General features: G+C 70.6%; 96 protein-coding genes, 2 tRNA genes, 3 rRNA genes and 2 other RNA genes (2 of these 103 running past the window's edge). 36 read left to right on the forward strand and 67 right to left on the reverse strand.

All coding sequences use genetic code 11. The features are described from left to right. On the reverse strand, nucleotides 1-823 hold the 5' portion of the coding sequence (hutH, locus tag BLW76_RS02310) for a histidine ammonia-lyase (protein WP_091304201.1). 704 nt of this gene lie to the left of the window's left edge; 823 of the gene's 1527 nt are visible here — the first part of the coding sequence; it begins with the start codon at nucleotides 821-823; the stop codon falls past the left edge of the window. A gap of 185 nt (nucleotides 824-1008) precedes the next feature. On the opposite strand from hutH, the gene BLW76_RS02315 reads away from it, so the two are divergent. The 3 genes from BLW76_RS02315 (at nucleotide 1009) to BLW76_RS02325 (ending at nucleotide 4481) form a co-directional block, all read left to right on the forward strand. Beyond that, entirely contained in the window at nucleotides 1009-1791 is a 783-nt protein-coding gene (locus BLW76_RS02315; protein ID WP_091304202.1) for an IclR family transcriptional regulator, read from the forward strand. A gap of 94 nt (nucleotides 1792-1885) precedes the next feature. Next, the gene (locus BLW76_RS02320) at nucleotides 1886-3103 is read left to right on the forward strand and encodes an MFS transporter (protein WP_208613190.1); all 1218 of its coding nucleotides are present in this window, start codon (nucleotides 1886-1888) and stop codon (nucleotides 3101-3103) included. A 139-nt stretch (nucleotides 3104-3242) separates the two neighbouring features. Further along, entirely contained in the window at nucleotides 3243-4481 is a 1239-nt protein-coding gene (locus BLW76_RS02325) for a GGDEF domain-containing protein (RefSeq protein WP_091304723.1), read from the forward strand. 5 nt (nucleotides 4482-4486) lie between these two features. On the opposite strand, the gene BLW76_RS47560 is transcribed toward BLW76_RS02325, so the two are convergent. Continuing rightward, the gene (locus BLW76_RS47560; protein ID WP_143060531.1) at nucleotides 4487-4699 is read right to left on the reverse strand and encodes a hypothetical protein; all 213 of its coding nucleotides are present in this window, start codon (nucleotides 4697-4699) and stop codon (nucleotides 4487-4489) included. Nucleotides 4700-4961: 262 nt separating this feature from the next. After that, nucleotides 4962-5329, reverse strand: a transfer-messenger RNA (tmRNA) gene (gene ssrA / locus BLW76_RS02330). A 146-nt stretch (nucleotides 5330-5475) separates the two neighbouring features. Between ssrA and BLW76_RS02335 the strand changes: the two genes are divergently transcribed. The 5 genes from BLW76_RS02335 to BLW76_RS02355 all read left to right on the forward strand — a co-directional run bounded on the left by BLW76_RS02335 (nucleotide 5476) and on the right by BLW76_RS02355 (nucleotide 9706). After that, on the forward strand, nucleotides 5476-6150 hold the full coding sequence (locus tag BLW76_RS02335) for a sensor domain-containing protein (RefSeq protein ID WP_091304204.1): 675 nt from the start codon (nucleotides 5476-5478) through the stop codon (nucleotides 6148-6150). Next, a complete protein-coding gene (locus tag BLW76_RS02340; protein WP_091304205.1) occupies nucleotides 6147-7280 on the forward strand; it encodes a sensor histidine kinase in 1134 nt (377 codons plus the stop codon). The genes BLW76_RS02335 and BLW76_RS02340 overlap by 4 nt, the downstream gene beginning before the upstream one ends. Before the next feature lie 39 nt (nucleotides 7281-7319). Then, complete coding sequence (locus BLW76_RS02345) at nucleotides 7320-7961, forward strand: response regulator transcription factor (RefSeq protein ID WP_086849331.1); 642 nt, start codon at nucleotides 7320-7322, stop codon at nucleotides 7959-7961. Between the two features lie 115 nt (nucleotides 7962-8076). After that, nucleotides 8077-8307, forward strand: coding sequence for a hypothetical protein (locus tag BLW76_RS02350; protein WP_091304206.1), 231 nt, complete (start codon nucleotides 8077-8079; stop codon nucleotides 8305-8307). Nucleotides 8308-8404: 97 nt separating this feature from the next. Continuing rightward, nucleotides 8405-9706, forward strand: a complete 1302-nt coding sequence (locus tag BLW76_RS02355) for an acyltransferase family protein (protein WP_091304207.1) — start codon at nucleotides 8405-8407, stop codon at nucleotides 9704-9706. Here the strand turns inward: BLW76_RS02355 and BLW76_RS02360 are convergent. The 8 genes from BLW76_RS02360 to BLW76_RS02395 all read right to left on the reverse strand — a co-directional run bounded on the left by BLW76_RS02360 (nucleotide 9696) and on the right by BLW76_RS02395 (nucleotide 15687). Then, the gene (locus tag BLW76_RS02360) at nucleotides 9696-10595 is read right to left on the reverse strand and encodes an amidohydrolase family protein (RefSeq protein ID WP_091304208.1); all 900 of its coding nucleotides are present in this window, start codon (nucleotides 10593-10595) and stop codon (nucleotides 9696-9698) included. The genes BLW76_RS02355 and BLW76_RS02360 overlap by 11 nt on opposite strands. Further along, nucleotides 10592-11074, reverse strand: coding sequence for an SsrA-binding protein SmpB (gene smpB / locus BLW76_RS02365; RefSeq protein ID WP_043776590.1), 483 nt, complete (start codon nucleotides 11072-11074; stop codon nucleotides 10592-10594). Before smpB ends, BLW76_RS02360 begins: the two co-directional genes overlap by 4 nt. A gap of 46 nt (nucleotides 11075-11120) precedes the next feature. Next, the gene (gene ftsX / locus BLW76_RS02370) at nucleotides 11121-12014 is read right to left on the reverse strand and encodes a permease-like cell division protein FtsX (RefSeq protein ID WP_091304209.1); all 894 of its coding nucleotides are present in this window, start codon (nucleotides 12012-12014) and stop codon (nucleotides 11121-11123) included. Between the two features lie 49 nt (nucleotides 12015-12063). After that, nucleotides 12064-12753, reverse strand: coding sequence for a cell division ATP-binding protein FtsE (gene ftsE, locus BLW76_RS02375; RefSeq protein WP_003082104.1), 690 nt, complete (start codon nucleotides 12751-12753; stop codon nucleotides 12064-12066). A 112-nt stretch (nucleotides 12754-12865) separates the two neighbouring features. After that, nucleotides 12866-13969 carry a peptide chain release factor 2 gene (gene prfB / locus BLW76_RS02380; protein WP_143060532.1) on the reverse strand — a complete coding sequence of 368 codons (1104 nt, stop codon included), beginning with the start codon at nucleotides 13967-13969 and terminating at the stop codon, nucleotides 12866-12868. Between the two features lie 63 nt (nucleotides 13970-14032). Continuing rightward, nucleotides 14033-14533, reverse strand: a complete 501-nt coding sequence (locus BLW76_RS02385) for a PadR family transcriptional regulator (protein WP_091304211.1) — start codon at nucleotides 14531-14533, stop codon at nucleotides 14033-14035. 417 nt (nucleotides 14534-14950) lie between these two features. Beyond that, nucleotides 14951-15024: transfer RNA gene (locus tag BLW76_RS02390), tRNA-Met, on the reverse strand. 78 nt (nucleotides 15025-15102) lie between these two features. Then, nucleotides 15103-15687: a TetR/AcrR family transcriptional regulator C-terminal domain-containing protein gene (locus tag BLW76_RS02395; protein ID WP_091304212.1), complete on the reverse strand. Its 585-nt coding sequence runs from the start codon at nucleotides 15685-15687 to the stop codon at nucleotides 15103-15105. A 94-nt stretch (nucleotides 15688-15781) separates the two neighbouring features. On the opposite strand from BLW76_RS02395, the gene BLW76_RS02400 reads away from it, so the two are divergent. After that, entirely contained in the window at nucleotides 15782-17203 is a 1422-nt protein-coding gene (locus BLW76_RS02400) for an FAD-dependent monooxygenase (protein WP_091304213.1), read from the forward strand. A 132-nt stretch (nucleotides 17204-17335) separates the two neighbouring features. On the opposite strand, the gene BLW76_RS02405 is transcribed toward BLW76_RS02400, so the two are convergent. Then, nucleotides 17336-17409: transfer RNA gene (locus BLW76_RS02405), tRNA-Met, on the reverse strand. Nucleotides 17410-17476: 67 nt separating this feature from the next. Then, nucleotides 17477-20482 (reverse strand): UPF0182 family protein, encoded by a 3006-nt coding sequence (locus tag BLW76_RS02410; RefSeq protein ID WP_091304214.1) that lies wholly within the window; start codon nucleotides 20480-20482, stop codon nucleotides 17477-17479. 149 nt (nucleotides 20483-20631) lie between these two features. Between BLW76_RS02410 and BLW76_RS02415 the strand changes: the two genes are divergently transcribed. Continuing rightward, complete coding sequence (locus BLW76_RS02415) at nucleotides 20632-21171, forward strand: PPA1309 family protein (RefSeq protein ID WP_091304215.1); 540 nt, start codon at nucleotides 20632-20634, stop codon at nucleotides 21169-21171. Here the strand turns inward: BLW76_RS02415 and BLW76_RS02420 are convergent. Then, nucleotides 21168-22172 (reverse strand): YlbL family protein, encoded by a 1005-nt coding sequence (locus BLW76_RS02420; protein ID WP_208613210.1) that lies wholly within the window; start codon nucleotides 22170-22172, stop codon nucleotides 21168-21170. The two genes, BLW76_RS02415 and BLW76_RS02420, sit on opposite strands and share 4 nt — an antisense overlap. A gap of 191 nt (nucleotides 22173-22363) precedes the next feature. On the opposite strand from BLW76_RS02420, the gene BLW76_RS02425 reads away from it, so the two are divergent. Continuing rightward, nucleotides 22364-23722 (forward strand): zinc-dependent metalloprotease, encoded by a 1359-nt coding sequence (locus BLW76_RS02425; protein WP_167384434.1) that lies wholly within the window; start codon nucleotides 22364-22366, stop codon nucleotides 23720-23722. Nucleotides 23723-23951: 229 nt separating this feature from the next. Here BLW76_RS02425 and BLW76_RS02430 read toward each other — a convergent pair whose 3' ends face one another. After that, nucleotides 23952-24461 (reverse strand): M48 metallopeptidase family protein, encoded by a 510-nt coding sequence (locus tag BLW76_RS02430; protein ID WP_013223146.1) that lies wholly within the window; start codon nucleotides 24459-24461, stop codon nucleotides 23952-23954. Nucleotides 24462-24691: 230 nt separating this feature from the next. Here BLW76_RS02430 and BLW76_RS02435 point away from each other — a divergent pair, with 230 nt between their 5' ends. The 3 genes from BLW76_RS02435 to BLW76_RS02445 all read left to right on the forward strand — a co-directional run bounded on the left by BLW76_RS02435 (nucleotide 24692) and on the right by BLW76_RS02445 (nucleotide 28190). Beyond that, nucleotides 24692-25738, forward strand: coding sequence for a ThiF family adenylyltransferase (locus tag BLW76_RS02435; protein WP_091304218.1), 1047 nt, complete (start codon nucleotides 24692-24694; stop codon nucleotides 25736-25738). 60 nt (nucleotides 25739-25798) lie between these two features. Beyond that, complete coding sequence (locus BLW76_RS02440; protein ID WP_091304219.1) at nucleotides 25799-27139, forward strand: ABC1 kinase family protein; 1341 nt, start codon at nucleotides 25799-25801, stop codon at nucleotides 27137-27139. 163 nt (nucleotides 27140-27302) lie between these two features. Beyond that, on the forward strand, nucleotides 27303-28190 hold the full coding sequence (locus tag BLW76_RS02445) for a hypothetical protein (RefSeq protein WP_091304220.1): 888 nt from the start codon (nucleotides 27303-27305) through the stop codon (nucleotides 28188-28190). Nucleotides 28191-28315: 125 nt separating this feature from the next. Here BLW76_RS02445 and BLW76_RS02450 read toward each other — a convergent pair whose 3' ends face one another. The 6 genes from BLW76_RS02450 to BLW76_RS02475 form a co-directional block, all read right to left on the reverse strand. Continuing rightward, on the reverse strand, nucleotides 28316-28501 hold the full coding sequence (locus BLW76_RS02450; protein ID WP_091304221.1) for a hypothetical protein: 186 nt from the start codon (nucleotides 28499-28501) through the stop codon (nucleotides 28316-28318). After that, a complete protein-coding gene (locus BLW76_RS02455) occupies nucleotides 28498-29364 on the reverse strand; it encodes a class I SAM-dependent methyltransferase (RefSeq protein ID WP_167384435.1) in 867 nt (288 codons plus the stop codon). The genes BLW76_RS02450 and BLW76_RS02455 overlap by 4 nt, the downstream gene beginning before the upstream one ends. Nucleotides 29365-29690: 326 nt before the next feature. After that, complete coding sequence (locus BLW76_RS02460) at nucleotides 29691-29945, reverse strand: hypothetical protein (RefSeq protein WP_091304223.1); 255 nt, start codon at nucleotides 29943-29945, stop codon at nucleotides 29691-29693. Continuing rightward, entirely contained in the window at nucleotides 29942-30298 is a 357-nt protein-coding gene (locus BLW76_RS02465; RefSeq protein WP_091304224.1) for a WhiB family transcriptional regulator, read from the reverse strand. The genes BLW76_RS02460 and BLW76_RS02465 overlap by 4 nt, the downstream gene beginning before the upstream one ends. A gap of 151 nt (nucleotides 30299-30449) precedes the next feature. Then, a complete protein-coding gene (locus tag BLW76_RS02470) occupies nucleotides 30450-30707 on the reverse strand; it encodes a hypothetical protein (protein ID WP_091304225.1) in 258 nt (85 codons plus the stop codon). 205 nt (nucleotides 30708-30912) lie between these two features. Further along, nucleotides 30913-33000, reverse strand: a complete 2088-nt coding sequence (locus tag BLW76_RS02475) for an ATP-dependent DNA helicase UvrD2 (protein ID WP_091304226.1) — start codon at nucleotides 32998-33000, stop codon at nucleotides 30913-30915. A 65-nt stretch (nucleotides 33001-33065) separates the two neighbouring features. On the opposite strand from BLW76_RS02475, the gene BLW76_RS02480 reads away from it, so the two are divergent. Then, nucleotides 33066-33794, forward strand: a complete 729-nt coding sequence (locus BLW76_RS02480) for a DUF4191 domain-containing protein (RefSeq protein WP_091304227.1) — start codon at nucleotides 33066-33068, stop codon at nucleotides 33792-33794. A gap of 56 nt (nucleotides 33795-33850) precedes the next feature. Here BLW76_RS02480 and BLW76_RS02485 read toward each other — a convergent pair whose 3' ends face one another. Further along, nucleotides 33851-34240, reverse strand: a complete 390-nt coding sequence (locus tag BLW76_RS02485) for an RDD family protein (protein WP_091304724.1) — start codon at nucleotides 34238-34240, stop codon at nucleotides 33851-33853. A 269-nt stretch (nucleotides 34241-34509) separates the two neighbouring features. Here BLW76_RS02485 and glnA (BLW76_RS02490) point away from each other — a divergent pair, with 269 nt between their 5' ends. After that, a complete protein-coding gene (glnA, locus tag BLW76_RS02490) occupies nucleotides 34510-35934 on the forward strand; it encodes a type I glutamate--ammonia ligase (protein ID WP_091304228.1) in 1425 nt (474 codons plus the stop codon). Nucleotides 35935-36000: 66 nt separating this feature from the next. Here the strand turns inward: glnA (BLW76_RS02490) and BLW76_RS02495 are convergent, their stop codons facing one another. The 5 genes from BLW76_RS02495 to BLW76_RS02515 form a co-directional block, all read right to left on the reverse strand. Next, the gene (locus tag BLW76_RS02495) at nucleotides 36001-36426 is read right to left on the reverse strand and encodes an acyl-CoA thioesterase (RefSeq protein WP_091304229.1); all 426 of its coding nucleotides are present in this window, start codon (nucleotides 36424-36426) and stop codon (nucleotides 36001-36003) included. 14 nt (nucleotides 36427-36440) lie between these two features. After that, nucleotides 36441-39416, reverse strand: coding sequence for a bifunctional [glutamine synthetase] adenylyltransferase/[glutamine synthetase]-adenylyl-L-tyrosine phosphorylase (locus BLW76_RS02500; protein ID WP_167384436.1), 2976 nt, complete (start codon nucleotides 39414-39416; stop codon nucleotides 36441-36443). A gap of 29 nt (nucleotides 39417-39445) precedes the next feature. Then, a complete protein-coding gene (locus BLW76_RS02505; protein ID WP_167384437.1) occupies nucleotides 39446-40579 on the reverse strand; it encodes an inorganic phosphate transporter in 1134 nt (377 codons plus the stop codon). Nucleotides 40580-40673: 94 nt separating this feature from the next. Then, nucleotides 40674-41420 (reverse strand): type 1 glutamine amidotransferase, encoded by a 747-nt coding sequence (locus BLW76_RS02510; RefSeq protein WP_091304232.1) that lies wholly within the window; start codon nucleotides 41418-41420, stop codon nucleotides 40674-40676. 15 nt (nucleotides 41421-41435) lie between these two features. Beyond that, nucleotides 41436-41858: a rhodanese-like domain-containing protein gene (locus BLW76_RS02515; protein ID WP_091304233.1), complete on the reverse strand. Its 423-nt coding sequence runs from the start codon at nucleotides 41856-41858 to the stop codon at nucleotides 41436-41438. A 111-nt stretch (nucleotides 41859-41969) separates the two neighbouring features. Between BLW76_RS02515 and BLW76_RS02520 the strand changes: the two genes are divergently transcribed. Next, nucleotides 41970-42422 (forward strand): Lrp/AsnC family transcriptional regulator, encoded by a 453-nt coding sequence (locus BLW76_RS02520; RefSeq protein ID WP_091304234.1) that lies wholly within the window; start codon nucleotides 41970-41972, stop codon nucleotides 42420-42422. Between the two features lie 346 nt (nucleotides 42423-42768). Here BLW76_RS02520 and rrf read toward each other — a convergent pair. The 6 genes from rrf to BLW76_RS02550 all read right to left on the reverse strand — a co-directional run bounded on the left by rrf (nucleotide 42769) and on the right by BLW76_RS02550 (nucleotide 52781). Beyond that, nucleotides 42769-42885, reverse strand: a 5S ribosomal RNA gene (gene rrf, locus BLW76_RS02525). A gap of 56 nt (nucleotides 42886-42941) precedes the next feature. After that, nucleotides 42942-46056 (reverse strand): 23S ribosomal RNA (locus tag BLW76_RS02530). Nucleotides 46057-46382: 326 nt separating this feature from the next. Next, nucleotides 46383-47903: ribosomal RNA gene (locus BLW76_RS02535) — 16S ribosomal RNA — on the reverse strand. The 16S, 23S and 5S rRNA genes sit together here, the layout of an rRNA operon. 633 nt (nucleotides 47904-48536) lie before the next feature. Continuing rightward, the gene (locus tag BLW76_RS02540; RefSeq protein WP_091304235.1) at nucleotides 48537-50096 is read right to left on the reverse strand and encodes an amidase; all 1560 of its coding nucleotides are present in this window, start codon (nucleotides 50094-50096) and stop codon (nucleotides 48537-48539) included. Next, nucleotides 50096-51439 (reverse strand): type I glutamate--ammonia ligase, encoded by a 1344-nt coding sequence (gene glnA, locus BLW76_RS02545; RefSeq protein WP_091304236.1) that lies wholly within the window; start codon nucleotides 51437-51439, stop codon nucleotides 50096-50098. Before glnA (BLW76_RS02545) ends, BLW76_RS02540 begins: the two co-directional genes overlap by 1 nt. Before the next feature lie 61 nt (nucleotides 51440-51500). Next, nucleotides 51501-52781 carry an MFS transporter gene (locus BLW76_RS02550; RefSeq protein ID WP_091304237.1) on the reverse strand — a complete coding sequence of 427 codons (1281 nt, stop codon included), beginning with the start codon at nucleotides 52779-52781 and terminating at the stop codon, nucleotides 51501-51503. Nucleotides 52782-52868: 87 nt separating this feature from the next. Between BLW76_RS02550 and BLW76_RS02555 the strand changes: the two genes are divergently transcribed. Then, the gene (locus tag BLW76_RS02555; RefSeq protein ID WP_091304238.1) at nucleotides 52869-53483 is read left to right on the forward strand and encodes an LppX_LprAFG lipoprotein; all 615 of its coding nucleotides are present in this window, start codon (nucleotides 52869-52871) and stop codon (nucleotides 53481-53483) included. On the opposite strand, the gene BLW76_RS02560 is transcribed toward BLW76_RS02555, so the two are convergent. Beyond that, entirely contained in the window at nucleotides 53484-55046 is a 1563-nt protein-coding gene (locus tag BLW76_RS02560; protein WP_091304239.1) for an alpha/beta hydrolase, read from the reverse strand. It abuts the gene before it with no gap. 155 nt (nucleotides 55047-55201) lie between these two features. Between BLW76_RS02560 and secA2 the strand changes: the two genes are divergently transcribed. Next, nucleotides 55202-57541: an accessory Sec system translocase SecA2 gene (gene secA2, locus BLW76_RS02565; protein ID WP_091304240.1), complete on the forward strand. Its 2340-nt coding sequence runs from the start codon at nucleotides 55202-55204 to the stop codon at nucleotides 57539-57541. Between the two features lie 158 nt (nucleotides 57542-57699). After that, nucleotides 57700-58851, forward strand: coding sequence for an IS481 family transposase (locus BLW76_RS02570; protein WP_091304241.1), 1152 nt, complete (start codon nucleotides 57700-57702; stop codon nucleotides 58849-58851). A gap of 70 nt (nucleotides 58852-58921) precedes the next feature. Here the strand turns inward: BLW76_RS02570 and BLW76_RS02575 are convergent, their stop codons facing one another. Beyond that, nucleotides 58922-59467, reverse strand: a complete 546-nt coding sequence (locus BLW76_RS02575) for a hypothetical protein (protein WP_091304242.1) — start codon at nucleotides 59465-59467, stop codon at nucleotides 58922-58924. Between the two features lie 111 nt (nucleotides 59468-59578). Between BLW76_RS02575 and BLW76_RS02580 the strand changes: the two genes are divergently transcribed. From BLW76_RS02580 to BLW76_RS02590, 3 genes are all read left to right on the forward strand, one after another. Then, a complete protein-coding gene (locus BLW76_RS02580; RefSeq protein ID WP_091304243.1) occupies nucleotides 59579-61300 on the forward strand; it encodes an NAD+ synthase in 1722 nt (573 codons plus the stop codon). Nucleotides 61301-61424: 124 nt separating this feature from the next. Continuing rightward, the gene (locus BLW76_RS02585) at nucleotides 61425-62558 is read left to right on the forward strand and encodes an IS701 family transposase (protein ID WP_081655979.1); all 1134 of its coding nucleotides are present in this window, start codon (nucleotides 61425-61427) and stop codon (nucleotides 62556-62558) included. Nucleotides 62559-62884: 326 nt separating this feature from the next. Beyond that, nucleotides 62885-64018, forward strand: coding sequence for an IS701 family transposase (locus tag BLW76_RS02590; protein WP_081655979.1), 1134 nt, complete (start codon nucleotides 62885-62887; stop codon nucleotides 64016-64018). Between the two features lie 198 nt (nucleotides 64019-64216). Here BLW76_RS02590 and BLW76_RS02595 read toward each other — a convergent pair whose 3' ends face one another. Beyond that, on the reverse strand, nucleotides 64217-64831 hold the full coding sequence (locus tag BLW76_RS02595) for a VOC family protein (RefSeq protein WP_091304244.1): 615 nt from the start codon (nucleotides 64829-64831) through the stop codon (nucleotides 64217-64219). A gap of 7 nt (nucleotides 64832-64838) precedes the next feature. Next, entirely contained in the window at nucleotides 64839-66176 is a 1338-nt protein-coding gene (locus BLW76_RS02600) for a S8 family peptidase (RefSeq protein ID WP_244170023.1), read from the reverse strand. Nucleotides 66177-66260: 84 nt separating this feature from the next. On the opposite strand from BLW76_RS02600, the gene BLW76_RS02605 reads away from it, so the two are divergent. Further along, on the forward strand, nucleotides 66261-66794 hold the full coding sequence (locus BLW76_RS02605; protein ID WP_091304245.1) for a methylated-DNA--[protein]-cysteine S-methyltransferase: 534 nt from the start codon (nucleotides 66261-66263) through the stop codon (nucleotides 66792-66794). Between the two features lie 176 nt (nucleotides 66795-66970). On the opposite strand, the gene BLW76_RS02610 is transcribed toward BLW76_RS02605, so the two are convergent. From BLW76_RS02610 to lysX, 3 genes are all read right to left on the reverse strand, one after another. Next, on the reverse strand, nucleotides 66971-67561 hold the full coding sequence (locus tag BLW76_RS02610) for a DinB family protein (protein ID WP_091304246.1): 591 nt from the start codon (nucleotides 67559-67561) through the stop codon (nucleotides 66971-66973). A gap of 71 nt (nucleotides 67562-67632) precedes the next feature. Further along, nucleotides 67633-68199 (reverse strand): hypothetical protein, encoded by a 567-nt coding sequence (locus BLW76_RS02615; RefSeq protein ID WP_244170024.1) that lies wholly within the window; start codon nucleotides 68197-68199, stop codon nucleotides 67633-67635. A 63-nt stretch (nucleotides 68200-68262) separates the two neighbouring features. Next, a complete protein-coding gene (gene lysX, locus BLW76_RS02620) occupies nucleotides 68263-71586 on the reverse strand; it encodes a bifunctional lysylphosphatidylglycerol synthetase/lysine--tRNA ligase LysX (protein ID WP_091304247.1) in 3324 nt (1107 codons plus the stop codon). Nucleotides 71587-71819: 233 nt separating this feature from the next. On the opposite strand from lysX, the gene panB reads away from it, so the two are divergent. Further along, entirely contained in the window at nucleotides 71820-72698 is an 879-nt protein-coding gene (panB, locus tag BLW76_RS02625) for a 3-methyl-2-oxobutanoate hydroxymethyltransferase (RefSeq protein ID WP_091304248.1), read from the forward strand. An 83-nt stretch (nucleotides 72699-72781) separates the two neighbouring features. On the opposite strand, the gene BLW76_RS02630 is transcribed toward panB, so the two are convergent. Both BLW76_RS02630 and BLW76_RS02635 read right to left on the reverse strand, forming a co-directional pair. Beyond that, nucleotides 72782-73630: a cytochrome c oxidase assembly protein gene (locus BLW76_RS02630; RefSeq protein WP_091304249.1), complete on the reverse strand. Its 849-nt coding sequence runs from the start codon at nucleotides 73628-73630 to the stop codon at nucleotides 72782-72784. 1 nt (nucleotide 73631) lies between these two features. Beyond that, nucleotides 73632-74561, reverse strand: coding sequence for an undecaprenyl-diphosphate phosphatase (locus BLW76_RS02635; RefSeq protein WP_091304250.1), 930 nt, complete (start codon nucleotides 74559-74561; stop codon nucleotides 73632-73634). A gap of 416 nt (nucleotides 74562-74977) precedes the next feature. On the opposite strand from BLW76_RS02635, the gene pip reads away from it, so the two are divergent. Then, complete coding sequence (gene pip / locus BLW76_RS02640) at nucleotides 74978-75922, forward strand: prolyl aminopeptidase (RefSeq protein ID WP_091304251.1); 945 nt, start codon at nucleotides 74978-74980, stop codon at nucleotides 75920-75922. Here pip and BLW76_RS02645 read toward each other — a convergent pair. After that, nucleotides 75908-76459, reverse strand: a complete 552-nt coding sequence (locus BLW76_RS02645; protein ID WP_091304252.1) for a TetR/AcrR family transcriptional regulator — start codon at nucleotides 76457-76459, stop codon at nucleotides 75908-75910. The genes pip and BLW76_RS02645 overlap by 15 nt on opposite strands. Nucleotides 76460-76517: 58 nt before the next feature. Between BLW76_RS02645 and BLW76_RS02650 the strand changes: the two genes are divergently transcribed. Continuing rightward, entirely contained in the window at nucleotides 76518-77297 is a 780-nt protein-coding gene (locus BLW76_RS02650; protein WP_091304253.1) for an SDR family NAD(P)-dependent oxidoreductase, read from the forward strand. Here the strand turns inward: BLW76_RS02650 and BLW76_RS02655 are convergent. From BLW76_RS02655 to BLW76_RS02675, 5 genes are read right to left on the reverse strand one after another with little or no spacing between them, the layout of a single operon-like run. After that, nucleotides 77294-78082: an ABC transporter permease gene (locus BLW76_RS02655; RefSeq protein ID WP_091304254.1), complete on the reverse strand. Its 789-nt coding sequence runs from the start codon at nucleotides 78080-78082 to the stop codon at nucleotides 77294-77296. The two genes, BLW76_RS02650 and BLW76_RS02655, sit on opposite strands and share 4 nt — an antisense overlap. Nucleotides 78083-78090: 8 nt before the next feature. After that, entirely contained in the window at nucleotides 78091-78921 is an 831-nt protein-coding gene (locus tag BLW76_RS02660) for an ABC transporter permease (protein ID WP_091304255.1), read from the reverse strand. A 2-nt stretch (nucleotides 78922-78923) separates the two neighbouring features. Further along, complete coding sequence (locus BLW76_RS02665) at nucleotides 78924-80126, reverse strand: ABC transporter substrate-binding protein (protein ID WP_091304256.1); 1203 nt, start codon at nucleotides 80124-80126, stop codon at nucleotides 78924-78926. A 20-nt stretch (nucleotides 80127-80146) separates the two neighbouring features. Further along, the gene (locus tag BLW76_RS02670) at nucleotides 80147-81154 is read right to left on the reverse strand and encodes an ABC transporter ATP-binding protein (protein WP_244170025.1); all 1008 of its coding nucleotides are present in this window, start codon (nucleotides 81152-81154) and stop codon (nucleotides 80147-80149) included. Beyond that, complete coding sequence (locus tag BLW76_RS02675; protein WP_091304258.1) at nucleotides 81151-82572, reverse strand: gamma-aminobutyraldehyde dehydrogenase; 1422 nt, start codon at nucleotides 82570-82572, stop codon at nucleotides 81151-81153. The genes BLW76_RS02670 and BLW76_RS02675 overlap by 4 nt, the downstream gene beginning before the upstream one ends. Before the next feature lie 108 nt (nucleotides 82573-82680). Here BLW76_RS02675 and BLW76_RS02680 point away from each other — a divergent pair, with 108 nt between their 5' ends. Both BLW76_RS02680 and BLW76_RS02685 read left to right on the forward strand, forming a co-directional pair. Further along, entirely contained in the window at nucleotides 82681-83415 is a 735-nt protein-coding gene (locus BLW76_RS02680) for a FadR/GntR family transcriptional regulator (RefSeq protein WP_091304259.1), read from the forward strand. Nucleotides 83416-83448: 33 nt separating this feature from the next. Then, nucleotides 83449-84159: a cache domain-containing protein gene (locus BLW76_RS02685; protein WP_091304727.1), complete on the forward strand. Its 711-nt coding sequence runs from the start codon at nucleotides 83449-83451 to the stop codon at nucleotides 84157-84159. Here BLW76_RS02685 and BLW76_RS02690 read toward each other — a convergent pair. Both BLW76_RS02690 and BLW76_RS02695 read right to left on the reverse strand, forming a co-directional pair. Further along, nucleotides 84156-84497 carry a hypothetical protein gene (locus BLW76_RS02690; protein ID WP_091304260.1) on the reverse strand — a complete coding sequence of 114 codons (342 nt, stop codon included), beginning with the start codon at nucleotides 84495-84497 and terminating at the stop codon, nucleotides 84156-84158. The two genes, BLW76_RS02685 and BLW76_RS02690, sit on opposite strands and share 4 nt — an antisense overlap. Before the next feature lie 25 nt (nucleotides 84498-84522). Next, entirely contained in the window at nucleotides 84523-85968 is a 1446-nt protein-coding gene (locus BLW76_RS02695) for a PucR family transcriptional regulator (protein WP_091304261.1), read from the reverse strand. Nucleotides 85969-86069: 101 nt separating this feature from the next. On the opposite strand from BLW76_RS02695, the gene gabT reads away from it, so the two are divergent. Next, nucleotides 86070-87425 (forward strand): 4-aminobutyrate--2-oxoglutarate transaminase, encoded by a 1356-nt coding sequence (gabT, locus tag BLW76_RS02700; protein WP_091304262.1) that lies wholly within the window; start codon nucleotides 86070-86072, stop codon nucleotides 87423-87425. Then, nucleotides 87422-88849 (forward strand): aldehyde dehydrogenase family protein, encoded by a 1428-nt coding sequence (locus BLW76_RS02705; protein ID WP_091304263.1) that lies wholly within the window; start codon nucleotides 87422-87424, stop codon nucleotides 88847-88849. The genes gabT and BLW76_RS02705 overlap by 4 nt, the downstream gene beginning before the upstream one ends. On the opposite strand, the gene BLW76_RS02710 is transcribed toward BLW76_RS02705, so the two are convergent. The 5 genes from BLW76_RS02710 to BLW76_RS02730 form a co-directional block, all read right to left on the reverse strand. Further along, complete coding sequence (locus tag BLW76_RS02710; protein WP_091304264.1) at nucleotides 88846-89499, reverse strand: response regulator; 654 nt, start codon at nucleotides 89497-89499, stop codon at nucleotides 88846-88848. The two genes, BLW76_RS02705 and BLW76_RS02710, sit on opposite strands and share 4 nt — an antisense overlap. Continuing rightward, nucleotides 89496-90626, reverse strand: a complete 1131-nt coding sequence (locus BLW76_RS02715) for a sensor histidine kinase (protein WP_208613192.1) — start codon at nucleotides 90624-90626, stop codon at nucleotides 89496-89498. The genes BLW76_RS02710 and BLW76_RS02715 overlap by 4 nt, the downstream gene beginning before the upstream one ends. A 44-nt stretch (nucleotides 90627-90670) precedes the next feature. Continuing rightward, nucleotides 90671-91828: a serine hydrolase domain-containing protein gene (locus BLW76_RS02720; protein ID WP_091304266.1), complete on the reverse strand. Its 1158-nt coding sequence runs from the start codon at nucleotides 91826-91828 to the stop codon at nucleotides 90671-90673. A 102-nt stretch (nucleotides 91829-91930) separates the two neighbouring features. Then, nucleotides 91931-92698 carry a helical backbone metal receptor gene (locus tag BLW76_RS02725; RefSeq protein ID WP_091304267.1) on the reverse strand — a complete coding sequence of 256 codons (768 nt, stop codon included), beginning with the start codon at nucleotides 92696-92698 and terminating at the stop codon, nucleotides 91931-91933. Continuing rightward, nucleotides 92695-94101, reverse strand: coding sequence for an RNB domain-containing ribonuclease (locus tag BLW76_RS02730; RefSeq protein WP_091304268.1), 1407 nt, complete (start codon nucleotides 94099-94101; stop codon nucleotides 92695-92697). The genes BLW76_RS02725 and BLW76_RS02730 overlap by 4 nt, the downstream gene beginning before the upstream one ends. 129 nt (nucleotides 94102-94230) lie before the next feature. Between BLW76_RS02730 and BLW76_RS02735 the strand changes: the two genes are divergently transcribed. Further along, nucleotides 94231-95175 carry an ATP-binding protein gene (locus tag BLW76_RS02735; RefSeq protein WP_091304269.1) on the forward strand — a complete coding sequence of 315 codons (945 nt, stop codon included), beginning with the start codon at nucleotides 94231-94233 and terminating at the stop codon, nucleotides 95173-95175. Here BLW76_RS02735 and BLW76_RS02740 read toward each other — a convergent pair. The 12 genes from BLW76_RS02740 to BLW76_RS02800 all read right to left on the reverse strand — a co-directional run bounded on the left by BLW76_RS02740 (nucleotide 95172) and on the right by BLW76_RS02800 (nucleotide 110134). Continuing rightward, on the reverse strand, nucleotides 95172-95357 hold the full coding sequence (locus BLW76_RS02740) for a hypothetical protein (protein ID WP_091304270.1): 186 nt from the start codon (nucleotides 95355-95357) through the stop codon (nucleotides 95172-95174). The genes BLW76_RS02735 and BLW76_RS02740 overlap by 4 nt on opposite strands. A 2828-nt stretch (nucleotides 95358-98185) precedes the next feature. Continuing rightward, nucleotides 98186-99187, reverse strand: coding sequence for a C40 family peptidase (locus BLW76_RS02750; RefSeq protein ID WP_091304271.1), 1002 nt, complete (start codon nucleotides 99185-99187; stop codon nucleotides 98186-98188). Between the two features lie 2 nt (nucleotides 99188-99189). Further along, complete coding sequence (locus BLW76_RS02755; RefSeq protein WP_091304272.1) at nucleotides 99190-99792, reverse strand: hypothetical protein; 603 nt, start codon at nucleotides 99790-99792, stop codon at nucleotides 99190-99192. Between the two features lie 6 nt (nucleotides 99793-99798). Beyond that, nucleotides 99799-101862 carry a hypothetical protein gene (locus tag BLW76_RS02760; protein WP_091304273.1) on the reverse strand — a complete coding sequence of 688 codons (2064 nt, stop codon included), beginning with the start codon at nucleotides 101860-101862 and terminating at the stop codon, nucleotides 99799-99801. Beyond that, the gene (locus BLW76_RS02765) at nucleotides 101859-104810 is read right to left on the reverse strand and encodes an ATP-binding protein (RefSeq protein ID WP_091304274.1); all 2952 of its coding nucleotides are present in this window, start codon (nucleotides 104808-104810) and stop codon (nucleotides 101859-101861) included. The genes BLW76_RS02760 and BLW76_RS02765 overlap by 4 nt, the downstream gene beginning before the upstream one ends. A gap of 3 nt (nucleotides 104811-104813) precedes the next feature. Continuing rightward, a complete protein-coding gene (locus BLW76_RS02770) occupies nucleotides 104814-105296 on the reverse strand; it encodes a hypothetical protein (RefSeq protein ID WP_091304275.1) in 483 nt (160 codons plus the stop codon). Between the two features lie 12 nt (nucleotides 105297-105308). Then, nucleotides 105309-105575 carry a hypothetical protein gene (locus tag BLW76_RS02775; protein ID WP_004562703.1) on the reverse strand — a complete coding sequence of 89 codons (267 nt, stop codon included), beginning with the start codon at nucleotides 105573-105575 and terminating at the stop codon, nucleotides 105309-105311. A 453-nt stretch (nucleotides 105576-106028) separates the two neighbouring features. Next, on the reverse strand, nucleotides 106029-106883 hold the full coding sequence (locus BLW76_RS02780; RefSeq protein WP_091304276.1) for an SCO6745 family protein: 855 nt from the start codon (nucleotides 106881-106883) through the stop codon (nucleotides 106029-106031). A 102-nt stretch (nucleotides 106884-106985) separates the two neighbouring features. Beyond that, nucleotides 106986-107379: RNase P RNA component class A (rnpB, locus tag BLW76_RS02785), an RNA gene on the reverse strand. 30 nt (nucleotides 107380-107409) lie between these two features. Beyond that, nucleotides 107410-108645 carry an NAD(P)/FAD-dependent oxidoreductase gene (locus BLW76_RS02790; RefSeq protein WP_091304277.1) on the reverse strand — a complete coding sequence of 412 codons (1236 nt, stop codon included), beginning with the start codon at nucleotides 108643-108645 and terminating at the stop codon, nucleotides 107410-107412. Next, on the reverse strand, nucleotides 108642-109454 hold the full coding sequence (locus tag BLW76_RS02795) for a ferredoxin (protein WP_091304278.1): 813 nt from the start codon (nucleotides 109452-109454) through the stop codon (nucleotides 108642-108644). Before BLW76_RS02795 ends, BLW76_RS02790 begins: the two co-directional genes overlap by 4 nt. An 8-nt stretch (nucleotides 109455-109462) precedes the next feature. Next, nucleotides 109463-110134 (reverse strand): DUF4142 domain-containing protein, encoded by a 672-nt coding sequence (locus BLW76_RS02800; protein ID WP_091304279.1) that lies wholly within the window; start codon nucleotides 110132-110134, stop codon nucleotides 109463-109465. Between the two features lie 248 nt (nucleotides 110135-110382). Here BLW76_RS02800 and BLW76_RS02805 point away from each other — a divergent pair, with 248 nt between their 5' ends. From BLW76_RS02805 to BLW76_RS02820, 4 genes are all read left to right on the forward strand, one after another. After that, nucleotides 110383-110961 (forward strand): sigma-70 family RNA polymerase sigma factor, encoded by a 579-nt coding sequence (locus BLW76_RS02805; protein WP_091304280.1) that lies wholly within the window; start codon nucleotides 110383-110385, stop codon nucleotides 110959-110961. Further along, a complete protein-coding gene (locus BLW76_RS02810) occupies nucleotides 110958-111365 on the forward strand; it encodes a hypothetical protein (RefSeq protein ID WP_091304281.1) in 408 nt (135 codons plus the stop codon). The genes BLW76_RS02805 and BLW76_RS02810 overlap by 4 nt, the downstream gene beginning before the upstream one ends. A 31-nt stretch (nucleotides 111366-111396) precedes the next feature. Next, the gene (locus BLW76_RS02815) at nucleotides 111397-114189 is read left to right on the forward strand and encodes an AAA family ATPase (protein WP_091304282.1); all 2793 of its coding nucleotides are present in this window, start codon (nucleotides 111397-111399) and stop codon (nucleotides 114187-114189) included. Between the two features lie 331 nt (nucleotides 114190-114520). Beyond that, nucleotides 114521-115343: the 5' portion of an SLC13 family permease gene (locus BLW76_RS02820; RefSeq protein WP_091304283.1), read on the forward strand. 407 nt of this gene lie beyond the right edge of the window; only the first 823 of its 1230 coding nucleotides appear in the window; its start codon is at nucleotides 114521-114523; its stop codon lies off the right edge, out of view.

Genomic DNA, 115343 nt, shown 5'->3' on the forward strand with positions numbered 1-115343 from the left:
CCGGGCCGCGATGGCTCTCGACGATCTTCGAGCCCTGCAGCGCCTGCCACATCCGGGCCGCGGACTTCGCCTGGCCGGGGTGCGGGCGCAGGGCCTGGAGGTCGGCGGCGAACGCGCGGTCGGTGCCGAGGAGGGCTTCGACGCTCATCGCGGCGGTGAGGTCGGCGATGTCGAACAGCCGGTGCAGGTCGGCGGCGGCGAGCAGGAGCATGCCGAGCATGCCGTCGGTGCCGTTGGTGAGCGCGAGGCCCTCCTTCTCGGCGAGGACGACCGGCTCGATCCCGGCCTGCTTCAGCGCTTCTTCCGCTTTCACGACTTCGCCGCGGTACGTCACTTCGCCCTCGCCCATGAGCGCGAGCGCGACGGCCGCCAGGGGCGCGAGGTCGCCGGAGCAGCCGAGCGAGCCGTACTCGTGGACGATCGGGGTGATGTCGGCGTTGAGCAGGGCCGCAAGCGTTTGCGCGGTGCCCGGCCGGACGCCGGTGTAGCCGCTGGCGAGGGTCCGCAGCCGCAGCAGCATCAGCGCGCGGACGACCTCGGGCTCGACGGCGGGCCCGGCGCCGGCGGCGTGCGAGCGGATCAGGCTGCGCTGCAGCGCGGTCCGGCTCTCGACCGGGATGTGACGGGTGGCGAGCGCGCCGAAGCCGGTCGAGACGCCATAGGTCGGCGTGACGGCGTGGGCGAGGTTCTCGATGTGCTGGCGGGTCGCGGCGAGGTTCTTCTCGGCCGCGTCCGTGAGCCCGACGGGCGCGTGGCCACGGACGACGTCGACGACCTGGGCGGCGGTCAGTGGTTCCGGGCCCAGGAGCACTTTTTCCGGCATGGGCTCATTGCACCCCTTCGGAACCGCTGGTGGGATGCCCCACGGAGTGGTTCTGTCTGGTATTCCAGACACCCGGGTACCCTTATGCGCCCCAATGTGGCGTTGGTTGCGTCCAACGCACCCAATGTGGCGTTCGGTGCGTTGGACGCACCGAACGCCACATTGGGGCGCATGAGGAGGTGAGCGTGGGCGAAAGCAGCGAGGTGCCGGCACTGCGCCGCGGCCTGGCGGTGCTGCGCCTGCTGGCGACCCGGCCAGGCCCGGTCACCGCGGCGGCCATCGCCCGGGAGGCGGGCCTCCCCCGCTCGACCACGTACCACCTGCTCAACGAGCTGGAAGCGGCCGGTTTCGTGGTGCACCTGCCCGCGGAACGCCGCTACGGCCTTGGCATCGCGGCGTTCGAGCTGGGCTCGGCCTACCTGCGCCACGACCCCCTGGAGCGCCTGGCCGGGCCGTTGCTGCGCAAGCTCGTCGACCGCGTCGGGCACACCGCCCACCTCGGCGTCCTGCACGGCAACGAGTCCCTGTACTTGATCAAGGAGCGCCCGGCCCGCCCGGAGACGCTGGTGACGGAGGTCGGCGTCCGGCTGCCGGCCCAGCTGACCGCGTCCGGCCGGGCGATCCTGCGGCACCTGCCCGCCCCCCACGTCCGCGCGCTGTTCCCCGCGGCGTCGGCGTTCGTGCTCCGCACCGGCCGCGGCCCGCGCACGCTGGCCGAGCTGCGCCGCACCCTCACCGCGGAACGCCGCCTCGGCTGGTCGGTCGAGGACGGCCACGTCACGGCCGGCTTCGCCTCGGTGGCCTGCCCGGTCTTCGACCACGGCGCCCGCCCGCTGGCCGCGATCAGCGTCACCCTGCGCCACCACTGCACGGCCGAGCCGTGCCTCCAGACGTGGCCGGACCTCGCCGCCGCCGTCGCCGCGACGGCAGCCGAGCTGACCACCCGGATCGGCGGCCACCCGGCCTGACGCGCTGCGGCGAACGGGGCAACTGTCACCGAACGGCTCGATTCCACTCCGGTGGGTGATTACCGTGGTGGGGCTGCGGTTTCGAGGGGCCCCGATGGATGACGCACGCGTGGACAGGGTCGGTTTCGGCGCGGTGCTCGCCGTCGCCGAGTTCCGGGCGATGTGGGGCGCCGAACTGCTGTCCGTGTGTGGTGACCAGCTCGCCCGGGTCGCGCTCGCGGTGCTGGTCTTCCAGCAGACTTCCTCGGCCGCGCTGACCGGCCTGACCTACGCCCTGACGTACGTGCCTTCGCTGCTCGGCGGCATCCTGCTGGCCGGTGCGGGCGACCGGTGGCCGCGCCGGGACGTCATGGTCGCGACCGACCTGGCGCGGGCCGCGCTGGTCGCCGTCATCGCGGTTCCCGGTGTCCCGCTGTGGGTGCTGTGCGTGCTGGTCGCGGTGCTGACGGCGCTCGGCGGGCCGTTCAAGGCGGCGCAGCAGGCGCTGTTGCCGTCGGTTCTCGACGGCGAGCGCTACCTCGTCGGGATGGCCCTGCGGAACGTGACGATCCAGGGCACGCAGCTGGCCGGGTTCGCCGGCGGCGGCGTGCTGATCGCCGCGCTCGCGCCGTCCGCGGCGCTGGCGCTGGACGCGGTGACGTTCCTGCTCTCGGCGGTGTTCCTGGTGACCGGCGTCCGGCGGCGGGCGGCGATCGCGCAGGCGGTCCGGCCCGCCTGGCCGGCCACGACCGGCGCGGGTCTCCGGCTGATCTGGCGCGACCCGGCGCTGCGGACGCTGGTGGCGCTCAACTGGCTGGCCGGGTTCTACGTCGTGCCGGAGGCGCTGGCCGCGCCGTACGCGGCGGGTATCGGCGCGGGCGCGACGCTGGTGGGGCTGCTGATGGCGGCGGATCCGGCGGGCAGCGTGCTCGGCGGCGTCGTGTTCGGCAAGTGGATCCCGGAGCACCGCCAAGTCCGGGTGCTCGGGCTGCTCGGGATCGCGGCGGGCCTGCCGCTCGTGCTGTTCGCCTTCCGGCCGGGCCTGGTCGTGTCGGTGGTGCTGCTGGCGACGTCCGGACTGCTGGCGACCGGCTACAACATCACCGGCACGGTGTCGTTCATGCGGCGGGTGCCGGACGAGCACCGCGCGCAGTGCGCCGGCGTCAACTCGGCGGGCCTGATCACGGTGCAGGGGGTCGGCGCGGCCGCGGCGGGTGCGCTGGCCGACGTGCTGGGCCCGGCGCACACCGTCGCGGCGGCCGGGGCGGCGGGTGCCGCCGTGGCCGTGCCGATCGCGAGGGCGTGGCGCCGGGTCGGGTGGGAGGATCGTTGACCTCAGTTGTCGCGTCCGCACATGGTGCGCCTCCCTTCACCACGCCGAGCCGGACCGGCTCCGTCACCGGCCGGACACCATGAGTATGCGGACCGGGGGCGGGGTCCCGCGTACTGTGCCGCGTTTTCGTGACGTGCTCGTGGCACCGCGGCGCTGGGCACTCTGGCGCCAGGGTCCGCGGGTCATCGTCTACTGCCTGGCGAGCGAAGTGGTGGCGGTGGTGCTGACGCTGCGCCCGTCCCCGATCGCGGTGGACCGCCGGACGCTGGCGATCCTGGCGGTGCTGCTCGTGCTCGGGGTGGCGCAGTCGGAGACGGGCCGGCGGGTGGAACGCATCCGCCGTCGCGTTTCGGGGACACCGCACATCAACATGACGTCGGTGTGGACGTTCGCCGGCGTCCTGCTGCTGCCCCCGGTGCCGCTGGCGGTCCTGGTCGCCGGTTTGTACGCGCACCTGGCGGTCCGCAGCTGGTACCGCCTGCAGCGCGTCCCGGCCTCCCGGACGGTCAGCAACGCGGCGATCATCGTGCTGTCGTGTTACGCGGCCCAGTCGGTCCTGCGGCTTTCGGGCTTCGCCGACGTCCGTGCGGCCATGGCGCACGCCTGGCTCGGCACGCCGGCCATCGCGGCGGCGGGGGTGACGTTCTTCGCGGTGAACGCCCTGCTGGTGCTCCCGGCCCGCCGCGAGGTCGGCCGGACACCGGAGGCGTTGTTCGGCACGTGGTCGGACAACGGTCTCGAGGTGGCGACGCTGTGCCTGGGTGCGCTGAACGCCGTGGCCATGGCGACGTTGCCGGGCCTGGTGGCGCTGGTGTTCCCGCCGTTGCTGCTGTTGCACCGGACGGTGCTGGTGAAGCAGCTGGAAGTGGCGGCCCACCGCGACGAGAAGACGGGGCTGTACAACACGAGCGGCTGGCACGCCCTGGCGGAGCGCACGCTCGCGGCGACCGCCCGCCAGCGCGGCACGTTCGGCCTGCTGATGCTGGACCTGGACCACTTCAAGCAGGTGAACGACACGTACGGTCACCTGGCGGGCGACACTGTCCTGAAGGCGGTGGCCCAGTCGATCATCTCGGCGGTCCGGGGCCGAGGTGACGCCGTGGGCCGCTTCGGCGGCGAGGAGTTCGTGGTGCTGTTGCCGGGGATCACGCAGCCGGACATCGGCGCGGTGGCCGAGCGAATCCGCCGGGCGATCAGCGCCTTGCAGGTGCCGGCGGGCCAGTTGTCGGTCACGGGCCTGTCGGTCTCGATCGGCATAGCCGTCTACCCGACGGCGGGCACGTCATTGCAGCGTCTGCTGGACGCGGCGGATACGGCGCTGTACCACGCGAAGGCGACGGGCCGGAACAAGGTGGTCCACGTGGCGGACCTGGTGTGAGTGCCTCAGGCGGTCTTGTGCCGCCGCCGGCCGGCATCGAGCCCGAGCATGGCGAGCAGTTCGGCACATTCCCGCGAGTCGGAGGAGTGCCCGGCAACGGTCAGCACGGCCCGATCGTTCTGTTCACCAAGCCGAACGGCCTCTTCAGCCCGGATGACACCCATCCGGCTGTCTTCGTCGTTGGCAAGGGAGCTGCCACTGCGTCGGGCCCAGGTCATCTGGCCACCTACTTCCGGCCCCTGCGGAGCCATGGTCGGACCCCCAGCATGACACTAACGAAAATTTCACCCACAAGTGGCCCCCGCCACACCGCCCCGAGCAGGCTGACCCCGAACGGGAGCGCCCCACCCAACGCGACCACACCCGGGGGTCCAGGGGGCGGAGCCCCCTGGCGGGGGTTTGGGGGTCCGACCCCCAAAAGACACGACAGAACGAAGGAAAGGCCCAGCCCCGAAGGGGCGTGGGCCTTTCCGCGAAGTGCCGTGGAGGTGCCGGGAATTGAACCCGGGTCCTCTGGCGTATCAACAGGGCTTCTCCGTGCGCAGTCCGCTACGTCTCTGCTTGGCTCCCTCGGTCACGCGAACAAGCCGAGGTGACGAGCCCAGCCACTGTTTGCTTCACGACTGTTCCCCGTGGCCGGGACAGTCGCTGAGCCTCCTAGCTGATGCCGGTACCCGGGCCGGAGGCGAACCCGGGCCGACAGAGTCGCACTCGCTCAGGCGGCGAGGGCGAACTCGCGCTGACTGGAGTCGGCGCTTATTTGGTTGCGATGACGCTTACGGTGGTCTCTCGCCTGCACCGGCACGCTTCTCCTGAATCAACGTCCAAAGTCGAAACCGTTCACCCCCTTGTTGGGTCGTAGCCATCATAACGCCCGGCGCGACCGCTTTAGTCCCGGAGGGGTGGGGCCTGCCCTACCGCGGGGATGCCCGCTCGCACCATGTCGCCCACCTCGGCCGGCCGCGATGCTGGGAGGCGTCGAAAGGAGTGCGTCATGGTGAGCGAGAGGCGGGATCCGCCGTTCGGTGGTTCGGTGGTGTTCCTGCTGATGAACCTGCCGCTGGGGGTGCTGGCGTTCGGGTTCCTCACGGCCCTGGTCTCGGCGGGGGTGGGGACCGCCGTGGTGTGGGTCGGGGTGGGTTTGCTCGCCGTCGTCGTGCTCGGGGTGCGGGGGGCCGCGCGGCTGGAGCGGGCCCGGGTCTACGCGCTGCTGGACCGCTACATCGACCTCCCCTACCTGCCGCTGCCCGCCGGCAAGCAGTCCGCGCGGTGGAAGGGGCGGCTGAAGGACCCCGCTACCTGGCGGGACTTCGCCTACTTCGCCCTCCTCTTCCCGGTGGGCCTGGTCGAGTTCGTGCTCGTGACGACGTTCTGGTCGACGAGCCTCGCGCTCGTCTTCCTGCCCGTCTACTTCCGGTGGCTGCCGGGCGGCGAGTACCGCTTCCCGGACTGGGAGGTGCCGTGGCTGACCGTGGACTCCACCGTCGAAGCGCTACCGTGGGCGGCGGTGGGGGTGTTGTTCGTCGCGTTGTCGGTGGCGCTGACCAAGGCGCTGGCGGGGACGCACGCCCGGCTGGCGCACGCGCTGCTGGGGCCGACGGTGGGGCAGCGCCGCCGGATGGAGCGCTGGTGGGCCGAGGCGGAAGAGAAGAACCTGGTGGCGGGATGAGCGAGGGGCAACAGCTGGAACACCCGCGGCCGCACCCGGCTCGCACGATCCTCTACATGATCGTCAGCTTCGTCTTCCGGCTCGTGCAGTTCGTGCTGATCGTGGTCGGCATGGCGGTGGGCATCGCGACGGCGGTGATCTGGGTCGGGTTCCCGATCCTGCTGGCGACGACGAGTTTCGTCCGCTGGTCCGGCGACCGTGAACGCGGCTGGGCCGGCCGGTTGCTGAGCGTGCCGCTGCCGCCGGTGCAGCGGCGGCCGTACGCGGAGGGGCAGCCGCTGCTGCGCCGGTGGGTCACCCGGTTGAGCGACCCGACGACGTGGCGTGACCTCGCATACCTGATGGCGGCGTTCCCGCTGGCGTGCGTGGAGCTCGCGATCGCGCTGGCGTCGATCGTGCTGCTGCCGATGGCGATCTGGGTGACGCCGTGGCTGGGCTGGCTGCACGGCGAACTGGCGCTGGCGCTGCTCGGGCCGGATCGCACGAAGCGGCTGGAGCAGAAGGCCGAGCGGCTGCAGGCGTCCCGGGCGCGCGGGGTCGACGCGGCCGAAGCCGAACGCCGCCGCATCGAGCGTGACCTGCACGACGGCGCGCAGCAGCGGCTGGTGGCCGTCGCGATGAGCCTGGGGCGCGCGAAGTCGAAGTTCGACCAGGACCCGCAGGCGGTGCGGGAGCTGATCGACGAGGCGCACATGGACGCGAAGCTGGCCGTGTCGGAGCTGCGTGACCTGGCGCGCGGCATCTACCCGGCCGTCCTCGGCGACCGGGGGCTGGACGCGGCGCTGTCCGCGCAGGCGGCGAAGTCGCCGATCCCGGTCGACGTCTCGGTGGACGTGGACCCGCGCCCGCCGGCCGCGGTGGAGACGACGGCGTACTTCATCGTCGGCGAGACGCTGACGAACATCGCCAAGCACTCCGGGGCGACCGAAGCCGGCGTGAAGGTGTGGCGGACCGACGACCACGTCGTCGTCGAGATCACCGACAACGGCCACGGCGGCGCGGAGGTGCGTCCCGGCGGCGGGCTGGCCGGCCTGGCCGACCGCGCCGCGACGATCGACGGCGTCATCACCGTGGTGAGCCCCGTCGGCGGGCCGACCGTGATCCGGGCTGACCTGCCCTGCCAGTGGTGAATAGGCTGGACCCCGTTCATCCACGAGCTTGGGGGCCGGATGCGGGTAGTCATCGCCGAGGACGCCGTGCTGCTGCGGGCCGGGGTGACCCGCCTGCTCGCCGACGAGGGCATCGAGACGGCAGCGGCCGTCGACAACGGGGACGACCTCCTCGGCGCGATCAAGGAACACCGTCCTGACCTGGCGATCGTCGACGTCCGCATGCCGCCGACGTTCACCGACGAGGGCCTGCGCGCGGCGCTGGCGGCGCGCAAGGAGATCCCGGGCCTGCCGGTGCTGGTGCTGTCGCAGTACGTCGAGGAGTCGTACGCGGTCGAGTTGCTCTCCGGCGGCGCGGGCGGTGTGGGCTACCTGCTGAAGGAGCGCGTGGCGGACGTCGCGGACTTCCTGGACGCGGTCCGCCGCGTGGCGAACGGCGGCACGGCGATCGACCCGGACGTCATCGCCCAGCTGATGGCCCGCGGCCGCCGCAACCCCCTCGACGCGCTGACCGCCCGCGAATCCGAGGTCCTCGGCCTGATGGCGCAGGGCCTGTCCAACACGGCTATCGCGAATTCCCTGGTGGTTTCGCACGGCGCGGTGGAGAAGCACATCGGCAACATCTTCTCGAAGCTCGGGCTCGAAGCCAGCGCGGAGGAACACCGCCGCGTGCGTGCGGTGTTGACGTACCTGGGCCGCTGAGCAACAGCGCGTGACCGGAAGTCCCGTAGGGTGGACGCCGAGTCACCCGTTCCGCGGGCGGCACCGGTGTGAGCGCTCACCTACCATGAGCGGACCCGTCGAGAGGAGCGCGCAGATGTCCGACGAGACCCGCTGCGTCCGTTTCTTCGGCGGCCCGCTCGACGGCCGCGTCCAGGAGCTCGGGGACGCCGAACCGGTGCCCGGCACGGTCATCCGGCACATCCACCTCCACGGCGGCCCGAAGATCGAGACCCGCTACGAGCTCGGCCTCACCGAACACGGCTGGGAGTACCGCCTGGCCGCGACGCAGCACGAGCCCGAACCCGAGCCGGACGGCCTGCGCTAGTAGGGAGAACCCCCGTATCCACCGGGGGTGAACAGGACCCCGAAGACGCCGGTCAGCACCGCTGTTTTCCCCGGTCGAAGCGACCAAGCTGATCAGCATGCACACGAGCCGGGACAGGTTTCTCGACGTCGTCCGGGCGGGGGCCATCCTCGCCGTCATCGCCCAGCACTGGACCATGCCGGTGCTCTCCTACTCCGACGGGCACCTCGCCACCGGCAACGCCCTCGCGACGCCGGGCTGGTGGATCGTCACGTGGCTCAGCCAGGTCATGCCCTTGGTCTTCTTCGCCGGCGGCGCGGCGAACCTGATCTCGTTCCGCCGCGCGGCGTCCACCCGGCTGTGGCTCGCCGGGCGCATCAAGCGCCTGATGGTGCCGGTGCTGCCGCTGCTGGCGGTCTGGCTGGTCGTGCCGGACTTCCTGCGCGGCCTGGGCGTCCCGCCGCAACCGCTGCAGGTCGCCAGTGCGATCGCCGCGCAGCTGCTGTGGTTCCTCGCGGTGTACGTGCTCGTCGTGCTGCTGACACCGCTCATGGTCGCCGCGCACCGGCGCTGGGGCCTGAAAGTGCCGCTCGCCATGGGCGCGGCGGGCATCCTCGTCGACGTCGCCCGCTTCAACGACCTCGGCTACATCGGTTACGCCAACGCGATCTTCGTCTGGGTGGCGGTGCACCAGCTCGGTTTCCACTACGTCGAAGGCCGCCTCGGCTCGCTGACCCGCCGCGGCGCGCTGGCGCTGTCCGCCGCCGGGTTCGGCGTCACCGCGCTGATGGTCGCGTTCGGGCCGTACCCGGCCAGCATGATCGGCATGCCGGGCGCGCCGGTGTCGAACATGAGCCCGCCGACCGTGCTGCTCGCGTTCCTCGCCGTCGGCCAGGTCGGCCTGCTGCTCGCCTTCCGCCCGCAGCTCAACGCGCTCGCCGCCCGTCCCGGCGTCGGCGACGCCCTCGGCTGGCTCGGCGCGCGGTTCATGAGCGTCTACCTCTGGCACATGCCGGCGCTGATTGTCGTGGCGGGCGTGACCGTGTACGGACTGGGTTACCAGACCCCGGCACCGGGCACGGTGTTCTGGCTGGTCATGGCGCCCGGCTGGTTCGCGGCGTGCGGGCTCGTGCTGCTGGGACTGCTGCGGCTGTTCGCCCACTTCGAGGTGCAGCGCGACACCGGCGCACTCACCGTCCGGACGCCGCAGCTGGTCGTGGCCGGGCTCATGGTGTCGGGTGGCCTGCTCGGCCTGGCGGCGCACGGGTTCGCCCCGCTCTCGGACGGCATCGCCCGCGGCCCGGTGCCGTGGGTGCTGCTGGCAACGGCCGGGTTCCTCCTGGCGGGCAAGCAGATCCCGGTGGCCGACCTGCTCGGCCGCGCGGTCGCCGTCAGCGAACGAGCTGTGCTCAAGCGCTGAGCAGGCGTGACGGCGTGTCGTGCAGCACGGCCCGCAGGAACGGCTCGCCCAGGCGATCGTCGGCTGCCGCCCAGCCGGCGATCGCCTGCAGCTGCGTCGCGTACGGGTACGGGATGTTCGGGAAGTCCGTGCCGAGCACGACGCGGTCGGCGTACGCGGCCAGCCGGGCGGTCCAGTCCGGCGGCAGCGGCGCCATCGCCTCGGCGAACGGCACCCCGACCATCGTGGTGTCCAGGTGCACCCGCGGGTACTTCGCCAGCAGGTCGAACGCCGTCCCGAACTCCGGCATCGCCGCGTGCGCGAGCACCGCCGTCAGCTTCGGGTGCCGCGCCAGGACTTCTTCGAAGACCGACAACCCGGTGAAGTCGCCCCGCAACGGACCGTGTCCACAGTGGACGACGACCGGGACGCCGGCGTCGGCCAGCGCGCCCCACACCGGGGTCAGCTGCGCGTCACGCGGGTCGTACGCGCCCACCTGCACGTGCGCCTTGAACACCCGGGCGCCGGCCCGCAGGGCACCGTCCACAGCGGACCCGGCGCCGGGCTCGGGGTAGAACGTGCCGGTCGGCACCGCGGCCGGCACGCGCGAAGCGAATTCGAGCGCCCACTCGGTCAGCCACTGCGCCATCCCCGGCTTGTGCGGGTAGACCAGCGGCGCGAAGCGGGTGACACCGAGCGAACGCAGTGTCGCGAGCCGCTCTTCTTCGGACGTGCGGTAGAACACCGGCCACTCGGTGCCGTAGTGCGCCGAAGCCCGGTCGAAGTACGCCCAGACCTTGTCCAGCACCGGCTTCGGCAGGAAGTGGACGTGCAGGTCGACCAGGCCCGGCAGCCCCAGCGACGCCGTCCAGCCGGCGACGTCGGCATCGGAGGCCGGGCCGGGCGTCACTCCGTGAACCGGCCCTTGAGCGCGCGGCCCATGGCCTTCCTGATGTCGCGCTCCGCGTCGCGCTTGGCGAGCGTCTGCCGCTTGTCGTAGGCCTTCTTGCCCTGGGCCAGCGCGATCTCGACCTTGACCTTGCCGTCCTTGAAGTACATCGACAGCGGCACCAGGGAGAGCCCGCTCTCCTTGGTCTTGCCGATGAGCTTCTCGATCTCGCGCCGGTGCAGCAGCAGCTTCCGGGTGCGCCGCGGCATGTGGTTGGTCCACGTGCCCTGCGTGTACTCCGGGATGTGCACGTTGCGCAGCCACACTTCGCCGTCGTCGACCGTCGCGAACGCGTCCGCCAGCGACGCCTTGCCCTCGCGCAGGCTCTTGACCTCGGTGCCGACGAGCACGAGACCGCACTCGTAGGTGTCGAGGATGGAGTAATCGTGCCGCGCCTTGCGGTTCGACACGATCACCTTCTGGCCACGTTCCTTGGGCATACGACCACTCTACGTGATTCCGACAGTGACAAGCAGCCGGTTAAATCTAGTGCCGGACGTACAGCCGCAGCGTGACGTACCCGGTGATGGCGGAGATCAGCACGGACACCCCGAGCAGGATCGGCGCGACCGGGAACAGCAGCTCCAGCGTGGTGATCTTCGGGAAGACGTCGCCGGTGAACACCGAGTCGAGGAAGCTCACCTTGGTGAGCACCAGCATGACGATCCCGAGGACCGCACCGACCACGCCGGCGACCACCGCCTCCAGGAGGAACGGCAGCTGCGTGTACCACCGCGTCGCGCCCACCAGCCGCATGATGCCGACCTCGGTGCGCCGGGTGAACGCGGACACCTGGATCGTGTTGGCGATGAGCAGCAGCGCGGCGACGGCCATGATGAGCGCGGCGCCGAAGGCCATGTTGCGGACGCCGTTGAAGGCGTTGAAGACGCGGTCGAGGAACTTCTTCTGGTCGTCGACCTTCCGCACGCCCGGCTTGTTCGCGTACTCCTGCACGATCGCGTCGCTGCGGTCCGGGTCCTTCAGCTTCACGTGCAGCGACGCGGGCAGCGACTCGGGGCCGGTGAGCGCGATCAGTTCCGGCTGGCTCTCGAAGATCTTCTTGAACCGGTCGAAGGCCTGGTCGCGGTTCTCGAACACGACCGACTCGACACCGTTGTTGCTCTGCAGCGAAGTCCGCAGCGACTGGCACAGCGCCTGCGTGCAGTTCTTGTCGTTCGCGCTGATGTCGTCGGTGAGGTAGACCGAAACCTCGACGTCGGCGAGGAAGTTGGACTTCATCTTGTCGATGGTGCGCACGGCGAGGAGGCCGCCGCCGAGCATGGCGAGCGACACGGCCGTGGTCAGCATCATCGCGATGGTCATCGTGACGTTCCGGCGCAGGCCGGTGACTACCTCACTGAAGACGAAACTGGCGCGCATGGCGGGTGCAGGTCCTTGGGTTCGGGGGCGGCTGGGCGGAGCGGGGTGGTCAGCGGCCGATGCCGTAGACGCCGCGGGCGTCGTCGCGGATCACCCGGCCGAGCTGCAGCTCGACGACTCGGCGCCGCATGGAGTCCACGATGGAGTGATCGTGGGTGGCCATCAGGACGGTGGTGCCGGTGCGGTTGATCCGCTCCAGCAGCAGCATGATGTCCTGGCTGGTGTCGGGGTCCAGGTTCCCGGTCGGTTCGTCGGCGAGCAGCACCAGCGGGCGGTTCACGAACGCGCGCGCGATCGCGACGCGCTGCTGCTCACCACCGGAGAGCTCGTTGGGGAGCCGGTCCGCCTTGCCGTCGAGGCCGACGAGCTCCAGCACCTCGGGGACGACCTTCTTGATGGTCGGACCGGGCTTGCCGATGACCTCGAGGGCGAACGCCACGTTCTCCGCGACGGTCTTGTTCGCCAGCAGGCGGAAGTCCTGGAAGACGCAGCCGATGGTCTGCCGCAGCCGGGGGACCCGGCGGCGGGCCAGCTTGGCGACGTCGAAGTTGGACACCATCACGCGGCCCTTGCTGGGCGTCTCTTCGCGCAGCAGCAGCCGGAGGAAGGTCGACTTCCCCGATCCCGAGGGACCGATGAGGAAGACGAACTCACCCTTTTCGATGTCGACGGACACCCGCTCGAGCGCGGGCCGCGTCGAGGTCTTGTAGACCTTGGAAACCTCTTCGAGCCGGATCACGATTCGGCATACTACCCACCGGTCTCGTGAAGCCCCGGTTGCCCGGTCCACCCGGGTGGAGCAGCGGGTGTTTGCGTACGGTGAGCGGTCGGGCAAACACCCGCTGCGCCGATCAGACGGTGGCGCTCTGCTTCCGCCAGCGGATACCGGCGTCGAGGAAGCCGTCGATGTCGCCGTCGAGCACCGCGGTCGGGTTGCCGACCTCGAACTCGGTCCGCAGGTCCTTCACCATCTGGTACGGGTGCAGCACGTAGGAGCGCATCTGGTTGCCCCAGCTGGAGCCGCCGTCCTTGAGCGCGTCCATCTCCTTGCGCTCTTCTTCCTTTTTCCGCTGCAGCAGCCGCGCCTGGAGGACCTTCATCGCGGCCGCCTTGTTCTGCAGCTGCGACTTCTCGTTCTGGCAGGAGACGACGATGTTCGTCGGGATGTGCGTGATGCGCACCGCGGAGTCGGTCGTGTTCACGCTCTGCCCACCGGGGCCCGACGAGCGGTAGACGTCGACCCGGATGTCCTTCTCCGGGATGTCGACGTGGTCGACCTCTTCGACCTCGGGCAGCACCTCGACGTGCGCGAACGACGTCTGGCGGCGGCTCTGGTTGTCGAACGGCGAGATCCGGACGAGCCGGTGGGTGCCCTGCTCGACGGAGAGGGTGCCGTAGACGTAGGGGGCGCTGACCTTGAACGTCGCCGACTTGATGCCCGCCTCTTCGGCGTAGGAGATGTCGTAGACGTCGGTCGGGTAGCCGTGGCGCTCGGCCCAGCGCAGGTACATGCGCAGGAGCATCTCGGCGAAGTCGGCCGCGTCGACGCCGCCGGCCTCGGAGCGGATGGTGACGACGGCGTTGCGGTCGTCGTACTCGCCCGAGAGCAGCGTGCGGACCTCGAGGCCGTCGATGGCCTTGCCGAGGTCGGCGAGCTCGGTTTCGGCCTCGCCCATGCTGCCGGAGTCGCCTTCGGCCTCGGCGAGCTCGTACAGCACGCCGAGGTCGTCGAGCCGCTGGCGCAGGTCGGAGACCCGGCGCAGCTCGCCCTGCCGGTGGGACAGCTGGCTGGTGACCTTCTGCGCCGCCTCCGGGTCGTCCCAGAGGGTTGGGCTGGAGGCCTGCTGCTCCAGGTCGGCCACCTGGGCACGCAGCGCATCCAGGTCCATCACCGACTCGATCTGCGTCAGCTTGCCGGTCAGGTCCCTCATTGCCGCGTCGAACTCATCGCTCACGTTTGTCAAGGTTACGGCAAAACCCACGACCGGTTGCGAGGACCGGTCGTGGGCGCGCGAACCTCAGGCCGCGGGGATGGCGTCGAGCAGCTTGAGCGCGGCCTTGGCCTGAGCCTGGGCGAACTCGGCGACGGCCTTCTCGTACGGCCCCTCGGCCGCCTTCGTGGCCGCCTTGGCGTCGTCGAGCTGCTGGCTGTAGCTCGAGCGCGCCGACTCGAGCAGCGTCTGGCGCTGCTTCGCCGTCAGCGAGCCCGCGTGCACGAGCCGCAGGATGAGCGGGCTGCGCAGGTGGTCGGGGCCGGCTTCGGAGGTCAGCCAGGCCTTGAAGGCCTTCTTGCCGGCGGCGGTGATCAGGTACTGCTGGCTGGAGCGCGGGCCCTGCTTGCCGAGCCGGACGAGGCCTTCCTTGGACAGCGCCGGGAGCTCCCGGTACACCTGGCTGCGGGTGACGCTGAAGAAGGCACCGAACCGCTCTCCGGCTCCGGCGACGAGCTGCCCGCCGGTGGCGGGACCGTCGTGGAGCAGACCGAGCAGGGCGGCGGCTGTTGCATTCAATTCGGACACGCCTCCTAGATTCCCACTTATCGGCCGCTGTGTCCACAGTGGTCAGCGGATCTGTCCATTGTGGCTAGTGAGATCCCCTCGTTCGGCCCAATGCGACCAGGTCCACTGTGGACCTGAATACGCTCTGCAACCGCTCCCAGGTTTTTTTGGTCCAACCAGACGCACCCAGGCCGCCCCGGCAACCTCCAGGCAGGTGAGTTCGCCGGCCGGCACTCCCCGGCTTGGCGCACCGCGGACACACACCGCAACCACCCACACCGGACGCCCACATCGCGAGATTCGTAGCGAGAGGCGACCACCACGGGGGATCCAAGGGGGCGGAGCCCCCCTTGGCGGGGGTTTGGGGGTCCGACCCCCAATACAATGCGAAAGAGGCGTGTGCGAACGCTTTCCGTTCGCACACGCCTCTTACCTCTGTAGCGGGGACAGGATTTGAACCTGCGACCTCTGGGTTATGAGCCCAGCGAGCTACCGAGCTGCTCCACCCCGCGCCGTTGTGGTACTTGAATAGATTACATGGGGTCGCCAAGGGCTTTACACCGGGGGTCCAAAAGCACTCTGACCAGCCGTTACGCCGTCTCCAGCCACTGGCGGGCTCCACTGAGGACCATGGCGAGCCCGTCCTCGAACCGCGCGTCGGCGTCGCCCAGCACCGCCTCCCCGGCGGACTCCCGGTACCGCTCGTCGAACTCGCCGGGCATGGGCCGCACGGCCTGCTCCTCGATGACGTACCCGACGACGAAGCAGTAGACGGTGAAGGTGGCCCGGCCGGCCAGCCGTTCGTCGAGCCCGGCCTCGATGCTCCGGCGCAGCGGATGCTCCCCGACGAGACTGGTGTCACCCAGGTACGTACCAGCGAAAACCTTGCCGCCGTCCCGGTAGGCGAGCATCATCCGCCGCAGCGCACGGGCACTGTGGGCCACACCCTCCCACTCCCCCAGCGACGCCGGCGGCCGCCGATCGCCGGCGGAGTCCCGGTACATCTGCGTGGCCATCTCGTCGAGCAACTCCTGCTTGTTCTTCATGTGCCAGTACAGCGCGGGCGCCTTCACGCCGAGGTCGCCGGCGATCAGCCGCAGCGTGAGCCCGTTGAGGCCCACTTCGTTAAGCAACTTGAGCCCGGACCGAGCAATGTTCTCCCTGGTCAGAGCCATCTTTGCGCTACTCCTCACGATCACCGCTTGACAATTTAACGATGTTAAGGCCATCCTCGGGTCAGGTCAATTTAACGTTGTTAAGGAGCTGGGGATGCGGAAGATGACGACCGAGGTGGTGGTGGCCGGCGCGGGCCCGACGGGTCTGATGCTGGCGAACGAGCTGGCACTGGCCGGAGTGGACACCTCGGTGCTCGAGCGGATGCACGAGCGAACGGGCCTGTCGAAGGCTCTGAACCTCCAGCCGCGCACGGCGGAAGTGCTGGATCTGCGGGGTTTGCTGCCGCGCGCGAAGGACCGCTCGTTCGCGACTGTCGCGGACGGACACTTCGCGGTGATCCCGGTGTGCTACGCGGGCTGGGACACCCGCCACCCGTACCAGCTGGGCATCCCGCAGGCGGAGGTGGAGGCGGCGCTGGAGGAGCGCCTGGCGGAGCAGGGCGTGCGGGTGAGGCGAGGCCACGAGCTGACGTCGTTCACGCAGGACGCGGACGGCGTCACGATCACGGCGGGAGAGCTGCAGATCCGAGCGAAGTACCTGGTGGCGTGCGACGGCGGCCGCAGCACGATCCGCAAGGCCCTGAACATGCGCTTCGAGGGCATCGAAGGCCAGGGCCACGGCGTGGCAGCGGACGTCCGGTTCAAGCGAACACCCCCGGGAGTGCCCACGCAGTGGCGTTCGACGACGAACATGGTGACGTCACAGAGCCCGGGCAAGTTCATCGGAGTGATCCCCTTGAACGAGCCGAACCTGTACCGCATCAGCTTCGGAGACCGCCTGAACCGCCCCGAAAACCTCCGAGCAAAGGCGACAGACAACGAAGTCCGCGACGCGGTCACCGAACGCTTCGGCCCCGAAGCGGAGATCGAAGAGATCCGCTGGGCATCCCGCTTCTCCGACGACAGCCGTCTGGCCGAGCACTACCGGGTAGGCCGTATCTTCCTGGCCGGCGACGCGGCCCACACCCACTTCCCGGCAGGAGGCCAGGGCCTGAACCTGGGAATCCAGGACGCAATGAACCTGGGCTGGAAGCTGGCAGCGACGCTCCACAACCACGCAGCCCCGAATCTCCTGGACACCTACGAAGCGGAGCGCCGCCCAGTAGCCCAAAAGGTCCTGGACAACGTAGCGGCCCAGAACGCCCTGATCCCCACAACCCCAAACCAGCGAGCGCTAAGAGCCCTCTTCCGAGACCTGACAGCCCTCCCCGAGGTCCAGCACCACCTGTCCGGAATGATCTCAGGCCTCGCCATCACCTACAAAACAGAGGATCCCCACCCAGCAGCAGGCACCCGCCTCCCGGACCTACTGCTACCCAACGGAGACCACGCAAGCTCCTTGTTCCACAAGGGAAAGTGGGTCCTCCTGACAAAAACCCCAGAAGCCCAACCACACACAGAGGTAGTCGTAGCAGAGCTCCCAGAACTCCCCTGGCCAGAAATCACAAGGGTCTTGATCCGCCCAGACGGCTACGTGGCAAACACAACAGGAGAAACAAAAACCTGGCTGACATGACAACGCAACCAGACACCGGGGGGTCCAGGGGCGGCGAAGCCCCCCTGGCGGGGGTCTGGGGGTTCGACCCCCAGGACAAATGCGAAGGAGGCGTGGTTCGCGCCCTCCGCGAACACACGCCTCCTACCTCTGTAGCGGGGACAGGATTTGAACCTGCGACCTCTGGGTTATGAGCCCAGCGAGCTACCGAGCTGCTCCACCCCGCGTTGTGGCTCCTACCTTACGCCTGCCTTTCGGGCGGGTGCAAAGCAGGTGCCGGTTCGGTAATGGACGTCACCCTCCGGGCTGGGTGCTGGGGGGTGGGGTGCTGGTGCCGGGTGCTGCGGTCTTGGCTGCTTCGTAGGCCTTGGCGGCTGCGTCGAGGGCTGCGAGTGCGGCGCCTTGGTCGGTGAAGTTGCCGGATTGCTGGGCGGCTTTGAGTTTGGCGAGGGCCGATTGGATGTCGGCGACCGCCCGGTCGAGGGCCGCGTTGCCGCCGCCGTTGTTCGGGGGTGGCGTGGTGGTGGGGTTGGTGGAGCTGGCCGGCGGGTTCGTGGTGGGCTGCCCGGCTTGGGGTGGTGTGGTGGTGGCTTCGCCGGTGCCGGGGCCGAAGACCTGGTCGAGGGCTTCCTGGAGGGTGGCGCCGTAGCCGACCTTGGGTCCGTAGGAGACGAGGACGCGGGCCAGCTGCGGGTAGCTGTTCTGGTTGCGCTGCCGGATGTAGACGGGTTCGACGTAGAGGAAGCCGTCGGCGACCGGGAGCGTGATCAGGTTGCCGTAGATGGGGGTGACGTTGGGGTTGTTGAACAGGGTGCGGTCCTGGGCGACGCGGGAGTCGCTCTGGAACCGGTTCTGGACTTGGACCGGGCCGTCGACCTGGGTGGCTCCGGTGGCCGCGCTGGGTAGCTGGAGGACGCGGATCTTGCCGTAGTCGGCGGGGTCGGAGGACACCGACATCCAGGACGCGAGGTATTGGCGTTGGAGGCCGGTCAGGGAGCTGGTCAGCTGGAACGTCGGCTTGGTCTGGCCGGGGGTGTCGGCGAGGACGTAGTAGCCGGGCTGGTTGGCCGCGCCGGCGGCCGCCGGGTTGGAGCCGCCTTCGGCGGTCGGGTCCTGCGGGACGCTCCAGAAGGCCTGCTGCGAGTAGAACTCCTGCGGGTTGCTGACGTGGTAGCGCGACAGCAGTTCACGCTGGATCTTGAAGAGGTCCTCGGGGTAGCGGAAGTGGGCGCGCAGGTCCGGGGAGATCTCGGAGCTGGGCTTCACGAGCCCGGGGAAGACCTTCTCCCAGGCGTCGAGGACCGGTTCCTTGTCGTCGATCGAGTACAGCGTGACTGTGCCGTTGAAGGCGTCGACGGTGGCCTTGACCGAGTTGCGGATGTAGTTGATGGAGCTGTTGGCCTGCCGGGCGACGCCGGTGAGGGAGTCGTTGGTGGCCGCGCCGAGCTGGGTCTGCTGGGCGTACGGGAAGTTGTTGAGCGTGGTGTAGCCGTCGATGATCCACTGGATCTTGCCGTCGACGACCGCCGGGTACGGGTCGCCGTCGAGGGTCAGCCAGGGCGCGACCTTGCTGACGCGGTCGCGCGGGTCGCGGTTGTACATGATCTTGGAGTTGTCGCCGATGGCGTCGGAGAACAGGATGTTGCGTTCGCCGTACTCGGCGGCGAAGGCGAGGCGGTTGAACAGGTTGTCGATGGGGACGCCGCCGGTGCCCTGGTAGGTGTAGCGGTCGGTCGCGGTGTCGTACTCGCCGGGGGCGTTGCCGGAGGTGCCGCCGACGATGGCGTAGTCGGATTCCGCGGCGGACAGCTCGCCGTAGTAGATGCGGGGTTCCTTGACCTGGATGCCTTGCTGGCCGGGCGCGGGCGCGCCGGCGCCTGCCGGGTTCTGCGTGTCGCTGGTCGTGGCGATCGGGTAGCCGCCGTCGGAGTTGGCGTCCTTGACCGCGCGGTCGATCGTGTTGGCCGGCGCGACGACGAAGCCGTTGCCGTGGGTGTAGACGAGGTGCTTGTTGATCCAGCTGGTCTGGTTGCCGGTAAGGCCCTCGGTCTTGATCTCCTTGGCGGCGACGATGTAGTCCTGCGTCACGCCGCCGACGGTGTAGCGGTCGATGTCGAGCTTGGCCGGGAAGCCGTAGAAGTTCTCGCGGCCGACGCGCTGGGTGAAGGTGTCGGAGAGGATGTTCGGGTCGAGCAGCCGGATGTTCGACATCGTCCCGGTGTCGCTCTTGATCTGGTCCGGGGTGGCGTCCGACTTGCCGGTGTAGGGCTGGTACTGGACGTCGGTGAGGCCGTAGGCGCGGCGGGTGGCGTCCATGTTGCGCTGGATGGACGTCGCTTCCTTCTCGTTCGCGTTGGGCTTCACCGAGAACTGGTCGAGGATGGCGGGCCAGGCGACGCCGACGAGGATGCCGGACAGGATCAGCAGCACGAGCGAAATGGCCGGCAGCTGCAGGTTGCGCAGGAAGGCGCCGGCGAAGAACGCGATCGCGCAGATCGTCGAGATGCACAGCAGGATCAGCTTGGCGGGCAGCACCGCGTTGAGGTCGGTGTAGGTGGCGCCGATGAACAGCGGGGCACCGCGGTCGGACAGCAGCAGGTTGTAGCGGTCGAAGAAGTACTCGACGGCCTTCAGCAGCACGAAGAGGCCGACGGTGATGGCGAGCTGCGCGCGGGTCGGGCCGGCGAGCTGGCCGCCCTTGCCGGCCAGCCGGATGCCGCCGAAGACGTAGTGCGAGATCAGCGCGCCGAAGAAGGAGACGACGACGGTGATGAACAGCCAGCCGAGGAGCCAGTTGTAGAACGGCAGGCTGAAGGCGTAGAAGCCGACGTCCTTGCCGAACTCGGGGTCGGTCTGGCCGAACGAGGTGCCGTTGAGGAACAGCTGCACGACCTGCCAGTCGCCCTGGGCGGAGAGGCCGGCGATGAGGCCGGTGAGCACCGGGATGCCGATGCCGAAGAGGCGGATCCGGGCGACGATCGCCGAGCGGTAGCGCGCCAGCGGGTCGTCGGCGCCGGAGATCGGCACGAACACCGGGCGGGTGCGGTAGGCGATCATCAGGCTCACCGCCAGCGCCCCGCCGACGAGCAGGCCGACGGCGAAGAACAGGATGATCCGGGTCACCACCTGCGTGGTGAACACCGACCGTGCGCCGACTTCGCCGAACCACAGCCAGTCGACGTACGTGTCGAGGAGGCGGGCTCCGAGCAACAGCGCCAGCACGATCACCGCGGCGATGATGAGGAGGATCCGGCTTCGCCGGGACAGCTTCGGCAGGCTCACCGGGGGCCGAGTCGCCACGGCACACGCTCCTGTCTTCGTCAATACTCGAGCAGGGGCGCGTGCGCCCCCTGATTCCCTAACTCTACGGATGCCCGGTGAAGTTCCCGGGACCCGCCCAAACCGGACTCGCGGCGGCTCCGCCCCGGCCGACCTGACACGATGTGCGCATGGCAGCGAACGAAGCGCGACAGGCCGGCGTGGCCGCGCTCGCCCGTGAGATCGAGGAGTTCATGGCCGCGGGCGGCTGGGACCAGCCGCCGCAGCTGTTCGCGCTGGTGCCGACGGCGGCGCTGCTGGACGAGCAGCCGGAGCTGGCCGGCCAGCTGGACCGGGCGAACCCGCTGACGCCGGTGGCGCAGGAAGCGCTGCCCGAGGGCGACCTGGCCGAGGCGCTGGGCCGGATCGCCTGGCCCGACCTCGTCATCGGGTGCGCCCTCGCCCAGGAGATCATCGTGCTGCCGCCGGGCTCGGAGTCGGAGCTGCCGGACGTCGCCGAGGCGGACGCCGACAGCCTCCGCCGCGCGGCGGCCGACCACCCGCAGCGCACGGAGGCCCGCCTGGTGGCGGCCGTCCTGCGCGATGGCGAGGGCGCCTGCGTGATGCGGCTGCGCGGAGCGGGCACGGACGAGACGATCGACGAGATCGTGGAAAGCCCCGACCTGGCGCCGAACCTGGTCGAAGCGCTGAAGGCCACGCTGCTGCCCTAGCAGGCGGCCGTCGGGCGTCCCGCCTTCAGGTTGGCCAGCTGGGCGAGCGCGTCGTCCAGTGTGGACACCTTGATGAGGTTGAGCCCGGCGGGTGCGGTGGTCTTGGCCTCGGCGCAGTTGTGCGCGGGCACCAGGAAGTCGGTGGCGCCTGCTTCGCGGGCGCCGACGACCTTGAACGAGATTCCCCCGATCGGGCCGACCTCGCCGGTCTCGGTGATCTCGCCGGTGCCGGCGATGTGCCGCCCGCCCGCGATGTCGTCGCCCTTGAGCCGGTCGATGATGGCGAGGGTGAACATCAGCCCGGCCGACGGGCCGCCGACGTCTTGCAGCGAGATGTTGACGGTGAACGGCACGTCGGCGCGGTCGACAGCGGTGAGGCCGATGAAGCCTTCCTTGCGGTCGGGGCGCGCGGCGAGGGTGAGCGGCACGGTCCGCTCGGGCTGGCCGTCGGACTGGAAGGTGATCTGGACGGTCTGGCCGGGCAGGGTGCCGGCGAGCGCGGCCCGCACGTCGGCGGCCTCGACGATCTTCTTGCCGTTGACGGTGATCAGCTTGTCGCCGGGCGAGAGCACGTGGTCGGCCGGGCTGCCGGAGACGATCTGCTTCGCCACCACCTTGATCGGGTTGCCGAGCTTGCGCAGGGCGGCGACCTGCGCGTTCGTCTGCGAGTCCTGCAGCTGCTGGATGTTCTCCTGCTTGACCTGCTCGTTCGTCTCGCCCGGCTTGAAGTACTCCTCGCGCGGGGCGAGCGCGTAGCGGCCGCTCGCCCAGAAGCCGAGGCCCTGGAAGAGGGTGACGCCGTCGTGCAGGGAGACGGTCGTCATCCGCAGCTCGCCGGTGGTCGGGTGGGTCTCGTGCCCGGTGACCTGGATGACCGGGTTGCCCGCGGCGTCGCGACCGAGCGTGTCGTAGGTCGGGCCGGGGCTGATGGCCACGAACGGCACCGGCACGACCGAGCCGAGCACCACGAAGATCAGGAACAGCGAGCCGCTGACCACCAGTGTCCAGCCACGGCGGGTCATCCGGCGGTCGTCGCCCGCCGGCTCCGGCGCCGGTTCCGGGGCGCGCTTCGCGGGGGCGGTCTCCTCGGAGGACTTGGTCACGACCGACAGCGTACGGTGACCGCGTTCGCTTCCCGGTGAAGGCCACGGTTGACGCGCTCGGCGCGCCCCGACCCGCGTACGGTGGACACATGAGCAAACCCCCGTTCGGCTTCGGGCCTTCCGATCCCGACAAACGAGGTGAGAACGAGCCTCCGGAGCCCTCCGGCGCCGAGGCCTTCAACCAGCTCGGGCAGATGCTGAGCCAGCTGGGCCAGATGCTCAGCCAGGCCGGCAGCTCCAGCGGGCCGGTGAACTACGACCTCGCCAAGCAGATCGCCCTCCAGACGCTGGGCAGTGCCGGCAACACCGGCGAGAGCAAGCTCGGCTTCCGCGGCGGAGACGACGCGAACGCCGCGGTCCGCGACGCGGCCCACCTGGCCGAGCTGTGGCTCGACGCGGCCACGGTGTTCCCGGCCGGCGCGACGTCGACGGTCGCCTGGTCGCCGCGGTCCTGGGTGGAGAAGACGCTGCCGACGTGGCAGCGGCTGTGCGACCCCGTCGCCCAGCAGGTTTCCGGCGCCTGGATGCAGGCCCTGCCGGAGGAGGCGAAGCAGGCCGCGGGCCCGCTGCTCCAGATGATGGGGCAGATGGGCGGGATGGCGTTCGGCTCCCAGCTCGGCAACGCGCTGGCCCAGCTGGCGTCGGAGATGCTGACGTCGACGGAGATCGGCCTGCCGCTGGCCCCGGCCGGCACGTCGGCGCTGCTGCCGGCGAACATCGAGAAGTTCGCCGAGGGCCTCGAGCTGCCGAACAGCGAGATCCTGGTGTTCCTGGCCGCCCGCGAGGCGGCGCACCAGCGCCTGTTCACGCACGTGCCGTGGCTGCGGCAGCGCCTGCTGGCGACGGTCGAGGAGTTCGCCCACGGGATTTCGGTGGACACGTCCGCACTGGAGTCACTGGCGGGCCGCATCGACCCGTCGAACCCGGCGAGCATCGAAGAGGCGATGTCCTCGGGGCTGCTGGAGCCCCAGACGACGGAGGAGCAGAAGGCGGCGCTGCGTCGCCTCGAGACCCTTCTTGCCCTGGTCGAGGGCTGGGTGGACGTCACGGTGGCCGAAGCGGTCGGCGACCGCCTGCCGGGAGCGGACGCGCTGCGCGAGACGCTGCGCCGCCGCCGCGCCACGGGCGGCCCGGCGGAGCAGACGTTCGCGACGCTGGTGGGCCTGGAGCTGCGCCCCCGCCGCATGAGGGACGCATCGAACCTGTGGAAGCTGGTGGGCGACCGCCACGGCCTCGAGAAGCGCGACGGCCTCTGGTCCCACCCGGACCTGATGCCGACGGCGGAGGACCTGGACGAGCCGATCGACTTCGCCGACCGCGTGGGCTCGGCGGGTTCGATCGACGACCTGGACCCGATCGCCGAGCTGGAGCGCACGGAGCAGGCCGAGCGTTCGGAGCGCGAGAAGAAGGACGAACCGCCGTCGGAAGAGGGCGGCAAGCAGTCTTGAGCTGCTGAGTCTCGGAAGGCCGGTGCCCCGCGAGCGCGGAGCACCGGCTTTCTGCAGTTCAGCAGTGTCCCGGCGACGAAGGCCACCTGGCTCGCAGTGCCATGAAAGACCCGTTCACTGCGTCCGACGTCATGAAAGAGTCGTTCATGACATCCGGCGAGGCACTGGCTCCGGAACCAGCCGGGGCAACCCACCCGAGAGCAGGTCACCCCGGCCACCCGTCACCCGCTCAGTCCTCGGTGGAGATCCCCCACCCGGCCGCGGCCGACAACCCCTCCAGGTACCCGATCGCCCGCTCGGTCTTCGGGTACCGCTGCACCAGCGCCCAGAAGGCCGCGTCGTGCCCGGGCTCCCGCAGGTGCGCCAGCTCGTGCACCAGCACGTAGTCCAGCACCCACGGAGGCACCTTCCGCAGCCGTTCGCTGACCCGGATGGTCGCGTCGACCGGCGTGCAGGACGCCCACCGCGTGCGCATCGGCGGCACCCAGCGGACGCTCGCCGGCACCGCGGTGCCGCCCAGGTACTTGCCCGACAGCAGCGCGCAGCGCGCGAGCAGGGCTTCGTCCGACGTCTTCGGGGACGCCGGCCGACGTGGTTCCGAGCGCTGCAGCTTGCGCTCCATCTCGGCGACCCAGTGTTTCTCCTCCGCCCTGGTCATCCGCGCGGGGATGAGCACGACGAGCGTGTCGTCGTTCCAATACGCGGTGACCGTCCGGTGCCGGCGCTGGCTGCGCCGCACTTCGACCTTGTGTCCGGGTGTGTCCGACGGGGGGTTCGTTTCCCCCCGGCCTCTCAGTGAGGGCATCCGTGCTTCGACCACCCGACAACGGTAAGGCCAGGCACCGACAACTCCGAGCGCCTTGAGGTCACAGACCCGAGTTGTCCACAGCCGGTTCCACTTGTGGACAACTCGGCCCTTCCGGCGCCTTCCGCGGCCTTCCCGTCGCCGCCGGGTGCCATCCTGCGGACATGATCCTCGACACCGCGGACATGCCACCGGTCGTGCTGCCGGCCCACCCTGCCCTGCTCCCGGGCCTCACCGTGCTCGAACGCGGCCCGCGCGAGATCCAGATCGGGCTCGACCCGCGCCACGGCGTGATCGTCGAAAACCTCTCCCCGCACCTCACCGCGAAGCTGCGCGCCCTCGACGGCAGCAAGCCCGTCGAACGGCTGTTGCTCGCGGAGAGCGAACACCGCGACCAGTTGCGCACCCTGCTGCGGCAGCTGACCGCGCTCGGCCTGGTCACCGACGCCGGCCGGCCCGACGGCCCGGGCTTCCGCGGCGAGCCGGGCCTCTGGTCGCTGCGGGCCCGCCACCACCAGCCGGCCATGGCGGCGCGGCGGCGCGCCGCCGCGGTTTCCGTGCACGGCGACGGCCGGGTGGCGGTGGCGGCCGCCGTCCTGCTGGCCAACGCCGGCATCGGCCACGTCGAGCTGCAGGTACCCGGCACGGTCACCGAACACGACCTCGGTTCGGGCTGCACCGACGCCGACCTCGGCCGGCCCCGGCGCCAGGCCCTCGCCGACCTGCTCCGCCGGGTCGATCCCGAGGTCCGCGTCACCCGCCTGCACGACCGCCACCCGGACCTGGCCCTGCTCACCGACGCCGTCGTCCCCGCGCCCGAGCTCGTCGCCGAGCTGATGGCGGACGGCGTGCCACACCTGGCGGCACGCATCCGCGACGGCACGGCCATCGTCGGGCCGCTGGTGGTGCCGGGCCGCAGCTCGTGCCTACGCTGCGCCGACCTGCACCGCACGGAGCTCGACCCGTGCTGGCCGCGCGTCGCCGGGCAGCTCGCCGGCCGGCACCAGCGGCCCGACCTCGGCGCGGTCCACTCCTGCGCGTCGCTGGCCGTCGCCCAGGCCATGCGGCTGCTCTCGCCCGGCGCGCCGGCCCCACCGGTGTGGAACGCCACCCTCGAGATCGACGCCTTCGCCGGCCGCATCCGCCACCGCGCCTGGCCGCCGCACCCGAGGTGCGGCTGCGGCGCGCGGGAGGTGATCCAGGCGACGTAGCCCACGAAGACGTCGCTCGCAGGCTGCGCGCCGCCGAGGCCGCAAGGCAGAATCGCCGGTGTGACCGACTTCCGCGACCCAGCCGATCGTGACACCGCGATGCCGCGCAAGGGTGCCGCCCGTACCGCCAAACTCGCCAGTCTCCCGCTCGGCATCGCCGGTCGCGCGGTCGGCGGCTGGGGCAAGCGGCTCGCGGGGCAGAGTGCGGAGCAGGTGAACGCGACGCTGTCGGCGAAGGCCGCGGAGCAGCTGTTCGAGGTGCTCGGCACGCTCAAGGGCGGCGCGATGAAGTTCGGCCAGGCGCTGAGCGTGTTCGAGGCGGCGGTCCCGGACGACATGGCGAAGCCGTACCGCGAAGCGCTGACGAAGCTGCAGGCCGCCGCGCCGCCGATGTCGGTCCGCCAGACCCACCGGGTGCTCGCCGAGCAGCTGGGCCGGACCTGGACCAGCCGGTTCGCGTCGTTCGACGACGAACCGGCGGCGGCCGCGAGCATCGGCCAGGTGCACCGCGCGGTCTGGCACGACGGCCGCACGGTCGCGGTCAAGGTGCAGTACCCGGGCGCCGACGAGGCCCTGCGCAGCGACCTGCGGCAGCTGCAGCGGTTCAGCAGGCTGTTCCAGGCGTTCGTGCCCGGCACCGAGGTCAAGCCGCTGCTGGCCGAGCTCGCCGAGCGGATGAACGAGGAGCTCGACTACCAGGCCGAGGCCCAGCACCAGCGCGCCTTCGCGAAGGCGTTCGACGGCGATCCCGGCATCCTGGTGCCGCGGGTGGTGGCCAGCGCGCCGAAGGTCGTCGTCACGGAGTGGGCGCAAGGCACGCCGCTGTCGAAAGTGATCGCGGACGGCGACCGCGAGACCCGGAACCTGGCGGGCCGGCTGCTGGCGGAGTTCCACTACTCGTCGCCGGAGCGCGTCCACCTGCTGCATTCCGACCCGCACCCGGGCAACTTCATGATCACCGAAGACGACAGGCTGTGCGTCATCGACTTCGGCGGCGTCGCCCGGCTGCCCGAGGGCATCCCGCGGCACCTGGGCGAGATGACGCGGCTGGCTCTCGACGGCGAGTCGGCCGGGCTGATGCGCCTGCTGCGGGAGAACCGGTTCATCCGGCCGGACAGCGACCTGACGGCGGACGAGGTGCTCGCCTACCTGGCGCCGTTCACCGAGCCGCTGGCGGCGCCGACGTTCCACTTCACCCGCCGCTGGATGCAGAAGCAGGCCGGGCGGGTCGGCGACAGCCGCGGCAACGACTTCCGGGTCGGGCGGATGCTGAACCTGCCGCCCGAGTACCTGATGATCCACCGGGTGACGGCGGGGTCGACGGGCATCCTCTGCCAGCTCGACGCGGAGATCCCGGCCCGCGGCATCGTGGAGCGCTGGCAGCCGGGGTTCGCCGGCTGAAGTTGTCCACAGGTGGGGGCGCGAACGGCCGGAAACGGCGGAGTTGTCCACAGCTGGGGCGGACGGGGTTCCACCCGGTTGGCCGAGCCGCCATGCTCGGAGCATGACAGCTACTCAATGCACTGACCCGCTCGCCCTTCGTAATCCCGGTGGGGGCGAGGTGATGACCCTCGAACAGCTACGCCGGGCGGGGGTGTCCAACCGAAGAACCCGGCGGCTCTGCGGTCCCGGTGGGCCGTGGCGCCGCCTGCACCCCGGTGTCGTCCTGCTGCGCAACACGGCCCCGACGCGGCAGCAGCTGCTGCACGCCGCGCTGGTCCGCTACGGGCCGGGGGTGGTGATCACCGGGGCCGACGCCCTGCAGGCCCACGGCGTCAAGTGCCCGGCGCCGGATGACATCCAGCTGCTGGTGCCCGACCACTGCCGGGTGGTGGCGTGCGAAGGGGTCCGCCTGGCGCGAACGGCCCGATTACCGGAGCCGGTGCTGGTCGACGGCCTGCCGTTCGCCCCGCCGGCTCGCGCGACGCTGGACCTGGCCCGGTCCGAACCCGACCCGGCTCGCATCCACCGGCTGCTGACGCTGCCGCTCTACTGGGGCCTGTGCGACCGGCAGGAGCTGCTGACGGAGCTCGAAGAGGGTCCCCAACGCGGCACGGCGACGGTCCGCAAGGTGCTCCGCGAGCTCGACGAGGGCCCGATCCAGGCTCACGGCCTGGCGGCGCGGGTGCTGGACCTGGTCCCGCTCCCCCCGCCGAGCTGGGACCTGACGATCTGCGACCGCCGCGGCCGCCGCCTCGGCGAGGCCGACGCCTGGTGGGACGAGATCGGCCTGGCCTGGCAGTACCGCTGCAGCCCCGGCCACGGCGGCGGCTTCAGCCACCTGGCGCTGGCGGCGACGGGAATCGTCCTGGTCCGCTGCACGGTGCGGCAGCTGCGCCAGGTCCCCGGGCAGGTGGCCCAGGAGCTGGCCAGGGCATTCGGCGACGCCTCCCGCACGCCCCGCCCCAAGGTCAGAGCGGTCCCGCTGACACCAACCGGAGACGCCGCCTGACCCAACCCCGGCCCCACCCGGCGAGTCGACCCCGCAATCACGCGAGATGCGCCTCCAATCACGCGAGATACGGCTCCAATCACGCGAGTGACGCCGTCAATCACACCGAAGCAGGAGAGCGATGATCACCAGTACTCGTCCGGCAGCTTGCCTTCGATGTCGCGCACGTGCTGACGCGCGCACTCCGGGCACAGCCACCGCACCACGCCCCGCTCACGGGTGGAAACCCACGCGAGCGCCGTAGCCGGATCGTCGTCGGCGGAGCGGGTGCGGCCACAGCGTGTGCACGCCACCGGTTCCGGCGCGCTCACCGCGACCGTCCACTGTGGATCACCTTGGCGCCGAGCAGGTAGAGGTCGTCGCGGTGGCCGAGGAAGTCCGGGCTCTGCGGGTCGGTCAGCACGGCCACGGCGGCGCGGTCGTCGGCGTCGAGCCACTCCCCGGCCGAGTCCGCGAACCACCCGACGCGGTGCACCACGTACTCGCGCAGGAGGTCCGAGCCCGGCATCGGGTGGTCGATGAGCGCGCCGAACGACTCGACGTCCTCGAGGCCGGCTTCGCGCAGTGCGCGCGGCCAGCCGTAGGGCATGGCGACGCTGCCCGGGATCCCGGCCCGCATCCGCGCGAACCACGACGCCCGCGCGGCGAGCAGCCGCTGCTCCAGCCCGGGCCTGCCGACGCCGAGCTCCCACGGAAGGCACCGCATCTCGAGCCCGCCCTCGGAGATGGCGAGCACCCCGCCCGGACGCAGCAGCCCGGCGAGCGTGCGCAGCGTGGCCTGCTGGTCACCGACGTGGTGCACCACGCCGGAAGCCCACACGAGATCGGCACCGGGCACGGCCAGCGTCGGATCGGTGAGGTCCCCGAGCAGGCTGACGACCTCGACGGAATCGCCGGCCGCCTCGACGACGGCCCGTTCGGCCTCGGCGAGCAGCTTCGGAGTGGCATCGACGAGCACGACCGTGCCCCCGCCGGCCCGGCCGAGCTCACGCGCGAAAAGCACGCTCATCCCTCCGGCCCCGCACCCGACGTCGACAACGGCCGGCCGGTCGGCGACCGAGCCGAGCAGCCGCCGCGCGACGGGCGCGAGCGCCTCGGCATCGAGGGCGTCGGCCATGCGCAACTGAGCCAGGCGGTCCGCCCAGTCGATGTCATCGTGGCTGTGTCCGGACATCACCCCATTCAACACCGAGAAATCCCGAAGGAGGCCCCGACGATCCGAGCGACACGGGCAGGAACCACACGCACGACGCGCCCGTGCGCGCCCTCGAACGCGCGGTCAACCGCACCGGCGACGCAATCCGACGTGCACGCAGCCGCCGCCGACCCCGGCGGCACGGGTTTCAGCCACCACGCCGGCGGCGCCAGCCCGCGCACACGGCAACCGCCCCGCACACGGCAACCGCCCCGCACACCGAGCCGGCGCGGCCCCACCTGCCGACCCAGGCGGCCAAGCGCAAGGCCCCCACCACCCGGAGAGGGGTGGCAGGGGCCCTGTGCTCAGTTCTGTTCCTGGTACCGCTCCGCCCGGCGGGCAGCCCACCGGGCCACTCGCGTCCAGCGGCGGACCGCACGCGCGCCTCCTCGGGCGCGCTGGGCGCGGACGCCCTCTTCCAGGTCCCGTATTCGGGCCCTCGACAGTTCTTCGTAAAGCAACATCTCGCTGATCTCCTCGATCTCGGTCTTCGTCAGCTGCAGCTGTTCGCTGCGGGGGTGGGCTTCGTAATCCCTCGTGGTGACCGGCTCGACGCTCATGCGGCGGCGCTCCGGTGGTCGCCGCCGGCCTTGGCCGCGGCGGGCTCGACAGCGGCGTTCTTGCGCGGACGGCCACGGGGCCGCTTGCGGGCGATCACCGCGCCGCGCTCGAAGATCTCGCCGCCCCATACGCCCCACGGCTCGCGACGAGCCAGGGCGCCGGCCAGGCAGGCCTCGCGGACCGGGCAGTCCGCGCACTGCGCCTTGGCGCGCTCGAGCTCGGCCGGGGACTCCGCGAACCAGAGGTCCGCGTCGCCCGAACGGCAGGGCAGCGCGACGTCGGGGACGGCGATCGGGTCGAGCAGGTCGGTGAATATTGCCTCACCGGAGGTGTAGGCGATGGCCGAAGACATGGGGGTTCCTCCTTGTGCCGTACGGGTTTTCGGTTGGGTGCTGGAGCTGGGCAACGCTGGTTCCTCTTGGGTTGTGCAGCCAAAAACACGAAGGCCGCGGATCCGGGTTATCCGGTTCCGCGGCCTTCGTGAGCCTTGAGTCCTGACTAGGTCAGGAACTTCGCTCCCGTATCGACAACGGAACACGGAACTGCTTGATGGTCGGCAGATCGGCCTGCGGGTACGCGGCGAGAACGCCCTGCGTCCCGAAGACGACGACACCGGTGGCCCAACGACGCGAGACGCGCCGCGTGCCACGGATCTCGTGAGCGCTCGCGAACACACCGGTGCCCGGGCGCTGAGCAGCCGCAACTTCCGCGGCGCAGGACAGACGGGTGCCCGGGTTCGTGAGCGTCATGTTGATGGTCATTTCACCGGCACCTCCTTCTGTACTCTGCACACGCGGCCGCCGAGCGGCGCTCTCGTAGATCCCCAGTCGAGCCCTTCGGGCTCGGTACTGGCAGGTTATTGCTCCGCACCACACCGAGGCAACTTAATTAACCGGAAAATCCTCGAAGTTACGAAGATCGCCCCTGAGCAGCGGGTTCGCCGCGTCGATCATGGTTCGGACGCGGTCAAGACCCCGTCGAGGCCCGGACGACGCCGAGGATCTCCGCGCCGAAGCGCTCGAGCTTCGTCGCGCCGATGCCGGAGATCGACACCAGTGCCGCCTCGTCGGCCGGGCGCTGCTCGGCGATGGCCGTCAGCGTCGCGTCCGTGAAGACGACGAACGCCGGCACCTTGAGCTCGCGGGCCCGGTCGGCGCGCCACGACTTCAGCCGCTCCAGCAGGTCCTCATCCACTGTGGACGGGCAGCGGCCGCAGCGGCCCAGCTTGACGTCGAGCGTCTCCAGCAGGGGCCCGCCGCACACCCGGCAGCGCGTCTTGACCGGCGTCGACGGCTTCTGCTGCTGGGACCGGGCGACGCGCGCGGCCGGGTGGTCCTCCGGGACCAGGCCGTAGAGGAACCGGCTGCGGCGCCGGTTGCGCCGCGCGCCCGGCGTGCGGGCCAGCGCCCAGGACAGCCACAGGTGCTCGCGGGCCCGGGTGACGCCGACGTAGAACAGCCGCCGTTCCTCCTCGATCGCCGCTTCGTCGTCGCCGGCGTGGAGGATCGGCATCGTGCCCTCGGCGAGGCCGACGAGGAACACCGCGTCCCACTCCAGGCCCTTGGCCGCGTGCAGCGACGCCAGCGTCACGCCCTCGACCGTCGGCGGGTGCTGGGCCGCGGCGCGCTGGTCGAGCTCGGCGCAGAAGCGCGGCAGGTCCGCGTCCGCGACCGTCGCCGCGAGCTCCTCCGCCAGCTCGACGATCGCCAGGAGGGCGTCCCAGCGCTCCTTCGCCGCGCCGCCGGCGGGCGGCGACTCGGTCAGGCCGACCCGCGCGAGCACCGAACGGACCGTCGTGACCAGGTCGGAGCTGCCGTCGCCGCTCGCCGCCCGCAGTGCGGACATGGCCTGCCGGACCTCCGTCCGGTTGAAGAACCGCTCGCCGCCGCGGACCAGGTACGGGATGCCGGCGTCGGCCAGCGCCGACTCGTAGGCCTCGGACTGGGCGTTCACCCGGTAGAGGATCGCGATCTCGCTCGCCGAGACGCCGCCGTCGAGCAGGTCGCGGACCCGGCGGGCGACGGCCTCGGCCTCGACCGCCTCGTCGTCGAACTCGGCGAAGCGCGGCTCCGGCCCCGGCGGCCGCTGGCCGATCAGCTTCAGCCGCGAGCCCGCCGGCCGGCCCCGTGCCGCGCCGATCACCCGGTTGGCCAGCGCGACGACCTCGGGCGTCGACCGGTAGTCCCGCTCGAGGCGGACGACGGTGGCGTCCGGGTAGCGCCGGGTGAACTCGAGCAGCGGCCGCGGCGACGCGCCGCCGAAGGAGTAGATGGTCTGGTTGGCGTCGCCGACGACGGTCAGGTCGTCGCGGCCGCCGAGCCACGCGTCGAGCAGGCGCTGCTGCAGCGGGGTGACGTCCTGGTACTCGTCGACGACGAAGCAGCGGTAGCGGTCCCGGAACTCCTCGGCGACGGCGCCGTGCTCCTCGAGCACCGCGGTCGTGTGCAGCAGGAGGTCGTCGAAGTCGAGCACCTGCGCGGCGTTCTTCAGTTCTTCGTACGTGCGGTAAACCTCGGCGACCTGCGCCGCCGGGGCCGGGATGTCGCGCTGGGCGCGCGCGGTGACGGCCGGGTAGTCGTCCGGGCTGATCAGCGACGCCTTCGCCCACTCGATCTCGCTCGCCAGGTCGCGCAGGACCTCGACCTCGGTGCCGAGCTTGGCCCGGTTCGCGGCCTGGCCGACGTAGCGCAGCTTGTTCTCCAGCAGGTCCCACGGCCGGTCGCCGACCACGCGCGGCCAGAAGTAGCGGAGCTGGCGGCGGGCGGCGGCGTGGAACGTCAGGGCCTGCGCCGCGTCGACGCCGAGGCCGCGCAGCCGGGTCCGCATCTCCCCCGCGGCGCGCGTCGTGAACGTGACGGCGAGGACCTGACCGGCGGAAACGTGCCCGGACCGGACCAAGTGGGCGATCCGGTGGGTGATCGTGCGCGTCTTGCCCGTGCCGGCGCCGGCCAGCACGCAGACCGGCCCCCGCGGGGCACTGGCGGCGGCGCGCTGCTCGGGGTCGAGGCCATCGAGCAGACGGTTCAGGCTCCTGGGTGAAAGTACGCCGGTCACGTCCGGCATCCTCGCAGAGGGGGACGGGGAAACCGGGCAGGGGCACGCGGCCGTATCCTGGTCATATGGCGGGTAAGCAGGACAAGGAAGCGGCCAAGCAGGCCAAGAAGGAGAAGCGCGCGGCGAGCAAGGCGCGCCGTGGCCAGCTCTTCGAGGCCTTCAAGATGCAGCGCAAGGAAGACCCCTGGCTCATCCCGTGGATGGTCGGGGCGATCGTCGTCGTCGCCGGCGTGGCCTTCGGCATCGGGTTCTTCTTCGACGCGCAGTGGGTGCTGCTGCCCTTGGGCCTGATCCTCGGCGGCCTGCTCGCCATGATCATCTTCGGCAGGCGCGTCCAGAAGACCGTCTATTCGAAGGCCGACGGCCAGCCCGGCGCCGCGGCGTGGGCGCTGGAGAACCTGCGCGGCCGCTGGAAGGTGACGCCGACCGTCGCGGCGACGACGCAGCTCGACGCCGTGCACCGCGTTCTCGGCGGCCCGGGTGTCGTGCTGGTCGCCGAAGGCGCGCCGCACCGCGTGAAGACGCTCCTCGCCCAGGAGAAGAAGCGCGTCGCCCGGCTGATCGGCGACACGCCGATCTACGACGTGATCATCGGGCACGAAGAGAAGCAGATCCCGCTGAAGAAGCTCCAGGGCTACCTGATGAAGCTGCCGCGCAACCTCAAGCCGGCCCAGGTCGACGCCCTCGAGGCGAAGCTGGCCGCGCTCGGCAACCGCGGCGCGGCGCTGCCCAAGGGCCCGATGCCCGCCGGCGCGAAGATGCGCAACGTCCAGCGGACGATCCGCCGCCGCTGACCCCGCGTACGAGAAAGGCCCCGTCCAAGCCGGACGGGGCCTTTCTTGTACGCGGTTCAGCGCATCCGGATGACGACGGTGCCGGTCAGCCGGTCGAGCCAGCTGCGGCCGTCGGCGTTGCGGACCGCCGCCGGGATGAGCACGAACGTCAGCGCGGCCCGGACCAGCGCGCGCAGCGGGCCGACCAGCGCGGCGCCGTCGAGCCGCGCGACGCGGACGCCCACCACGGCCATGCCAGGGGTGAAGCCGAAGAAGCCGGCGGAGATCACCGAGATGACCGCCCACACGCCGCCGGACCAGAGGTTGAACTCCTGCATCGCGGCCGGGTCCTGCAGGCTGGGGTGCAGGAAGATCGCCGTGACCAGGGCCGCGACGACCAGGTCGACGATCAGCCCGAGCAGCCGCGCACCCCCGCTCGCCGCCGAGCCGACGCCCGATTCGGGCAAACCGAGCTTCTCGCCCGGCCAGCGCGAGCCGTGCTGATCAGTGCCCTGGCCACCGTCGCCGGTGCCGGGCAGCCATTCACCGGTCCATCTCGCCACCCGTCTAGGGTATGCCGGTGGCGCGGACCACATCCGACCTGGTCGGATACCCGATATCGACCACCCGTTAACACCGGCGAAACATACGGGTGACGGTCGGGCAACACCGCACTTTTAGCGTGAGCCGAAGAGAGCACTGCCGTACGAGCTCGAACGAGAAGGAGTCACCGAGGGTGCCCACTACTCCAGACGACATCCAGCGCCTCATCGCCGATGAGGACGTCGAAGTCATCGACGTCCAGTTCTGCGACCTGCCCGGCGTGATGCAGCACTTCACGGTCCCCGCCAAGGCCTTCACCGAAGACGTCTTCGAAGAGGGTCTCGCGTTCGACGGCTCCTCGGTGCGCGGCTTCCAGTCCATCCACGAGTCCGACATGCTGCTGCTGCCGGACGCGGCGACCGCGCGGATCGACCCGTTCCGCAAGGCGAAGACCCTCGCCCTCAACTTCTTCGTGCACGACCCCTTCACCCGTGAGGCGTACAGCCGCGACCCGCGCAACATCGCGCGCAAGGCCGAGCAGTACATCTCCGAGTACGGCGTCGCCGACAACGTCTACTTCGGCCCCGAAGCCGAGTTCTACATCTTCGACTCGGTCCGCTTCGACTCCGCCGAGCACGCCTCGTTCCACGAGATCGACTCGATCGAGGGCTGGTGGAACACCGGCGCCGACGAGGTGGGCGGCAACCAGGGCTACAAGACGAAGTTCAAGGGCGGCTACTTCCCGGTCCCGCCGGTCGACCACTTCGCCGACCTGCGCGACGACATCGTCCGCAACCTGACGAACACCGGTTTCGAGATCGAGCGCGCGCACCACGAGGTGGGCACCGCCGGCCAGACCGAGATCAACTACAAGTTCAACACGCTGCTGCACGCGGCCGACGACCTGCAGCTGTTCAAGTACATCGTGAAGAACACGGTGTTCGCGGCGGGCAAGACGGCGACGTTCATGCCGAAGCCCCTCGCCGGTGACAACGGCTCGGGCATGCACTGCCACCAGTCGCTGTGGAAGGACGGCCAGCCGCTGTTCCACGACGAGTCGGGCTACGCCGGCCTGTCGGACACCGCGCGCCACTACATCGGCGGCCTGCTCAAGCACGCCCCGAGCCTGCTGGCCTTCACGAACCCGACGGTGAACTCCTACCACCGCCTGGTCCCGGGCTTCGAGGCCCCGGTTTCGCTGGTGTACTCGCAGCGCAACCGTTCGGCTTGTGTCCGTATCCCGATCACGGGCAACAACCCGAAGGCCAAGCGCGCCGAGTTCCGCTGCCCGGACTCCTCGGGCAACCCGTACCTGGCGTTCTCGGCGATGATGATGGCCGGCCTCGACGGCATCAAGAACAAGATCGAGCCGCCGGAGCCGATCGACAAGGACCTCTACGAGCTCCCGCCCGAGGAGGCCAAGGACGTCAAGCTCGTCCCGGGCGACCTGGGCACGGTCCTGGACACGCTCGAGGCGGACCACGACTACCTGCTCGAAGGTGGCGTGTTCACCCCGGACGTGATCGAGACGTGGATCTCGTACAAGCGCGAGAACGAGATCGACCCGCTGCGCCTGCGCCCGCACCCGTACGAGTTCGCCCTGTACTACGACGTGTGATCGGCTAGGACGCCCCCGGACACGCCGGTGGTGAGGTGCGAAGAGCCCTCGCCACCGGCGTTTCTCCTATTCCGAGGTCGACAGCACCTTCAGGTCCGCGCCGGCCGCCTCGAAGGCTGCTCGCGGGTCGGCCACCAGCTTGCGGATCTCCAGGTCCATCAGGCCCAGGGTGCAGGCGATCTCCGCCGCCAGGGTGCCGTCGAGCTTGATGATGTTCGAATCCATCTTGAACGTCTTGCCGCTGCCGAACTTCACGTCGCAGGTCACGTCCACGACGTCGCCCGCGCGCAGTTCTCGGCGGAACACCACGTTCGTCTCCAGCAGCACCGACGCCACCTTGCCCATGCCGTGCAGGGCGCCCGCCGCTTCGAGCAGCTCCAAGCGCGCGACTTCGCCGTACGAGTGGTACACGGCGTGGTTGAGGTGGCCCAGGGTGTCCAGCTCGTAGTGCCGGACCTTGATCCGGGTCCGGAACGGCTCGCGATCGGTCACCAGGCCACTGTAGGTCAGGCCTCGTAGAACAGGTGCTCCACCACCGCGTGCGCCCGGCGGGTGAGGCGGCGGTACGTGTCGAGGAACTCGCCCGGGTCGTCGACCGCCGACTGGCCGAGGACGCGGGCCACCGCCGCCAGGTCGCGGCCCGAGCCCGGGACCTGGTCGACCGCCTTGCCGCGGACCAGCATCCCCGCGTTGCGCACGCGGGTCGCCAGCAGCCACGCCTCCGTCAGCGAGTCCGCTTCCGGCCGCTCGGCCAGGCCCGCCTCCGGGAGCACCGCCAGCGCGTCGAGCGTCGACGTCGTGCGGAGCCCGGGGACCTCGTGCGCGTGCTGGAGCTGCAGCAGCTGCACCGTCCACTCGACGTCGGCGAGGCCGCCGCGGCCGAGCTTCGTGTGCAGCGTCGCGTCGGCGCCGCGGGGCATGCGCTCAGTCTCGACGCGGGCCTTGATGCGGCGAATCTCGCGCGACTTCGTCGCGTCCAGGCCGCCTTCGGGGTAGCGGATCGGATCGATCATCGCGATGAAGCGCTCGCCGAGGTCGTCGTCGCCCGCGACGAACCGGGCCCGCAGCAGCGCCTGCGCCTCCCACACCTCGCCCCACCGCGCATAGTAGGCGCGGTACGACTCCAGCGTCCGGACCAGCGGCCCGCTCCGGCCCTCCGGCCGCAGGTCGGCGTCGACCACCAGCGCGGGATCCGAACTCGGCGCGCCCAGCATCTTCCGGACCGCCTCCGCGACCGACGAAGCGAACTTCACGGCGTCGGCATCCGAAACCCCTTCGGACGGCTCGCACACGAAGAGCACGTCCGCGTCCGAGCCGTAGCCGAGTTCGGCGCCGCCGAGCCTGCCCATCCCGATCACGGCGATGCGCGCCGGCGTGCGGCCGAGCTCGGCCTGCCGCTGGCGGAACGCCGCGGCCAGCGCGCCCTGCAGCACCGCGACCCACACCGAAGACAGCGCTTCGCAGACCTCGCGCACGTCGAGCAACCCGAGCAGGTCCGCGCAGGCGACGCGCAGGAGTTCGTGCCGCCGCAGCGAACGCGCGGCGGCGATGGCGGCGTTCAACCCGGGCTGACGCCGGACGGCGGCCCGCAGCGACGTCGCCACCTCGGCGGGCGTGCGGCCCAGCAGCCGGGCCGGGTCGCCGAGCAGCTGCAGCACCTCCGGCGCGCGGACCAACAGGTCGGGCACCAGCCGTGACGTGCCCAGCAGGAAGGCCAGGTTCTCCACGACCGTGCCCTCGTCGCGCAGCACCCGCAGGTACCACGGCGTTTCCTCGAGTGCCTCGGACACCTTCCGGTACGACAGCAGGCCGCCGTCGGGGTCGGGGGTGTCGGCGAAGAGGTCGAGCAGCACCGGCAGCAGCGCCTGCTGGATCGCCGCGCGCCGCGAGACGCCCGCGGTGAGGGCCTTGATGTGCTGGAGCGCGCCGTCGGGTGCGGTGTAGCCGAGCGCGGCCAGGCGGCTGGCGGCCTGCTTGGTGGTCAGGCGCAGCGCCTCGGCAGGCACGTTCGCGACCGACTGCAGCAGCGGCCGGTAGAAGATCTTCTCGTGCAGCCGCCGGATTCCCTTGCCGTGCCGCCGGAACTCCGCGAGCAGCGCCTCGCCCTGGCTCTTGCCGCCGCTCGCCTTGATCCCGCTGGCCCTGGCGAGGATGCGGAGCTCGTCGGTGTCCGCCGCCGCCGGGAACAGGTGCGTCCGGCGCAGCCGCCGCAGCTGCAGCCGGTGCTCGATCATCCGCAGGAACTCGTACGACGCGCCCAGCTCGGCGGCGTCCTGACGGCCGACGTACCCGCCTTCGCCGAGCGCCGCGAGCGCGTCCATCGTGGACGGTGAGCGCAGGTCCGCGTCGACCCGGCCGTGCACGAGCTGCAGCAGCTGCACGGCGAACTCGACGTCGCGCAGGCCGCCGCGGCCCAGCTTCAACTCGCGTTCGGCGTGCTCGGACGGCACGTGGCCCTCGACCCGGCGGCGCATCTGCTGCACCTCGGCGACGAAGTTGTCGCGGTCGGCCGCCGACCACACCAGCGGCGCCACCATCTCGGCGTACTGGCGGCCGAGGTCGGCGTCGCCCGCCACCGGCCGCGCCTTGAGCAGCGCCTGGAACTCCCAGGTCTTGGCCCACTTCTGGTAGTAGCCGTGGTGGCCGTCGAGGGTCCGGACGAGCGCGCCGGCCTTGCCTTCGGGGCGCAGCGCCGCGTCGACCTCGAAGCACGCCTTGCCGACGACGCGCATCATCGTGCTCGCCAGCCGCGTCGCGAGGCCGAGGTCGCCCTCGCCGACGAAGATGACGTCGACGTCGCTGACGTAGTTGAGCTCCCGGCCGCCGCACTTGCCCATCGCGATGACCGCCAGGGTGCCTTCGGCGGACGCACCGGCTTCGGCCTCGGCGACGACCAGCCCGGCCGCGAGCGTGGCCTCCGCGAGCACGGTCAGCTGCGCCGCGACCTCGGCGTAGCCCGGGTGCTCGAGCCCGGCCTCGACGACGTGCCCGAGATCGGCGGCGGCGATGCCGAGCAGCTGGCTGCGGTAGGCGACCTTCAGCGCCTGCTCGGCCTTGAGCCCGGTGAGCACCGAACCGTCGCCATCGAGCAGCGCCGTGCGCAGCGCTTCGCGGTAGCAGGCGGAGTCGGTGCACTTGTCCCCGGTGAGCGAGTGCCACTGCTCCGGGTGGGCGGCGAGGAAGTCGGCGAGCGCGCTCGACGTCCCGAGCACGCTGAGGAAGCGGCCGCGGAACGTCCGGTGCGTGCGCAGCTGCGCTTCGAGGGCGGCCCACTCGGCGGCGTCGGCCTCGCGGATCCGGTCCAGGCCGCGCAGTGCGAGGTCCGGGTCGGCGGTGCGGGACAACGCCGCGAGCACGTCGGCGGCCGGCTCGACCGGGCCGGCGTCGGCCCACCAGCCGGCCGCGCGCAACTGACCCTCGGCACGGGCATCGGTGAAGCCGTACCTCGCCGCCGAAGCGGTCGTTCGCGCGCGGTCTGCCATCACCGACCACCGTAGCCGGGGAACGCGGCTCAGGCCGCGAGCCGGCCCGGCTCGGTTCCGGCGGGCGTCGGCTCGGGCACCTGGAAGCTGTGCGCGGTGACGGGGTGGCGCCGCGAGAGGAGGTAGATGCCGAGGCCGACGCCGGCCCCGACGACGCCGACGGCGATCGTGCCCGCGTCGCCGAGCGAGGCGATCTTGCCGGAGATCGCGCCGATGATCGCGGCCGCGGGCAGCGTGAACAGCCAGGCGACGACCATCCGGCCCGCCATCCGCCAGCGCACCGGCGCGTCCCGCCGGCCGACGCCGGAGCCGACGATCCCGCCCGAGCAGACGTGCGTCGTCGACAGCGGGAAGCCCAGCCGCGACGAGACCAGGATGACCAGGGCCGAGCTCGTCTGGGCGGCGAAGCCCTGCGGGCCCTCGATGTCCGTCAGGCCCTTGCCGAGGGTGTGGGTGATGCGCCAGCCGCCGAGGTAGGTGCCGAGCGCCAGCGCGCACGCGGCGCTGACGATCACCCAGACGGGCGGCGGCGCGCCGGCCGGAAGGCTGCCGGCGGTGACGAGGGTGAGCGTGATGATGCCCATCGTCTTCTGCGCGTCGTTGGTGCCGTGCGCGAGCGAGACCAGGGAGGCCGAGACGACCTGGCCGACCTTGAACCCGCGCGTGGCCGGGCGGCCGCGCACGAGGAAGCGGTAGACCAGGTAGGTGGCGGTCATCGCGACGAGCCCGGCGATGACCGGGCTGGCCGCGGCCGGGACCAGGACCTTCTCGACGATCTTTCCGAAGTGGACGGAGTCGGCGCCCGCCGAGATCCAGGTGGCGCCGATCAGGCCGCCGAACAAGGCGTGCGACGAGCTCGACGGCAGGCCGACGAACCACGTCACGAGGTTCCAGACGATGGCGCCGATCAGCCCGCCGAAGACGATCGCCGGGCCGATCTTCGTGTCGTCGACGAGGCCGCTGGAGATCGTCTTGGCGACTTCGACCGACAGGAACGCGCCGACCAGGTTCAGGACCGCCGAGATCGCGACGGCCACGCGGGGCTTGAGCGCCCCGGTGGCGATCGATGTGGCCATCGAGTTCGCGGTGTCGTGGAACCCGTTCGTGAAATCGAAAATGAGGGCCGTGACGACGACGACCACGACCAGCAACGAGGGTTGCACCCCGACCTCCGCACCCTTGTGGGGACTCCTCCCGCAAGGTACCTGACGGGTACGCCCGGCGTTAACAGGATGTTGCTGGTTGTGACCTCTGTCGTTAAGCCAGCGGCAAAGTACGTTGACTGGCGACCGCCGCTTCGAGTTCTCCGGCGGCCAGCTTGACGAACCGGTGCGCGAACGGCCGCCAGGTTTCGGCGATGTCGGCGTGCACGGTGACCAGGTTTTCGTGCTCGAGCGAGCCCGGCCGGGCGAATTCGGCTTCTTCGGGGCATTCCGCGGCCCAGCTCTCGACGACGGCCGGCGTCGTCTCGATGTGGAACTGGACACCGTAGACACAACGCCCGAGCCGGTAGGCCTGGTGCGCGTAGCGCGGCGAGGACGCGAGCAGTTCGGCGCCGGGCGGGAGCCGGGTGATGGCGTCGGTGTGGAACTGGAGGACGTCCTGCATCAGCGGCAGGTCGGCGAACAGCGGGTCGGTCCACGCCGCGTCCTTCTTGCTGACGAGGTGCGGACCGACCTCCGGCCCGTCGGGGGCGACCTCGACGCGTCCGCCGGTCGCGACGGCCAGCAGCTGTGAGCCGAGGCAGATGCCCAGGGTGGGCAGGTTCTTCGCCGCGGCCTCGGCCAGCAGGCGCCGGACGCCGGCGAGCCACGGGTGCTTGGCGTCGTCTTCGGCGCCCATGCCGCCGCCGAGGCAGACGACGGCCTGGTAGCCGTCGAGGTCGGGCAGGTCGTGGTCCGGCTGCAGGCGGACGTCGAGTTCGGCGCCGGCCTCGGTCAGCCAGTCGCCGAGGGGGCCCAGCGGGTCCGACGTGTCCGGCTGGATGATCAGGATGCGTGTCACGTGTTCCAGGGTAGGTCAGCAGGCACAGCGAATTGCTCGTTCGGTGGCCCCTTCCACCGGGTAGCCGGCGGCGATCCAGGCGGTGATGCCGCCGGAGAGCCGTTTCACCTTGAAGCCGAGCTCGGCGAGCTTGAGCGCGCCCTTGGTGGCGGCGTTGCAGACGGTGCTTTCGCAGTAGCAGACGTAGACGAGGTCCCGGTCGAGGTCTTTCGTGCTTTCCGGCGTCATGTCCCGGTAGGGCAGGTTGACGGCACCGGGGATGCGAGCGTGGGCGAACGCTTCGGGCGCCCGCGTCTCGACGACGACGTAGCCCTCGGTGCGTCCGGCTTCGAGGTCCTGGACGAGATCGTCGGGATCGACCTCGAACCCGAGCTCGGCCGCGAAGTACCGGGCGGCGGCTTCGGGTGTCGCGGCGGGGAAGGCGAGCGTGCGTGTCATGGGGTAAATCCTGCTGGGGAAGGCGGATCCGGGACAGGGCAGAATCGGGGCGGAAGCCCGGAACGGCCGGGGATTTCCCTGTTCTGGCCCTGCGAACCCGGGAGAGTTGCGGTGGACCACCTCGACGACGTCGACTGGCGCCTGCTGGAGCTCCTGCAGCAGGACGGCCGGCTGAGCTTTTCGGAGCTGGGCCGCCGGATCTCGCTGTCCGGCTCGGCGGTGACGGAGCGGGTCCGCCGGCTCGAGGAGCGCGGAGTGATCACGGGCTACGCGGCGAGCATCGACACGACGAAGCTGGGGTTGCCGATCGAGGCGTTGGTGCGGGCCCGGGTTCGCAGCTTGGACACGCCTCGCTTCCGGACGGCGGTGTTGCCGCTGCCCCAGGTCGTGGCGGCGGATCACGTGACCGGTGAGGAGTGCTGGGTGCTGCGGGTGCTGTGCCGGGACACCGCCGAGCTGGAGGCGCTGCTGGAGACGGTGCAGCGGTACGGGGAGACGAGCACGTCGCTGGTGTTGTCGTCGCCGCTGCGGAGGCGGCCGGTGGGGCGGCCGGGGTCGGGTTGAGGTCTTGGGCGGGAGCGTCACGTGTGGCTGGAGGGGCATCGCGTGTGACTGGGGAGGCATCGCGTGTGTTCTGCGGGGCATCACGGGGGCCGGGCGTGCGTGGCTCGTGTGATCCGGGGCGGATGTCGCGTGATCCGGCGCGGGATTCGCGTGATTGGGGCCGGATCTCGCGTGTTTGGAGGCGGGACTCGCGGACCTGCCGGTCGGCCGGCGTGTCTGGAGGGTCGACACGTGTGATTGCCGGGTCGACACGCGTGATTGGGGGGTCGACACGCGGCCGGGCGGGAAATGGAGGAAGGCCCCGGGAGACGTTTCCGTCTCGACCGGGGCCCTTCCTTCAAGGTAAGTTCGGCGGTGTCCTACTCTCCCACAACCCTTCGGTTGCAGTACCATCGGCGCTGTCAGGCTTAGCTTCCGGGTTCGGAATGGGACCGGGCGTTTCCCTGACGCTATAACCACCGAAACACTACGAAACACGCATGGTGTCTCAGAACCGTAGAGTGGATGCGTAACATCTTCGTAGGCAAGTCCTCGGCCTATTAGTACCAGTCAACTCGACAACACATTACTGTGCTTCCATTTCTGGCCTATCAACCCAATGGTCTGTTGGGGGCCTTAACCCACAAAGGGTGGGATACCTCATCTTGGAACAGGCTTCCCGCTTAGATGCCTTCAGCGGTTATCCCTTCCGAACGTGGCCAACCAGCCATGCCCTTGGCAGAACAACTGGCACACCAGAGGTTCGTCCGTCCCGGTCCTCTCGTACTAGGGACAGCCTTCCTCAAGTATCCTACGCGCGCGGCGGATAGGGACCGAACTGTCTCACGACGTTCTAAACCCAGCTCGCGTGCCGCTTTAATGGGCGAACAGCCCAACCCTTGGGACCTACTCCGGCCCCAGGATGCGACGAGCCGACATCGAGGTGCCAAACCATGCCGTCGATATGGACTCTTGGGCAAGATCAGCCTGTTATCCCCGGGGTACCTTTTATCCGTTGAGCGACACCCCTTCCACCAGGAGGTGCCGGATCACTAGTCCCGACTTTCGTCCCTGCTCGACATGTCTGTCTCACAGTCAAGCTCCCTTGTGCACTTGCACTCAACACCTGATTGCCAACCAGGCTGAGGGAACCTTTGGGCGCCTCCGTTACTCTTTAGGAGGCAACCGCCCCAGTTAAACTACCCATCAGGCACTGTCCCTGAACCAGATCATGGTCCGAGGTTCAGATTCCCAATTCGACCAGAGTGGTATTTCAACAACGACTCCACAACAACTAGCGTTGCCGCTTCACAGTCTCCCACCTATCCTACACAAGCCGAACCGAAAACCAATACCAAACTATAGTAAAGGTCCCGGGGTCTTTCCGTCCTGCCGCGCGTAACGAGCATCTTTACTCGTAGTGCAATTTCGCCGGGCCTGTGGTTGAGACAGCCGGAAAGTCGTTACGCCATTCGTGCAGGTCGGAACTTACCCGACAAGGAATTTCGCTACCTTAGGATGGTTATAGTTACCACCGCCGTTTACTGGCGCTTAAATTCTCAGCTTCGCCCCGAAAGGCTAACCGGTCCTCTTAACGTTCCAGCACCGGGCAGGCGTCAGTCCATATACATCGTCTTGCGACTTCGCATGGACCTGTGTTTTTAGTAAACAGTCGCTTTCCGCTGGTCTCTGCGGCCACCCACCCCTAGCCTGTAAAAAGCTTCAGGATGTTTGGCCCCCCTTCTCCCGAAGTTACGGGGGCATTTTGCCGAGTTCCTTAACCACAGTTCACCCGATCGCCTTGGTATTCTCTACCTGACCACCTGTGTTGGTTTGGGGTACGGGCCGTGCATGCACTCACTAGAGGCTTTTCTCGGCAGCATAGGATCACTCTACTTCGCCTCAAACGGCTACACATCACGTCTCAGCCTCATGGAACACGGATTTGCCTATGTTCCGGCCTACACGCTTATACCAGGACAACCATCGCCTGGCGGAGCTACCTTCCTGCGTCACCCCATCGCTTGACTACTACGAAATCAGGTCCCACGCTCCACACACACCATCCACCCGAAGGCTTCAGATGCGGCTTTGGGTGGTTAGTATCAAACGCCTCGTCATGGGCGCACATGCTCGGGTACGGGAATATCAACCCGTTGTCCATCGACTACGCCTGTCGGCCTCGCCTTAGGTCCCGACTTACCCTGGGCGGATTAGCCTGGCCCAGGAACCCTTGGTCATCCGGCGGCAGAGTTTCTCACTCTGCATTCGCTACTCATGCCTGCATTCTCACTCCCACACCCTCCACGACTGGCTTCCGCCGCCGCTTCCCTGGATGCAGGACGCTCCCCTACCCATCCGTGCCACTAGACAACACCCACAAGGAGTGAAGCCGATGTATTGCACGAATGACACAGCTTCGGCGGTGTGCTTAAGCCCCGCTACATTGTCGGCGCAGGACCACTTGACCAGTGAGCTATTACGCACTCTTTCAAGGGTGGCTGCTTCTAAGCCAACCTCCTGGTTGTCTGGGCAATCCCACATCCTTTCCCACTGAGCACACACTTAGGGGCCTTAGCTGGTGTTCTGGGCTGTTTCCCTCTCGACGACGAAGCTTATCCCCCGCCGTCTCACTGCCACGCTCTCACTAACCGGTATTCGGAGTTTGGTTGATTTCGGTAACCCGGTAAGGCCCCTAGACCATCCAGTAGCTCTACCCCCGGCAAGAAACACGTGACGCTGCACCTAAATGCATTTCGGGGAGAACCAGCTATCACGGAGTTTGATTGGCCTTTCACCCCTACCCACAGCTCATCCCCTCAGTTTTCAACCTAAGTGGGTTCGGGCCTCCACGACGTCTTACCGTCGCTTCACCCTGGCCATGGGTAGATCACTCCGCTTCGGGTCTAGACCACGCGACTCATACGCCCTATTCAGACTCGCTTTCGCTACGGCTACCCCACACGGGTTAACCTCGCCACGCAGCACTAACTCGCAGGCTCATTCTTCAAAAGGCACGCCATCACCCAAAGGCTCTGACGGCTTGTAGGCACACGGTTTCAGGTACTCTTTCACTCCCCTCCCGGGGTACTTTTCATCTTTCCCTCACGGTACTCGTCCGCTATCGGTCTTCAGGAAGTATTTAGGCTTACCGGGTGGTCCCGGCAGATTCACAGCAAATTCCACGAGCTCGCTGCTACTCGGGAACACCAAACAAACAACCAACAATGCGTTTTCGCGTACGGGGCTCTCACCCACTCCGGCCGCCCATCCCAAGGCGTTCCACTAACACACGTGATCATTCCGAGGACTGTCAGATCCTCGACGCTGGGTCCCACAACACCGCCTGCACAACGCCTGACAGCTTGACATACAAACGGTTTAGCCTCTTCCGCTTTCGCTCGCCACTACTCACGGAATCACGGTTGTTTTCTCTTCCTGCGGGTACTGAGATGTTTCACTTCCCCGCGTTCCCTCCACACACCCTATATATTCAGGTGCGGGTAACACCACATCACTGGTGCTGGGTTTCCCCATTCGGAAATCCTCGGATCACAGCTCGGTTGACAGCTCCCCGAGGCATATCGCAGCCTCCCACGTCCTTCATCGGCTCCTGAAGCCAAGACATCCACCATGTGCCCTTAACAACTTGACCACAAAGATGCTCGCATCCACTCTACAGTTCTCAAACACCACACCAGAAACAAACGCGTTCCCAGGGCAGAAGCCCTAAGGCGTGTTGCCTCAGGACCCAACAGTGTGCCAAGTGAACAACCACCCTCCCCGGCGCCGGCCCAACGTTCCACGCGAAGCAAGCTCCGCAGTACTAGTCGAGGCATTGCCGACCAAGAGTGACCATAGCCAGTAGTTCCACAATTCCTTGAGCAAGCCCGGCAACACCACGTGCGGGTGTTAAACCGTGCCCACCCCACCAAGGTTGGTCCGGGAATCCCGGCCTGGTGGATGTGTTGTGCTCCTTAGAAAGGAGGTGATCCAGCCGCACCTTCCGGTACGGCTACCTTGTTACGACTTCGTCCCAATCGCCAGTCCCACCTTCGACCACTCCCTCCCCTTGCGGGGTTGGGCCATGGGCTTCGGGTGTTACCGACTTTCATGACGTGACGGGCGGTGTGTACAAGGCCCGGGAACGTATTCACCGCAGCGTTGCTGATCTGCGATTACTAGCGACTCCGACTTCACGCAGTCGAGTTGCAGACTGCGATCCGAACTGAGACCGGCTTTAAGGGATTCGCTCCACCTCGCGGTATCGCAGCCCTCTGTACCAGCCATTGTAGCATGTGTGAAGCCCTGGACATAAGGGGCATGATGACTTGACGTCATCCCCACCTTCCTCCGAGTTGACCCCGGCAGTCTCCCACGAGTCCCCGCCATAACGCGCTGGCAACGTAGGATAAGGGTTGCGCTCGTTGCGGGACTTAACCCAACATCTCACGACACGAGCTGACGACAGCCATGCACCACCTGTACACCAACCACAAGGGAAGCCCCATCTCTGGGGATGTCTGGCGCATGTCAAGCCCAGGTAAGGTTCTTCGCGTTGCATCGAATTAATCCACATGCTCCGCCGCTTGTGCGGGCCCCCGTCAATTCCTTTGAGTTTTAGCCTTGCGGCCGTACTCCCCAGGCGGGGCGCTTAATGCGTTAGCTACGGCACGGACAACGTGGATGTCGCCCACACCTAGCGCCCAACGTTTACAGCGTGGACTACCAGGGTATCTAATCCTGTTCGCTCCCCACGCTTTCGCTCCTCAGCGTCAGTATCGGCCCAGAGACCCGCCTTCGCCACCGGTGTTCCTCCTGATATCTGCGCATTTCACCGCTACACCAGGAATTCCAGTCTCCCCTACCGAACTCAAGTCTGCCCGTATCGACCGCACGCTCCACGTTAAGCGTGGAGATTTCACGGCCGACGCGACAAACCGCCTACGAGCTCTTTACGCCCAATAAATCCGGACAACGCTCGCACCCTACGTATTACCGCGGCTGCTGGCACGTAGTTAGCCGGTGCTTCTTATCCAGGTACCGTCACTTGCGCTTCGTCCCTGGCGAAAGAGGTTTACAACCCGAAGGCCGTCATCCCTCACGCGGCGTCGCTGCATCAGGCTTGCGCCCATTGTGCAATATTCCCCACTGCTGCCTCCCGTAGGAGTCTGGGCCGTGTCTCAGTCCCAGTGTGGCCGGTCACCCTCTCAGGCCGGCTACCCGTCGTCGCCTTGGTAGGCCACTACCCCACCAACAAGCTGATAGGCCGCGGGTTCATCCTGCACCGCCAGAACTTTCAACCACTTCAGATGCCTGATGTGGTGATATCCGGTATTAGACCTCGTTTCCAAGGCTTATCCCAGAGTGCAGGGCAGATTACCCACGTGTTACTCACCCGTTCGCCACTCATCCCCCACCGAAGTGGGTTCAGCGTTCGACTTGCATGTGTTAAGCACGCCGCCAGCGTTCGTCCTGAGCCAGGATCAAACTCTCCAACAATGTCTTCGAATTCAATCGAGGCAAATGTAATGCTCTCAAAGGAAACCCCGACGAGGGGGTTTCATATAAGCTCTACTGGCTTAGTTCACTAGCACACTGTTGAGTTCTCAAGCAACACACTCCGGACTCACCGCCTTATCAGCGGCTATATCCTCGGCAGTTGTTCCAAGCGATATTCACAAGCTTTTGGTCGAGCACGCCTCAGCCTACGGGTTTAGTCGTAGGGGGTCGGCGGCCGCTCGTGGGCCGACGCTGAACATTACCCGGTCCGATCCGCGGTGTCAACCCGCTCGTCCCGGCCTGGTCTCCGGGGCTTGCGGCCCCGGTGTGACCCGGTGTTCCTGGCGACGAAGAGAAGATTACATGCCCCCGAACCGCCCCAAAACAGGGGGGTCACTTAACGGCATCGCTGCAGGTCAGAGCGCTCACGGAGGGCTACGACGGCGGCCGGCCGGGCCGCGGCTCCGGAAGGGGTGGCCGTGCCGGCGGGTGGTGCGGGCACGAATCGCGGCGGTCGCAGAAGGCTGGACCCCTCGGAGGGGCGGCGACAGGCTGCGGCCGGCGGGAGGTGGAGCCGGCCCACGGATGGTCGCCGACGAAAGGCAGCGGCCGACGGTGGTCGGCCGGCGATCGCTACGACGGCAGCGTCGGCAGGTACCGGGGCGGGACCCGCACCGGAGCCACCCGGGAAAAGTCCGCCGCCAATGCCAGCATCCGGGCGTCGGACCACCTCGCGCCCATGAACGAGATCCCCACCGGGAGCGGTCCGGCGAACCCGGCCGGCACCGTCACGTCCGGGTAGCCCGCCACCGCGGCCGGGGTCGATGACGGGATCACGTCGTTGTCGCCCACCTCGCAGTCCGTCTTCCACGCCGGCGGGTTGGTCGGCGAGGCGATCGCGTCCAGGTGGTGCGCCGCCAAGGTCTCGTCCAATGACCGGCGGGCGAGGTCCGAAAGCTCCGCGCGGCCGGCGAGGTAGCCCGGGTCCGTGGGCGGTGGCGCGGCCAAGGCCTGCTCGAACAGCTCCTGGCCGGCGAAGCACGTCTGTTCCAGCGGGTCCGCACGGTTGTACGCGATCAGCTCGGCCAGGTTCCGGGGGCCGGACGGGCGGGTTGCCAGGTACGCGTCGATGTCGCGGTGGAACTCCGTCAGCAATGCCGGGAACTCCAGCTCAAGCAGGCGCGCCTGGTACGGCGGCGTCACCTCGACGACCGTTGCACCCGCTTTGACCAGGGAGTTTCGGGCCGAAGTCATGATCGTGTCGGTGGCCGGGCCGAGGACCGGGAGCCGCCAGAGGCCGATGCGGGTGCCGCGGAGGGCTCCTGGGCGGAGGTGCTTCGCGTAGTCCGTCGGCTGGGTGCGGGGGTAGGTCAGGGTCGCCGGGTCCGCGGGGTCGCGGGCCTGCAGGACCGACAGCGTCAGGGCCACGTCGACGACGTTGCGGGCGATCGGGCCCGCCGTGTCCTGCTCGGCCGAAATCGGCACCACGCCGGTGCGGCTGACCAGGCCGAGGCTCGGTTTGTGCCCGACCGTCGCCGTCATGCCGGCCGGGCACACGATCGACCCGTCCGTCTCGGAGCCGATCGACACCTGGGCCAGCGACGCCGCCACCGCGGCCGCCGAGCCCGCGGATGACCCGCACGGGTTACGGTCCAACACGTACGGGTTGTTCGTCTGCCCACCCACGCCCGACCAGCCCGACGTCGGCTTCGCGGCGCGGAAGTTCGCCCACTCGGAGAGGTTCGCCTTGCCGAGGATCACCGCTCCCGCGTCACGCAATCGGGTGATCAGCGTGGCGTCCCGGGCCGGGCGGCTCCGCAATGCCCGCGACCCGGCCGTCGTCCACTGGTCGCGGGTGTCGACGTTGTCCTTGACCAGCACCGGGATGCCGTCGAGCGGGCCGCGCAGGCGGTGCGCGCGACGGCGGGCGTCACTGGCCGAAGCCTGCGAGAGCGCGGCCGGGTTGAGGGCCAGGACCGCGTTGACCTTACCGTCGATCCGGTGAATCCGATCGAGGTAAGTGCTGGTCAGCCCCACCGCGGTGAGCCGGCCGGACGCCATCCGCGCCTGCAGTGCCGGGATGTCGGCGGCGTCGAGGTCGAAGCGGGCGCCGGAAGAGGCAACGGCGGGCGCGGCGGGAACGAGCACGAGTGCGGCGGCCAGGATCGCGAGGAACACCGGCCGCCGCCCCATCAGAGCACCGGCAGCAGGGTTCGGAGTTCGTACGGGGTGACCGCGCTGCGGTAGTTGTCCCACTCCACGCGCTTGTTCCGGAGGAAGAAGTCGTACACGTGCTCGCCGAGCGCTTCCGGCAGGAGCTCCGACTTCTCCATCTCGGCCAGCGCCTCCCCCAGGTTCTGCGGCAGCTGCGCGTACCCGGCGGCACGCCGCTCGGCGTCGCTGAGCTGCCAGATGTTGTCCTCGGCGGGTGGCGGCAGCTCGTAGCGCTTTTCGATCCCCTTGAGCCCGGCGGCCAGGATGACCGAGTACGCCAGGTACGGGTTGCACGCCGAGTCCAGCGTACGGATTTCCACCCGGCGGGATGACGCCTTACCGGGTGAATACATCGGGACGCGGACGAGCGCGGAGCGGTTCGCGCGGCCCCACGAAACCGTCGTCGGGGCCTCGCTGCCGCTGATCAGGCGCTTGTAGGAGTTCACCCACTGGTTGGTGACCGCCGAGATCTCCTTCGCGTGGTGGAGCACCCCGGCGACGAAGGCCTTGCCGGTTTCCGACAGCTCGTGCGGGTCCTCGGCGTCGTAGAACGCGTTGCGGTCGCCCTCGAACAGGCTGACGTGCGTGTGCATCCCCGAGCCGGGCTGGTCGGTGAACGGCTTGGGCATGAACGTCGCGCGCACGCCCTGCGTCAGTGCGACCTCCTTGACGACGTAGCGGAACGTCATCACGTTGTCGGCCATGGTCAGCGCGTCGGCGTAGCGGAGGTCGATCTCCTGCTGGCCGGGGGCGCCTTCGTGGTGGCTGAACTCGACCGAGATGCCCATCGCTTCCAGGGTCTCGATGGCGTGCCGGCGGAAGTGCGTCGCCGTGGCGTGGCTGGCCTGGTCGAAGTAGCCGCCGTTGTCCGCGGGCTCCGGCTCGCTGCCGTCGTCGGGCATGTTCGAGAGCAGGAAGAACTCGATCTCCGGGTGGACGTAGCACGTGAAGCCCGCTTCGGCGGCCTTCGACAGCTGGCGGCGCAGCACGTGCCGCGGGTCCGCCCACGACGGCGAGCCGTCGGGCATCGCGATGTCGCAGAACATGCGGGCCGAGTACGGGCCGCCGTCCGGGGTCTCCCAGGGCAGGACCTGGAACGTGGCCGGGTCGGGCTTGGCGACCATGTCCGATTCGTAGACGCGCGCGAAGCCCTCGATGGCCGAGCCGTCGAAGCCGATCCCGTCGTTGAAAGCGCCCTCGAGCTCGGCCGGCGCGACGGCGACGGACTTGAGGAACCCCAGCACATCGGTGAACCAGAGACGAACGAAACGGATGTCGCGCTCCTCGAGCGTGCGGAGCACGAATTCCTGCTGGCGATCCATGGCCGCACCCTAACCACAGCGTGTTAACGGCATGTTTCACGACGCGCCGACGCCGCCGAAGTCACTTCGCGAGTACCGCAACGGGCTGCTTCGCCCGTGTGATGGCCAGCGAGGCGACCGACGCGATCACCGCCAGGACGGCGGCGGAGTACCAGGCCAGGGAGTAGTTCCCGAGCTGGTCGCGGACCAGGCCGGCGGCCGACGCGGCGAACGCGGCCCCGAGCTGGTGGGAGGCGAAGACCCAGCCGAACACGATCGGGCCGGCGTCGCCGAAGGCGCGGATGCAGAGCGCGACCGTCGGCGGGACCGTGGCCACCCAGTCGAGGCCGTAGAACAGGATGAACGCCCACATGCTCGGCTGCACCGAGTCGGTGAACAGCTGCGGGAGCAGCGCCAGCGAGACCCCGCGCAGGGCGTAGTAGACGCCGAGGAGGATCCGCGGGTCGATCCGGTCGGTGAGCCAGCCGGAGAAGATCGTGCCGACGACGTCGAAGACGCCGACCAGGGCCAGCAGGCTCGCCGCGGTCGTCTGCGGCATGCCGTGGTCGTGCGCGGCCGGGACGAAGTGGGTGCCGACCAGGCCGTTCGTCGTCGCGCCGCAGATGGCGAAGCCGACGGCGAGCAGCCAGAACGTCCGGGTGCGGGCGGCCTGGACCAGCACGGAGAGGGCGCGGCGGACCGAGCCCGCGGTCGGCGCCGGACGTGTGACCTCGGTACCGGCCGGCGCGCCGTAGGCCGTGGTGCCGACGTCGGCGGGGTGGTCGCGGATGACCAGCAGGACCACCGGGACGACGGCGAGCGCGGCGATCGCGATCACCAGCGACGCCGTGCGCCAGCCCGAGTCCACGGCCAGGTTCGCGATCAGGGGGAGGAAGATCAGCTGGCCCGTGGCGCCCGCGGCGGTCAGCACGCCGGTGACGACACCCCGGCTGCGCACGAACCACCGCGTCGCGACCATCGCCGCGAAACCCATGGCCATCGAGCCGGTGCCCAGGCCGACCAGCACGCCCCAGCACAGCACGAGCTGCCAGCTCGCGGTCATGAACACCGTGCCGCCCGCACCGAGGGCGATGACGGTCAACGCCGTCGCCGAGACGCGCCGGATGCCGAAGCGCTCCATCAACGCGGCCGCGAAGGGCGCGAAGAGGCCGAAGAGCACAAGGTTGACCGAGACGGCGGAGCTGATGGTGGTCCGGGACCAGCCGAACTCCTGGTGCAGCGGGTCGATCAGGACGCCGGGCGCGGCGCGGAAGCCGGCTGAGGCGAGCAGCGCGACGAAGGCGGCGCCGGCGATCAGCCACGCACGGTGCAGCATCGGGGCGGGACGGGTCTCAACAGTCACTCAGGCAGTCTCACCGCGCGCGCGGTGAGGTGAAAGTGGCCGGAAGGACATCATCCGCAAGGATCAGGCCAACAGTAGGCTTCGGGGATGCGCCGCCTCGCCCTTCTGCTCGTGGTCTTGCTGACGGCCGGCTGCACCGGGTCGCCCGACACGCGCGGGCCGTTCCCAGCGGGCGCCGACCTGGTCCGCGAGGCCGCGACGTCGTTCGCTTCAGTGCGGAGCGTCCACTTCGCGGCGGGCGTCAACGGCGTGCTGCAGGGCTTCCCGCTCCGGCAGATCGAAGGCGACGCGACCCTGGACGACGGCGGCCGCGCGACCGGAACGGCCGACGTCCAGGACGGCGACGGGCACACGAAGTTCCCGTTCGACGTGCACGACGACCCGGACTCGCCGTACCGGGTCGGCGCGTTCCTCGGCCCGCAAGGCGGGCTGAAGCGGCTGCTCGACGGCGTGACCGACGCCAAGACCGAAGGCCGTGAGAACGTCGACGACGCGCCCGCGCTGCGGGTCGGCGGCAAGGTGCCCGCCGCCGTCGCGCACAGCGTGCTCGCGCAGGTCGACGCCGATCTGACCGTCAAGGTCTGGGTCGCCGACGACGGCGGGCCACGGCGCTTCGTGCGCCTGTGGGTGCAGATCCCGCCAGCCGGCGACCACCTCAGCCCGGTGATGATCGAGTTGTCGCTGACCAGGCAGCGGCCGTAGCTACTGCCCCGAGCACCGCTTGCCGTCCGGCGGCACCGTGCCGTCGACCAGGTAGTCCGTGCCCGCCTCGTCCACGCACTTCACGCCCTGCAGGAACACCGTGTGCTGGGTGCCCTCGTACGTGAGCAGAGCGCCCTTCAGGCCCTTCGCGAGGTTGACGCCGGCCTGGTACGGCGTCGCCGGGTCGTTGGTCGTCGAGATGACCAGCGTCTTCGCCAGGCCCTCGACGTTCGGCACGTGCGGCTCGGACGTGTTCGGCACCGGCCAGAACGCGCACGCGTCGCGCGCCGCGGACGCCGGGCGGCCGTCGTCGAGGAACGGCGCCACCTTCACGTACTCCTCCTGCGCCTTGAGGATGACGGCCGGGTCCGTGACGCGCGGGTCGTCGACGCAGCGGATCGCCGTGAAGGCGTCCTGGGTGGTGCCGTACTTGCCGGTGGAGTCGCGCTCGTTGTAGATGTCGGCGAGCTTCTCCAGCGTCGCGCCGCGCTGCTGCTTCAGCTCGTTGAGGCCGGTGTTCAGGGTGTCCCAGAGGCTTTCCTGGTAGAGCGCCTGGATGACGCCGGTGGTGGCGTCCTCGTAGGAGAGCTTGCGGCCGTCGCCGACCGGCACCGGGAAGTCGATCAGCGGCCGGGTGAGGTCCTGGAACGCCTTGACCGCGCCGCCGGCGTCCCCGCCGAGCGCGCAGTCCTGCTGGGCCGTGCACCACTTCGCGAACTGCGTGAACGCCGTCCCGAAACCCTGGCCCTGCGCGACGAGCGACTCGACGGCGTCCTGCTCGGGGTCGACCGCGCCGTCGAGGACCATCGCGCGGACGTTCCGCGGGAACGCTTCGGCGTACGCGGAACCGATCCGGGTGCCGTAGGAGTAGCCCAAATAGGTGAGCTTTTGGTCGCCGAGGACCGAGCGGAGGACGTCCAGGTCCTTCGCGACGTCGCGGGTGCCGACGTTGGCCAGCATCCCGGTGCCGTCCTCGGTGCGCTGGGCGCACTTGGCGGCGAAGTCCTTTTCCTGCGCTTCCTGCTTGAGCACGCCGGCCGGGGAGCCGTCGGTCTCGCTGTCGTCGGCGCGGTCGGCGTCGCGTTCGGCGTCGGTGAGGCAGTGGATGGCGGGCTGGCTGGCGCCGATGCCTCGGGGGTCGAAGCCGACCAGGTCGAAGCGTTTGCCCAGGCCGGTGCTGGTCACCGGCTTGATCAGCCCGGCCGCGGCGACCATGCCGGACGCGCCGGGGCCGCCCGGGTTGACCACGAGCGACCCGATCCGCGAACCGGCGTCCGTCGCCTTGCGGCGGAGCAGGCCGAGGGTGATCGTGTCCCCCGCCGGTTTCGCGTAGTCGAGCGGCACGGTCAGGCGCGCGCACTGGATGTCTTTCGCCTGGAAGGCCGACCGCGCGTCTTCCGACGTCGCGTAAGGTGCGCAATCGGCCCAGCTCAGGCTCTGGCCGTAGAACCGCTCCAGCCCGGCGGGCACCGGCCCGGACGGCGGGTGCGACTCGGTCGTCGGCGCCGGCGGCTCGGTCTTGCCGGTGGACGTGCACGCGGCCAGCGAGGCCGCGAGCAGCACGGACGTCGCGATCGCGGTGATCCGGCGACGATGGGACCTGGCGCTGGGATGAGGGAACACGGTTGGATCGTCCCATCCGGCCGCGGAACTCGAACGCACCACCGTCGCGTTGGGTGGTGGAGGCCGGTCGAGCGAGAGAGAACGGGAGACCAGGGGTGGCAGCACTGATCAGCCGGGTGAGCAAGAAGCTCCGCCGGATCATCCAGCGGCCGGGCAGCGTCGAGCTGACCCGCTACGAAGCACTGCTGCCCGCGGTCGAGAAGCTCGAACCCGAGCTCGAAAAGCTCTCCGACCAGGAGCTGACCGAGCGGGCGGGCAAGCTTCGCGAGACGCTGAAGGACACCGCGTTCGGCGACGACCACCTGATCGAGGTGGGTGCGCTGGGCCGTGAGGCGGCCAAGCGGGCGCTGGGCGAGCGCGCCTTCGACGTCCAGGTGCTGGGCATGATGGGCATCCTGACCAAGCACGTCGTCCAGATGGAGACCGGTGAGGGCAAGACCCTCGCGGGTGCGCTGGCCGCGGCCGGGTACGCCCTGCGCGGAAAGCGCGTTCACGTCGTCACGGTCAACGACTACCTGGCCCGCCGCGACGCCGAGTGGATGGGCCCGGTGTACGCGCTGCTCGGCGTGTCGGTCGGCTGGGTCGAGCCGTCGCACTCGCGCGAAGAGCGTCGCGAGGCGTACGCCAAGGACGTCACGTACGGCGCCGTCGCCGAGATCGGCTTCGACGTGCTGCGGGACCGCTTGGTCACGAAGGTCGACGACCTGGTCCAGCCCGACCCCGAGGTCGCGATCGTCGACGAGGCGGACTCGGTGCTGGTCGACGAGGCCCGCGTCCCGCTGGTGATGGCCGGCTCGATCGACCGCAGCGACGCCGACGAGGAGGTCGCCAAGATCGTCCGGCGGCTGCGGCTCAACCTCCACTACGAGACCGACAGCGAGGGCCGCAACGCCTGGCTGACCGACGCCGGCTCGTCCGTCGTCGCGAAGTCGCTCGGCATCGAGGTCGACGACCTGTTCAACGAGCAGGCGTCGGACAGGCTGGCCGCCGTCAACGTCGCCCTGCACGCCCACGCGCTGCTCACCCGCGACGTCGACTACCTGGTCCGCGACGGCAAGGTGCAGCTCATCAACGCCGCCCGCGGCCGCGTCGCCGAGCTGCAGCGCTGGCCGGACGGCCTCCAGGCCGCCGTCGAGGCGAAGGAGCAGGTCACCGCGACCGACCGCGGCGAGATCCTCGACTCGATCACGGTCCAGGCGCTGCTCGCGCGCTACCCCGAGGTCGCCGGCATGACCGGTACCGCGGTGGCCGTCGCCGAGCAGCTGCGCGAGTTCTACGAGCTCGAGGTCGCGGTCATCCCGCCGAACACCCCGAACATCCGCGAGGACCTCGAGGACCGCGTCTTCGCGTCGCCGTCGCAGAAGCTGCGGGCGATCGAGGAGGAGATCCGCACGGTGCACGAGACCGGGCGGCCGATCCTCGTCGGCACCCAGGACGTCGCCGAGTCCGAAGAGCTGGCCGAGAAGCTGGCGAAGGTCGACCTCGAGTGCGTCGTGCTCAACGCGCGCAACGACGCCGAAGAAGCCGCGATCATCGCCGAAGCGGGCAAGAAGGGCGCGGTCACCGTGTCCACGCAGATGGCGGGCCGCGGTACCGACATCCGGCTGGGCGGCACCGACGGCGCCACCCGCGAAGAGGTCGTCGAGCTGGGCGGGCTGCACGTCATCGGCACCGCGCGGTACCCGTCGAGCCGGCTCGACGGCCAGCTGCGCGGCCGCTCCGGCCGCCAGGGCGACCCGGGCAGCGCGATCTTCTTCGCCAGCCTGAACGACGAGCTCGTGCTGTCGAACGCGCCGGACGTGCCCGAGGGCATCGTCGACGACGAGGAGACCGGCGAGATCAAGGACTCGGCGGCGCTGCGGCAGCTCAACCACGCCCAGCGCGTCGCCGAGGGCGTCGACCTGGAGATCCACCGCAACACCTGGCGCTACACGCGGCTGATCGAGCGGCAGCGGCGTGACCTGCTGGTGCACCGCGACAAGGTGCTTCGCACCGCGTACGCGGCCGAGATGCTCGAGAAGGCGCACCCGGAGAAGTTCGGCGAGCTGAAGGAAAAGCTGGACGATCAGGACAAGCTGGAGCAGATGTGCCGCGAGGTGCTGCTGTTCCACATCGACCAGCTGTGGTCCGACCACCTGGCTTACCTGACCGACGTCCGCGAGAGCATCCACCTGCGCGCGCTGGCCCGGGAGACGCCGCTGGATGAATTCCACCGCGCGGCGATCCCGGAGTTCCACAAGATCATCGGCGAGGCCGACTCACGGGCGGCGAAGACCCTCGAAGAGGCGGAGCTGACCGACGAGGGCATCGACCTCGGCGACGCCGGGGTCCGGCGGGCGAACACGACGTGGACCTACCTGGTGCACGACAACCCGTTCGACTCGGACTTCGAGCAGACCATCAAGAAGGTCCGGAGCATGATCAAGCGCAAGTAGGCGTCGTGAGTGGTAAGACGCGTTCTAACGCGCTGTTGAGTCTCAGGACTTGTCGGACAGTTGATGTCTCAGGACCTCACGGACACTGACCGGCCTGTCGGGGTTGTGATCGGGTGGGTTGTACCGATCATGCGGCGATGGGCAGAGCAGGGTTTGCGATGGATCCTGAGGTCGTCGCCGCGGTCGCTTGGGCCGCGGGCGGGGAGAAGATCAACGTCGCGGTGTTCTGCCGCGAGCACGGCCTGTCCCGGGACACCTTCTACCGGTATGTGACCCGGTTCCGCGCCGAGGGCGCCGACGGGTTCGTCCGCCGCAGCACCGCCCCGCACCATCACCCCACCGCGCTCGCGCTGGAGGTGGTCGAGGCGGTGCTGCGGGCCCGCAAGCAACTGGCCGAGGCAGGCTTGGACAACGGGCCGATCTCGATCCGCTGGCGACTGCAGGACGCCGGGTTCCACCCGCTGCCCTCCCGGGTGTCGATCTACCGGATCCTGCGCGAGCGGGGCCAGATCGTGGCCCAGCCACGCAAACGCCCCAAGACCCGGCGGCGGTTCAGCTACGCCGACCCCAACGGCTGCTGGCAGATCGACGGCATGGAACACCACCTCGCCGACGGCACCACCGTCTGCATCATCCAGATCCTGGACGACCACTCCCGCCTCGACGTCGGCACCTACGCCGCCACCGGTGAAACCACCGCCGGCACCTGGGCCGCCCTGCAACGAGCGTTCGCCGGCTACGGCCTGCCGGTCAGAATCCTCTCCGACAACGGGCTGGCCTTCACCGGCCGCCACCGCGGCTGGATGGTCGAACTGGAACGCCTGCTCGCCGCGCTCGGGGTCACCACCATCGCCGCCACCCCACGTCACCCCCAGACCTGCGGGAAGAACGAACGCGCCCACCAGACCCTGCAGAAATGGCTCGCCGCCCGGCCACCCGCCCACACCCTCACCGAACTGCAGAACCTGCTCGACGAGTACCGGCAGATCTACAACCACCGCCGCCACCAGAGCCTCAACGGCGACACACCCCAGCAGCGCTACGACACCCGCCCGAAAGCCACCCCCAGCACCGGCCCGCACCGGCCCAGCGGCATGACCACCCGACCCGTCTCGGCCACCGGCGTGATCGCGTTCTCCGGCTGCTCCATCGTGCTGGGACGCACCTGGGCCGGACGCACCGCCAGCGTCTACTGGCAAGGCGACCGCGTCACCGTCATGATCGACAACACGGTCACCCGCCAGCTCACCCTCGACAGATCAGTACGCTACCAACGCCTCACCAACCAGAAACTGTCCGACAAGTCCTGAGACACATCTGTCCGTGAGGTCCTGAGACAGCACAGCGGGTTAGAACCCGCCTTACCACTCACGACCGGTTTCAGGCTGATGTGGTGATCTCGGCGATGCAGTAGGTGCCGTTGGCCTCGCGCTGGACGGTCATCGAACCGGTCAGCGTCCGGCCCCGGTTCATCGTGCCGGTCAGCTTCACCATGATCTGGTTGTCCAGGCCCTGCGTCGGCTCGCCCGCGGTGATCTGCGCGTTGGCCGAACCCAGCTTCGTCGCGGCCTGACGGACCTGGCTCTTCGCCGAGGCGCAGGCCGCCTCCTCCGCCTCGTCGGGGTCGTCGCCCATGACGGCGAGGATGAACTTCCCGGCGACGACGCTGCCGGAGTTCAGGTCGAGCGGCGGCCCGCTCGCCACCTTCGGCTTGCTGTCGGAAACCAGGAAGCCCGGCGCGACGAACCCGGTGATCACGAAGACCACCACCAGCAGCAGGGCGCCGCCACCGACTAGCAGGCCGATGAGCAGGCCGTTGCCCTTCTTCGGCGGCTGCGGGTAACCCGGGTACTGCTGCGGCGGGTACTGCCCGTACGGCTGCTGCTGGTGCGGGTAGGGCTGTCCTGGCTGCTGCGGGTAGTTCACTTCGTCCCCCTCGTCCGGTCAGGCGCAACGTACCCGGACAGTGCACGCCGGACGTGGCGTTTCGCCCACATTCGCTCGGCCAGGTGGGTGGCGGTGAGCCAGAATGGCGGCATGCCGCAACTGCGCATCGCGCTCGCCCAGGTCAACCCCACCGTCGGCGACCTCGACGGCAACGCCGAGCTGCACGTCGAGTGGACGCGGCGGGCCGCCGAAGCCGGCGCGCACGTCGTCGTCTTCCCCGAGATGTCCCTGACCGGCTACCCCATCGAGGACCTCTCGCTGCGCAAAACCTTCGCCGCCGCGTCGCGGCAGGGCGTCGAGGCGCTCGCGCGCCGGCTCGACGAGGCCGGCTGCGGCGAGGTGCTCACCTACATCGGCTACCTCGACCTCGACGAGGTCGGCCCGCGCGACGCCGCCGCGGCGCTCTACCGCGGCGAAGTCGTCGCCCGGCAGTTCAAGCACCACCTGCCCAACTACGGCGTCTTCGACGAGCACCGCTGGTACAAGCCGGGCACCACGCTCGACGTCGTCCGGTTCCACGGGCTCGACATCGGCATGGTCATCTGCGAGGACGTCTGGCAGGACGGCGGGCCGATCTCGGCGCTGGGCCGCGCCGGCGTCGACCTCGTCGTGGCGCCGAACGCGTCGCCGTACGAGCGGTCGAAGGACGAGCAGCGGCTGCCGCTGATCGCGCGCCGGGCCGCCGAAGCCGGCGCGCCGCTGGTCTACACCAACCAGGTCGGCGGGCAGGACGACCTCGTCTTTGACGGCGACTCGCTCGTCGTCGGCGCGGACGGCACGCTGCTGGCCCGCGCGCCGCAGTTCGCCGAGAACCTGCTCGTGCTGGACATGGACCTGCCGAAGACCGCGTACGCGGGCGACGGTTCGTACGAGGGCCTGGACGTCCGGCGCCGGGTGATCAGCGAGGAGCCACTGCCGGCGTACGAGCCGACGGCCGAGCCGGTGATCAGCGAGCCGCTGTCGGACGAGGCCGAGGTGTGGCACGCGCTCGTCGTCGGGCTGCGGGACTACGTGCACAAGAACGGGTTCTCGTCGGTGACCTTCGGGTTCTCCGGCGGCATCGACTCGGCGGTCTGCGCGGCACTGGCCGCGGACGCGCTGGGCGGCGACAACGTCTACGGCGTCTCGATGCCGTCGAAGTACTCCTCCGGGCACTCGAAGGACGACGCCGCGGACCTGGCGCGGCGGATCGGCGCGCACTACCGGGTCGAGCCGGTGGAGGACATGGTCCGGGTGTACGTCGACCAGCTCTCCCTGACCGGCCTGGCCGAGGAGAACATCCAGGCGCGGACGCGGGGCATGCTCCTGATGGCACTGTCCAATCTGGACGGTCACCTGGTGCTGGCCACCGGCAACAAGACCGAGCTCGCCGTCGGGTATTCGACGATCTACGGCGACGCGGTCGGTGCGTTCGCCCCGATCAAGGACCTCTTCAAGACGCACGTGTGGCAGCTCGCGCGGTGGCGCAACGCCGAAGCGGTGAAGAACGGCGAGACGCCGCCGATCCCGGAGAACTCGATCACCAAGCCGCCGTCGGCCGAGCTGCGGCCGGGCCAGGTGGACACCGACTCGCTGCCGGACTACGAGCTGCTGGACGACATCCTCGACGACTACGTCGAGGGCGACCGCGGGTACGCCGACCTGGTGTCGGCGGGCTTCGACCCGGAGACCATCGACCGTGTGGTGCGGATGGTCGACAAGGCCGAGTACAAGCGGCGCCAGTACCCGCCGGGCACGAAGATCACGTTCAAGGCGTTCGGCCGCGACCGGCGGCTGCCGATGACCAACCTGTGGCGCGAGGGCAAGGCCTAGTACTACAGGGCTAGATCTTTGCGTGTCGGTTCGTGATATCGACTGCTGATTGTGCGAGTGTTGGCGAGTGAGCACTCCTTCTGTCGGGCGGGCCGACCTCTCGGGCGGTGCGACGCGGGAAGATTTGGCCGTGTGGGATCGGGAGTTTCGGGACGTGTGCGCGCGACTGGACGGGTTGTTCTATCGGACGGATTCGCGTGCGCATGCCCGGCATTATCTGCGCGGCTTGATCGCCCCGCTGGAACGGAAGAACGGCTGGACGATCGCGGAGTATTCCGGAGATCCGGAGCCGAAGGCGCTCCAGCGGTTGCTGAATCTGTCGCCGTGGGATGCCGCCGAGGCGCGAGACCTGGTACGCGACTATGCGATGGAACATTTCGCTGATCCCCGTGGCGTGCTGATCGCGGACCCGACCGGGTTTGCCAAGAAGGGCAACAAGTCGGCCGGTGTTCAACGTCAGTATTCGGGGACCCTGGGGCGGATCGACAACTGTCAGATCGGGGTTTTCCTGGCCTATGCCAACACGGCCGGCGATCGGGTACTCATTGACCGAGAACTGTATCTGCCCGATGCGTCGTGGTGTGCTGATCCCGGGCGTCGGGCCGAGGCGCACGTGCCGGAGAAGGTGACGTTCGCTACCCGCCCGAAGCAGGTGCAGGCCATGATCGCGCGAGCGGTGACGGCCGGGGTGCCGTTCGCGTGGTTCGCCGCGGACGAGGAGTTCGGGCAGAACCCGGGGCTGCGCACGTATCTGGAAGCCGAAGGAATCGCGTATGCGATGGCCGTGCCGAAGAACACCGACATCACAACTGGCGGTATCTCCTCCGCGGCCGGCCTGCCGACACTGGTCAAACATGCCCAATCCCGCCTGACAGGCCACGACTGGTCCCGTCGTGCCTGCGGGATCGGCGCCAAGGGTTTCCGGGTCTACGACTGGGCGATGGTCGATGCCGGTGACGGCCATCAGTACGTGTTCCGCCGAAACATTTCAGACGGCGAACTCGGCTACTTCCACTGCTACAACCCGCGCGGAGAATCACTGACGGAACTTGTCCGTGTCATCGGCGCCCGCTGGCCAATCGAGGAATGTTTCGAAGCAGCCAAGAGCGAAGCAGGACTGGACAACTACCAAGTCCGCCTCTACCACGCCTGGTACCGGCATATCACCCTGTCGATGCTGGCCATGGCATTCCTCGCAGTGATGAGACACCAGGCAAAAAAAGATCAGCGCGACCTGCGGGCAAGCCGCACACCATGACCACCCGGACCCGTCGCCTGATCGCACTCTCCATCGCCGAGATCCGACGCCTGTTCAACCTCATCGGCAAAGACGACCACATCATCGACCACGGTCTTCGTGCGTCCGCCTGGCGCCGCGGACACCAGGCAGACGCACGACGAAGCCACTTCAGGCGACGCCTCCGACTCCAAATGCTAGAGATCTAGCCCTGTAGTACTAGTACTACAGGGCTAGATCTTTGCGTGTCGGTTCGTGATATCGACTGCTGATTGTGCGAGTGTTGGCGAGTGAGCACTCCTTCTGTCGGGCGGGCCGACCTCTCGGGCGGTGCGACGCGGGAAGATTTGGCCGTGTGGGATCGGGAGTTTCGGGACGTGTGCGCGCGACTGGACGGGTTGTTCTATCGGACGGATTCGCGTGCGCATGCCCGGCATTATCTGCGCGGCTTGATCGCCCCGCTGGAACGGAAGAACGGCTGGACGATCGCGGAGTATTCCGGAGATCCGGAGCCGAAGGCGCTCCAGCGGTTGCTGAATCTGTCGCCGTGGGATGCCGCCGAGGCGCGAGACCTGGTACGCGACTATGCGATGGAACATTTCGCTGATCCCCGTGGCGTGCTGATCGCGGACCCGACCGGGTTTGCCAAGAAGGGCAACAAGTCGGCCGGTGTTCAACGTCAGTATTCGGGGACCCTGGGGCGGATCGACAACTGTCAGATCGGGGTTTTCCTGGCCTATGCCAACACGGCCGGCGATCGGGTACTCATTGACCGAGAACTGTATCTGCCCGATGCGTCGTGGTGTGCTGATCCCGGGCGTCGGGCCGAGGCGCACGTGCCGGAGAAGGTGACGTTCGCTACCCGCCCGAAGCAGGTGCAGGCCATGATCGCGCGAGCGGTGACGGCCGGGGTGCCGTTCGCGTGGTTCGCCGCGGACGAGGAGTTCGGGCAGAACCCGGGGCTGCGCACGTATCTGGAAGCCGAAGGAATCGCGTATGCGATGGCCGTGCCGAAGAACACCGACATCACAACTGGCGGTATCTCCTCCGCGGCCGGCCTGCCGACACTGGTCAAACATGCCCAATCCCGCCTGACAGGCCACGACTGGTCCCGTCGTGCCTGCGGGATCGGCGCCAAGGGTTTCCGGGTCTACGACTGGGCGATGGTCGATGCCGGTGACGGCCATCAGTACGTGTTCCGCCGAAACATTTCAGACGGCGAACTCGGCTACTTCCACTGCTACAACCCGCGCGGAGAATCACTGACGGAACTTGTCCGTGTCATCGGCGCCCGCTGGCCAATCGAGGAATGTTTCGAAGCAGCCAAGAGCGAAGCAGGACTGGACAACTACCAAGTCCGCCTCTACCACGCCTGGTACCGGCATATCACCCTGTCGATGCTGGCCATGGCATTCCTCGCAGTGATGAGACACCAGGCAAAAAAAGATCAGCGCGACCTGCGGGCAAGCCGCACACCATGACCACCCGGACCCGTCGCCTGATCGCACTCTCCATCGCCGAGATCCGACGCCTGTTCAACCTCATCGGCAAAGACGACCACATCATCGACCACGGTCTTCGTGCGTCCGCCTGGCGCCGCGGACACCAGGCAGACGCACGACGAAGCCACTTCAGGCGACGCCTCCGACTCCAAATGCTAGAGATCTAGCCCTGTAGTACTAGCCCAAGGCGACCTGGCGGCCTTCCGGAGTGCGGAGGGCCGCCGTCAGGCCGGCTTTCTCCGCGCGGCGGACCAGGAACTCGAGGCCGAGCGCGTCGGTTGCCTTGTGGACGAACGCCGGGTCGGGGTGGGTGCCGGTGACCATCAGCAGCGGCAGCGACGGCAGGCCGCGCGTCGTCGGGTGCGGCGTCGAGCCCCAGTCGATGAGGAACGGGTGCAGGGTGCCCGGGACGCTCGGCGGGGTCAGGCGCCAGCGCAGGGTTTCGCCGTCGGCGGTTTCGCGGGACATCTCGCGCGCGTCGCCCGGGTCGAAGCCGTGGGCGCGGGCTTGCGCGATCGTCGCGTCGATGTCCGTCGTGCGGACCGCCCAGGCGACCAGCGCGGGCTCGGTCAGGTCGTCGATGCCGAACGGCCGGGGCACCTCGGGGTCGGGCTGCTCCGGGTCCGGGCCGATGACTTCCAGGTACATCCCCGCGCCGAGGTCGGCGAGGTGGTTGGCCGTGCCGAGGCCGACGTGGCGGCCGCCGGGCGCGGGCGTCACGCCGGTGAGGGCGGTGACCCGGGCGACGGCGTCGGCGAGGTCCGGGCCGGCGTAGACGAGGTGATCGAGCACGGGCCCATCATCCCGCGCCGACGGCCTTCGCCGCATCGACCACCCCGTGGCCGTAGTAGGTGGTTCCCTGCTGCGTGGGTGCGCAGGTGGTGTCCGGGCAGGGCAGCGGCGTCGCCGTGGCGAAGAGGGCGCGCTTGATCCGCTCGGCGCTCCAGTGCGGGTGCTCGCTCGCGATCAGGGCGGCGACGCCGCTGGCGTGCGGCGCGGCCATCGACGTCCCGTTCGCGGACCGGTATTCGCCGTTCGGCCAGGTCGACCAGATGCGCGCGCCGGGCGCGGCGACGCTGATCCGGGTCGCCGAATAGTTGGAGAAGGTGGCTTTGACGAGCTTTTCGTCGAGCGCGCCGGTGCCGACGACGCCGGGCAGTTCGTGCGGCAGCCGGGTGCAGGTCGGGTCGATCGCGCGTTCCACCGGCGTGCTGTCGGCCGGGCTCTCCTTGTCGACCGAGCGGGTGTCGAGGTTGATCCCGGCGTTGCCGGCGGAGGCGACGACGAGGACGTTCCGGCGTTGCGCGTACGCGACCGCCCGGCCGACGGCGAGCTTCGCCGCGGCCTGGTCCGGCTGGGCGTCGCAGTTGTAGCGCCACGGGATCGAGCGGTAGCTGTTGTTGGTGACGGCGAAGCCGTGCTCGGCGGCCCAGACGAAGCCGCAGACCATGCTCTCCGCCGTCTCCTTGTCGTCGAGTTCGGCGAGCTTGACCGCGGCGATCTTGACGCCCGGGGCAACGCCGACGACGCCGGTTCCGTTGCGGGCCGCGGCGATCGTGCCCGCGACGTGCGTGCCGTGGCCGTCGAGCGTGGGCCGCCAGGCGCCGGGGCCGCGGTCAGGCCAGCCGGACAGGCAGGAGACGGAGTTCTTTTTGTCGAACGCGGCTTTCAGCTCGGGGTGGGTGTCGTCGACGCCGACGTCGAGGACGCCGACGAGGGTCTTCTTGCTGCCGTCGGTGACCTCGTGGGCTTCGGGCAGGTGCAGCGCCGGGACGTCCCAGGCGGTGCCCTCGGGTGGGACCTGGCCGGAGTTGGGCGAGTTCGGCCCGGTGTAGCGGAGGTCCTTGCGGGGCGCGAAGAACTCCTTCGGGATCTTCGCGGTGCGCGTCGCGCCGACGGCGTCGATGCCCGGGGTCTTCCGGAGCTTCGCGGCGAAGTCGTCCTTCTCGGTGTACGCGACCACGACGCCGATCTGGGGGTAGCTCGCGACGACGGTCCCGCCGGCTTTCTTGATGGCGAGTTCGGCCCACCAGGTGTGGTGCGTGACGACGACGTGCGGCATGACCAGCGGGTCGGCGGCCGCCGGTGTCGCGATCAGGCCCAGCATGAGCGCCGTGGCCAGGATGATTCGCCGCACGCGTCCTCCTCGAATTCGCCCAAACCGAACTTAGCGATCATTCGGGGCGGGGCGGTACCCCTCTTCAGTCGTAGGCTGAGCGGCATGACGACGGGGTTCACGGTGTTCGACACGGCGATCGGCGCGTGCGGGCTCGCCTGGCGCGACGACGTCGTGATCGGGACGTCGCTGCCCGAGGGCAGTGCTTCGCGGACGCGGGCCTGGCTGGTGCGGCGGTTCCCGGACGCCGTCGAGGGGCCGCCGCCGGCGCCGGTGCAGGCCGCGGTGGACGGGATCGTGGCGCTGCTGGGCGGTGCGCGTCAGGACTTGGCGTCGGTGGCGCTGGACTTTTCGGGCGTGCCGGCGTTCAACCGGCGCGCGTACGAGGTCGCGCGGACGATCCCGCCGGGCAAGACGCTGACGTACGGCGACATCGCGCACCGGCTCGGGCAGCCGGGGTCGGCGCAGGCCGTCGGGCAGGCGATGGGGCACAACCCGTTCCCGATCATCGTGCCGTGCCACCGGGTGCTGGCGGCCGGCGGCAAGGACGGCGGGTTCTCCGCGCGGGGCGGCGTCGGGACGAAACGCCGGATGCTCGTGATCGAGGGCGCGCTGGCGGACGAGCCGACGTTGTTCTGAGCCGCCGGCGGTGTGCGCGGAGGGGCATCACGCGTGATTGGGGACGTGACTCGCGTGATTGGAGGCGGAACTCGCGTGACTGGAGGCCGATCTCGCGTGCTTGGGGGGTCGACACGCGTGACTGGGGCGGCTCGGGGGGCTGGGGGCGGCTCGCGGGTGGGCGCGAGCCGGGCCCGTCAGGCTGGTTGGGACTCCGGGGTCCAGGGCTTGATGAACGGGAACTCGGGCCAGCCCTCGGCGGCGGCCATCAGGGGCATCGCCGTGGCGCCGTCGACGTGCTCGCGGATGATGTCCGCGTGGCCGGCGTGGCGGGCCGTCTCCTGGATCAGGTGGAGCAGGACCCAGCGGACCGACCAGGCCTCGATGTCCTGGGGGAACCACGGGACGCCCTTCGGGACCGGGACCGGCCGGCCGAGGTCGTCGATGCCGCCGATGACCTCCGCCGTGCGGGCGGCCACCTCGTCGTAGCGGGCCAGGACGCCCGCCAGTGTCTCGTCCGGGCGCAGGCGGTGGGCGTCCTCGTACTCCGCCATCGCCTCGCCGAACGGCTTCTGCGGCACCTGCAGGATCGTGTCCAGCCAGCTGTCCTCGGTGGCCGCGACGTGCTTGATCAGCCCGCCCACCGACAGCGTGCTCTTGGTCGAGGAGAGTCTCGCCTGCTCGTCGGTCAGCCCGTGTGCGGCCAACCTGAGTACGTACCGCTGCTGCTCCAGGAAGCTCAGGAGCCCGTCACGCTCGTCGGCCACCGGGCGCACGTTTCCCGCCATGTCGATCCTTCCGCTCGGAATGTCTTGCGGCGATCGTGCCACCCGGGACCGACAATTTCGGGCGAATCCCGCTATCGGTGCGCGTGCCGCGGTGCCGGCTTGACGAAGGCGTACGTCCCGCCGACGCCGTACAGCACCGCGCGGACCAGGAGCTGGAGGCGCGTGAACACGCCCTCGTAGGCGTCCAGCTGCCGGGCGAGCACGACGGCCAGCCAGGTCGCCAGCACCACGACCAGGCCGGCGACCGCGAGCGCGCGCCACCCCGGCGGCCACCACAGGATCAGGCTGATCACCCCGCCCACCAGCACCACGCTGAGCAGCGACGACAGCAGGTCGCTGCGCTCGGGGTAGGCGGCCTGCAGCAGCACGAGCACGCCGAACGCGCTCACCGAGATCGAGCTGAGCCGCGCCGACCACTGGACCGGCCCGAGCCGGTGCAGCGGGGGTCCGGCGAGCACGAACGCGACCCCGGACACCGCGAGCAGGATGCGGAACACCGGCGGCCCGGTCAGCAGCGCCTCCGCCGGGTCCCGCACCGGCGAGATGCCGGTGGGCAGGAAGAACTCCAGCAGCCAGCCCGAATACGCGAGGACGGCCACCCCCATCAGGAGGGCCGAGGCGATCCGAGCCGTGCGCACGAGGCAGAGCGTAAGCGACGGGCCGCGCCACGGCCCGTCGCCGTGACCAGGTCCACCGATCCGTTATGCCTGCGGTCGGACGAAGGGGAACAGGACCGTCTGGCGGATCGACGCCCCGGTGAGCATCATCAGCAGCCGGTCGACGCCCAGGCCGAGGCCGCCGGTCGGCGGCATGCCGTGCTCCAGTGCGAGCAGGAAGTCCTCGTCCAGTTCCATCGCCTCGACGTCGCCGCTGGCCGCGCGCAGCGACTGCGCTTCGAGCCGCCGGCGCTGCTCGATCGGGTCGGTCAGCTCGGTGTAGGCCGTGCCGACCTCGGAGCCGAACGCGATCAGGTCCCAGCGCTCGGCCAGCCGCGGGTCCACGCGGTGCTCGCGGGTCAGCGGCGAGACGTCGGTCGGGTAGTCGGTGTAGAACGTCGGCAGCACGGTCGCGCCCTCGACGAGGTGCTCGAACGCCTTGAGCACCAGGTCGCCGTGGCTCGGGTCCTCCCCCACCGGCACGCCCGCCGCGACGCACAGGCGGCGCAGGTCGGGCACTGACGTCCCGGAGTCGATCTCCTCGCCGAACACCGCCGAGACGGCTTCGTGCACCGGAACCACCGGCCAGTCGCCGGAGATGTCGTACTCGACGAGCTTCCCGTCGGCGTCGGGCCGTCGCACGATCTGGGCGCCGTACGCGGCTTCGGCCGCGTGCTGGACGAGCTCGCGCGTCAACGTCCGCATCGTGTCGTAGTCCGCGTACGCCTGGTACGCCTCGAGCATCGTGAACTCGGGGTTGTGCGTCGCGTCGACGCCTTCGTTGCGGAAGTTGCGGTTGAGCTCGAAGACGCGCTCGACGCCGGCCACGCACAGCCGCTTCAGGTACAGCTCGGGCGCGATCCGCAGGTACATCCGCATGTCGTAGGCGTTGATGTGGGTGACGAACGGCCGGGCGTTGGCGCCGCCGTGGACCGTCTGCAGCATCGGCGTCTCGACTTCGAGGTAGTCGGCGTGGTGCAGCCGGTCGCGCACCGCGCGGACCACAGTGGACCGCAGCCGCAGCATGGTCGTCGAGTCCGGGTTGACCGCCAGGTCGAGGTAGCGCTGCCGGACCCGGGTCTCCGGGTCGGTCAGGCCCTTCCGTTTGTCGGGCAGCGGGTGCAGGCACTTCGCGGTGACCGTCCACTCGTCGACGAGCACCGAGAGCTCGCCCCGCTTCGACGTGACGACCTGGCCGCTGACGCCGACGTGGTCGCCGAGGTCGACACCGGTCCGCCAGCGGGTGAGGTCGAGCTCGCCGGCCTCCAGCATCAGCTGGATCTCGCCGCTGAAGTCCTTGACGCGGGCGAAGCACAGGCCGCCGAGGATGCGCAGGTTCAGCACCCGCCCGGCGATCCGGACCCGGTGCCCGGTGCTCGTATCGGGCGCCAGGTCGCCGTACTTCGCCACGACGTCGCCGATGTGGTCGTCGCGGCGGAAGCCGACCGGGTACGGGTCGATGCCGGCCTCGCGCAGCTTGGCGAGCTTGGCGATCCGGACGCGGACCTGCTCGGGCCGCCGCACGGTCTTCGGCGCCGGGGTCGCCGCCGACTCCTCGATCTCCTTGACGCGGGCGACGAAGTCTTCGCTGACCGTCTCCAGCCGCAGCGACCGCGCCCGGCCGGTCGGGACGAACCCTTCGAGCGCGCCCGCCACGATCCCGACGCGCGGCAGCCGCCGGGCCGAGGAGTAGCAGAGGAACCGCGGCTCCCAGTCGGGCCCGTACTTGGCGTTGGACCGGTACAGCGACTCCAGCTGGAAGAACCGCGAGAACACGCTCAGGATCCCGCGCCAGGCCCGCAGCACCGGGCCGGCGCCGATCCGCTCGCCCTCGGAGAACACCGCGCGGAACATCGCGAAGTTGAGCGAGATCCGCTGCGCGCCGAGGTGCTGGGCGGCCGCGACGGTCTCGGCGATCATGTACTCGTTGAGGCCGTTTTCGGCGTCGCGGTCGCGGCGCATGAGGTCGAGCGAAAGCCCGCGGCGGCCCCACGGGACGAACGACAGCAGCCCGCGCAGCTCGCCGTGGGCGTCGTAGGCCTCGACCATCACGCTGCGGCCGTCGCTGGGGTCGCCGAGCCTGCCCAGCGCCATCGAGAAGCCGCGTTCGGTCTCGGCGCCGCGCCAGGCCTGCGCCCGCGCGAGCAGCTCGGTCATCTCGGCTTCGGGGATCTCGCCGTGGCGGCGGACGCGCGAGGTGTAGCCGGCGCGCTGGATGCGCTTGACGGCCTGGCGCACCGAGCGCCGTTCCGGCCCGGCCAGGCTGAACTCGCGGACGTCGAGCACGGCTTCGTCGCCGATTTCCAGTGCCCGCAGGCCCGCGTCGGTGTACGTCTTCGCGCCGCGTTCGCTCGCCCCGAGCACGCCCGGGGTCCAGCCGTACGTGCGCGTCTCGTCGAGCCAGGCGCGGACCGCGTCGGGCCAGGCCTCCGGGTCGCCGACCGGGTCGGCGCTGGCGACGCTGGTGCCGCCGAGCACGCGGTAGGTCACCGCCGCGCGGCCGTTCGGGGCGAAGACGACGCTCTTGTCGCGGCGGGTGGCGAAGTAGCCGAGGGAGTCTTCCTCGCCGTGCTCGGCGAGCAGCTGACGCAGGCGGAGCTCGTCTTCGTCGGTCCGCAGCGCCCGGCTGCGCACGCCGCGGAAGAGCAGGTACAGCGCCGCGGTGGCGACCGCGGTCGCGCTGAGGTCGAGGAACACGTCCAGCCACGCGGGACCCTCGCCGACGCCGATCCGGCGCAGCTGCAGGTTCTCGCCGGTGGCGTGGTTGACGACCCAGGCGAAGCGCTCCCACGCGTCGCCGAGGTGGCCGGGGAACGCCTCGGTCAGCCCCCAGCCGACCAGGATGACCAGTGCGAAGCCGCCGAACAGCATGCTCAGGCCGTCGCGCCAGGCGCTCGGCGCGAGCCGGGCCGGGAACGCCGGGCGCAGCGCGAGCAGGAACACGATCAGGGCGATCGAGACGATGTCGGCGACGGTCAGCACCCACAGCTGGGCGGGGATGTGCCGGACCTGCTTCGGGCCGAGCGTCAGCAGTTCGGGTGACCACAGCAGCGTGGCCTGCAGGGCCAGGGTGAGCACCAGCCCGCCGATCTGGAACAGCACCAGCGTGTACAGCGCGGCCTTCTTGCGGCGGCGCAGCGCACTGCCGAGCACCACGAGCAGCAGCACCATGACCAGGCTCTCGCTGGTCGGCACGCTCAGGCCGGAGAAGGCCATGTCGATGCCGTTGAGCAGGCGGCCGTGCGCGCCGCCGGCGAAGAGGAGGATCACCGAGAACACCGCGGCCAGCTGGACCACGGTCGCGACGATGCCGCCCGCCTTCGCCTTCCAGACGGGGAGGCGACGGCGCGGGCTCGCGAGGTTTCCCATGGGTGGTTTCGTCGCCTTTCGCGGCCGGTCGGGGGTCATGTTCTTGACGTAAGTGAACCCGGATTGGTTGTCCCCGGTCATCAACCTGAAGGCTGACGGCCGGTGGTCCTCGAGGGTGTGAAGCTTGTCGCACGTCGCCTGCGCCGGTCCGGGGGCGTGTCACGCTTTGAGACGCCTCTGTTCCACGACCCGGGGACCTCGCCGAGGCCTCGAGGGAAGGACGGTCGACGACGATGTCTGCCAGCGCCGAAGAACCCGCCCCGTACGGCACCGGATCCGCCGCACCCGTGGCTGCCGCGGCCAAGCCCGCGGGCCGGAAGGTCCGCGTCCACCACCTGCGCGAGCTCAAGGAACGCGGCGAACCGTGGCCCATGCTCACCGCGTACGACATGTACACCGCCGCGCTGTTCGACGAGGCGGGGATCCCCGTGCTGCTCGTCGGCGACTCCGCGGCCAACAACGTCTTCGGCTACGACACGACGGTGCCGGTCACGGTCGACGAGCTGCTGCCGCTTGTCCGGTCGGTCACCCGGTCGGTCAAGCGGTCCCTGGTCGTCGCCGACCTGCCGTTCGGCTCCTACCAGCTCTCGCCGCAGCAGGCGCTGGAGACGTCGATCCGGTTCATGAAGGAGGGCCGCGCGCACGCCGTGAAGCTCGAGGGCGGGCAGCGGTTCGCCCCGCACGTCGAGGCGCTGACGGCGGCAGGCGTGCCGGTCATGGGACACATCGGATTCACCCCGCAGAGTGAACACAACCTCGGCGGCTACCGGGTGCAGGGGCGCGGCGAAGCGGCGGACGTGCTGCTCGCCGACGCGCTGGCGCTGCAGGCGGCCGGGGCGTTCGCGGTGGTGATGGAGATGGTGCCCGCCGAGGCCGCCAAGCGCGTCACGGCGGAGCTGAAGATCCCGACGGTCGGCATCGGCGCGGGCCCGGACTGCGACGCGCAGGTGCTCGTCTGGCAGGACATGGCCGGGCTGCGGCGGGGCAAGGCGGCGCGGTTCGTCAAGCGCTACGCCGACGTCGCCACGGTGCTTCAGGACGCGGCCACGGCGTTCGCCGAGGACGTCCGGCGCGGCGAATTCCCCGCACCTGAACACTCGTTCCACGACTAGGCCGGGCACTTTCACGTGAAAGTGCCCGCTCACCCAGGGGGCACTTTCACGTGAAAGTGCGCCCTGGGGGGTCGGCGGCGGGGTCATCGGCGGCCGAACCGTTCGGCCAGGGCCGGGTCGGATTCCCACCACAGGGCGCCGGCCTCGGCGCCTTCTTCGTCCAGCTGGACGTCGATCTGCTTCGCCCGCCGTTCGTCGTCGCGGGCCCACCGCACGAACAACGCGACGACGAACGGCAGGCCGGCGACGTCGCCGCCGATCCACAGCACGCCCGCGCCGATGATCTGGTCGGTGCGCGGGTCCGGGCCCCAGCCCGGGTGCGCGGCCGCGTAGTGGGCCGGGGCGAGCAGCGGGCCGAGCCACAGCACCAGGCCGAGCGCGCCGTCGAAGACGACCTCGGCGAACGCGATCCACACCGACACCAGGTGCGGGTCCTCGCGCGGCGTCGGGTCGAGGCCGAGGCGCGTCCAGAAGTACGTGAAGCCGGCGCCGACGAGCGCCACCCGGACCAGGCCGTCGACGAGCGGCGAGCGCAGCGTGAGGTCGTAGAGCGGCGTCAGGTAGAGCAGCAGCACCGGCGCGATCAGGACGACGGTGACGACCGGCGGGAACGTCAGCGCGCGGGCGAGCGGGCCGCGGCCGTGCCGCCGCAGCCACGGCGCCTCGACGGTGTCCAGGATCAGCCGGACGGGTGAGCCCAGCGCGAGCAGCAGCGGCGTGATCATCAGCAGGGTGACCGTCTGGACCGCGCGGACCCAGAAGAACATCCGGTCGTACACCGCCAGCGGGGAGCACGTGACGACCAGGATCGTCGCGAGCCCGGCGAGGAACGCCGTCGTGCGGCCCGGGGGCCAGCCGCGGCCGCGGGCCGCGCGGACGTAGAGCGTGCCCAGGACGAGCACGCCGAGCACGGCCGGAGCGTCGAACGTCATCTCAGACCGCGAAGAAGATCAGGCTGCCGATTCCGGCGACCACGCAGTAAATGGCGAACGGGGTCAGAGTGCGCGTTTCGAAGTATCCCGTGAGGAATCGGACAGAAATGTACGAAGCGACGCCGGCGATGACGCTGCCGACGAGCGCGGGACCGAGGGAAGCCTGGTTTTCGGGGGCGAACAGCGTGGGCATCTTGAGCACGCCCGCGGCGAGGATCACCGGGGTGGCGAGCAGGAAGGCGAAGCGGGCCGCGTCCTCGTGGCCCAGCCCGCGGCGCAGGCCGGCGACCATCGTGATGCCCGAGCGGCTGATGCCCGGCAGCAGCGCGAGGATCTGCGCGGCGCCGATCAGCACGGCCTCGCCGACGCGCAGCTTCGCCAGCCGGACGTCGGTCGCCTCCTCGACCGAAACCGCCCGCATGACCAGGGTGTCCTCGGTCGAGAAGTCCACAGTGTCCGCTTCGGCTCCGCCGGGTTTGCGCCGCGAGAACTTCTCGGCGGCGTAGAGGACACCGCCGTTGAGCGCGAGGAAGATCGCCGACGGCACCGGCTTGCCGAGGAAGTCGCGCAGCAGGCTCTCCAGGAGCAGGCCGGCCAGCCCGACCGGGATGGTGGCGAGCACCAGCAGCCAGGCGAGCCGCTGGTCGGGGGTGCGGACTTCGCGATGCCGGATCGACGTCCAGAGGCCGCCGATGATCCGCACCCAGTCCTTGCGGAAGAACAGGACCAGCGCGAGCGCGGTGGCGACGTGCATCGCCACCAGCACCGCGAGGTACGGCGAATCCTTCCCGATGCCCAGGTCGCGCTGCCACGAGCCGCCGAGCCACGCGGGCAGCAGGATGGCGTGGCCGAGACTGGACACCGGAAACAATTCCGACACGCCTTGCAGCGCACCGACGACAATCGCCTCGACATAGGTCACCGCGGACATTCCGTACCTCATTTTCGCAGACCCGTCGAAATACCGAGTCCGAAAGTACCGGCCCTTTCGCAAGGCGCGGGCAAGGGGCTCAGCGTCTCCACAGCTGGCGTTCACATCCATGAACATCAGTCATGTTCTTGACTGGTGTTCGACTTGTGGCTTAGCGTTTAGCCCGTCGCCGCCACGACGAACTTCGCACCCTCGACGAGGAGGATCGAAATGCGTGAGCGGACTGCCCGCTGCGGCTGACGCCCTCGGACCGGGGACCCGCTCAGCCCGGCGGCGGGGGCGGGTCCCCACCTTTCTCGGCCGTCGTCCCGGCGCTCGGCGGCGGGGCGTCGGGGCGATGGCCGAGACCCTACGGCCAAGTGTCACCTCCGTGAGGCAGATCATCGTAGGGTCTCCCATACGGCACAGTGACTCTCATGGACGAGCTCTACCCGCCGATCGCCGCCCGCGCCGAAGGGTTCCTGGAAACCGGCGACGGGCACCGGATCCGGTGCCAGGAGGCAGGCAACCCGGCCGGGAAGCCGGTCGTGGTCCTGCACGGCGGCCCGGGCAGCGGGATCGCCCCGATGGCCCGGCGGCACTTCGACCCCGACGCCTACCGGATCGTCCTGTTCGACCAGCGCGGTTCGGGCCGGTCGACGCCGGACGCGGGCGACCTCACCGCGAACACGCTGTGGCACCTGGTCGCCGACATGGAACTGCTGCGCGAACGGCTCGGCATCGACCGCTGGCAGCTCTTCGGCGGCTCGTGGGGCGCGACGCTCGCCCTCGCCTACGCCGAGACGCACCCCGCGCGCGTCAGCGAGATCATCCTGCGGGGCGTGTTCACCGTGCGGCAGAGCGAACTGGACTGGATCTACCGCGGCGGGGCGGCCCACCTGTTCCCGCGCGAGTGGGAGGCCTTCCTCGCGCCGCTGCCGGAGTCACTGCGGGACGACCCGCTCGCCGGGTACGCCGTGCTGCTCGACGACCCGGCGGAGGAGGTCCGCCACCGCGCGGCGGTCGCGTGGAGCACGTGGGAGGGCGCGACGGTTTCGGTGCTGCCGCAGGAGTCGTTCGTCCGCCAGTACGCCGACCCGGCGTTCGCGCTGCCGTTCGCCCGGCTCGCCGTCCACTACTTCCGGCACGGCGCGTGGCTCGACGAGGGCCAGCTGATCCGGGACGCGGCCAAGCTCGCGGGCATCCCGGGCGTGATCGTCCAGGGCCGTTACGACACGGTGTGCCCGCCGGTCACGGCGTACGAGCTGCACCAGGCGTGGCCGGGGTCGGAGCTGAAGCTGATCGAGGGAGCCGGGCACGCGGTGACCGATCCGGGCGTCCTGGCGGCGCTCCGGGCGGCGACGGACTCATTCCGCGAGTAGGACCGCGAACACCCGCTCCAGCTTGCGCCGCACGACGTCTTCGTCCGCGCGGTTCAGCTCCGTGCTCCCGACCAGCGCGCGCATCAGCCAGAAGCCGGCGATCACGGACAACACCAGCGCCGGGCCAGCCTTCTCCCGGTCCGGGAGCAGGTCGGTCAGGTGCTTCTCGACGTGCCGCTCGATGCCCGCGCGCAGGACCTCCGCGGCCCGCGGGTTGGGGGCCGAGCGGAGGACGAGCAGGAACGGGTCGAGCCGCCCGGCGTCCGGGGCGGTCCGGCGCACGAGCGAGGCCGCAAGGTCCGCGGCGAGGGTCGCCGGGTCGTCGGTGAGCACGGTCCGTTCGGCCATCGCCGCCTCGACGACCTCGGCGAAGAGCCCTTCCTTCGAGCCGAAGTAGCGGTTGACGAGCATCGCCGTGACGCCGGCCGACTCGGCGATTTCGCGCACGCCGACACCGTCGTAGCCGGCCCGGGTGAACGCTTCGAGCGCGGACGCCAGGATCGCTTCCCGGGTCGCGGCGGCGTTGCGGGATCTCATGTATACGAGTGTAGACTTGCCCTAAGTCTACAGGTGTATACCTCCTCGGAAGGTGCTCATGGATCTCGCAATCGCAGGTAAACGCGCGCTCGTCACCGGCTCCAGCGCGGGCCTCGGCGAGGCGATCGCGCGGCTGCTGGCCGCCGAAGGCGCGGCCGTGGTCGTCCACGGCCGGGACGCGGCTCGCACGGAGAAGGTGGCCGAGTCGATCGGCGCGGCCGGCGTCGCACTGGGCGACTTGTCGACCGACGCCGGAGCCGACGCGGTCGCGGAAGCGGCCGGGGACGTCGGCATCCTGGTCAACAACGCCGGCGCGTACGACCACCTGGGGTGGACCGACGCGACGCCGAAGGACTGGACCGCGATGTACGAGGCCAACGTCGTCTCGGCGGTCCGGATGATCCACCGGTTCGTGCCGGCCATGCGCGAACGCGGCTGGGGCCGGGTCGTCCAGATCGGCGGCGGGCTGGCGATCCAGCCCCTGGCCATGCAGCCCCACTACACCGCGACGCTGGCCGCGCGGCACAACCTGGCGGTGTCACTCGCGCGGGACCTCGCCGGCACCGGCGTGACGTCCAACGTCGTCTCCCCCGGCGCGATCCTGGTCGACTCCGTGCGCGAGCTGCTCACGGGCATCGCCCCGGCCCACGGCTGGGGCACGGAGTGGGCGGACATCGAAGCCGCCGCGGCGCGCGACCTCGTCCCGAACGACGTCGGGCGGCTGGGCCGGCCCGAGGAGATCGCGGCCGCGGTCGGCTACCTCGTGAGCCCGGCGGCGGCCTACGTGAGCGGCGCGACGATCCGCGTCGACGGCGGCACGATCCGGTCGGTCCACTAGAGACGCCCACCCGAAGCCGTGTCGCCGGAGAGGCGCTGGGCCAAGTACACCGGGAGCGTCGACGCCACGATCAGCACCGCCGCCACCACGTTCACGATCGGGGCCTGGTTGGGGCGGAACAGGTTGTCGTAGATCCAGATCGGCAGCGTCTCCAGGCCCGTGCCCAGGGTGAACGTCGTCACGATGATCTCGTCGAACGACAGCGCGAACGCCAGCAGGCCGCCCGCCAGCAGTGCCGAGCGCAGCATCGGGAACGTCACCAGCCGGAACGTCGTGAAGCCCGTCGCGCCGAGGTCCATCGACGCCTCCTCGAGGTTGCCGCCCATCCTCCGCAACCGGGCCACCACGTTGTTGAACACCACCACGATGCAGAACGTCGCGTGCGCGATGATCGCCGTCAGCAGGCCGAGGTCGATGCCCAGGATGGTTCTGAACGCGTTGTTCAGCGCGATGCCCGTGACGATCCCCGGCAGCGCGATCGGCAGGATGATCAGCAGCGACACCGGGTTGCGGCCGAAGAACCGGTAGCGCTGCAGGGCGAACGCGGCCATCGTGCCGAGCACCAGCGCGATGGCCGTCGCCGCCAGGCCCGCCTCGACGCTCGTCCGGAGCGCGCGCAACGCGCCTTCGTTCGTCGCCGCGCGGCTCCACCACTCGAGCGTGAAGCGGGACGGTGGCCAGCCGAACGTCGTGTCCGCGTTGAACGAGTTGAGCAGCACCACCAGCAGTGGGAAGTAGATCACCGCCAGGCCGAGGCCCAGCGCCGTCCACAGCAGCCTGCGCACGAGAGCTCCTACAGGTTGTCCAGCGCGCCCGTGCGGCGCACGGCGGCCAGGTACGCGAGCATGATCACGACGGGCACGGTCGCCACCGTCGCCGCGAACGGGAGGTTGCCGGCCGCGCCGATGTTGTCGTAGACGACGTTGCCGAGCATCTGCGACGTGCCGCCGACGATCTTCACCGCGATGTAGTCGCCCAGCGACAACGAGAACGTGAAGATCGAGCCGGCCACGATCGCCGGGAACGTCAGCGGCAGGATCACCGAGCGGAACGTCCTCAGTGGCCGCGCGCCGAGGTCGCCGGACGCGTCCACCAGCGAGTCCGGCAGCCGGTCGAGGCCCGCGTAGATCGGCAGGATCATGTACGGCAGCCACAGGTACGACAGCGTCATGATCGTGGCCGTGACGCCGTAACCGGGCGAAAGCCAGCTCAGGGCGCCGTTGCCGGACAGCATCGAGCGCCACGCGTACGCCTTCACGAGGTAGCTCGCCCACAGCGGCGTCATCACCGCGATGACCAGGATCCGCTGCGCCCGCCGCGATGCCAGCTTCGCCATCGCGTAGGCCATCGGGAAGGCGATGACGGCGTCGATCACCGTCACCAACGCGGCGATCCCGACCGTGCGGAAGGTGATCGTGCGGTACACCGCGTCGGTGAACAGCGTCGTGAAGTTGTCCAGCGACCAGTCGATGACGATCCGGCCGGTGAACGTGTCGGTGCGCCAGAACGCCGTGACGAACAGCGCGGCGAGCGCACCGAGGTAGGCCAGGCCGAGCCACAGCAGCGGGGGCGAGAGCAGGAGCCCCAAGCGCAGCCTGGGCCTCCGGTAGAAGAAGGCGGTCACCCTCAGCCCTTGATCTCGGTCCAGGCGCGCGTCCACTCGCCGTAGTCCTTGCACTTGACGTCCGTGCGGCCGTCGAGGCACTGCGGGATCGGCGTGGTCCAGTAGGCGATCTTCGCCGCGTACGCCGCGTCACCGGCGTGGTAGGTGTCGCAGAGCGTCTTGTCCGTCATCTCCGCGCACGCCTTCGTGTTCGCCGGCGCTTCGCCGAAGTACTCGGCGACCTGGGCGTTGACCTTCGGGCTGATGATGTAGTCGAGCCACTTGTACGCGCACGTCTTGTGCGCCGACTTCGCCGCGACCATCCAGGTGTCCGACCACCCGGTGGCACCTTCGCTCGGCACGGCGGCCTCCAGCGGTGCGCCCTCGCCCTTGGTCAGGTTGACCGTGACCTGCCAGGCGGCGCCGACGACGGCGTCGCCGTTCTTCAGTGCCTGCGACTCCTTGAGGTAGTCCGACCAGTACTCGCTCACCAGCGGCCGTTGCTGCTTGAGCAGGTTCACCGCGGCGGTGAACTGCTTGTCGTCCAAGGCGTACGGGTTCTTGATGCCCAGGTCCGGCTGGTGCGCCATCAGGTACAGGGCGGCGTCGGCGAGGTAGATCGGCGAGTCGTAGGCGATCACCTTGCCCTTGTACGGCGAGTTCGCGTCGAACACCACCGACCACGAGGTCGGCGCCGGCGTCACCTTGTCGGTGCGCCAGGTCAGCAGGTTCGCGCCCCAGCCGTGCGGGATGCCGTAGGAGACGCCGCCGACGCTGTTCCACGACTTGTCCTTGAGGAACGGCTGGACGTCGGCGTAGTTCGGCACCAGCGCGGTGTTCACCGGCTCGGCGTCCCCGGAGGCGACCAGCCGCAGCGACGCGTCCCCCGAGGCGGACACGACGTCGTACTGGCCGGTCTTCATGAGTGTCACGGCCTCGTCGGACGTGCCGAACGGCTTGACGTTCACCTTGCAGCCGGTCTGCTGCTCGAACGGCGTCACCCAGTCGACCTTCGGGTCGTTCGAGCCGTTCTCCGCGTACCCCGGCCAGGCGAGGACGTTCAGCGCGCCTTCCGGCTGGCCCAGCGCCTTCAGCGCCTCCAGCTTCGGCGGCGTGAAGCCCTGCGCGCCAGGCGGGGCGGCGGAGTTCGAGCCGGACGTGCCACATGCAGCCAACAGCAGGCTGGCGCCGAGGAGCCCGGCGAGCCGCGTCTTCCTGTTCTTCATGGCAACCCTTTCGAAGGGAACTACTGGACCTGGAAGCTGTGTTCGTTCCGCCAGCTCAGCCGGACGCGCCCGGCCGACAGGACTCCGTCGGTGTTCTGCCGGACGACCGAGAGCCGGCCCCCGGCGTCGAGCGTGACCGAGTACCGCACGGTCGCCCCGGCGTAGACGACGTCGGTGACCGTGCCGGTCGCGCCGGTGTGCCCGGCCGCGGCGGGTTCGGCCAGGTCGTCGTCGATGCGGATCTTCTCCGGCCGGATGCTGAACAGCCCCGGCCTGCCGAGCACGGCCTCGGCGGCCGGGCCGCCCAGCAGGTTCGACGTCCCGACGAACCCGGCGACGAACGCGCTCGCGGGCCGCTCGTAGACCTCTTCCGGCGGCCCGACCTGCTCGATCCGCCCGTCGTTGAACACCGCGATGCGGTCGCTCATGGTCAGGGCTTCGTCCTGGTCGTGGGTGACGAAGACGAACGTGATGCCGACGTCCCGCTGGATCTGCTTGAGCTCCAGCTGCATCGCCTGCCGCAGCTTGAGGTCGAGCGCGCCCAGCGGTTCGTCCAGCAGCAGCACCTTCGGCCGGTTGACCAGCGCGCGGGCGAGCGCGACGCGCTGGCGCTGGCCGCCCGAGAGCTGCGCGGGCTTGCGGGAGCCGTAGTCGTCGAGCCGTACGGTCTTCAGCGCTTCGAGCGCGCGTTCCCGGCGTTCCCGCTTCGGGACGCGCTTGACGCGCAGGCCGTACTCGACGTTCTGCTGCACGCTCATGTGCGGGAACAGCGCGTAGTCCTGGAACACCGTGTTGACGTCCCGCGCGAACGGCGGGAGCCGGCTCACGTCGTGGCCGTCGAGCTCGATCGTGCCCTCGGTCGGCAGGTCGAACCCGGCGATCAGGCGCAGCACCGTCGTCTTGCCGGAGCCGGACGGGCCGAGCATGGCGAAGAACTCGCCGGGCGGGACGTCGAGGTCGACGCCGTCGACCGCGTGGACGTCGCCGAAGTGCTTGCGCAGCCCGGAAAGCCGGATGGCCGGCCTCACCAGGCGCTCATCACGTGCTTGACGCGCGTGTAGTCCTCGAGGCCGTAGAGCGAGAGGTCCTTGCCGTAGCCGGACTTCTTGAACCCGCCGTGCGGCATCTCGGCGACCAGCGGGATGTGCGTGTTGATCCAGACGCAGCCGAAGTCGAGCTTCGCGGCGACGCGCATCGCCCGCTGGTGGTCGCGGGTCCAGACCGACGACGCGAGGGCGTACTGGACACCGTTCGCGAACTTCAGGGCTTCGGCTTCGCCGGAGAACCGCTGGACGGTGATGACCGGACCGAAGATCTCATTCTGGATCGCCTCGTCGTCCTGCTTCAGGCCGGAGACGACGGTGGCTTCGTAGAAGTACCCTTCCTCGCCGGCCCGGTGTCCTCCACAGTGGACGGTCGCGTGGTCCGGCAGCCGGTCGACGAAGCCGGCCACCTTTGCCAGCTGGTCGGCGTTGTTCAGCGGGCCGTACGCCACATCTTCGTCGTCGGGCCTGCCGGTTCTGGTGTGCTCGGCCTGGCGGGTGAGGGCGGCGACGAAGGTGTCGTGCACGTCGTCGGCGACCAGGACGCGGGTGGCGGCGGTGCAGTCCTGGCCCGCGTTGAAGTACCCGGCGACGGCGATGGCCTCGGCGGCGGCTTCGAGGTCGGCGTCGCCGAAGACGAGGACCGGCGCCTTGCCGCCGAGCTCCAGGTGCACGCGTTTGACGTCGTTGGCGGCGCTGCGGGCGACCTCGATGCCCGCCCGGACCGAGCCGGTGATCGACACCATGGCCGGGATGTCGTGCTCGACCAGCGCGCGGCCGGTGTCGCGGTCGCCGCAGATCACGTTGAACACGCCCGGCGGGAGGAACTCGCCCGCGATCTCGGCGAGCAGGAGCGTCGACGCCGGGGTGGTGTCGGACGGCTTGAGCACGACCGTGTTGCCGGCGGCGAGCGCGGGCGCGATCTTCCAGATGGCCATCAGCAGCGGGTAGTTCCACGGCGTGACCTGCGCGCAGACGCCGACCGGCTCGCGGCGGACGAACGACGTGTGGCCTTCCAGGTACTCCCCCGCGGCGCGGCCTTCGAGCACGCGCGCGGCTCCGGCGAAGAAGCGGACCTGGTCGAGGACCATCGGGATTTCTTCGGCCATGGTCAGCGCGACCGGCTTGCCGGTGTCGGCGGATTCGGTCCTGACCAGGTCTTCGGCGCGGGCTTCGAGGGCGTCGGCGAGCTTGAGCAGGGCGAGCTGGCGCTGGGCGGGGGTGGTTTCCCGCCAGGTCTCGAACGCGGTCGCGGCGACCTGCAGTGCGTTGTCGACGTCTTCGGGCCCGGCGATCGGGGCCGTGCAGTAGGGGCGGCCGGTGACGGGGTCGGCGATCTCCGCCGTCCGGCCGGACTTCGACTCGACGTACGCGCCGCCGACGTAGTGCTTGAGCTCCTGCACGGGTTACTCCTCGGTGCTCACGGGGAGTTAAAACATATGACTCCATATGTAATAGGACAAGGGCATGGGGCAAGATTGGTGCGAACGGGTACCGGCCGGAGGGACACGATGCGCCAGGGCATGTCGCACAGCGCGCGATCCGCCATGTTCGCTCCGCTCGGCCAGGTCGGCCGGGCGGAGGCGGTGGCGGCGCGGCTGGTCGACGCCATCACGCTCGGCCTGCTCGCCGACGCCGAACAGCTGCCCAGCGAGGCCGACCTGGCCGCGCAGTTCGGCGTCTCGACCGTGACGGTCCGGGAAGCCCTGGTGGCCCTGCGGCAGCAGGGGCTGGTCGAGACGCGGCGGGGGCGCAGCGGCGGCAGCTTCGTCCGCGCGCCGGCCGAACCGCCGTCGGACGCCTGGCGCGCGCGGCTGCGCGAGGTGTCGCTGTCGGACCTGCGCGACGTCGGCGACCACTACCTCGCGATAGCCGGGGCCGCCGCCAAGCTCGCCGCCGAGCGCAGCTCGCCCGAGGACATCGCCCGGCTGCGGCTGGCGACCGACGACCTCGGCACGGCCCACGGCATCGGCTTCACCCGGGCGGAGCGGCAGTTCCACCTGGAGGTCGCGGCGGCCGCGCAGTCCCCGCGGCTGACCCACGAAGAAGTCCACCTGCAGAGCGAGCTGGGCGGGCTGCTGTGGCTGCCGCTCGGGCCCGCGGCACCTTCGTGCGCCGAACACGCGGCGATCACCGCGGCGATCGCCGCCGCGGACAGCGAACTGGCCCGCAAGCTCACCGAGGAGCACGTCCTCGGCGCGCTCGACCGGCTCGCGGACGTGCACCTCGACCTGCTCACGTCCTAGACTTCCGCTACTCCGCGCATCGAGGTGAGCACCGTGAACGACACCCGCACGCTGGCCGGCGACGAGGTCGTCGAGCAGGTTTCCGCGTTGGTGGAAGGGGTTTTCGAGCGGCTCAAGCCCCTGCTGGCCGCCGCCGAGTCGGTGCTGGCGGACAGTCCGGCCACGGCCGCGCTGCCCCGGATCCGCCCGCAGGTCACCGAGGCACTGGGCGGGCTGATCGTCGGCGCGGGCTTCGTCGGCGCACCCCGAGTGCTGACGGACGCGGAGTTCGGCTTCGAGTGGTGGACGGGCTCTTCTTCGGAGCCGTCCCAGCTGTTCATCAGCCTCGACCCGGCGAGCGAGAACTTCCTCGACTACACGCGCCAGTCGTGGTTCACGGTCCCCCGCGACACCGGGCGGCGGCACATCAACGGCCCGTACGTGGATTACCTGTGCACCGACGAGTACACGCTGACGTTCACGATCCCGGTGCTGCTCTCGGGTTCGTTCGCGGGTGTCGTGGGCGCCGACGTCTACGTGCGCGAGTTCGAACGCGCGGTGCGGCCGCGGCTGCGTTCGCTCGGGCGCGGGGCGGCGCTGCTCAACGCCCAGGGGCGGGTGATCGTGTCGAACAGCGTCCGGCAGCCGACGGGGTCATTGGTTCGCGAGGCCGACGTCCCGGCGTGGTGGTCGGCGGGGGCGGAGCCGGGGCCGGGCTTGCGCCGCTGCGGGGACTCGCCGATCGTGCTGGTGACCGGCGGTTAAGGGCCGCCCTGCAGCGCGTAGCCCACGAAGCAGCCGGGGCTGTCCCGCACGACAAGCGTCAACGGAGGCGGCTCGGGCACCGGCCGGGTGGTGAACACGGGGTGGCTCGCCCCGAACAACGTGCCCACCTCGCCGACCCGGGTCAGGGCCGTTTCGTCGGCCCCGAAACAGGGTCCGCCGCCGCGGTAGTCCCGGCCGGCGTGGTGGATGCGGGACGGCAGCCCGCCGTCGCCGGGCCGGGCGTAGCCGAAGTGGTCGGCCGTCCACGGCAGGAACGCCGCACCGCCCAGCGCGAGCAGCACGACGACAGCCACGACAGCCGCGCGTTTCCAGGTCACCTCCCGAAGACGCCCGTCGTGGTGCTCAGGTTTGCAGGGCCACCCAAAGTTCGGCGCGGACGCCCGGGGAGTCCAGGTCACGGCCCAGCAGCTCCTGCGCCTTGGTGATCCGGTTCCGCAGCGTGTGCCGGTGGACGCCGAGGCGCGCGGCCGCGACGTCCCAGTGGCCGTGGTGCTCGAGCCAGCAACGCAGGGAATCGACCAGGTCGCCGCGGCCGGTTTCGTCGTGGCGGCGCAGCGGGGCCAGCAGGTTCTCGCCGTAGACGCGGGCCACCTCGGGGTCGATGAGGGACAGCAGGCCGCGGCCGGTGTGCTCGGCCGCGGAGATCAGGAGCTTGCCCCCGGCCTCCGCCGCCTGGGCCGCCAGTTCGGCCTGCTCGAGCCCGGCCGCGAAATCCCCCGGCGCGACCGGCCCCGCCACCCCGCCGTGCAGGCCGCCGATCCGCAGCGCCGCCCCGGCGGCCGGCTCGACCACGCTCGCCGGCCCGAAGACGACCACCGAACCGCCGGATTTCGCCGCGAACAGCTCTCCCTCCAGTGCGCCGAGCAGCTTGCGGCGGGCCGCGGGCGGGCCGAGGAACACCAGCACCGACCACGGTGGTTCCGGCGGCTCCCCGCCGGTCGCGGTCAGCACGCGCAGCGCCAGTTCGGCCTGGCCGCCCACGAGCAGCTCGACCAGCCCGGTCCGCAGCGCCGCCCGGGCCGCCGCCTGCGCGCGATCCTGTTCCAGCGCCAGCGAAAGCACCGAGACCGCGGTGTTGACAATGTGCCGCCCCGCGGTGTCGAGCGGCGCGCCCACCGCGAGCACCCGCCGCGTGCCGGTGTCGAGGGTCTGCAGCACGACTTCCTGCCCGTCGAGCGACACGACCCGAGTGCCGGTGCGAAGCCGCTCCAGCTCTTCGCGCAGCGGCTCGCCGTACGCTCGCGCGCTCGCCGGAGCCGCTTCGGTGACGGTTGTGCGTTCGAAGAGCAGCACCCAGCCGTCGACGAGCTTCGCCAGCTTGCGCAGCACGCCCGCCGGGCCGCCCTTGCCGACGGCCGTGCGGGTCAGCTCCTGCTGGGCGCGGCCGATCCGCACCGTCGCCGCGTACTCGTCGGCCGCCACCGCCCGCGAGACCGCGCGGGTGATCGCGATGAACGGCGTCTTCCGCGGGACCTCCAGCACGGGCAGGCCGACCTCGGCCGCCGTCGCCACGAGGGCCCGCGGGACCTCGGCGTGGCTCAGCCCGACACCGAAGCCGAGCCCGGCGACGCGGGCGGCCACGAGACGGCGCACGTAGGCCGGTGCCGTCTCCTCGTCCAGGGCCAGGCCGGTGGTGAGCAGCAGCTCGCCGCCTTCGAGGAAGGCCTGCGGGTCGGTCAGCTCGGTCGGGTGGACCCAGCCGATCGGGCGGTCGAGGTCGTCGTCGCCGGTCAGCACCCGCAGCCCGAGCGGGCGCTCGGCGGCCAGGCCGGCCAGCGTGAGTGCCATAACGGCCAATTCTACGCGCCGAGTTGTGCAGAATGACCAGCTGACTCGGGGCGGCGCCCCGCTCATCCTGAGGACGTCCACCGACATCCCCAGGAGACGCCGTGACCGCAAGCACCACCGCCGAGCCGCAGGCCCCGGCCCCTCGGCAGCGCAGGCTGCAGACCGAAATCCCCGGCCCGCTCTCGCGGGAACTGCAGCAGCGGCGCACGAACGCCGTCGCCGCCGGGGTCAGCTCGGTGCTGCCCGTCTACGTCACCTCGGCCAGCGGCGGCCTGCTCACCGACGCCGACGGCAACGTGCTGATCGACTTCGGCTCCGGCATCGCGGTGACGAACGTCGGCCACTCCGCGCCCGCCGTCGTCGACCGCGTCCGCAAGCAAGCCTGCTGGTTCACCCACACCTGTTTCATGGTCACGCCGTACGAGGGGTATGTCGAGGTCTGCGAAGCACTGGCCGAGCTGACGCCGGGCGACCACGCGAAGAAGTCGGTGCTGTTCAACTCGGGCGCCGAAGCGGTCGAGAACGCGGTGAAGATCGCGCGCGTGGCGACCGGGCGCCAGGCCGTCGTCGTGTTCGACCACGCCTACCACGGCCGCACCAACCTCACGATGGGCATGACCGCGAAGTCCGTGCCCTACAAGCACGGGTTCGGCCCGTTCGCGCCCGAGGTCTACCGCGTGCCGGGCTCGTACCCGTTCCGCGACGGCCTGTCCGGTCCCGAGGCCGCGGCGCTGGCCATCGACCGGATCGAGAAGCAGATCGGCGGCGACCAGGTCGCCGCGGTGGTGCTGGAGCCGATCCAGGGCGAGGGCGGCTTCATCGAGCCCGCACGCGGCTTCCTGCCCGCGATTGCCGCGTGGTGCCGCGAAAACGGCGTCGTGTACGTCGCCGACGAGGTCCAGACGGGCTTCTGCCGCACCGGTTCGTGGTTCGCGTCCACCGACGAGGACGTGGTACCGGACCTGATCGCGACGGCCAAGGGCATCGCGGGCGGCCTCCCGCTGTCCGCCGTCACCGGCCGCGCTTCGCTCCTCGACGCGGTCCCGCCGGGCGGTCTCGGCGGCACGTACGGGGGCAACCCGATCGCGTGCGCCGCGGCGCTGGGCTCGATCGAGACGATGCAGAACGAGGACCTGGCCGCGTCGGCGAAGCGCATCGAGGGCGCGGTCCTGCCGCGGCTGCGGGCAGTGGCGGCCGAAACCGGCGTGATCGGCGACGTCCGCGGGCGCGGCGCGATGCTGGCCGCGGAGTTCGTCCGCCCCGGCACGTCGGAGCCCGACGCCGACCTGACCAAACGCGTCGCGGCCGCGTGTCACCGCGCCGGCGTGGTGGTGCTGACCTGCGGCACGTACGGCAACGTCGTCCGGCTGCTGCCGCCGCTGTCGCTGGCCGACGACCTGCTCGACGAGGGCCTTTCGGTGCTCGAGTACGCCGTCCGGACGGAGGCCCGCGCATGACGTTCCCGTTCTGGGTCGCCGGGAAGCCGGTGACCGCCGGGGCGACCGCTGTTGTCCGTCACTCGTTCGACGGCTCCGAGGCGGGGTCGCACTTCGTGCCTTCGCCGTCCGACGTCGAGGCGGCGGTGCAGGCGGCGGCCGACGTCGCCGACGAGTTCGCGACGCTGCCCGCGCACGTCCGTGCCGGGGCCTTGGACCACGTGTCCCGTTCGCTGGGTGAGCGGTCCGAAGAGATCGCGGCCTTGATCACGGCGGAGTCGGGCAAGCCGCTGAAGTGGGCGCGCGGCGAGGTGGGGCGCGCGGTGTCGACGTTCCGCTGGGCGGCGGAGGAGGCCCGCCGGTTCTCGGGCGAGCTGCAGCGGCTCGACACGGACCCGGGCGGCACCGGCCGGCTGGCCTTGGTCCGGCGCGTGCCGCGCGGCCCGGTGCTGGGCATCACGCCGTTCAACTTCCCGCTGAACCTGGTGGCGCACAAGGTGGCCCCGGCGATCGCGGTGGGCGCCCCGATCGTGCTCAAGCCCGCGCCGGCGACACCGCTGACGGCGTTGCTGCTGGGCGAAATCCTGGCTTCGGCGGACCTCCCGGCAGGCTCGTGGTCGATCCTGCCGGTGGACAACGAGACGTCGTCGCGGCTGGTCGAGGACCCGCGGCTGCCGGTGGTGTCGTTCACCGGCTCGGTCCCGGTGGGCTGGGCGATCCGCGACCGCGTCCCCCGCAAGCACGTGGCCTTGGAACTGGGCGGCAACGGCGCGGTGCTCGTCTGTCCGGATTGGACGGACCTGGACTTCGCGGCGCAGCGGATCGCGACGTTCGCGATGTACCAGGCGGGGCAGTCGTGCATTTCGGTGCAGCGGGTTTATGCGCACTCGTCGGTTTACGACGAGCTGGCCTCGAAGGTGGTTGCGGAGGTGCGTGCGTTGCGGACCGGGGATCCGCGAGCGGACGGTGTCGACGTCGGCCCGCTGATCAACTCCGATGCCGCCTCGCGGGTTTCGTCCTGGGTTTCCGCTGCGGTTTCGTCCGGCGCGCGGCTGCTGACCGGCGGTGGGCGCTCGGGCGCGACGGTGGAGCCGACGGTGCTGGCGGACGTGCCGGAGGACGCGTCGGTGATGGCCGAGGAGGTGTTCGGGCCGGTGGTCTCGCTGGTGCGGGTTTCTTCGGTGGCCGAAGGTGTTTCGCGGATCAACGCGTCTCGCTTCGGGTTGCAGGCCGGGGTGTTCACGCGTGACGTTCCGACGGCGTTCGAGGTGTCGGCCGCGTTGAAGGTGGGTGGCGTGATCGTCGGCGACGTGCCGAGCTTCCGCGCGGACCAGATGCCCTACGGCGGGGTCAAGGATTCCGGCGTGGGCCGCGAAGGCCCGGCGGCGGCGATGGCGGACTTCACCGAGGAGCGGGTCACGGTCCTGACGGGATTGACGCTCTAGCCACGACCCGGGACGGCGAGGCCGGTTTCGTAGGCGACGATCACCGCCTGGACCCGGTCTCGCAGCCCCAGCTTGCTCAGCAGGTTGCTCACGTGGGTCTTCACCGTGTGCTCGCTGACCACCAGCTCCGCGGCGATCTCCGCGTTCGACAGCCCGCGGGCGATCATCGTCAACGTCTGCCGTTCCCGTGCCGTCAGCTCCGCGAGCCGCTGCGGGGCCGGGGCTGCCGGGCGGGCCGTGTACTGCGCGATCAGCCTGCGGGTCACCGAGGGGGCCAGCAGCGCGTCCCCGGCCGCGACCACCCGGACCGCCTGCACCAGGTCGTCGCGGCGGACGTCCTTGAGCAGGAAGCCGCTCGCGCCCGCCCGCAACGCCTCGTACACGTAGTCGTCCTGGTCGAACGTCGTGAGCATCAGGACCTGGCAGGACGTCGACGCGCAGACGATCTTCGCCGCCTCGATGCCGTCCATCCGGGGCATCCGGATGTCGAGCAGCAGCACGTCCGGCGCGTGGGCGCGGACCGCCTCGACCGCCTCGGCGCCATCGCCCGCCTCCGCGACGACCTCGATGTCCGGCTGCGCGCCGAGGATCATCGCGAAGCCCGCGCGCACCAGGTCCTGGTCGTCCGCGACGACCACCCGCACGGTCATGCCCGCGCCCCGAACCGCACGCGCACCCGGAACCCCGGGCCGTCCGGGCGCGGCCCGGCCGTCACTTCGGCGCCGCACGCGGTGGCGCGTTCGCGGATGCCGATGAGGCCGTGCCCGCCGGTGCCGGTGCCGGGCGTGCCGCGGCCGTCGTCGGTGATCTCGAGGGTCAACGTGCCGTCCTGCCAGTCGAGGCGGACGCCGGCGTGCCGGGCGTCCGCGTGCTTGACGATGTTGGTGAGGGCTTCCTGCGTGATGCGGTACGCGGCGACCTCGGCGTCCGGCGTGAGCTCGCCCGGCTCCCCGGAGACCGAAAAGGTGAAGTCCGTCCCCGCTCCGGACGCGCCCGACACCAGCCGCGGCAGGTCCGCAAGCGTCGGCTGCGGGGCGTGCGGGCCGTCGTCGGTCTTGAGCACGGTGAGCATCCGGCGCAGCTGGGCCATCGCGTCCCGCCCGGACGACGCGATCGCGTCGAAGGCCGCCTCGGCGCGGGCCGGGTCACCGGGCAGCGCCACCGGGCCCGCTTCCGCCTGCACGACCATCAGGCTGACCGCGTGCGACAGGATGTCGTGCATGTCGCGGGCGATCCGGGCGCGTTCCCGTTCCGCCGCCCGCGCTGCTTCGGCGAGGCGCTCGCGCTCCAGCCACTCGGCCCGTTCCCGGGACGCCACCGCGACCCGGCCGATCGCGTAGGCGGCGACGAACAGGATCCCGCTGCGCAACGCCGTTTCCGACGACGCCGTCAGCAGGCTCCCGCCGACCGTGACCACCAGTGCGGCGACCCGCGGCCACGGCGCCGACCGCACGGCGACGGTGTAGAGCGCGATCAGGACGCCGTACCAGACGGGCTGGGCCGGGACGTTCCCGGCGAAGTCGTAGGCCCAGGCGCCCACCAGGCCGCACAGCAGCACCGCGACCGGGAACCGCCGCCGCCACCCCAGGACCGCGGCCGCCGCCAGGACGACGACGACACCCCAGGTGTGCCACGGCCCGCCGGCCGGGTTCACGCGGGAGAAGAACGGCCACAGCCCGGCCACCGCCACGCCCACGGCCAGCGCCACGTCGACCCCCGCGGCGGGCAGCGCGCGCAGGCGGCGGCTCAGCGGCTGGAGAACCGGCGAGGCGGACACAGGACGTGATCCTGCCCGCTCCCCGGTTCCCGGCGCCGACCAGGTCATCGGCGTGCGGCCAGCGTCATCCCGGCCAGGACGATCTGCTGCGTGACGGGCGTCGGGTTGTCGCCGTTCTTGGCGTCGTTCGCGGTCACGCCGTAGACGAGCTGCCGCCGGCCGTCGCGCGTGCCGCCGAGGCCCGCGAGGTAGCCGTACCAGCCACCGCTCTTGCCCCAGACCTCGCCGACGCCCGGCAGCCGGTAGCGCTGCAGGCCGGCCCCGTAGCTCGCGGGCTTCCCGGAGACGTCCTTGACCGGCGGCACGGCGAACAGCTCCGGCTGGACCGACGGCGGCAGCAGCCGTCCGCCGAACAGCGCCGCGGTGAAGACGTCGAGGTCACGGGTCGTCGAGACGATGCTGCTGGAGGCCCAGCCGAACGACTGGTCCCAGCGCGTCACGTCCAGGACGGAGCCGTCGCTCATGATCTGGTAGCCGCGCACGTGCGGGCCGTGGAGCGCGGGGTCGTGCCCCGGCGCGGTGGTCCCGGTCAGGTGCAGCGGGCGCACGATCCGGTCCCGGACCTGGCTTTCGTAGCTGCGGCCGGTGACCTTCTCGACGAGCATCCCGGCGACGATGTACCCGATGTTGCGGTAGTGCTGCGCCGTGCCGGGCTCGAACTCCTTGCTCCCCTGGGCGAAGGCCGCCGCCACGTACTGCTCCGGCGTCCAGCGGTCGAAGCGGTGCGCCACGATGTACTCGATGCGGTCGTCTTCGAGGACGGGGCTCGGCAGGCCGTTGGTGTAGTCGAGCAGCTGCCGGACCGTCACCGCGGGGTACCCGGCGGGCAATAGGCCGGGCAGGTACTCCTGCACGGTGCCGTCCAGGGCGATCTTGTGCTCGGCGACCAGCTGCAGCACGACGACGGCGGTGAACACCTTGGTGACGCTGCCGATCCGGAACCGCGCGTCCGGGTGCACCGGCGTCCCGGTGCGGCGGTCGGCGACACCCGCGGTGCCGGTCCAGCAGCCGTCCGGGCCGGTGGCGCGGACCAGCGCCGCGTTGACGGCGTCGTTCGGCAGGCCCTTGATCGCCTGCTCGAGTGCGGTGGTGTCCAAGGGTTCCGGCGCCACGCAGGCGGGGCCGGGAGTGGCGGCGAACGCCGGGGTGGCGGTGCCCGCGAGGGTGACGGCGAGCAGGGCGGCGGCGATGTGCTTGATCATGTGAAGGCTCCTCGGTGGGTTCTTTCGGTGCCTTCGATCATGGTTTTTCCACGGCCGGAGCGGATCGCCGGTGAGAGCGATTCCGCGGCTCACTCTTGAGGACTAGTCCAGCGCTTCCGACAGGGCGGCGTGGGCGTCGACCAGCGAAGGTCCGTACCAGGTGAGGTGGCGGCCGGAGACCAGGACGTACCGCGCGTCCGGGAAGTGGTCCGGGCCGTCGTCCGCGGTGAACAGGTACGGCTCGTCCGGCAGCACCAGCAGGTCCGCGTCCGCCTTGAAATGCGCCCGCAGCTCCTCGAGGTCCGGACGCGGGTAGCGCTCCTCCGCCGTCGCGTACACGTTCGCCACGCCGACGCGGCGCAGGACGTCCCCGGCGAAGGTGTCTCGGCCCAGGACCACCCACGGCTTGCGCCACACCGGCACCACGGCGTGGAACCGCACCGGGCGGGTGTCGCGCCAGACCTCTTCCGCGGTGACCAGCCATTCCGGCTCGTCCAGCTCGTACGCCTGGGTCAGGATCCGCCGCAGCGAGCCCAGCGCCGCCGGGACGGTCGCCGCCGCGGCCATCACCCACACCGGGATCCCGTTGGCGCGCAGGCGTTCCACGTCGTCCTGGCGGTTCTCCTCGGAGTTGGCCAGCACGAGATCCGGCGCCAGGTCGAGGACGCGGTCCAGCTTCGGGTACTTCGACCCGCCCACCCGCGGAACGTCCACATCGGACGGATGCGTGCAGTAGTCCGTCGCGCCCGCCAGGCGTCCCGGCGCGCTCACCTCGACCGCTTCGGTCAGCGACGGCACGAGCGAGACCACCCGCGACGCCGGTCCGGACAGCGGCACCGGTTCCCCGAGATCGTCGACCAGGTACGTCATGCGCGTTCGAACGACACCTTCCGCTTTTCGACGTCGACCGCGGTCAGCCGGACCGCGATCCGCTCCCCCGCCGTCAGCCGCTCCCCCGCGCACTTCGCCATCACCGTCGGGTCCTCGACGAGGATCTCCGCCTTGTTCTCGTCCGCGCGCAGCACCACCGCGCTGAACTCGCCGCCGATGTGCTCCGCCAGCACCCACGCCTCGACCTGGTCGATGCACGCGCGCTCGACCTTCGCCGCGAGCGTGTCGGACGCCGTCATGCGGTCCGGGACGTCCGAGAGCGCCGCGCGCACCCACTCCGGGACCTCGCGGCCGGCCGAGACGGCGAGGCAGATCTCCGTCGCGAACCGGTCGACCAGCCGCCGGATCGGCGCCGTGACGTGGGCGTATGCGCCACCGATGCCCGCGTGCGTCGTCAACGCCGGCAGCTCGCCGTCGAACGCCGTGTAGCCCGCGCCGCGCAGGAGCCGTGTCGTGTCCGCGTAGAGCGCCATCGACGCCGGCTGCCCGGGGTCCAGTTTGGACAGGAACTCCGAGACGGTCGTTTCGGGCGCCCACGGGATGCCGAGCGCGTCGGCCGAGCGGCGCAGCCAGTCGACGGCCTCGGGTTCCGGGTCGGGCAGCGTGCGCAGGACGCCGATCCGCGCGTCGAGCATGATCCGCGCCGCGGCCATCCCGGTGAGCAGCGAGATTTCGGCGTTCCAGGCGTCGACGGCGGTGCGCGGGCGGCGGGCGAGCACCCAGCCGCCGTCCGGGTCGCCGGTGATCTCCTGCTCCGGCAGTTGCAGCTCGACGGCGCCGCGCCGGACGGCCAGCTCGCGCCGCCGCCGGCCCAGCTCGGGCAGCGCGGCCACCGACGGGTGCGGGTGGCCGGCGTCGAGCGCGGCCTGGACCGTCTCGTAGTCGAACTGCTCGGTGGACCGGACCAGCGCGCGGCGCACCCGGGTGGACGTCGGCTCGCCGGCTTCGTCGGTCTCGATGGTCCAGAGCACCGCGGGCCGGACCTCGCCGGGCAGCAGGCTCGCGGCGCCTTCGGACAGCACCGGCGGGTGCAGCGGGACGTTGCCGTCGGGCAGGTAGAGCGTCTGCCCGCGCTGCCGCGACTCGCGGTCGAGCGCGCCGCCGGGCGGGACGAAGGCGGCGAGGTCGGCGATGGCGTAGTGCACGCGGAAGCCGTGCGCTGTCTTCTCGACGACCATCGCCTGGTCGAGGTCCTTGGCGCCGGGCGGGTCGATGGTGACCAGCGGCAGGCCGGTCGCGTCCTCCCGCGGCCCGGCGCTGGCGAGGGGGTCGAGGACCGCCGCCTCCGCCTCGGCCAGCACCTCGGGCCCGAAGGACTCCGGCAGCGAAAACTCGGCACGCAGGGGGCCGAAGTCCCCGCCCGCCGAGTGTGTCCTGATCACGAGGGGAGGCACCCCCCAACCCTAACCCGGTTCCGGCCCGGAGATCGCCCGATCGGGCGCGGGCCGGTCGGGTGTACGTTGCGGGACAATAATGAAAACCGTCATCATTGCCAGAAGGGGACCCCGACCGTGAAGATCGCGTTCGTCGGCAAGGGCGGCAGCGGCAAGACCACGCTGTCGTCGCTGTTCGTGGCGTACCTCGCCGACGCCGGCCTGCCGGTGCTCGCCATCGACGCCGACATCAACCAGCACCTCGCGGTGGCGCTCGGCGCGACCGAGGAGGAAGCGCTTGCCTGGCCGACGCTGGGCGACAACATGGCGTTGATCAAGGACTACCTGCGCGGCGACAACCCGCGCATCCCGGACGCGGCGTCGATGATCAAGACGACCCCGCCCGGACGCGGCTCGCGGCTGGTCCGCCCGTTCGAGGACAACCCGGTCTTCGCGGCGTGCTTCCGGCAGCTGGGCGGCGTCCGGCTCGGCGTCACCGGGCAGTTCGACGAGGACGACCTCGGCGTCAAGTGCTACCACTCGAAGGTGGGAGCGGCGGAGCTGCTGCTGAACCACATGGTCGACGTCGACGGCGAGTACGTCGTGATGGACATGACGGCGGGCGCGGACGCGTTCGCGTCGGGGCTGTTCACGCGGTTCGACGTGACGTTCCTGGTGTGCGAGCCGACGGTGCGGAGTGTGGGCGTGTACCGCCAGTACGCGGACTACGCCCGCGACTTCGGCGTCCGGCTCGTGGTGGTGGGCAACAAGGTCACGGACGCGGAGGACGTCGAGTTCCTGCAGGACCAGGTCGGCTCGGCGTTGCTGGGCTGGCTTTCGGCGTCCGGGCACGTGCGGGCGGCGGAGCGCGGCACGGCCCGCCCGATCGCCGAGCTCGAGCCGGCCAACCTTTCGACGCTGGCCTCGATGCGCGCGGCGGTCGACGCGGAGCAGCGCGACTGGGCGCGCTACCAGCACCAGGCGGTCGAGTTCCACCTGCGCAACGCGGCGGCCTGGGCGGGCGCCGACCTCGCCGCGCAGGTGGACCCGGAGTTCGTGCTCAGCCCGCGGCTGACGGTCTAGTCGTCTTCTTCGGCATCGGCCCGCCGGGTGCGCTCCCGGGCGATCTCGAGAGCGCGCCGGGCGGTGGCCTCGTCGGGGTACGGGCCGAGCAGGTCGATCCCGCGGCTGCGTTCGAGGTGCTCGACCTGGTGGGTGCGGGTGTTGTAGTACCACCCCTGGTCCGGGTTCGGGTCTTTGGCCATGGTCCTAGGTTCGCACTCTCAGCGCTTGTACCGATAGGGGATCTCGGTCGGCTGCCCGGTGGGGCCGAAGTCCTGCGGTTCTTCGGGTTCTTTGTTTTCGGGGAACTCGTCGAACCAGCCGCGCGGAGTGCCGCGCGGCGGGGTTTCGGGTTCTTGCCGGGTGGGTTGCGGCAGGGGCGTGTCCCGCCCGGGGAAGACGGGCCGCGCATCCGGCGCCGGCGGGGGGACGGGCGGCATGGTCCCGGGCCCGGGGAAGACCGGGCGAGCCGGGGCGGCGTGCCGGGCGGGGAAGGGCTGAGGGGTTGATTCCGGGCCGGGGAAGACGGGCTTCCGGCTTGCCGGCGGGGTGGGGTTCTGGGTCGGGGCGCCGGTCTCCTGGTGCGGGCCGCTGCCGGGTGCGGGTGTGACGCCTGGCTGGGGGGCCGGGGTGCTGCCCGGTGCTGTGGGCGGGCCGGATGGCGCCGGGGAGCTGCCCGGCGCGGGTGCGACGGAGGCCGGGCTGGTGGCATGCGGTGCGGCCGGGCCGGCTGTCGCCGGAGTGCTGCCGGGTGCCGTAGCCGGGTCGGCTGTCGCCGGGGTGCTGCCGGGTGCTGTAGCCGGGGAGCTGCCCGGCGCGGGTATGACGCCTGGTTGGGGGGCCGGACCAGCGGCGGGCGGTGTGGCCGAGCCGGAGGTCGCCGGGGAGCTGCCCGGCGCGGGTGTGACGCCTGGCTGGGGGGCCGGACCAGCGGCGGGCGGTGTGGCCGAGCCGGGAATCCGCCCCGGCAGGGGGCTGATGCCTTGCGCGGGGTCTGGGCCAGTGGCGTGCGGTGTGGGCGAGCTGGGGATCTGCCCCGGCAGCGGTCCGGTGGCAGGCTGTGCGGCTGAGTTGGGGACCTGCGGGGGCTCCGGTGCCGGACCGGTGCCGTGCGCCGGAGCCGGGTCCTGGGCGACGCTCGGAACCGGCAGGTCGGCGGGACCCCAGGGCGGCCTGGGCAGGTGCGAGCCGACCATCGGGGGCTGCATCTCCGGAGCGGCAGGCCGGGAGGCATCTGCCGGGTGCTCGGGAGTGGCGTGTGCCCCGGCGGCCGGCTGAGTGTCGGCGGAAGCAGCGGCAGGCTGCGAGCCGGCTGCGGGCGCCCCGGCGGTCGGTTGCACGTCGGTTGGGGCAGCAGCGGGCAGCGATGCAACACCGTGCGGCTCGGGATCCGACTGCACGGCAGCCGCTGGCGAGCCGGCACCGGGCGCCGCCTGCTGCTCGGCAGGAGGCTGCGCCTCGGCCGACACAGCCGCAGGCTCCGACGCAACAACCTGCGATTCAGGACCCGACTGCACGCCAGCCGATGGCTGGGAACCAGCACTGGCTTCCGCCTGCGGCTCGGCGGCCGGCGGCACGTCGGCTGAGGGAGTTGCGGGGCGCGATGCAGCGCCATGCGGTTCGGCATCCGGGGACATCCCGGCCGAAGCGGCCGCAGGCTGCGGAACTGCGCCGGGTACCGCATGGGGCTCAGCCGCCGGCTGCACACCAGCCGCCACAGCCGGCGGCTGCGGCTGCGGCTGCGGCTGCGGCTGCGGCTGCGGCTGCGGAACGTCAGCTGCCACTTCCTGCGGCACCGTAGGCGGCCCCGCAAGAGAATCCGGCACCGGCGGAAGACCCGGCTCCGACGAAACCGGCACAGCCCCTTCCGCCCGGCCTGCTTCGCGCTCGCCAGAGGTCGCCACGACCTCCTCAGCTCGGTGCTCCTCCGGCGGCACCGTTTCGGCCACCGCGGGTTCACCCGCCTCCGGACGAGCACCATCCCCCAGTTCCGCTTCAGGGGATGCCGCCGCTTCATCCGATGCCGGCGCGATAGCGTCCGGCGCCGTCTCGGCCGCAGCGACCGGAGCCGGAGCCGGTGCCTCCAGGCGATCCGCGAACCCACCTGCCGCCTGCGCCGAACCGGTCTCAGGCTCCGGCCGGGCTACCGCCTCCGGCTGGACAGCCTCCGGTGCCGCATGGCGGGGGGCCTTCACCGGGCCCGGCAGGTCCGACTCGGCCGTCACCGCCCACTCCGGCTCCACCACGGCCGAAGACGGCGCCGAAGCCGACGGCACAGGCGGCGACACAGACGGCCCAGCCGGACTCGGACGGGTCCACACCTGCCGCTCCGGGGTTCCCGGTACCGGCTGCCCCGGCTGGGGCGGGTGCGGCACCGTCCGCCACACCGGGGCCGGGCCGATGTTCATCGGAGCCGGCGCCGGGGCCTGGCCGGACGGGGATGCCGCGGGGGGTGCCGGGCGGGCGGCCGGCTTCGGGATCGGGTCCAGGCACGACACCAGCACCGAGGTGTGCTCCGGGTCCGGCACCTTGCGGCCGCTTCGCTCGCGGTAGACCATCTCGCCGTCCGCGTCCATCTCCACCAGGTAGCCCGCCTCCGCGAGCTGCTCCTCGTCGAGGTCCGCGAGGTTCTCGTAGCGGGAGGGGACCACCCGGTAGATCGGCCACGCCAGCCCCGCGTTCTCCGCGTGGAACTGGGCCAGCAGCGCCGCCATCTGGTGCTGCCACGGCAGCGACATCCCCTCGGCCAGCGAACGCGGCAGCACCACGTACCCCGCGTCCACGCCCGGGTACCCCTGGCTCAGCTGGTCGGCCAGCGGGGTACTCGACACCGGACGCGCGCTCTGCCGGGGCGGCTGAGGCGCGCCGAACAGCGCCGCCGGGTCACGGGGCTCGCCCGCGCCGGACTTGCCCCTCCTGCCGAATTTGCGTCCCACGTGCCCATCCTCTGCCAGTCCGCGGCCACCTGCCCGTGGAAGCGCCGCGACGTCGGGTGAATCGGCCGATTCTGTCCACGCCCTCGCGACCCATGCTAAACGCCGGGGCGGACCGCCTGCGGCACGACTTCGGCCTCATCGAACGAGAAGTCCCGGATGTGGACCGGGACGCCCGTCTGCTGCGCCTCGACGATCTTGTTGTCGCCCAGGTACATCATCACGTGGTGAATGGACGTCGGATCCGAGGGATCCGTGGCGAGGAACAGCAGGTCACCGGGTTGTGCGTCGCGCACCGGGAGGTACGCGCCGGCGTGGTACTGGTCGCGCGAGACGCGCGGCAGGATGATGCCCGCCGACTCGTACGCGCGCAGCATCAGGCCCGAACAGTCGTACGCGTTCGGGCCCGTGGCGCCCCACACATACGGCTTCCCCTGCTCGCCCAGCGCGAAACTGATCGCCTGGCCGGCGGCCTGGCTGGGCGGCAGCAGCGCGCCGAGGCCGGTGCCGCAGGCGACGACGTCGGTGACCTGGCCGACCGTCTCCACCAGCGTCGCCGCCATCGGCTCCCACTTGTGGTAGCGGTCCGGGAAGCCCGAGCGCTCCACGGCCTGTGCCGCGTCGCCCGGCCGCTTGTTCTCCCAGTCCGGGACCGCGAGGAGCACGTCGTAGAACTTGTTGACCGCGTACGTCGGGTTGGTGACCTCGGCCACCGAACCCCAGCCCATCGACGGCCGCATCTGGAAGATGCCCTGGGAGTCGCGGTCGCCGTAGGTCAGGTTGTGCAGCCCGGACTCCGTCATCCCGGCCTGGATCGCGACCTGCCACGCGCGCGGCGCCAGGGACCGCTGCTTGCCGATCGAGATGATCAGCGCGACGATGCCGCGCTGCTCGTCGTCGAGCTTCGACGCGTCGATCGTGCCGCGGTCGCCCTGGCCGGGCTGGGTCGGCCCGACCGAGGCGTCGCAGCTCATCAGGTTGACGCCCCGGGCCTGCGCCTGCTGGTTGTCGATGACGACCTTCGCGGCGACCGCGGTCACGGCGAGCGCGCCGATCGCGAGGAACACGACCAGCCCCAGCCACAGCCCCAGGCGCCGCACGGTCAGCTCGCCTGGTCGTAGTCGGCGACCCGCCAGCCGGCGTTGGTGCTCACCACCGTGATGGCGAGCTTCGGCCCGTCGGTCGGGATCGTCAGCTGCACCGAGCTCGGGTACGCCGTGCCGACGACCGGCTCACCGGTGACCTTCGTCGCCGGGATGTTCGCCGGGTCGACGGAGTTCATCACCGGCAGGTACTCCTCGGTGGTGAACGGCTTGAGCTGCGCCAGCCACTGCTCGGACGTCATCCCGGCCGGGTGGTGCACCCAGGCCGCGGCCCACTCCTTGGCGACGCGGATCGCGTCGCCGTTCGGCGTGGTCGGCGTCGGGGTGGCCAGTGGCGTGGACAGCCGCGTCGGCAGGTTCGACGTCGGGACCGGCGCCGCGATGCCGGGCGCGGTCGACGTCGCCGACGTCGTCGTGCCCGGGGTGCCCGGGGACGCCTTGGCCTGCGGCTTGCCGATCACCTTCGGCAGCACGATGCCGAGCGCGGTGATGAGGATCGCCAGGAACACGAGCGCGCCGACGAGGTGGCGGGGCGAGCGCAGCGGCCAGCCCCACAGGCGCCGGTAGACCGCGGCGCGGCCGCGGTTGGTGCGGATCGGCATCGTCGGTCACCGCCCCAGCACTTGGTCGGTGTCGCGCGGCTCCTCGCGGACCTCGATGCCCCGCGACGGCCGGTACAGCACGAAGACCGGCTTGCCGGCGACGACCTCGGGGTCGACCCGGCGCGGCTGGGCGCGCACACCGGGGGTGCGCGGCGCGCTGTCGCTGAAGGTGGCCTCGGGCGGGCGCAGGTCGGACGGCACGACGACGGGCTCGGGCTCGTCGCTCCAGCGCCGGTCGGCCACCGGCGAGGTGTCGACGCGCCGGCTCTCCTCCCGCAGCGTCGGACGCCCGCCCGCCCCGACGACGACGTATTCGCCGCCGTCGCCGTTGGCCGGGTTGTACTGGCCGAACACGGGAGCGCCGGGCCGGCCGCCCGCGGGCAGCGCGCCCGCGGAACCGCCGGCGATGGCCCCGGGCCAGGCCCCCGACCACGCGGCGGCCGGGCGGGAGGCGCCGTTGTCGAGGCGCTGGGCGCTGGCGAAGATCGTGGCTTCCGGCCGGAAGCGGCCGCCGCCGGCGGTGGCGCCGAGCGGACCGCGCTGTTCGCCGTCGACGACGTCGTCGGTGTCACGCACGTTCTGCCAGAACTCGTCCTGCGGGGTGGGGCCGGTTCGGTTGCGCTTGAACCGCGAGAAGATCCCGCCCCCTGGCGACGGTACGGCGGCGCCGACCATGCTGACGGACATCTCGACCATCTGCCACAGCCGCCGCACCGGCCGCCCGACCATGAACAGCAGCACGGTGATGAGCCCGGCGAGGACCATCTGCGTGAGCATGTTCAGCGAGTTGCCGGCGTCGAAGATGGCCTGCAGGAGAAGCGCGTGCACCCCGGCCAGGACCGACAGCACGACGAGGTTGAAGGCAACCCCGCCGGCGACCTTGAGCACGCGGCGCAGGATCTCCGGGTGCAGGAGCGCGACGAGGCCGATGAGCGGCGCGGTGAGGGCGAAGAGGCGGATGAGGACCTGGGCGAGCAGGACACTCGCCTTGGCCAGGAGCTGGAAGAGCGAGTAGACGAGCGCCTGGCCGAGGGAGAGGAAGCCCGCACCGGTGCGGCCGCCGGCCTCGCCGGTGAAGTAGCCGGTGGCCGGGCCGAGCTTGGTGGAGATGTCCTTGTAGGCGTTCTTCTTGGCGTCGATGACGGCCTGGTTGCCGTCGTCGCCGTTGCGCAGCTGCGCCCACGTGAACGCCTGCGCGTCCAGCAGCGGACGCCCGAACTGCTCCGCCTGCGGCGCGGTCGGCGAACCGAACTCCCCGCGGATCCAGTTCTTGTAGACGATCTCGTTGTGCAGGTTCGTCGGCAGCACGTGCCGGACGACGCGGTTGTCGGCGTCGTCGACGAAGCCGGCCTGGATGTTCGTCGTGGTCTGGACGATCGCCTTGTCGATCGGGTCGAAGTACCGCAGCATCGCCAGCGACGACGCGGCGAGCCAGACGCCCGCCATGGCGTACAGCGCCCGTTTGCTGACCGCGGCGAGGTCACCGCGCCAGATGTTGCGGAACATCATGATCGACAGGATCAGCGCGACCAGGCCGAACAGCTGGGCGTAGATGTTGTTGTAGACCTTCTCGGCGCCGGACTTCACCGCGTTGTAGAGCGGGTTGAGCAGACCGCCCTCGAGCACGGTGTAGTGCAGCGAGTTCGTCGCGCCGACGATGTTCTTGCCCAGGTTGAACAGCTGGTTGCCGCCCCAGGTGTCGAGCGTCGAGCCCGGTGGCGTCAGGCTGATGCCGGAACAGTTGGTCTCGAAGGTGTTCCAGACGAACCCGGCGTAGCTGTAGTCGACGTACGGGCTGCCCGCCTCGCCGTGGCCTTCGGCGGGGTCGATCGCGCCGACCATGCCCGCACCGGGGCGTTCCGGGTTCGGCGCCTCACCGCACTGCGCGGCGCTCGCCGCCGGCGCCGTGGCGATCGCCTGCAGGCCGAGGACGAGCATGACCGCGAACATCGTCGCCTTGCGCCCCGGCGTGCGCCGCCCCGGCCGCGGACCTTCCTTGATCCGCCGCTTGAGCGAGTGCCACCCCGCGGCCAACGTCAGCAGGGCCGCCAGCGTCAGCACGGTGTTCATGCGGCGTCCCGGCCGGTGCCGCCCTTTCCACCTGTGCGGGCGTGTTGCTGCCCGCCCGACGGCTGGACTCCGCCCTCGACTTCCCCGGTCTCGGATGCCAACGGGTCCGGTGACCCCAGCAGGTTCTCGTCGGCCAGGCCGACTTCCAGTTCCGCCGCCAGCTCGAAGTCCTGCTCCAGCTCGATGTCGTCCTCCGGGGGCACGGGAACGTACGGCTTCTTCTCCTCCGCCGGCAGGGCCAGCTCGTTGCCCGGGCGGCGGGTAGGCGCCGCGTCCTTCGAACCCGGTGTCGTGTCCATGACCGCCCGCAGGTGGTCCAGGTGCGGGCCCGAGAAGTCGACGCGGATGCGCTCGACGCCTCCGGCGCCGTCGCCGAAGATGAACTGGCGGGGCTCGATGTCGCGTTCCAGGCCGCGCTGCTGGGAGCCCGGACGGCGGCCCAGCGCCGCCACGACCTGCTCGTAGCCCACCCCGACCGGGACCTTCAGCAGCCGCAGGGCGTCGGCCTGGGCGTCGTCGTCGTCGAGACGGCCGACGAACACCGAGTCCAGCAACGCCACGAAACCCTGGATCTTCAGGAAGTCCGCCGGGATCTGGGACGACAGCAGGACGCGGACGTTCCACTTGCGCGAGTCACGCGCGAAGCGGTTCATCAGCACGCGGCCGGTCGGGACCTCGGACAGGAAGAACGCCTCGTCGATCCAGACGCCCTTGCGCAGCTCCTTCGGCTTCTCGTACACCGACCGCTGGGTCAGCCACGCCGCCAGGTTCAGCATCTCGACGCCGAGGGACTCCGCGTCCGTCCAGTACTCGCGCGGGACGCCGTCCTTCGGCAGGGTCAGCCCGGCCATCGTCAGGACCGTCAGCCGGTCGTCGCGGGTCTCCGAGTACGGGTCCGCGTCGGACTCCGGGATGAGCAGCGCCATCCGCTCGCGCATCTCGTCGAGGAAGTCCGCGACGACGACCGCGTGCTCGTGGTGTTCCGACGAATCCCGGCGCAGGGCATCGATTACCTGGCCGGGGTCGGCGTCGAAGCGGCCGCCGACGGCGCGGACCGCGCGCAGCAGCACGATCCGGGTCTGGGCCATCCGCGAGACCTCGTACGGCAGGACACCCGTCAGGACATCCAGCACGAGCCGGCGCCGGGTCGCGCCCGCGAGGGCCTTCTCGCGACGCCAGGAGCGCTCGGGGTCGTCCTCGTCCATGAAGTGCTCGATCAGCGGCTCGGCGACCACCCGGTACGGGTTCAGGATCCCCGGCTGGGCGTTGAGCAGGTTGATCGGCCGCGCGTACGGCCGCAGCTCCGGCAGGTCGCACAGCCGCGACAGCGGGCCGGACGGGTCGAGGATCGTCCAGTTCGCCCCCGCGCGCAGCGTCTTGTAGACGATGCCGCCGCCGAGGAACGACTTACCACCACCCAGGCCCGCCACCATGGCCGTCAGGCCGGAACCGTCGCGGATCTCCTGGGCCATCCAGGGGTCCCAGGCCACCGGGCGGCGGGTTGCCGTGCACGTCTCGCCGAGCAGGATGCCGCGGCGGTCGCCGACCTCCGCGGTCGCCGTCGGGACCGCCGAGGACGCCCAGACCACCGAGCCGCGGCGCATGTACGCCGCCGAGGCCAGCGGCTCGCCCGGGATGAACTCCCGGGCCATCGCGTACTGCGCCTCCGGGTGCTCGATGGCGATCTTCGGCTTGTACAGGTCGAGCAGCTGCTGGGCCAGGCGCAGCGCGTCGCGCTCGGTCGGGCCGGACACCGCGAGCCGCCACCAGGAGCGGACGCGGGTGGCCAGCGCGGTGAAGCCCGACGTCATCTCGTCGTCGATCTCCAGTACCCGGCCGGCCTGCCGGGACAGCGACTGCGGCGGCTCGAGCTCGTGCTCGTCGGTGTAGTGCTTGACCTGCGAGCGCACCTTGTTCATCTGGCGCTGCAGCTCGCCGGCCACCTCTTCGGGGCGCCGGACGTAGATGCGCGCGGACACCTCGACCGCGGCGGGCAGCCGGTCGGCGTGCTGGATCCACGGGTCGTCGACCTCGGGGATCTGCAGGCCGTGCATCTGGCCCACGGTGAGGATCGCCAGGTGCCGCGAGACGCCGGCGTTGGAGCCGGTGCGGCCGCGGACGGTGACCGTCGGCGCGTACGGCTCGGCGTAGTAGTCGGCGGCGTCGGTGAAGCTGGCCAGGTCCTCCGGCTCCCAGGCCGCGCCCGGCACGGCGGGCATGTTCCGCGGCGCCGGCAGGCCCAGCGAGCAGGACCGGTGCATCAGCCAGGACATCTCCTCGGCGTGCACCGGACGGCCTTCCAGCCCGGCGCTGCCGATGACCTGGTCGAGGTGCTCGACCTCGGAGTCCAGCGCGGTCAGCTCGGCGTCGACGGCCTCGGGCAGGATCTTCCGCAGCACCGGCGCAGCCCGCTCGACCGCGCGGTCGACCATCCGCCGGGTCTGCACCTGGACACCGAGGTAGACCTCTTTTTCGGCCATCGAGCGGCCCATCAGCTGCTGCTGCTCGCCGATCAGGTAGTCGTCGAAGGACAGCGCGCCCGGGACGTCGGCCGGGCGGCCGTGCGCGTTGTAGACGTGCGCCTCGGCCCACATCCGGATCGGGTACGGCCGGTTCGTCACGCGCAGGTGCAGCCAGCGGCCCTGCAGCTCGGCGTACTGGCCGGCGATGGCCGCGATCAGGTCGCGCCGCTGCGAGTCCGAGCGGAACGACCAGCGCTGCGGCGCCAGCCGGTACCAGGCGTAGACCTCGACGCCGGTGCGGACCAGGTGCCCGTCGATGCTTCGCACCGCGATCGACGGGGTATACGCGGGAATCGCCGCCTCGCCGGGCAGGCGTGCCTTGTTCCCCGAGCCGTTCCGCGAAGCGCGGACCTGCTCGGGCGGTTGCCATGCGCCCGAGTGCGTGTCCCGACCCCGTTTTCCTCGGCTACCGCCGCGACCGAACAACGACTACCTCCCGGCCCGAGCCGGGTTGCCCCGGCTCCGGCGCGCTCGTGGTGCTCCCTGGGTGAAAGCGGCACCCGGCGGGCCGCCGTGGTGCTGGTACTGCCGCCTTCGGCGGTGCTTCGGCAGCGGGCGCTCGGCCCGCACCCGGACGCGGCTGGCGCTGACCGCGCCACCCGTGCCCGTGGTCCGTACCCGGGGCGTGTTCAGCTCGCGCCCGGCCATCGCGACCACGGCGCCGAGCGGGCGCTCGTGGCTGATCTTGGCCGTGAGCAGCCGCGTGATCACGATGGTGGCGACGAACGCCCACGCCGTCGAGAAGAACCCGAAGCTCCACCCCGCCCAGCGTTCGACGCCGAGCACGAGGAAGAACGTCGGGATGCCGATGAGCCAGGCGACGTACCGGGCTCTCCAGGGAAAAGTCGCTTTCGGCGGACCGAGCCACACGGCGTCGACCCGGTAAACCTCGTCATCGGTCCTGATGCGCACGCGGGCCCCGCCTCAGCCGGTGAACAGGCCGGCGATCCACTGGCCCACGTTCACGCCCGCGCCGCTGACCGCGAGACCGATGATGGCGAGCGCGATGACCACGCCGGCGAGCCGGCGCATGACACCGGCGTTGTCGCCCTTGCCGCCGCCCAGCCACAGGAGCAGGAGCGCAACGGCCAGCAGCACCAGGGGGATGACGTTGTCGAGCAGCCACTGGCGCACGTTTCCCGTGCCCAGTTCGCCGGCGGCCAGCGTGTCGAGGGTGGTCAAGGTCATCATCGCGATACTCCCGGTGCGCGGTGGGGGCCGCGCGGTTCTGGCTCAGGCGGTGCTTCGAACAACATCATGGGGGCTACGAGGGGTAGTGGTCAAAGTGCACAGCGTGGAGGCCGGCTGGCTTGTCAACCGACGTGGTGCGCATGGCACGCGAAAACTCCACGCCCACCATCATCGCGGCAAGGGCCCTCGGGTTGAACCCCGGCCACCCATACTTCTCAGTGTGCTGACGAACTCACCCCATTGCCCGGGATTTGCTCACTGTGGGTACTTGCGCTCGGGCCGTTGTGCGGCCTGGAACAGTGTTGCATGACACGAACGGCCGTGTCGCCCGAGTCCGCTCTGTGACGGCCGTCGGCCGGTCGGCACACATGTCGATCTTGGCCGCGCTCGCTGTCCGTCACAGAGGGCCCGATACTTCACAACTTTTTCACTACATAGCGTGATCTTGGCGGCTCACGGCCGTCCGAGCGCGAAGACACCCTCCGGGAAGGCGCCGGCCCCGATGACCCGACGGCTGAGGCCGCGGCACAGCTCCTCGAGCCGGGCGGTCTTCTCGGCACCGAGGCGGTGCCACGGCCCGGTCGCGGACGTTTCGGTGGCCGCCTCGATCCGGTCCCGCAGCGCGACGCCGCCGGGGGTGAGCGCGCCCCCGGCGTCGAGGATCCCGCGGTCCGCGAGCTCGGCTTCGGCGGCCGCCCACTGCTCGTCGCTCCAGCCGCGGGTGAGCTTCGCGGCGGCGAGGTTGAACCCCCGCCCGGTGGCGCTGTAGGTGACGTGGGCTTCGAGGCCGCTCAAGCCGTGCAGGACGAGGGCGGCGATGTGGCCGTCGCCCCGGTACTCGCGGAGCAGGGTGATGGCGTGCCAGAGGACGAGGTGCGGCTCCCCCGGCCAGTCGAGCCCGGCGTGCGCGGCGTAGAGGGGACGCCCTTCGCCGGTGCACCCCTGGCTCGCTTCGCGCGCGAGTTCGGCGGCCTCGGCGACTTCGTCGCTCTTGACGTGGTCGCCGAGCAGGCGGGTCAGCGCCTTGTCGGTCCCGTCGAGCCGGGCTTCGAGCACCTGCTCGGGCGTGGCGAGGGTCCAGGCCCGCGGGATCACGCGGGCGACGACCTCGGGGTTGAAGTTGTAGAAGGTGGCCGCGACGACCTCGGGCCCGACGGCCCCCATGGCCGCCGACCGGCTCGCGAAGTACGGCATCCGGCCCGGCCGCAGCCCGGCGCCGGTGAGCGCGGCGTCGACTTCGGGCGCGAAGTACACGAAGGCGTGCAAGGAGTCGAAAGCCGACTTGAACCGCTGGTCGTCACCCGCCATGCCCGCACCCTACTACCGGGTAACCACACAGCGGAACCACTCGCCTCCGCGCTCGTGAGTGGTAAGGCGGGTCAGAACCTGCTTCACCACTCACGAGGGCGGCGGACGAGCCGGCATGTAAGCCGGATCCTGTTCCCCGGTCGCCTTGCGGCTCGCGGGGCGGCGGCCATCCATCTCGGCCTGCCGTTGCCGGCAGGCTCCAGCGGCCTACCCGCAGGCTCGGACGGGCCGTCCTCGAACGCCTGCGCAGGAGCCCGTGGGCTCCCTCTTGGCCTTGCTCCGGGTGGGGTTTACCTAGCCGTCCCGGTCGCCCGGGACGCTGGTGGTCTCTTACACCACCGTTTCACCCTTACCCCGGTCCGGAGACCGGGGCGGTCTGTTTTCTGTGGCACTTTCCCGCGGGTCGCCCCGGGTTGCCGTTAGCAACCACCCTGCCCTGCGGAGTCCGGACTTTCCTCGAGCCGGTCACCCGGCTCGCGACCGCCCTGCCAGCTCGTCCGCCGGCTGGATCGTAGCCCAGCGCGGCTCAGTAACCGGCCACCGCCTCGGTGTGCCGGCGGGGCCGGACCCCGGGCGGCGACGCGGCGGGCGCGGGGTGCTGGCGGGCCAGTTCGGCCGTCCAGTGGAGCACCGCGGCGGGGCTGTCGAGGCCGATCAACCCGACGAGCCTGCCCTGGCGGACGAACCCGGTGATCGGCCGGGTGCCCGGGACCGGCGACTCCAGCAGCACCGTGTCGGTGGCCAGTGACGGCCGGCCGGCGACCTGGATGCGGACGCCGTGCTGCTCGGACCAGTACCGCGGCACCGGCGTGTAGGCCGGTGACCCCTGCGGCCCGGCGAGGAGGTTCTCGGCGGCCGCGCGGCTCATCTCGACGGCGTTGAGCCAGTGCTCCTCCCGGGTCGGCGTGGGGTCGAAGCGGAGGTTGGGCCAGCGGGCGACGTCGCCGGCCGCGACGATCGTCGACGAGCCGACGACGTGGCAGGTGGGTCCGCAGACGACGCCGTCGTCGAGGGGCAGCTTGGCGCCGCGCAGCCAGGACACCGCCGGGACGCTGCCGACGGCGACGACGACGCAGGCGACGTCGAGGGCGCGGCCGTCGGCGAACTCGAGGCCGACGTGGGTGGGCGCGGGCCGCCAGCGGCGGATCGTGGTGCCGAGCTCGAGGCGGACGCCGCGGGCGGTGTGCAGCGCGGTGAGCCAGTCGCCGATGTCGGGGCCGAGGACGTCGGCCAGCAGCGATCTCGCGCGGCCGAACAGGACGACCTCGCGGTTCATCTCGCGCAGGCTGGAGGCGACCTCGCAGCCGATGAAGCCGTCGCCGATGACGGCGACCGGGCCGGGGTTCGAGGCGAGGGCGCGCTGCAGCGCGATCGTGTCGGCCAGTGTCCGGACGACGACCACGCGCGGGTGGCCGTGCGGCGCGCCCGGCATCCGGCGCGGTTCGACGCCGGTGGCGATGATCAGGCCGTCGTAGTGCAGTTCTTCGCCGCGGAGGTGGACGACCTGCCGGTTCGGCGAGAGCGCGGTCACCGGCGTGTCGAAGCGCCACTCGGCGTCGACCTCGAGCGGGTCGGCGAGCAGCGTGTCCGCGCGGCTGACCGCGCCGGTCAGCAGCTGCTTGGACAGCGCCGGGCGGTGGTAGGCGATGTCGGGCTCGGCGCCGAGGACGACGACTTCGCCGTCGAACCCGAGTTCGCGCAGCCGTTCGGCCGCGCGCAGGCCGGCGAGGCCGGCTCCGGCGATGACGATGCGTTCGCTCATCGGGTGGCTCCCAACAGGTGGATGGCTCTCATCGGGCAGGCGCGCGCGGCGGCCTGGACGTGCGGGACCAGCTGGGCTTCCGGGCGCTTCTCGTAGGCGAGCTGCCCGTCCTGGCCGAGCTGGAAGACCTGGGGCGCCTCGGACTGGCAGACGCCGTAGGCGTGGCAGCGCTGGCTGTCGACGTCGACGCGCACGGTGGCCGGCTCGAGGCCGGGCTCCTCGGGCGGCGCGGTGACCAGCCCGGCGCGGGCGAGCACGTGGGCGGGCAGCACCCGCAGGACCGACAGCAGCACCGGCGGGGTGATCAGCGTGATGCCGGCCAGCCAGACGACGGCGAGGTGCCCGCTCGCGATGGCGCCGAGCCAGGCGTGCGCGGCGAGCAGGCCGATGGCGAGGTACCCGGCCTGGTGGAAGCGCAGCCAGCGGCCTTCCCGGGCGCCGCGGCGCAGGCCCGCGGTCACCGAGACGGCGATGACGAGCTCGAGGCCGGCGATGCCCAGCGCGTGCCGCGGGGTGCCGTTGTAGAAGGGCAGCAGCAGGTCGGCGACGCCGACCGGGTCGTCCTCGAGGAAGAGGAAGGTCAGCCCGTGCAGGGTGCCGAGCGCGAGGGTGAACGCGGCGAGCACGACGTGCCCGGCGCGGATCGCGTCCCGGCCGCTGAACCGGCGGACCCAGCCGGTGGCGGCCAGGACGCCCCAGCACAGCGTCAGGCACATGCAGAGGTAGGTGAGGCGGCCGGACAGCGTGGCGGCCTCGGCGATCCCGGTGTCGTGGGGCGACACCGGGATCAGCGCGGCGAACGGGGACATGGGGCGGCTTACCTCCGGGTGCGCGGCGAGGAGGGCCTGCCGGGGGTTCCGAGCAGGCGGAGCAGGCCGAACGTGGCGACGGCGGCGAGGGCCACGAAGACGGCGCCGGCGGCGATGGCCCCGCCGCCGAGGGTGTCGTCCTCGGTGGCGGAGACGAGCAGGGACGTGGTCTCGGCGAGCCCGGTGCTCTCGAGGAGCGTCAGGTGCCCGAGCGCGGTGTCGACGGCGGTCTGGGCGAACGCGCGGACGTCGTCGTCGCGGGTGCCAGCGCGGACGTCGGAGGCGAGCCCGAAGAGGGTGCCGTACTCGGCGCGGAGGCGGTTGACGTAGGCGCGGTCGAAGGTGTCGCCGGAGTCGCCGGCGATCTCGTCGCCCCAGGCGCGCTCCTGGTCCGTGGGCTCCCCCGGCAGGGTGACCGCGAGCCGGTCGGCGACCGCGCGCAGGGCGACGTCGAGCCGGGCCTGGTCGTCGGCGATGCGGACGGCGACGGCACGCACGCGCCGGTTGGTGGCCCGGTCGACGGCGAGCCTGCTCGCCGGCACGGCCCACAGCGTGTGCTGCTTGAGCCGGGTCAGCAGCGCGCGGTCGCTCTGCTGCAGTTCCCCGGCCGATGCCGGGACGGCACAGCCCAGCAGCAGCGCGGCCGCGGCGGCCAGCAGCGCCACGAATCGGAGCGGCATCCCCGTTGTCCCTTCGCGAAGAAGTCCTCATCTCCTGGTACGGCGAGAACGTGTGATCCGGTTCTCACCGTCACCTTTTAGTGACCTGTGACGTGCATCACAAGACACATTGTGAACCGGGTCGCGGCGGCAGCCGTCGGGCCCGCGGCGAATTGGTCCGGGAAACTGATACATATGGCCTATTAAGTGTTTTTGCGCTACGCTCCGATGACCCCTCGGTCCGCCAGTCAGGTGAGGTTGCGAGCTTTATGGAAGCACTGGGCAGAGAAAGTCGCGGCCACGTCGGCTACGCGTCGTCCGCCACGGCGGTCGACACCGGCCCCGCCGCGGGCGACGACCTCGTCCCCCTGCTCTACAAGGACTTCCGCGCCACCCTGTTTGCGCAGGTACTGGCCCTGACCAACCATGACCGGCAGTGGACCGAAGACGTGGTGCAGGAGACCATGATCCGGGCCTGGCAGCACTCCGACACCCTCGAGCGCGAGCCCGGAATGCTGCGCGGATGGCTGCTCACGGTGGCCCGGCGGATCGTCATCGACGGCTGGAGGAATCGCCGCGTCCGCCCCCAGGAGGTCGCTCTGGAGATCCCGGAAAACGCCGAGTCCGCGGACCGGGCGGACAGCTCGTTAGCCGCGCTAACGATTACGAGAGCATTGCGCGAACTGGACGCGAAATATCAGTCGGTCATCTATGAGACGTATCTCGCCGGAAACACGGTTCGGCAGGCGGCGGAAATTCTCGGAATTCCGGAGGGAACCGTCAAATCGCGGTTGTACACGGCGATGCGGCAATTGCGGAAAGCGCTCGGGGAAGTGACGGTCCGATGAAGGAGTGGAAGGGGGACGCCGCGGCCTACGGGCTCGGCGTCCACGACGATCCGGAAAGCTTCGAGGCCCACCTGCTCGGCTGCGCCCGCTGCCGGGCCCGGGTCGCCGGGTTCACCCCGGTGGCCGGCGCGCTGGCCGAGGCGGTGCGGCTCGGCTACCTGCCGCCGGGCGACGGTGCGGCCCGGCGCCGGAAGTCGGCGGGGGCGGCGGCCCTGCGGGGGCCGGTGACCGGCCCGCTCCTGCTGCTCGCGCTCGGCGTGGCCACGATGGCCCTCTGCGCACACCGGCCGACGGTGGGGAAGATCCGGTTCGCAACCGCTGCGTCCATCGTCTCCCCTGGTCAGGTCGTGGCCGGTACCGGCCGCGGACCTCGGTCTCTCCCGTGGTCGGCCGGTTTCCAGTAGTCTGCCCCAACCCAACATGAAAGTCCTTACGGTGGATACCGAAGTAAATCCCGAGCACCCCGGTAGCGGGGCTTCGGTACCGAAGCGTCCCGCCCCGCGGCTCCCCGGCCGCGAGCCCGAGCTCGGCCGCCTGACCGGTCTCTTCCCGGTGGTGCTGGGCGGCACGGCCGCCAGCGCGGTGCTGGCCGGCGAGTTCGGCATGGGCAAGAGCGCCGTCCTGCGGACCGCCGCGGCGCTGGCCGCGGACGCGGGCTTCACCGTCGCGTCGGCCACCGGGTCGCGGCTGGAGAGCCACCTGGCCGGCGGGCTCGTCCGCCAGCTGGCCGACGCGCTCGAGGAGCCGGGAGCGCCGCCGCGGCCCCCGGTCGCCGAGCTGTGCGGGCCGAGCGGCGAGAGCGAAGCGCTCGACCTCTTCTTCCGGATCGTCCGCGACGCGACCGACCGGGGTCCGCTGTTCCTCGGCATCGACAACATCCACCTGGCCGACGCCTGGTCCATGCGGTGCCTGGCCTACATCCGCAACCGCGTGCTCGACCTGCCGGTGCTGATCGTCCTGACGTCCGTCGTCGGCTACCCCCAGCACCGCGAGGTCGCGTTGCTGGACATGGTCGGGAGCACGCCGCTCACGATCACGCTGAACGGCCTGGGGGACGCGGCCGCGGCGGAGATCCTCGGCCTCGCGCCCGGCGAGCTCGCCTCCGCCTGCCGCGAGGCCACCGGCGGCAACCCCGTCCTGCTGCAGGCGCTGCGGCCGCGGCTGCTGCCCGGGGCCGACCCGCACGAGCTCGGCTCGTCCCTGATCGGGCAGGTGCTCACCACGCGGGTGCAGGAGTTCCCGCACGCGCCGGCCATCCTGCACGCGGCGGCGATCCTCGGCGAGGACGCCGGCTTCGACCTGCTGGCCCGGCTGGCCGGCGTCGACGAGCTGGACGCGCTGCAGGCGATCGACACCCTGGTCCGGCTGCACGTGCTGAACAACAGCGACCAGCCGGCGCTGACCTACTCGTTCGTCCGCAACTCCCTGCTGAAGGACATGCCGCAGACCACGCGGGCGGTCAACCACTCCCGGGCGGCGAAGCTGCTGACCGAGGCCGGGGCGCCGCCCGAGCGCGTGGCCGCCCACCTGCTGGAAGCGACGTCGATCCGGATCCCGTGGGCGGTGGACGTGCTGCGGCTGAGCGCGCGCGACGCCGTGTTCTCCGGGCAGGCCGAGCTGGCCGCCCGGCACCTGCGGCGGGCACTGGAAGAGCGGCTGACGTCCGGGCGCCGGATGGCCGTGCTGCTGCAGCTCGCGCACGCGGAGTTCCAGTTCGACCCGCCCGGCGCGGCGAAGCGCGTGCGGGAGGCCGTCGACACGGTCGGCAACCGCGAGACGGCCGCCTACATCGCCACGGCGATGCTGCTGTCGCTCTGCGGCGGCCAGGACGCCCGCCTCGGGATCAGCGCGGCGGGCCAGATCGCGGCGCGGCTCGACGCGGGCGGCCCGGACGCGGTGTGGCCGCTGCTGTGCATGACGTACCTCGCCGAGGCAGGCAGCAGGCTCGGCCCGCCCCCGGAGTTCCGCGACTTCGAGGAGCAGTGGGCGCCGCTGACCGACCCGGCGGCCCAGCGGAGCCGCTCGGCGCTGCTGGCGCTCGACGCCGTCCGCAGCGGCGACTCGGCCCAGGACGCGGTCGGGCACTTCGCGGACGCGCTCGTCGGAGACGACGGCGAGCTGTTCGAGCAGCACTACTTCTTCACGCTGGCGACGGCGGTGCTGGCGGACGAGCCGGCCCACGTCGACCGGCTGTGCCGGGTCCTCGACGTCGAGCGCGAACCGTGGGACGTCCACGTGCCGCACGGCGCGCTCCCCACGCTGGCCCGCGGGATCGCGCTGCAGGCCAGCGGCGACCTGCAGCGCGCGAGCGTCCACTTCGAATCGCTGCTGCGCCGCTTCGACGAGCGCGGCGGCACGACGACGTGCCCGGTGGGCGTGCTGTGCGCGGCGAAGCTGGTCGAGTGCTGGGTGGAGCTCGGCCGGTTCGAGGCGGCGACGTCGTTGCTGGACCGGATGGACTTCGTGGCCAGCCAGGGCCTGTTCACGCACACGTACCTGCTGTACGCACGCGGCCGCCTGCGCGTGGCGACGGGCTACACGCGCTTCGGGTTCGAGGACCTGCTGAGCTGCGGCCGTCGGCTGGCGCACCACGGAATGCGCTTTCCGGGATTCGTCCCGTGGCGCGCGCACGCGGCACGGGCGGCGCTGGCCCTCGGCCAGACCGACGACGCGGCCCGCCTGGCGGAGGAGGACATCAACGCCTCGGCCCGCTGGGGCGCGGCCCGCCCGCTGGGCACGGCGCTGACGACGTTGGGCCTGGTCCGCGAGGACGACGAAGCCGAGCGCGCGCTGCAGAAGGCGATCACGACGCTGCGGTCTTCACCATCGCGGCTGCAGCTGGCGACGGCGCTGACGGAGCTGGGCACGTTGCAGGCCCGGCACGGCCAGTCGGAGAAGGCGATCGAGACGCTGCGCCAGGCGGTGGAGCTGAGCGAGCAGTGCGGCGCCCGGCCACTGGCCCGCAGGGCGGCGGAGGAGCTGAGATCGGCCCGGCGGGCATTGACGCCGGCGAAGGACAACGAGCACGGCCTGACCCGGCAGGAGAACCGCATCGCGGTGATGGCGGCGCAGGGGCTGACGAACCGGGAGATCGCGACGGCCCTGCACTTGACGCGGCGGACGGTGGAGCTGCACTTGTCGGGGGCGTACCGGAAGCTGGGGATTCCGGGGCGGGCGGAGCTGGGTGGGGCGCTGGCGAAGTCTTCCCAGCGGGCGGACGGTCGCTGAGCTTGGGCTTGGGCCTGGGCGCGCTGACAGCCGTCCCGGCGAGCGCCCCAATGTGGCGTTGGTTGCGTCCAACGCACCCAATGTGGCGTTCGGTGCATCCAACGCACCCAATGTGGCGTTCGGTGCATCCAACGCACCCAACGCCACATAGGGGCGCTTGGGCTCGGCATCGGCGGATCGCGGCGCTGGGGCTGGGGGCTGGGGGCTGGGGCTGGGGACTTGCGTTCCGGGCCGTCGAAGTCCCTTTCGGACTCCCGGCCGCGGGGGCGCCCCCCGAGTTCCACGCTACCCGGCACCACCGACAAAAACCGGGCGCAGTTAGCGTGAACGCGTGAACTTCCTCGCGGGTGCGGGCAGCCTGCTGCTCCTGGCCGGTGTGCTTGTCTTCGCCATCGTGCGGCCGCGGGGGTGGCCCGAAGCCGTGGCTGCTGTTCCGGCTGCGGGGCTTGCCCTGTTGCTCGGTCTCGTGCGGCCGGCCGCCGCTGGGGAGCGGGCTGTCGAAATCCTGCCCACTCTGGGGTTTCTGGCCGCCATTCTGCTTCTGTCCTTTCTGGCCAATGTCGACGGGGTCTTCGCCTGGCTCGGGAACCGGCTCGCCGAGGCGTGTCACGGCCGGCCGCGGCGGTTGCTCGTGCTCACCTTCGCCGCCGCTGGTGGGGTGACCGCGATCCTCAGCCTCGATGCCACCGTCGTGCTGCTCACTCCTGTCGTCCTCGCCACCGCCACCAGCCTGCGGCTGCCCGCGCGGCCGCACGTCTACGCCTGTGCGCACCTGGCCAACTCGGCGTCGACGCTGCTGCCCGTCTCCAACCTGACGAACCTGCTCGCCTTCGCCGCGTCCGGGCTGACCTTCGCCGGGTTCACCGCGCTGATGGCCCTGCCGTGGCTGGTCACGCTCGCCGTCGAACTCGCGGTCTTCCTGTGGTTCTTCAAGGCCGACCTGCGGCCGCGCGACACGCCCGAACCGCGGCAGCACCTCGAGACGCCGACGTTCTCCCTCGTCATCCTCGGTCTGACGCTCGCCGGGTTCGCGGTCGGGCAGCTCGGGCACGTCGAGCCCGGCTGGATCGCCGCGCTGGCCGCGCTGATCCTCGGCGTGCGGGCGCTCGCCCAGGGCAAGATCCGGCCGTGGCAGCTGGTCACCGAGGCCGCGC

It is taken from the genome of Amycolatopsis tolypomycina (assembly GCF_900105945.1).
Classification (GTDB): Bacteria; Actinomycetota; Actinomycetes; order Mycobacteriales; family Pseudonocardiaceae; genus Amycolatopsis; species Amycolatopsis tolypomycina.

Bases quoted from the DNA above. Each gene is read 5' to 3' on its own strand.
- BLW76_RS02415 (WP_091304215.1), top strand. From the start codon at position 20,632: ATGGCAGCGAACGAAGCGCGACAGGCCGGCGTGGCCGCGCTCGCCCGT.
- pip (WP_091304251.1), top strand. From the start codon at position 74,978: ATGGACGAGCTCTACCCGCCGATCGCCGCCCGCGCCGAAGGGTTCCTG.
- BLW76_RS02645 (WP_091304252.1), bottom strand. From the start codon at position 76,459: ATGAGATCCCGCAACGCCGCCGCGACCCGGGAAGCGATCCTGGCGTCC.
- BLW76_RS02335 (WP_091304204.1), top strand. From the start codon at position 5,476: ATGGTGAGCGAGAGGCGGGATCCGCCGTTCGGTGGTTCGGTGGTGTTC.
- BLW76_RS02470 (WP_091304225.1), bottom strand. From the start codon at position 30,707: ATGACCATCAACATGACGCTCACGAACCCGGGCACCCGTCTGTCCTGC.
- BLW76_RS02705 (WP_091304263.1), top strand. From the start codon at position 87,422: ATGACGTTCCCGTTCTGGGTCGCCGGGAAGCCGGTGACCGCCGGGGCG.
- BLW76_RS02810 (WP_091304281.1), top strand. From the start codon at position 110,958: ATGAAGGAGTGGAAGGGGGACGCCGCGGCCTACGGGCTCGGCGTCCAC.
- BLW76_RS02570 (WP_091304241.1), top strand. From the start codon at position 57,700: ATGGATCCTGAGGTCGTCGCCGCGGTCGCTTGGGCCGCGGGCGGGGAG.
- BLW76_RS02725 (WP_091304267.1), bottom strand. From the start codon at position 92,698: ATGACGTACCTGGTCGACGATCTCGGGGAACCGGTGCCGCTGTCCGGA.
- BLW76_RS02740 (WP_091304270.1), bottom strand. From the start codon at position 95,357: ATGGCCAAAGACCCGAACCCGGACCAGGGGTGGTACTACAACACCCGC.
- BLW76_RS02340 (WP_091304205.1), top strand. From the start codon at position 6,147: ATGAGCGAGGGGCAACAGCTGGAACACCCGCGGCCGCACCCGGCTCGC.
- BLW76_RS02395 (WP_091304212.1), bottom strand. From the start codon at position 15,687: ATGGCTCTGACCAGGGAGAACATTGCTCGGTCCGGGCTCAAGTTGCTT.
- BLW76_RS02465 (WP_091304224.1), bottom strand. From the start codon at position 30,298: ATGTCTTCGGCCATCGCCTACACCTCCGGTGAGGCAATATTCACCGAC.
- BLW76_RS02515 (WP_091304233.1), bottom strand. From the start codon at position 41,858: ATGACACGCACGCTCGCCTTCCCCGCCGCGACACCCGAAGCCGCCGCC.
- BLW76_RS02795 (WP_091304278.1), bottom strand. From the start codon at position 109,454: ATGTCCCCGTTCGCCGCGCTGATCCCGGTGTCGCCCCACGACACCGGG.
- BLW76_RS02580 (WP_091304243.1), top strand. From the start codon at position 59,579: ATGCCGCAACTGCGCATCGCGCTCGCCCAGGTCAACCCCACCGTCGGC.
- panB (WP_091304248.1), top strand. From the start codon at position 71,820: ATGTCTGCCAGCGCCGAAGAACCCGCCCCGTACGGCACCGGATCCGCC.
- BLW76_RS02630 (WP_091304249.1), bottom strand. From the start codon at position 73,630: ATGACGTTCGACGCTCCGGCCGTGCTCGGCGTGCTCGTCCTGGGCACG.
- BLW76_RS02635 (WP_091304250.1), bottom strand. From the start codon at position 74,561: ATGTCCGCGGTGACCTATGTCGAGGCGATTGTCGTCGGTGCGCTGCAA.
- BLW76_RS02755 (WP_091304272.1), bottom strand. From the start codon at position 99,792: ATGCCGATCCGCACCAACCGCGGCCGCGCCGCGGTCTACCGGCGCCTG.
- BLW76_RS02425 (WP_167384434.1), top strand. From the start codon at position 22,364: ATGAGCAAACCCCCGTTCGGCTTCGGGCCTTCCGATCCCGACAAACGA.
- BLW76_RS02695 (WP_091304261.1), bottom strand. From the start codon at position 85,968: ATGGCACTCACGCTGGCCGGCCTGGCCGCCGAGCGCCCGCTCGGGCTG.
- BLW76_RS02400 (WP_091304213.1), top strand. From the start codon at position 15,782: ATGCGGAAGATGACGACCGAGGTGGTGGTGGCCGGCGCGGGCCCGACG.
- BLW76_RS02665 (WP_091304256.1), bottom strand. From the start codon at position 80,126: ATGAAGAACAGGAAGACGCGGCTCGCCGGGCTCCTCGGCGCCAGCCTG.
- BLW76_RS02800 (WP_091304279.1), bottom strand. From the start codon at position 110,134: ATGCCGCTCCGATTCGTGGCGCTGCTGGCCGCCGCGGCCGCGCTGCTG.
- BLW76_RS02350 (WP_091304206.1), top strand. From the start codon at position 8,077: ATGTCCGACGAGACCCGCTGCGTCCGTTTCTTCGGCGGCCCGCTCGAC.
- BLW76_RS02610 (WP_091304246.1), bottom strand. From the start codon at position 67,561: ATGGCGGGAAACGTGCGCCCGGTGGCCGACGAGCGTGACGGGCTCCTG.
- BLW76_RS02780 (WP_091304276.1), bottom strand. From the start codon at position 106,883: ATGGCGGGTGACGACCAGCGGTTCAAGTCGGCTTTCGACTCCTTGCAC.
- BLW76_RS02455 (WP_167384435.1), bottom strand. From the start codon at position 29,364: ATGTCCGGACACAGCCACGATGACATCGACTGGGCGGACCGCCTGGCT.
- BLW76_RS47560 (WP_143060531.1), bottom strand. From the start codon at position 4,699: ATGACCTGGGCCCGACGCAGTGGCAGCTCCCTTGCCAACGACGAAGAC.
- BLW76_RS02320 (WP_208613190.1), top strand. From the start codon at position 1,886: ATGGATGACGCACGCGTGGACAGGGTCGGTTTCGGCGCGGTGCTCGCC.
- ftsX (WP_091304209.1), bottom strand. From the start codon at position 12,014: ATGCGCGCCAGTTTCGTCTTCAGTGAGGTAGTCACCGGCCTGCGCCGG.
- BLW76_RS02775 (WP_004562703.1), bottom strand. From the start codon at position 105,575: ATGATGACCTTGACCACCCTCGACACGCTGGCCGCCGGCGAACTGGGC.
- BLW76_RS02345 (WP_086849331.1), top strand. From the start codon at position 7,320: ATGCGGGTAGTCATCGCCGAGGACGCCGTGCTGCTGCGGGCCGGGGTG.
- BLW76_RS02435 (WP_091304218.1), top strand. From the start codon at position 24,692: ATGATCCTCGACACCGCGGACATGCCACCGGTCGTGCTGCCGGCCCAC.
- BLW76_RS02355 (WP_091304207.1), top strand. From the start codon at position 8,405: ATGCACACGAGCCGGGACAGGTTTCTCGACGTCGTCCGGGCGGGGGCC.
- lysX (WP_091304247.1), bottom strand. From the start codon at position 71,586: ATGGGAAACCTCGCGAGCCCGCGCCGTCGCCTCCCCGTCTGGAAGGCG.
- BLW76_RS02445 (WP_091304220.1), top strand. From the start codon at position 27,303: ATGACCCTCGAACAGCTACGCCGGGCGGGGGTGTCCAACCGAAGAACC.
- BLW76_RS02760 (WP_091304273.1), bottom strand. From the start codon at position 101,862: ATGAACACCGTGCTGACGCTGGCGGCCCTGCTGACGTTGGCCGCGGGG.
- BLW76_RS02500 (WP_167384436.1), bottom strand. From the start codon at position 39,416: ATGGCAGACCGCGCGCGAACGACCGCTTCGGCGGCGAGGTACGGCTTC.
- glnA (WP_091304236.1), bottom strand. From the start codon at position 51,439: ATGGATCGCCAGCAGGAATTCGTGCTCCGCACGCTCGAGGAGCGCGAC.
- BLW76_RS02540 (WP_091304235.1), bottom strand. From the start codon at position 50,096: ATGGGGCGGCGGCCGGTGTTCCTCGCGATCCTGGCCGCCGCACTCGTG.
- BLW76_RS02805 (WP_091304280.1), top strand. From the start codon at position 110,383: ATGGAAGCACTGGGCAGAGAAAGTCGCGGCCACGTCGGCTACGCGTCG.
- BLW76_RS02605 (WP_091304245.1), top strand. From the start codon at position 66,261: ATGACGACGGGGTTCACGGTGTTCGACACGGCGATCGGCGCGTGCGGG.
- BLW76_RS02720 (WP_091304266.1), bottom strand. From the start codon at position 91,828: ATGATCAAGCACATCGCCGCCGCCCTGCTCGCCGTCACCCTCGCGGGC.
- BLW76_RS02460 (WP_091304223.1), bottom strand. From the start codon at position 29,945: ATGAGCGTCGAGCCGGTCACCACGAGGGATTACGAAGCCCACCCCCGC.
- BLW76_RS02480 (WP_091304227.1), top strand. From the start codon at position 33,066: ATGGCGGGTAAGCAGGACAAGGAAGCGGCCAAGCAGGCCAAGAAGGAG.
- BLW76_RS02555 (WP_091304238.1), top strand. From the start codon at position 52,869: ATGCGCCGCCTCGCCCTTCTGCTCGTGGTCTTGCTGACGGCCGGCTGC.
- smpB (WP_043776590.1), bottom strand. From the start codon at position 11,074: ATGCCCAAGGAACGTGGCCAGAAGGTGATCGTGTCGAACCGCAAGGCG.
- BLW76_RS02790 (WP_091304277.1), bottom strand. From the start codon at position 108,645: ATGAGCGAACGCATCGTCATCGCCGGAGCCGGCCTCGCCGGCCTGCGC.
- BLW76_RS02710 (WP_091304264.1), bottom strand. From the start codon at position 89,499: ATGACCGTGCGGGTGGTCGTCGCGGACGACCAGGACCTGGTGCGCGCG.
- BLW76_RS02650 (WP_091304253.1), top strand. From the start codon at position 76,518: ATGGATCTCGCAATCGCAGGTAAACGCGCGCTCGTCACCGGCTCCAGC.
- BLW76_RS02680 (WP_091304259.1), top strand. From the start codon at position 82,681: ATGCGCCAGGGCATGTCGCACAGCGCGCGATCCGCCATGTTCGCTCCG.